Annotated in this window: 89 protein-coding genes (2 of these 89 running past the window's edge); 49 read left to right on the top strand and 40 right to left on the bottom strand. The window is 54.2% G+C overall.

Annotated elements, in window-relative coordinates; genetic code table 11:
• Together tamL and DYU11_RS01445 are read right to left on the bottom strand one after the other, a co-directional pair.
• Positions 1 to 403: the 5' end (the start) of a translocation and assembly module lipoprotein TamL gene (gene tamL / locus DYU11_RS01450; protein WP_119665864.1), read on the bottom strand. It extends 1,976 nt beyond the left edge of the window; only the first 403 of its 2,379 coding nucleotides appear in the window; its start codon is at positions 401 to 403; its stop codon lies beyond the left edge, outside the window.
• Positions 403 to 5,496 (bottom strand): translocation/assembly module TamB domain-containing protein, encoded by a 5,094-nt coding sequence (locus DYU11_RS01445; RefSeq protein ID WP_119665863.1) that lies wholly within the window; start codon positions 5,494 to 5,496, stop codon positions 403 to 405. Before DYU11_RS01445 ends, tamL begins: the two co-directional genes overlap by 1 nt.
• A gap of 230 nt (positions 5,497 to 5,726) precedes the next feature.
• On the opposite strand from DYU11_RS01445, the gene DYU11_RS01440 reads away from it, so the two are divergent.
• Together DYU11_RS01440 and DYU11_RS01435 are read left to right on the top strand one after the other, a co-directional pair.
• Positions 5,727 to 6,539, top strand: a complete 813-nt coding sequence (locus DYU11_RS01440) for a TerC family protein (protein WP_119665862.1) — start codon at positions 5,727 to 5,729, stop codon at positions 6,537 to 6,539.
• Positions 6,540 to 6,625: 86 nt separating this feature from the next.
• Positions 6,626 to 8,179 (top strand): NADH-quinone oxidoreductase subunit N, encoded by a 1,554-nt coding sequence (locus tag DYU11_RS01435; RefSeq protein WP_119665861.1) that lies wholly within the window; start codon positions 6,626 to 6,628, stop codon positions 8,177 to 8,179.
• Between the two features lie 12 nt (positions 8,180 to 8,191).
• Here DYU11_RS01435 and DYU11_RS01430 read toward each other — a convergent pair whose 3' ends face one another.
• The 3 genes from DYU11_RS01430 to DYU11_RS01420 form a co-directional block, all read right to left on the bottom strand.
• Entirely contained in the window at positions 8,192 to 11,842 is a 3,651-nt protein-coding gene (locus DYU11_RS01430; RefSeq protein WP_119665860.1) for a M12 family metallo-peptidase, read from the bottom strand.
• A gap of 148 nt (positions 11,843 to 11,990) precedes the next feature.
• Positions 11,991 to 12,488, bottom strand: coding sequence for a molybdopterin-dependent oxidoreductase (locus DYU11_RS01425; protein WP_119665859.1), 498 nt, complete (start codon positions 12,486 to 12,488; stop codon positions 11,991 to 11,993).
• Between the two features lie 29 nt (positions 12,489 to 12,517).
• Complete coding sequence (locus DYU11_RS01420; protein ID WP_119665858.1) at positions 12,518 to 14,509, bottom strand: TonB-dependent receptor plug domain-containing protein; 1,992 nt, start codon at positions 14,507 to 14,509, stop codon at positions 12,518 to 12,520.
• A 445-nt stretch (positions 14,510 to 14,954) separates the two neighbouring features.
• Between DYU11_RS01420 and DYU11_RS01415 the strand changes: the two genes are divergently transcribed.
• Positions 14,955 to 16,847, top strand: coding sequence for an amidophosphoribosyltransferase (locus DYU11_RS01415; protein ID WP_119665857.1), 1,893 nt, complete (start codon positions 14,955 to 14,957; stop codon positions 16,845 to 16,847).
• A gap of 97 nt (positions 16,848 to 16,944) precedes the next feature.
• Here the strand turns inward: DYU11_RS01415 and DYU11_RS01410 are convergent, their stop codons facing one another.
• Positions 16,945 to 18,351 (bottom strand): vanadium-dependent haloperoxidase, encoded by a 1,407-nt coding sequence (locus tag DYU11_RS01410; protein ID WP_119665856.1) that lies wholly within the window; start codon positions 18,349 to 18,351, stop codon positions 16,945 to 16,947.
• 175 nt (positions 18,352 to 18,526) lie between these two features.
• Here DYU11_RS01410 and dnaG point away from each other — a divergent pair, with 175 nt between their 5' ends.
• On the top strand, positions 18,527 to 20,578 hold the full coding sequence (dnaG, locus tag DYU11_RS01405) for a DNA primase (RefSeq protein ID WP_119665855.1): 2,052 nt from the start codon (positions 18,527 to 18,529) through the stop codon (positions 20,576 to 20,578).
• Between the two features lie 59 nt (positions 20,579 to 20,637).
• Here dnaG and DYU11_RS01400 read toward each other — a convergent pair whose 3' ends face one another.
• On the bottom strand, positions 20,638 to 21,018 hold the full coding sequence (locus DYU11_RS01400) for a hypothetical protein (RefSeq protein ID WP_119665854.1): 381 nt from the start codon (positions 21,016 to 21,018) through the stop codon (positions 20,638 to 20,640).
• 228 nt (positions 21,019 to 21,246) lie between these two features.
• Here DYU11_RS01400 and DYU11_RS01395 point away from each other — a divergent pair, with 228 nt between their 5' ends.
• Entirely contained in the window at positions 21,247 to 21,957 is a 711-nt protein-coding gene (locus DYU11_RS01395) for a LuxR C-terminal-related transcriptional regulator (protein ID WP_119665853.1), read from the top strand.
• On the opposite strand, the gene DYU11_RS01390 is transcribed toward DYU11_RS01395, so the two are convergent.
• Positions 21,954 to 22,871, bottom strand: a complete 918-nt coding sequence (locus DYU11_RS01390; RefSeq protein WP_229365657.1) for a LytTR family DNA-binding domain-containing protein — start codon at positions 22,869 to 22,871, stop codon at positions 21,954 to 21,956. The two genes, DYU11_RS01395 and DYU11_RS01390, sit on opposite strands and share 4 nt — an antisense overlap.
• A 272-nt stretch (positions 22,872 to 23,143) precedes the next feature.
• Between DYU11_RS01390 and DYU11_RS33430 the strand changes: the two genes are divergently transcribed.
• The 4 genes from DYU11_RS33430 (at position 23,144) to DYU11_RS01385 (ending at position 24,973) form a co-directional block, all read left to right on the top strand.
• Complete coding sequence (locus DYU11_RS33430; protein WP_199736650.1) at positions 23,144 to 23,302, top strand: hypothetical protein; 159 nt, start codon at positions 23,144 to 23,146, stop codon at positions 23,300 to 23,302.
• 103 nt (positions 23,303 to 23,405) lie between these two features.
• On the top strand, positions 23,406 to 23,564 hold the full coding sequence (locus tag DYU11_RS33425; protein WP_199736650.1) for a hypothetical protein: 159 nt from the start codon (positions 23,406 to 23,408) through the stop codon (positions 23,562 to 23,564).
• A 103-nt stretch (positions 23,565 to 23,667) separates the two neighbouring features.
• On the top strand, positions 23,668 to 23,835 hold the full coding sequence (locus tag DYU11_RS33420) for a hypothetical protein (RefSeq protein WP_199736649.1): 168 nt from the start codon (positions 23,668 to 23,670) through the stop codon (positions 23,833 to 23,835).
• Positions 23,836 to 23,857: 22 nt separating this feature from the next.
• Complete coding sequence (locus DYU11_RS01385) at positions 23,858 to 24,973, top strand: lysophospholipid acyltransferase family protein (RefSeq protein ID WP_119665851.1); 1,116 nt, start codon at positions 23,858 to 23,860, stop codon at positions 24,971 to 24,973.
• 91 nt (positions 24,974 to 25,064) lie between these two features.
• Here the strand turns inward: DYU11_RS01385 and DYU11_RS01380 are convergent, their stop codons facing one another.
• From DYU11_RS01380 to DYU11_RS01370, 3 genes are all read right to left on the bottom strand, one after another.
• The gene (locus tag DYU11_RS01380; protein WP_199736648.1) at positions 25,065 to 26,627 is read right to left on the bottom strand and encodes an Rne/Rng family ribonuclease; all 1,563 of its coding nucleotides are present in this window, start codon (positions 26,625 to 26,627) and stop codon (positions 25,065 to 25,067) included.
• Between the two features lie 402 nt (positions 26,628 to 27,029).
• Positions 27,030 to 27,908: a tetratricopeptide repeat protein gene (locus tag DYU11_RS01375; protein ID WP_119665850.1), complete on the bottom strand. Its 879-nt coding sequence runs from the start codon at positions 27,906 to 27,908 to the stop codon at positions 27,030 to 27,032.
• 39 nt (positions 27,909 to 27,947) lie between these two features.
• On the bottom strand, positions 27,948 to 28,277 hold the full coding sequence (locus tag DYU11_RS01370; RefSeq protein ID WP_158600217.1) for an HU family DNA-binding protein: 330 nt from the start codon (positions 28,275 to 28,277) through the stop codon (positions 27,948 to 27,950).
• 114 nt (positions 28,278 to 28,391) lie between these two features.
• Here DYU11_RS01370 and mutY point away from each other — a divergent pair, with 114 nt between their 5' ends.
• The 3 genes from mutY to gldE all read left to right on the top strand — a co-directional run bounded on the left by mutY (position 28,392) and on the right by gldE (position 31,481).
• On the top strand, positions 28,392 to 29,483 hold the full coding sequence (gene mutY, locus DYU11_RS01365) for an A/G-specific adenine glycosylase (protein WP_119665849.1): 1,092 nt from the start codon (positions 28,392 to 28,394) through the stop codon (positions 29,481 to 29,483).
• A gap of 72 nt (positions 29,484 to 29,555) precedes the next feature.
• A complete protein-coding gene (locus DYU11_RS01360; protein ID WP_119665848.1) occupies positions 29,556 to 30,101 on the top strand; it encodes a single-stranded DNA-binding protein in 546 nt (181 codons plus the stop codon).
• A gap of 36 nt (positions 30,102 to 30,137) precedes the next feature.
• Positions 30,138 to 31,481, top strand: coding sequence for a gliding motility-associated protein GldE (gene gldE, locus DYU11_RS01355; RefSeq protein WP_119665847.1), 1,344 nt, complete (start codon positions 30,138 to 30,140; stop codon positions 31,479 to 31,481).
• Here the strand turns inward: gldE and DYU11_RS01350 are convergent.
• Complete coding sequence (locus DYU11_RS01350; RefSeq protein WP_158600199.1) at positions 31,464 to 33,395, bottom strand: T9SS type A sorting domain-containing protein; 1,932 nt, start codon at positions 33,393 to 33,395, stop codon at positions 31,464 to 31,466. The two genes, gldE and DYU11_RS01350, sit on opposite strands and share 18 nt — an antisense overlap.
• A 172-nt stretch (positions 33,396 to 33,567) precedes the next feature.
• On the opposite strand from DYU11_RS01350, the gene DYU11_RS01345 reads away from it, so the two are divergent.
• Positions 33,568 to 34,389, top strand: a complete 822-nt coding sequence (locus tag DYU11_RS01345) for a DUF1206 domain-containing protein (protein ID WP_119665845.1) — start codon at positions 33,568 to 33,570, stop codon at positions 34,387 to 34,389.
• A gap of 10 nt (positions 34,390 to 34,399) precedes the next feature.
• On the opposite strand, the gene DYU11_RS01340 is transcribed toward DYU11_RS01345, so the two are convergent.
• Positions 34,400 to 35,512: an LBF_2804 family protein gene (locus tag DYU11_RS01340; protein WP_229365656.1), complete on the bottom strand. Its 1,113-nt coding sequence runs from the start codon at positions 35,510 to 35,512 to the stop codon at positions 34,400 to 34,402.
• 154 nt (positions 35,513 to 35,666) lie between these two features.
• Between DYU11_RS01340 and DYU11_RS01335 the strand changes: the two genes are divergently transcribed.
• The 10 genes from DYU11_RS01335 (at position 35,667) to DYU11_RS01290 (ending at position 49,404) form a co-directional block, all read left to right on the top strand.
• Positions 35,667 to 36,731, top strand: coding sequence for a DUF3500 domain-containing protein (locus DYU11_RS01335; RefSeq protein WP_119665844.1), 1,065 nt, complete (start codon positions 35,667 to 35,669; stop codon positions 36,729 to 36,731).
• A gap of 154 nt (positions 36,732 to 36,885) precedes the next feature.
• Complete coding sequence (locus DYU11_RS01330) at positions 36,886 to 38,472, top strand: S8 family serine peptidase (protein WP_199736647.1); 1,587 nt, start codon at positions 36,886 to 36,888, stop codon at positions 38,470 to 38,472.
• A gap of 120 nt (positions 38,473 to 38,592) precedes the next feature.
• Complete coding sequence (locus DYU11_RS01325) at positions 38,593 to 39,666, top strand: alpha/beta hydrolase (protein WP_119665843.1); 1,074 nt, start codon at positions 38,593 to 38,595, stop codon at positions 39,664 to 39,666.
• Between the two features lie 111 nt (positions 39,667 to 39,777).
• Entirely contained in the window at positions 39,778 to 41,232 is a 1,455-nt protein-coding gene (locus DYU11_RS01320) for a leucyl aminopeptidase family protein (RefSeq protein ID WP_119665842.1), read from the top strand.
• 33 nt (positions 41,233 to 41,265) lie between these two features.
• Entirely contained in the window at positions 41,266 to 42,477 is a 1,212-nt protein-coding gene (locus DYU11_RS01315) for an ATP-grasp domain-containing protein (protein WP_119665841.1), read from the top strand.
• Between the two features lie 135 nt (positions 42,478 to 42,612).
• Positions 42,613 to 45,486 carry an excinuclease ABC subunit UvrA gene (uvrA, locus tag DYU11_RS01310; protein WP_119666669.1) on the top strand — a complete coding sequence of 958 codons (2,874 nt, stop codon included), beginning with the start codon at positions 42,613 to 42,615 and terminating at the stop codon, positions 45,484 to 45,486.
• 26 nt (positions 45,487 to 45,512) lie between these two features.
• Positions 45,513 to 45,917, top strand: a complete 405-nt coding sequence (locus DYU11_RS01305; protein WP_119665840.1) for a hypothetical protein — start codon at positions 45,513 to 45,515, stop codon at positions 45,915 to 45,917.
• A gap of 168 nt (positions 45,918 to 46,085) precedes the next feature.
• On the top strand, positions 46,086 to 46,640 hold the full coding sequence (locus DYU11_RS01300; RefSeq protein WP_229365655.1) for a transposase: 555 nt from the start codon (positions 46,086 to 46,088) through the stop codon (positions 46,638 to 46,640).
• On the top strand, positions 46,627 to 47,907 hold the full coding sequence (locus DYU11_RS01295) for a metal-dependent hydrolase family protein (protein ID WP_119665838.1): 1,281 nt from the start codon (positions 46,627 to 46,629) through the stop codon (positions 47,905 to 47,907). The genes DYU11_RS01300 and DYU11_RS01295 overlap by 14 nt, the downstream gene beginning before the upstream one ends.
• A 210-nt stretch (positions 47,908 to 48,117) precedes the next feature.
• On the top strand, positions 48,118 to 49,404 hold the full coding sequence (locus tag DYU11_RS01290; RefSeq protein ID WP_119665837.1) for a citrate synthase: 1,287 nt from the start codon (positions 48,118 to 48,120) through the stop codon (positions 49,402 to 49,404).
• 121 nt (positions 49,405 to 49,525) lie between these two features.
• Here DYU11_RS01290 and recA read toward each other — a convergent pair whose 3' ends face one another.
• The 5 genes from recA to DYU11_RS01265 form a co-directional block, all read right to left on the bottom strand.
• Positions 49,526 to 50,617, bottom strand: a complete 1,092-nt coding sequence (gene recA / locus DYU11_RS01285) for a recombinase RecA (protein ID WP_119665836.1) — start codon at positions 50,615 to 50,617, stop codon at positions 49,526 to 49,528.
• Between the two features lie 219 nt (positions 50,618 to 50,836).
• Complete coding sequence (locus DYU11_RS01280; protein WP_119665835.1) at positions 50,837 to 53,656, bottom strand: hypothetical protein; 2,820 nt, start codon at positions 53,654 to 53,656, stop codon at positions 50,837 to 50,839.
• A gap of 113 nt (positions 53,657 to 53,769) precedes the next feature.
• Positions 53,770 to 55,077, bottom strand: coding sequence for a RagB/SusD family nutrient uptake outer membrane protein (locus DYU11_RS01275; RefSeq protein WP_119665834.1), 1,308 nt, complete (start codon positions 55,075 to 55,077; stop codon positions 53,770 to 53,772).
• A 1-nt stretch (position 55,078) separates the two neighbouring features.
• Positions 55,079 to 58,345, bottom strand: a complete 3,267-nt coding sequence (locus DYU11_RS01270; protein ID WP_119666668.1) for a SusC/RagA family TonB-linked outer membrane protein — start codon at positions 58,343 to 58,345, stop codon at positions 55,079 to 55,081.
• Between the two features lie 126 nt (positions 58,346 to 58,471).
• Entirely contained in the window at positions 58,472 to 59,368 is an 897-nt protein-coding gene (locus DYU11_RS01265; RefSeq protein WP_119665833.1) for a nucleotidyltransferase family protein, read from the bottom strand.
• A 260-nt stretch (positions 59,369 to 59,628) separates the two neighbouring features.
• Between DYU11_RS01265 and DYU11_RS01260 the strand changes: the two genes are divergently transcribed.
• The 8 genes from DYU11_RS01260 (at position 59,629) to DYU11_RS01225 (ending at position 66,618) form a co-directional block, all read left to right on the top strand.
• On the top strand, positions 59,629 to 60,840 hold the full coding sequence (locus DYU11_RS01260) for a homogentisate 1,2-dioxygenase (protein WP_119665832.1): 1,212 nt from the start codon (positions 59,629 to 59,631) through the stop codon (positions 60,838 to 60,840).
• Between the two features lies 1 nt (position 60,841).
• Positions 60,842 to 61,963: a 4-hydroxyphenylpyruvate dioxygenase gene (hppD, locus tag DYU11_RS01255; protein WP_119665831.1), complete on the top strand. Its 1,122-nt coding sequence runs from the start codon at positions 60,842 to 60,844 to the stop codon at positions 61,961 to 61,963.
• A 43-nt stretch (positions 61,964 to 62,006) separates the two neighbouring features.
• Complete coding sequence (phhA, locus tag DYU11_RS01250; RefSeq protein WP_262697088.1) at positions 62,007 to 62,792, top strand: phenylalanine 4-monooxygenase; 786 nt, start codon at positions 62,007 to 62,009, stop codon at positions 62,790 to 62,792.
• A 48-nt stretch (positions 62,793 to 62,840) separates the two neighbouring features.
• Entirely contained in the window at positions 62,841 to 63,278 is a 438-nt protein-coding gene (locus tag DYU11_RS01245) for a MarR family winged helix-turn-helix transcriptional regulator (RefSeq protein ID WP_119665829.1), read from the top strand.
• 35 nt (positions 63,279 to 63,313) lie between these two features.
• On the top strand, positions 63,314 to 64,546 hold the full coding sequence (gene fahA, locus DYU11_RS01240) for a fumarylacetoacetase (protein ID WP_119665828.1): 1,233 nt from the start codon (positions 63,314 to 63,316) through the stop codon (positions 64,544 to 64,546).
• Between the two features lie 66 nt (positions 64,547 to 64,612).
• Positions 64,613 to 65,521 (top strand): flavin reductase family protein, encoded by a 909-nt coding sequence (locus DYU11_RS01235; RefSeq protein WP_119665827.1) that lies wholly within the window; start codon positions 64,613 to 64,615, stop codon positions 65,519 to 65,521.
• Between the two features lie 91 nt (positions 65,522 to 65,612).
• Positions 65,613 to 65,972, top strand: coding sequence for a DUF1801 domain-containing protein (locus DYU11_RS01230; protein WP_119665826.1), 360 nt, complete (start codon positions 65,613 to 65,615; stop codon positions 65,970 to 65,972).
• 67 nt (positions 65,973 to 66,039) lie between these two features.
• Entirely contained in the window at positions 66,040 to 66,618 is a 579-nt protein-coding gene (locus tag DYU11_RS01225; protein WP_119665825.1) for a DUF4142 domain-containing protein, read from the top strand.
• A 97-nt stretch (positions 66,619 to 66,715) separates the two neighbouring features.
• Here DYU11_RS01225 and ggt read toward each other — a convergent pair whose 3' ends face one another.
• Positions 66,716 to 68,503, bottom strand: coding sequence for a gamma-glutamyltransferase (gene ggt / locus DYU11_RS01220; RefSeq protein WP_119665824.1), 1,788 nt, complete (start codon positions 68,501 to 68,503; stop codon positions 66,716 to 66,718).
• A gap of 308 nt (positions 68,504 to 68,811) precedes the next feature.
• Here ggt and DYU11_RS01215 point away from each other — a divergent pair, with 308 nt between their 5' ends.
• Positions 68,812 to 70,056 carry an ABC transporter permease gene (locus tag DYU11_RS01215; RefSeq protein WP_119665823.1) on the top strand — a complete coding sequence of 415 codons (1,245 nt, stop codon included), beginning with the start codon at positions 68,812 to 68,814 and terminating at the stop codon, positions 70,054 to 70,056.
• A gap of 130 nt (positions 70,057 to 70,186) precedes the next feature.
• On the top strand, positions 70,187 to 70,699 hold the full coding sequence (locus tag DYU11_RS01210; RefSeq protein WP_119665822.1) for a DUF8785 domain-containing protein: 513 nt from the start codon (positions 70,187 to 70,189) through the stop codon (positions 70,697 to 70,699).
• A 12-nt stretch (positions 70,700 to 70,711) separates the two neighbouring features.
• Here the strand turns inward: DYU11_RS01210 and DYU11_RS01205 are convergent, their stop codons facing one another.
• Both DYU11_RS01205 and DYU11_RS01200 read right to left on the bottom strand, forming a co-directional pair.
• A complete protein-coding gene (locus DYU11_RS01205) occupies positions 70,712 to 71,797 on the bottom strand; it encodes a M48 family metallopeptidase (RefSeq protein WP_119665821.1) in 1,086 nt (361 codons plus the stop codon).
• Positions 71,797 to 72,885, bottom strand: coding sequence for a Gfo/Idh/MocA family protein (locus DYU11_RS01200; RefSeq protein WP_119665820.1), 1,089 nt, complete (start codon positions 72,883 to 72,885; stop codon positions 71,797 to 71,799). The genes DYU11_RS01205 and DYU11_RS01200 overlap by 1 nt, the downstream gene beginning before the upstream one ends.
• A 71-nt stretch (positions 72,886 to 72,956) precedes the next feature.
• On the opposite strand from DYU11_RS01200, the gene DYU11_RS33125 reads away from it, so the two are divergent.
• The 8 genes from DYU11_RS33125 (at position 72,957) to DYU11_RS01160 (ending at position 84,918) form a co-directional block, all read left to right on the top strand.
• On the top strand, positions 72,957 to 73,397 hold the full coding sequence (locus DYU11_RS33125; protein ID WP_158600198.1) for a hypothetical protein: 441 nt from the start codon (positions 72,957 to 72,959) through the stop codon (positions 73,395 to 73,397).
• 481 nt (positions 73,398 to 73,878) lie between these two features.
• Complete coding sequence (locus DYU11_RS01190) at positions 73,879 to 75,372, top strand: M28 family peptidase (protein ID WP_119665818.1); 1,494 nt, start codon at positions 73,879 to 73,881, stop codon at positions 75,370 to 75,372.
• Positions 75,373 to 75,725: 353 nt separating this feature from the next.
• Positions 75,726 to 76,523 carry a FecR family protein gene (locus DYU11_RS01185; protein ID WP_119665817.1) on the top strand — a complete coding sequence of 266 codons (798 nt, stop codon included), beginning with the start codon at positions 75,726 to 75,728 and terminating at the stop codon, positions 76,521 to 76,523.
• 147 nt (positions 76,524 to 76,670) lie between these two features.
• Positions 76,671 to 79,733 (top strand): SusC/RagA family TonB-linked outer membrane protein, encoded by a 3,063-nt coding sequence (locus DYU11_RS01180; RefSeq protein WP_119665816.1) that lies wholly within the window; start codon positions 76,671 to 76,673, stop codon positions 79,731 to 79,733.
• Between the two features lie 59 nt (positions 79,734 to 79,792).
• Positions 79,793 to 81,514 (top strand): RagB/SusD family nutrient uptake outer membrane protein, encoded by a 1,722-nt coding sequence (locus tag DYU11_RS01175; RefSeq protein WP_119665815.1) that lies wholly within the window; start codon positions 79,793 to 79,795, stop codon positions 81,512 to 81,514.
• 260 nt (positions 81,515 to 81,774) lie between these two features.
• Positions 81,775 to 82,662 carry a sugar phosphate isomerase/epimerase family protein gene (locus DYU11_RS01170; protein WP_199736678.1) on the top strand — a complete coding sequence of 296 codons (888 nt, stop codon included), beginning with the start codon at positions 81,775 to 81,777 and terminating at the stop codon, positions 82,660 to 82,662.
• Positions 82,663 to 82,770: 108 nt separating this feature from the next.
• Positions 82,771 to 83,523: a 3-keto-disaccharide hydrolase gene (locus DYU11_RS01165; RefSeq protein WP_119665814.1), complete on the top strand. Its 753-nt coding sequence runs from the start codon at positions 82,771 to 82,773 to the stop codon at positions 83,521 to 83,523.
• 69 nt (positions 83,524 to 83,592) lie between these two features.
• A complete protein-coding gene (locus DYU11_RS01160; RefSeq protein ID WP_119665813.1) occupies positions 83,593 to 84,918 on the top strand; it encodes a Gfo/Idh/MocA family protein in 1,326 nt (441 codons plus the stop codon).
• A 70-nt stretch (positions 84,919 to 84,988) separates the two neighbouring features.
• Here DYU11_RS01160 and DYU11_RS01155 read toward each other — a convergent pair whose 3' ends face one another.
• Positions 84,989 to 86,281 (bottom strand): DUF2851 family protein, encoded by a 1,293-nt coding sequence (locus tag DYU11_RS01155; RefSeq protein WP_119665812.1) that lies wholly within the window; start codon positions 86,279 to 86,281, stop codon positions 84,989 to 84,991.
• 109 nt (positions 86,282 to 86,390) lie between these two features.
• The gene (gene pyrF, locus DYU11_RS01150; RefSeq protein WP_119665811.1) at positions 86,391 to 87,203 is read right to left on the bottom strand and encodes an orotidine-5'-phosphate decarboxylase; all 813 of its coding nucleotides are present in this window, start codon (positions 87,201 to 87,203) and stop codon (positions 86,391 to 86,393) included.
• A 111-nt stretch (positions 87,204 to 87,314) separates the two neighbouring features.
• On the opposite strand from pyrF, the gene rfbC reads away from it, so the two are divergent.
• Positions 87,315 to 87,860: a dTDP-4-dehydrorhamnose 3,5-epimerase gene (gene rfbC, locus DYU11_RS01145; RefSeq protein WP_119665810.1), complete on the top strand. Its 546-nt coding sequence runs from the start codon at positions 87,315 to 87,317 to the stop codon at positions 87,858 to 87,860.
• Positions 87,861 to 87,937: 77 nt separating this feature from the next.
• On the opposite strand, the gene DYU11_RS01140 is transcribed toward rfbC, so the two are convergent.
• Together DYU11_RS01140 and DYU11_RS01135 are read right to left on the bottom strand one after the other, a co-directional pair.
• Entirely contained in the window at positions 87,938 to 88,630 is a 693-nt protein-coding gene (locus DYU11_RS01140) for a type 1 glutamine amidotransferase domain-containing protein (RefSeq protein WP_119665809.1), read from the bottom strand.
• A gap of 68 nt (positions 88,631 to 88,698) precedes the next feature.
• Positions 88,699 to 90,204, bottom strand: coding sequence for a 4Fe-4S binding protein (locus DYU11_RS01135; protein ID WP_119665808.1), 1,506 nt, complete (start codon positions 90,202 to 90,204; stop codon positions 88,699 to 88,701).
• A 229-nt stretch (positions 90,205 to 90,433) separates the two neighbouring features.
• Between DYU11_RS01135 and DYU11_RS01130 the strand changes: the two genes are divergently transcribed.
• Positions 90,434 to 90,829, top strand: a complete 396-nt coding sequence (locus DYU11_RS01130) for a hypothetical protein (protein ID WP_119665807.1) — start codon at positions 90,434 to 90,436, stop codon at positions 90,827 to 90,829.
• Positions 90,830 to 90,909: 80 nt separating this feature from the next.
• On the opposite strand, the gene DYU11_RS01125 is transcribed toward DYU11_RS01130, so the two are convergent.
• The 5 genes from DYU11_RS01125 to DYU11_RS01105 form a co-directional block, all read right to left on the bottom strand.
• Entirely contained in the window at positions 90,910 to 91,944 is a 1,035-nt protein-coding gene (locus DYU11_RS01125) for a DUF6807 domain-containing protein (RefSeq protein WP_119665806.1), read from the bottom strand.
• A gap of 102 nt (positions 91,945 to 92,046) precedes the next feature.
• On the bottom strand, positions 92,047 to 92,670 hold the full coding sequence (locus DYU11_RS01120; protein WP_119665805.1) for an LEA/WHy family protein: 624 nt from the start codon (positions 92,668 to 92,670) through the stop codon (positions 92,047 to 92,049).
• A gap of 59 nt (positions 92,671 to 92,729) precedes the next feature.
• Positions 92,730 to 94,640 (bottom strand): DUF3857 domain-containing transglutaminase family protein, encoded by a 1,911-nt coding sequence (locus DYU11_RS01115; RefSeq protein WP_229365653.1) that lies wholly within the window; start codon positions 94,638 to 94,640, stop codon positions 92,730 to 92,732.
• 7 nt (positions 94,641 to 94,647) lie between these two features.
• Entirely contained in the window at positions 94,648 to 96,672 is a 2,025-nt protein-coding gene (locus DYU11_RS01110; RefSeq protein ID WP_119665804.1) for a DUF3858 domain-containing protein, read from the bottom strand.
• Between the two features lie 164 nt (positions 96,673 to 96,836).
• A complete protein-coding gene (locus DYU11_RS01105; protein ID WP_119665803.1) occupies positions 96,837 to 98,675 on the bottom strand; it encodes an alpha-amylase family glycosyl hydrolase in 1,839 nt (612 codons plus the stop codon).
• Between the two features lie 457 nt (positions 98,676 to 99,132).
• On the opposite strand from DYU11_RS01105, the gene aat reads away from it, so the two are divergent.
• The 3 genes from aat to DYU11_RS01090 all read left to right on the top strand — a co-directional run bounded on the left by aat (position 99,133) and on the right by DYU11_RS01090 (position 102,201).
• Positions 99,133 to 99,762 (top strand): leucyl/phenylalanyl-tRNA--protein transferase, encoded by a 630-nt coding sequence (aat, locus tag DYU11_RS01100; protein ID WP_119665802.1) that lies wholly within the window; start codon positions 99,133 to 99,135, stop codon positions 99,760 to 99,762.
• Positions 99,763 to 99,828: 66 nt separating this feature from the next.
• Complete coding sequence (gene proB / locus DYU11_RS01095; protein WP_119665801.1) at positions 99,829 to 100,863, top strand: glutamate 5-kinase; 1,035 nt, start codon at positions 99,829 to 99,831, stop codon at positions 100,861 to 100,863.
• A gap of 87 nt (positions 100,864 to 100,950) precedes the next feature.
• Positions 100,951 to 102,201: a glutamate-5-semialdehyde dehydrogenase gene (locus DYU11_RS01090; protein ID WP_119665800.1), complete on the top strand. Its 1,251-nt coding sequence runs from the start codon at positions 100,951 to 100,953 to the stop codon at positions 102,199 to 102,201.
• 29 nt (positions 102,202 to 102,230) lie between these two features.
• Here the strand turns inward: DYU11_RS01090 and DYU11_RS01085 are convergent, their stop codons facing one another.
• Positions 102,231 to 103,193 (bottom strand): glycosyltransferase, encoded by a 963-nt coding sequence (locus DYU11_RS01085; protein ID WP_119665799.1) that lies wholly within the window; start codon positions 103,191 to 103,193, stop codon positions 102,231 to 102,233.
• 206 nt (positions 103,194 to 103,399) lie between these two features.
• Between DYU11_RS01085 and metK the strand changes: the two genes are divergently transcribed.
• The gene (gene metK, locus DYU11_RS01080) at positions 103,400 to 104,677 is read left to right on the top strand and encodes a methionine adenosyltransferase (RefSeq protein ID WP_119665798.1); all 1,278 of its coding nucleotides are present in this window, start codon (positions 103,400 to 103,402) and stop codon (positions 104,675 to 104,677) included.
• 61 nt (positions 104,678 to 104,738) lie between these two features.
• Here metK and DYU11_RS01075 read toward each other — a convergent pair whose 3' ends face one another.
• The 4 genes from DYU11_RS01075 to DYU11_RS01060 all read right to left on the bottom strand — a co-directional run bounded on the left by DYU11_RS01075 (position 104,739) and on the right by DYU11_RS01060 (position 108,602).
• Positions 104,739 to 105,113: an HPF/RaiA family ribosome-associated protein gene (locus tag DYU11_RS01075; protein ID WP_119665797.1), complete on the bottom strand. Its 375-nt coding sequence runs from the start codon at positions 105,111 to 105,113 to the stop codon at positions 104,739 to 104,741.
• Positions 105,114 to 105,329: 216 nt separating this feature from the next.
• On the bottom strand, positions 105,330 to 106,688 hold the full coding sequence (locus DYU11_RS01070; RefSeq protein WP_119665796.1) for a cytochrome P450: 1,359 nt from the start codon (positions 106,686 to 106,688) through the stop codon (positions 105,330 to 105,332).
• Between the two features lie 114 nt (positions 106,689 to 106,802).
• Positions 106,803 to 107,666, bottom strand: a complete 864-nt coding sequence (locus DYU11_RS01065) for an SDR family oxidoreductase (protein ID WP_119666665.1) — start codon at positions 107,664 to 107,666, stop codon at positions 106,803 to 106,805.
• An 81-nt stretch (positions 107,667 to 107,747) separates the two neighbouring features.
• Complete coding sequence (locus DYU11_RS01060; RefSeq protein ID WP_119665795.1) at positions 107,748 to 108,602, bottom strand: SDR family oxidoreductase; 855 nt, start codon at positions 108,600 to 108,602, stop codon at positions 107,748 to 107,750.
• Positions 108,603 to 108,751: 149 nt separating this feature from the next.
• Between DYU11_RS01060 and DYU11_RS01055 the strand changes: the two genes are divergently transcribed.
• Both DYU11_RS01055 and DYU11_RS01050 read left to right on the top strand, forming a co-directional pair.
• Positions 108,752 to 110,464, top strand: coding sequence for a GMC oxidoreductase (locus DYU11_RS01055; RefSeq protein ID WP_119665794.1), 1,713 nt, complete (start codon positions 108,752 to 108,754; stop codon positions 110,462 to 110,464).
• Position 110,465: 1 nt separating this feature from the next.
• Entirely contained in the window at positions 110,466 to 110,927 is a 462-nt protein-coding gene (locus tag DYU11_RS01050) for a GreA/GreB family elongation factor (protein ID WP_119665793.1), read from the top strand.
• Positions 110,928 to 111,580: 653 nt separating this feature from the next.
• Here DYU11_RS01050 and DYU11_RS01045 read toward each other — a convergent pair.
• The 5 genes from DYU11_RS01045 to DYU11_RS01025 form a co-directional block, all read right to left on the bottom strand.
• Positions 111,581 to 112,267 carry a hypothetical protein gene (locus DYU11_RS01045; RefSeq protein ID WP_229365652.1) on the bottom strand — a complete coding sequence of 229 codons (687 nt, stop codon included), beginning with the start codon at positions 112,265 to 112,267 and terminating at the stop codon, positions 111,581 to 111,583.
• 162 nt (positions 112,268 to 112,429) lie between these two features.
• Positions 112,430 to 113,443 carry an AraC family transcriptional regulator gene (locus DYU11_RS01040; protein WP_119665791.1) on the bottom strand — a complete coding sequence of 338 codons (1,014 nt, stop codon included), beginning with the start codon at positions 113,441 to 113,443 and terminating at the stop codon, positions 112,430 to 112,432.
• A gap of 39 nt (positions 113,444 to 113,482) precedes the next feature.
• Positions 113,483 to 113,827 (bottom strand): putative quinol monooxygenase, encoded by a 345-nt coding sequence (locus DYU11_RS01035; protein WP_119665790.1) that lies wholly within the window; start codon positions 113,825 to 113,827, stop codon positions 113,483 to 113,485.
• Positions 113,828 to 114,058: 231 nt separating this feature from the next.
• On the bottom strand, positions 114,059 to 115,093 hold the full coding sequence (locus DYU11_RS01030; RefSeq protein ID WP_119665789.1) for an aldo/keto reductase: 1,035 nt from the start codon (positions 115,091 to 115,093) through the stop codon (positions 114,059 to 114,061).
• Between the two features lie 39 nt (positions 115,094 to 115,132).
• Positions 115,133 to 115,343, bottom strand: partial view of a helix-turn-helix domain-containing protein gene (locus DYU11_RS01025; RefSeq protein WP_119665788.1) — the end only. The gene runs 737 nt beyond the window's last position; the window shows 211 of its 948 coding nt (coding positions 738-948); its start codon lies off the right edge, out of view — the gene reads right to left on this strand; it ends in the stop codon at positions 115,133 to 115,135.

The raw sequence follows: 115,343 nt of genomic DNA, 5'->3' as shown, positions 1-115,343 counted from the left end.
CAGCAAAAATAGTCGAGTTGGAACCGAGCGCTTTTGAACTGGCAAAAACAGGAGGGGCTCCAAGTTTACGCCGGAACCACGCCCGGAAACCGTTTTCTTTTTTAGGTTCACCAATCCAGTAATAGAGCGCAACCTTGTAGGGAAACCCGAATAATTGAGCGTTGGGTTTTGGCCGCGCCAGCGTAGCCAACTGATCTTCAATCGTGCTGACCTCATCGCCCGATACGGTGGAATCGGCATTGATCTTGAAATCGGTGCCCATATACAGCCGTTCGTTGGCGGGCAGGCGTTTGGCAACGTTACAGCCGGACAGGCAGTACATACCCAGCAGCAATCCAAAGGCTGCTTTTAGCAGCGACCGTGTGGTGCCATACTGTATTTTGTAAAGAAGCTCAGTATGCATCAGTTTACATTGTTGAGTGTCGTTGCGCCGGGCGACCGTTTAAAAATGTCGCTCAGGACGTCGTAATCGACCGTAATGACGAAACCGACGCCCGTCTCGATCACATATCCATCCAATACGGCCTGGTAATCATTGCGCCGGTAACCCCGGAGTACGTATCGCCCGTCGCGGCTGAGGTTATAGTTCACCGATACGTTGTCGAATACCTCGTTGGGATTGCGGGTGGCGCTGCCGGCCTGGTTTTCCAACACAAAATTCCGGCCAACCGTAACGGTCAGGCGCCCTTCCAGGAAGCTCCGTGACAGCCCGACATTCAGATCCGTACGAGCGCCGTTGGTTCTGCCGCCGGTATTAGCGGCTCCGGTCTGCGATAGCAGGTTGAAGTCGACGTCAAACCCCTTGAGAATACCCGAGGCAAAGCGCCCCAACTGATCGGACAGGAGCTTGCTGACGCTATTGCGGGCCAGGCCTTCGGCCTGCGTACCCAGGCCACCGCCGGTGCCGGAACCAGAGAAAAAGTCCGATACGTTTTCAGGCAGGAACCGGCTCAGAATCAGCAAGGCAAAAACCTGTTTGTTAATCTGTGACTCGTCCTGCCGTAGTGTTTTCAACTTGTTTTCGATGGCCGTGCCCAACGGACTGTTTGCGCTGGCGTCGCTGCTGGTGTTGTTGCCCGCCAGCCGGATGTCGAAGTTCAGCTTCGGCGTGGTGATGTTGTCGCTGATGGTCAGCACTACATTGAACGGCAGTTTCCGCTGGGTATTGGTCCCCGTAGTGGTCGATTCGCTGCCAATGAGATCGGAAGGAGCCGTTGACACCTGATAGATAGCCGTAATGTTAACGTCGGCCTTGAGCGGATCGCCCGTAAACTGGATGTAGCTCCCTTTCTGAATCTCGAACTGGCGTTTCAGCACTTCATACGTCAGTGAATATTCACCCTCCGTTACGTCGTAGCGGCCCAATACGGTAATCTGCCCGGCGGCATTGATCCCTACGTTGAGCCGGGCGTTGCCCCGTGCCCGCAGGTTATCGCCGTTCAGTTCATCGATGACAATGGTCAGTTCCGACTTATCGGTGGCTTCCAGGTTGAGCGAAATGTTGGCGTTGCTCAACTGCTCGAATGTCAGTCGGGGCGAGATGGTATCCTGCTTGGCGCGAATCAGGTATTTACTCAGCGTGAGCGAATCACTATGATCAATGAACGTAACGATCTGACGGGATTCGCTCACGTCCATACTTTCGTCGGGCAGTACAACCGATACCTCACTGCCATCTTCGAGCCGGATCGTACCCGTAATGGCGGGCGTCGTACCCGAACCCCGGATGCGCACATCCGCGCTGACGGACGCATTGCCGTAGGCGTAATCGTTGTCTTTGCGGGACGCATTCAGTACCTGGAATCGGTCGGCCCGAACGCGCAGGTTATAAGCGACGTCGGGCAGGTTTTTGAGCGTGACCGTACCATCCGTTGTCAGGGTCCGGCCAAGCGTATCGCGTATGTTGAAGTCGTTCAGCGTGATGGTCTGGCCGCTGAACGTCAGTTTTTCCTGATCGATGCGGTAGGTCGCGTTCAATTGCTTGATGTTGAACGCCACCGAGTCGAAGGCCACGCTGCCGTCAAGTTGCGGATTGTCGGTAGCCCCCGCTACGGTGAACTGGCCAGTCAGCTTACCCCGGGCCTGTCGCAGCTCGCCAAAGCTGAAGGCTTCAATGGTTCGGGCGTCCAGCCGCTGTAGATTAATCGCCAGATTCAGCGCTTCACGAGCGTTTTCCGGGTTGTAGTAGCCCGTTATAGTAGCATCGTTATACGGACCCGCCAGGACGGTATTCACGTCGATCCGGCCTTCGCTGGTGTTGCGGAACCGGGCGGTCAGGTTACCGATGGGTTGCCCAACGGCCTGCAGACTGTCGACGTAGATCGACCCGATAAAGGCGAGGTTGTTGTCTTCGCCAATATAATCCCGCACCACCACGGTCCCGTTGAGTTCACCACTGGCCAGGGTCGTGTCCTGTTCGGCAAGCCGGGCCAGGTTGGCCAGTTCGATGCGGTGGGCCGTTACCCGGATGGGGGCATTGCCGTAGGACTCGGTATTGCTCAATTCCAGAAACTGCTCACCGTCCTCAATCCGGAAATTGCTGATTCGTAGGCCATCGTCGCCGTACTGGAGGTAGCCGCTGGTATCGATGGTCCACTGCTGATAGTTCGTAAGCAGCCCCCGTCGGGCGAGTTGCAGCCGGTAGTTGGTGCTGTCAATAATACTTAGCTCTCCGGCGAGGCCATGCCGATCCCGGCCGGCCGAATCTTTGTTGACGACCGCAAACCGCAGCTGGTTGTTGGCGGCCGTACCGGTCAGGTCGGTTTCCCGAAGATTTAAGCCGCTCACCTGTATGCTATTGATCTGGCCGTTCACCCGAAGTTGATTGCCGCTGCCCCGAAGTGCCAGGTTTACGCCATTCACGACGGTCGTGTCGTATTCAATGACGCCGGTTCGGAGTGTGGCCGAAAACGTAGTATCCTGATTGCTGTCCAGATAGGCGGTCAACCGGACGGTGTCCAGCCGGGTCAGAGCCGGCACAAACGCACGCAGCAACGGATTCTGATAGGCAGTCAGGCCAATGGTAAGGTCATGCGGGGGCGGAATCCGGGTGTAGGTCAGGGCCGGTACGGCGATGTACTGGCTGATTTCGCCCGCAATGATGTCGTACAATTGCGCGTATTCAAACTGGCCGTTCAGCCGGATTCGGGCCCCGGGTATCGTGGCCACTACCCCTTTGGTCAGGCTATCGGCCGTGAACCGGGCGTAGAGGGAATCGACCGGATAACTTTTCCCCTGCAGTGTAACGACGGCATCGCCGGCCGATACTGTACCAACGGGTTTGGTCGGATTGGTTGAACTTAAATTCAGGAGTAACCGCCCCTGTAGGGATAATGGATCGTCGTAAAGCTTGAGCTGCTGTAAATTCAGTTCCTGAATGGCTACTTCGCCGGCTACACTGGGATATTCGCCCTTCAGGCCGACCTGCGTATTGAGCCGGACTTTGGCGTTCGGATCATTCAGGCCACCCTCTACCGTCAGGTTACCGTTGGTTAACCGACCGACTGCGTCGAGGTTCTGGTAGCGGTATCCGTTTAGTTCGGCCGACTGAATGTTCAGGTTGAAATTGGTGGTGAGCGTATTGACGTCGATTCCCGTGCCGTCGACGGTTGCGCGGCCCGTTACCGATCCTACCGTAGCGGTCTGGTTTGTCCAGCGGCCTACCTCAAAGTTTTGCAGATCCAGCGTACCGGCATACGACTGATTGGTGCCGGTGACAAAACCCGCTAGTCTGCCGTCAAAACCCGCCTGGCCCCAGGGCGTTTGCAGACTGGCATCCAGCGTCAGATTATTCAGTTCGCCGTTCAGCCGACCGGTCAGCAGCAGTTGGGGCGGCAGCGAAACAGAGGATGGAATAGCCCCTTTGGGCGCAAGCTGGTTGATGTCGGTCGTGCGGGTGGTGGCTTCCACAATCTCAATATCGAGTCCCAGCCGGTTCGGGTCGGTGACGTTGGTAAGCCGGCCACGGGCACGAATCCGCGTTCCGGCCAGCATGCTCAGGTCAAAGCGCGGAATGTACAGCGACGCCAGCGTACCGGTTGCCTGGGCATTGGCCCGGATGATCGCACCACGATTGCCCGCGAAAGGGGGCGTATCGGCCAGAAACGGTGCCAGTTGCAAAATGTCACTTACGGCCAGTTGACTTTGCTGGAGGTTGAGCCGGACACTGACGCGACTGGCGAACCGCGGATCGCTCAACTGAGCCAGCGAATCATAGCGCAGCACGAGTTGATCGCGCAGCACCGTTTGGGGCGTCTCAACGATCAGCCGGGTGAGCGAAGTGGTTTTATCGGTATAGGATACATCGGCACCCAGGTTTTGCAGTACAAACCCGCTCGACGACCGGAAGCGACCGTTGCGGATTTGCCCGCTGATCCGCTGGCCGGCCGCACCGAGGTCCTGGTACACCAGAAAACGACCGTTAATTCCCAGGTTTTGCAGGTCCAGGTGGCCATAATCAAGACCCGTTGGTTGCCGGGGCGCATTTTCGTCGTCGAAACGCAGCCGGTTGTTGGCAAAGCGAACGGTTCCCAGCTTCGCCTGCCAGCCCGGCGTGGATTCGCCCGGCGTGGATGCGTTGGTGGCCGACGTAGTGGAAGCGGGCTTGCGGGTTGTTTTGGTCAGAACGGCCGCAATATCAGCGTCGGCCAGATCCAGGGACCGGATGCCGACTTTGGCGCCGTTCAGGTAAAAATAATCCGATTCCATTGACAGCCGGCCAATACTGCCCTTCGTCCGGAAATCGGCGGTTTCGACGCGCACATCCCACTTGGCCCGGCTGACCTGCCATTTGCCAAGACCAATATCGAGCGTATCAGACGGGTCGGAATCGGGCGTGTCGGGTGTCGGTAGTCCCTCATAAAGCCGTGTGTACGCATTGAGGCCGTCGACGGCTACGCTGGCCAGATGATACCGTGAGCGGCTGACGTCCGTTTCGTTGAACGAGGCCATGAGGCTGTCGACGTATGCGTTTACGTCGGCCCCGACCACATCGTCGCGATACCGGATCCGGACATCTTTGAGCAGAATGTCCGATACGTTGATGGCCAGCGGAGCCGCGGCCGTATCGCGTACCGTTGTCGAATCGGTCGGGCCGGTATCAAACGCATCAATGATGTATTGAAAATTGAAGGTGGTATCGGGCAGAGTCCGGTATACGTTCAGGCGAATACGTTCGAGGGCTATCTGGTTCAGTTCGATGCGGTTGTTCAGCAGTCCCCACATATCCAGGTCTATCCGCATGCTGCCGCCCGACAGGAGCGTATCGCCTTTGGGGGTCTGGAAATAGACGTCCTGAAGCTCAATCCAATCGGGGATGTGGTACGTTATCCGCCCAATCCGGAAAGGCGACTGAATCTTCTTAGCCAGGTAATTATTGACCTGATTGGTTACGAAGCGCTGCCCCCAGGGGGTTGTGGCCACCAACGCCACAAAGCCCACAACCAGCAGGATGAGGGCGAGCAGACCAATCAGGATGCGGACAAGCGTCTTGTTCACGTTCGTGTAGTACTCCGGCCGGCAATGAACCGGAAATGCGTCGAGTGTTGAGGTAAATCTCCCATCATAACGCAGTTTGCCGGCAATATGTTACTGGAAAGCGGTTCCTTTCCGCATACTCACCATTCAGGCCACAGGCGAACCTTTCGTCCATTCGTGGGTTCTTTCTTGCACAATCAGTTGCAGACATCTCCCGAAGCCGGTAATTTCGGCCCATCATTTAAGCAACTATGAGCGAGCTTTTTACTGCCCAATCCATTATCAGCCTTCTTACCCTGACCTTTCTGGAGATTGTTCTGGGTATCGACAACATCATCTTCATTTCCATTGCTGCCAACAAACTGGCGCGACAGGATCAGGCAAAAGCCCGGAACATCGGGTTGATTCTGGCCATGGCGTTCCGGTTAGCGCTTCTGCTGGCTATCTCCTTCGTTATTTCGCTCAGCAAGCCTTTCACCCACATCGACGCCGGCTGGTTTCAGGCGGCCTTCACCGGCCAGAGTCTGATTCTGTTTGCCGGGGGGCTGTTTCTGCTCTATAAGGCCACGTCCGAAATTCACCACAAACTGGAAGGGGTATCCGACGAAGAAGCCGGAGCGGCCACGAAAGGAAAAGCGACGATTTCCAGCGTAGTGACTCAGATCGCGCTCACCAACATCGTTTTTTCGATTGACTCCATCCTGACGGCCATTGGCCTGACGCAGAACGTTACGGTCATGATGATTGCCGTGATCCTGTCGGTCCTGATTATGATGTTCTTTGCCGGTCCCGTCGGGCGGTTTGTTAACGAGCACCCGACCATTCAGATGCTGGGGCTGGCTTTCCTGATCATGATTGGCTTCATGCTGGTTGCCGAAGGCGCGCACCTCTCCGAAGTGGTTTTCTTTGAGCAGGCTATCGGATCCGTACCAAAAGGGTATCTGTATTTTGCCATTGCGTTCTCGCTGCTCGTCGAATTCCTGAACATTCGACTGCGCAAGACGCAGGAGCCCGTTCAGCTACGTGGCTACGAAGGGCAGCCGCAGCAGGACGGCATTTTATAATCGGCCGCAACGGGTCGTTGGCTAGTAAAGGGTCTGCCGGCAGATTGTATCTTTGCCGGCAGACCCTTTGAATAATTCTTATCATTTTGTCGTTAAGCGAACAACTTCAGGATATAGTAAGCAGCCTTAAGGGCTTTGGGCCAATCATTTGGTTGTCCTTTGCGTTCTGCGGGCTATTAGTTGCCGAACTGCTGGTTCGTAATAATTCGGCCGGTCGGGCGCGTCAATGGCTGGCGGGTCTGAGCCTTGTGGCCATTGTTGTAGCCGGTTGGTGGGCAGTGCTGCTGCCGACGCGTGGTTTTCTGTTTCTCCGGTTGCTCTTTGTCGACAGCCAGGCCATTTTTTTTCAGGTGCTGATAGCGCTGGGAGCCGCCCTGGTGGTGGGGTTTGAATGGTCGATGTCACAGGGCTTTACTTCACCCCCAACCTCTCCTCTGACGCAGACGAAGGGGGTGGAGGTGAGGGCCACACGGTTACCTATCGAATGGTATTCGCTCCTGGTTGCTATGGTGCTGGGCCTGTTCCTGATGACCATGTCGGTGAACCTGCTCTCTATCTACCTCAGCATTGAACTGGTCTCTATCTGCTCGTATCTGCTGACGGCCCTGACCGCCGACCGGAGCGCGTCGGAGGGGGGCATTAAATACCTGCTGTTCGGAGCCGTTAGCTCGGCCGTGATGCTGTACGGCATGTCTCTGCTGTACGGCATGACCGGTACGCTCGACATCACCGCGGACGCGTTTGGTGTCGGGTTGTCCCAGAACGAATCGGCCGTAGTTGCCGTAGCGGGTTTACTGACGCTGGCAGGGCTACTGTTCAAGCTGTCGGGAGTGCCGTTTCATATCTGGACGCCCGATGCCTACCAGGCTGCGCCGGTGCCCGTGGCCGCGTTCTTCTCGGTCGGGCCGAAAGCCGCTGCGCTGCTGGTAATCATGCGTATTGCCACGACCTTACCCATCGATCCGGCCGACGGTGGAGCCTCGCTGCTGGCCTTACAGACGCCCCTGGCTGTCCTGGCGCTGGCCGGCATTGTGCTGGGCAACCTGTCGGCGCTCTGGCAGACCGATGCCAAACGCCTGCTGGCGTACTCAACCATCGCGCAGGCCGGGTTCGTGCTCGTTGGTGTTGTGGCCTTGAACGAAACCGGGTTTGAAGCCGCTACGTTCTACGTCGGAACGTATCTGTTCATTTCGCTGGCGGCCTTTTTTCTGATCGACCTGCTGGCGCGGCAAAACGGCGGTAGTCTGACGATCAGCCAGTATGCGGGCCTAGGAGCTTCTCAACCGCTGCTTTCCGTCGCGCTCACGGTGGTCATGCTGGCCCTGACGGGGCTGCCCCCAACGGTCGGGTTTACAGCTAAGCTCCTGTCTTTTTCGGCTCTATACGACGCCTGGCAGCAGTCAGGCAATAGCTGGCTGCTGGCCCTGTTCGTGCTGGGGCTCCTGAACGCCATCATCTCCCTGGTCTACTACCTGAAGATTCCGTTCCTGCTTTTTTTCCGGCCGCGAGCCGCCGAATCGACGGCCACCGTTCAGCCATTACCCCGCCTTGCCGTCTGGCTGTCGCTGGGGCTCGTCGTTCCGATCATACTTCTTTTTCTCAAGCCGGACTACCTGCTGCAACTGATCAGTGGCTGGTAGACTTCCTCTCGTTTATTGCTTCAGCAGCCGTTGCCGGACTTCGGTCTGATCGGTCGTGACGCGCAGCAGGTACGTTCCCGGCGGAAGCCCGCTTACGTTAAGGTCTGCTTTTCGCTGGCCAGGCGGTATCGTCTTTTGGTGTACAGCCCGGCCGGTCGCATCCACCAGCGTCAGGACAACCGGACCCGTCACACCGGATGGAAACGTAACGGTACAGGTGCGGTCTACCGGATTGGGGCTTATCGACCAGCTACCGAGGTTACTCACAGACGGGTCAACCGCCAGCACGATATCGATGGTGACCGGCACGGCCGAAGCGAGGGCCGTACAACCGTTGGGAGCCGTTACCAGCACACTGTACTGTCCCGATTGTGGCGCGGCAAAACTGACACTTGTGGCCCCCGCCACGGCCGTCCCATCCCTGAACCATTGGTACGCATACCCGGTGGTGCCGTTTGCCACCAGACCAACCGTATTGGGAACGTACACACGCGTTGGTCCCTGCGGGGTAATGGTAGCCGTGATCCCTTCTTTCACCGTAACGGCCACCGGGGGCGAGGTAGCCCGGCACCCGTCCAGCAGCACCGCAACGGCATAACTACCCGCCTGATTGACCGTCAGGCTCTGCGTTGTGGCGCCGGTAATTGCCGTCCCATCCTTACTCCATTGCAATGTTGCCGCGATGTCGGCATCGGCCTGGAGCGTCAGCAACGACCCGGCGCAAACGGCTGCCGTTGGTCCCGGCGTAACGCCCGCCCGCGGAATGGGGTAAATGATAAAGTTCAGGCTTTCATCGCCGTAAATGTTAAGACCGTCCTGCTCCGCAACGAGTCGGACTTTATAGCGGGGGCCGTTCGGTTGAGACGCCGGAATCCGTACGGTGGCCGTTCCGCTTTCGACGGAGCTGACCACCGGAACGAACTGCACGCCGGTTGGGTCCGACAGCTCGGCCCGGTATTTTACACCGGTAGAAGGGGTAAAATTAGTGGTGAACGTAACCTGCATGGCATCGCCGGGACAGTAGTTCGTTTTGGCTACTATCGGCACGATTGTACGGGTGTCGTACTGGCTCAGGCCGTGGCTGTTGTTCAGAAGCCAGATTCGGTTATCGAGGCCGACACGCATGGTGGTGCTTTGGGTACCAGCGCTCAGGAAATTGTCGGTCAGCCAGTTTTGCCCATCAAACCAGTAAAAAGTCTCCGACGACAATACGACCGGATTGTTTTTAACATCGAAACGGACCTGGGTAAATGTGCGGTTATCGAAGCCGGTTATTTCTTTGGATAAAATCCGGGTCCAGCTCTGGTCGGTCAGGTTCAGCCGGGCTAGTCCGTTGACCCCGCCAACGACTACGTTCTGGCCCGTTCGGTCGACGGCGACGCAGTAGGGTGTTTCGATCGGCAGCGTAGTCAGGATTTCCCATTTCGTTCCATCGAAATGGCCGAGGCCGATTTTGGGGCCGAAGGTTAGCCACAGGTGGTTGTTGCCATCCAGCGCGGCATCCCCAATCGATGAATTTGGCAGGGTTGGCTGGGTGAAAGCGGCCCATTGGGTACCGTTGTAGCGGTATACCGCCCGGCTGGCTATGACATACACAACCCCGTTGCCATCAACCAGTAATCTGCCCGTCAAGGTTGGTGCGCCGGCGGGGTTGGGGATTCGTTCCCAGGTGCTGCCCGTCTGCCGGTATACACTTGAATTGGCTAACAGATACGCCTGATTTTTAGGATTTACTGCAATAGCCGCTACGTTTGGCGGTACGTTGTCTGTGGGTACGGCGGTCCATTGTCGTCCGTTCGGGCTGCGGTACAGACCCTGCTCCGACGCAAGGTAGGCCGTGCCGGAAGCGTCGAACGCCAGATCGTTCAGTCCGGTCATCGGTAGCGCCGTGTTGGCCGGATTGACGTACGCCCACCGCCGGTTGTCGGGGCCGGTCTGAAACGAACTGTTTGTCCACGTACTTTCGTAACCCGTACTGAGGTTTTTGACCTTGATCCGGACGTAGTAGATTTTATTCGGCTGCAGCGAGTCGGCCATAACGACCAGATGCGTTCGGACCGAAGGTTCGTTCAGTTGATTATACGTCAGGTTTTTTGTAAAAATCGGATTGGTAAAATCAGGGCTGGTAGCTAATTGCACGGTCGATGTACTGGCTTCTTCGCTGGTTTCAAACCAGGAAATAGGAATGCTCAACTGGTGTTTCACGGCCGTTGCCCGGTTGGCCGCGGGCCAGACCGACGTTATCTGCGGGGCCTTTACAAACGACCGAACGGGTGACCAGGCGCTTTCCGTGCCTGCGTTGATGCTCTTGATCCGCCAGAAGATCTGACAGTTGGCGCAGGTGGCAAAATTATCCTGCGCGAAATCCTGACCGGTTGCCGATGCTGCCAGCGTTTTCGAGTAAACCGGCGTTGTAAACGTCGGGCTGTAGTTGGCCTGAACTACGTAGCCGGCAGCGCCCTCGGCCGGAAACCAGTTCACGGTAGCGTTCCGGACCATGCGGGCGTTGGCAACGGGGAGCCGTTGGCTGGGCGGCCGGAGCGTTGGCGAAGCCGTTACGGTCAGTTGAGCCGTGGCCGACCACGCACTTTCGCCCAGCGAATTAATCGATTTGACGCGCCAGAAATAGGTCTGATTCGGTACGTCGCTGATTTGAACGAGCGGAAATGATAGCAGCGTATCCGTCACGACGCCGTCTGCGAACGACGACGATGTAGCCAGTTGAAAGCGATACCGCTCCGCCTTCGGCGTAACGGCCCATTCGAGGTATGGGTCGGGTCGCTGGGCCGCAACGGCAGCAATACCCGTTGGTACGGCCGGTGCCTGGCCGATGGTCTGGCTGGCTAAGGCGACATCCGAGTTTTTCCGAATCAGCGCAACGCAGAAGGGATTAAACGTTGCTTCCTGCTTGCCATTGCCGACCGTCTGGCAGGTGCTCATCACGGTGCCGATACGCGGAGTGACCGGCCCGGCGTAGCAGGACCCTTCAACAGAACCGCAGAAATCAATCGGACCGCCCGGCCAGTTGCAGTTGTTGGTGTGGGGCGACCCCATTACGTGGCCGATCTCATGGATGATGGTTACGATCCGGTCCGTTACGCCCGGTTGGTGGTACCCAACCACGGCCGCTTCCGAAAAACTGGTGCCGTTGAGGTAGGCAATGCCCGATGCCTGCGGATCCTCTTTGGCGGAGTAGCCCAGAATAAAATTGCGGGGTACGGAGGCCAGATTCTGCTTCCACCATTTGGTCATATCGGCGAGGTGCAGACCCAGGTCATCGCGCCTGGTGTAAGGGTCGGCCGTGTCCCAGATGCGGAAATAGCTGACCGTTAGCCTGATATTTAATTCGCGTTCAAAAACGGCGGACGCTGCCTCAATGGTCTGGTAAACGTACCGTTTGATTTCCGGAACATCACCGGCAAACAGTCGGTATAATTCATTGTCGACGTCAATTGCCACAAACACTTCCTGACGTGGTCCGGCCGGCCGACGAGCCGACGATGTATCCACCGTCAATCCCTTCATGAGTTGGATCATCGCCGGCGTCAGCTGCGTATCATCCGTTTTGCAACTGAAACGAGGACTACCCGATTGCGCGTCAGCTGTCGACCAGGCCACCAGAACGAGGATGACACCAAGACTAAGAATCGATAATATCTTCATAATTAGCTAATTGGATAGAACGGCAACACCAACTAAAGTTGCGTCCGCCAATCGGCTAACTCAATAGATACGGTTCGGTAATTTACTGGAAGGCAGTTGTTTTTAGGGAGTGGAGAAGGCAATCCTGTTTTATCTCCGGTAAAGTCAATTAGTTGGCCTTGTTCACCCGAATTGCGGTTACCTGCCGAATCCAGCGGGCGTGTTTTTTCTCGTCGGGAACCACCACACGTAACGGGCCTGCATCGGTGGGGAGCGGTTTGCCGTCCATTTTATCGACCAGCAGAATCTGACGGTCCGTAAACTCGGGGTCCAGTTCGGGCAGCGCAAACACAACCTGGTAGCCATCGGCCGCCGTCAGCAGCACGTACTTGCCCAGGTTTGGTCCCCGCAGTTTGCCCCCAAGGGTAACCCCGGCCTGCCGCAGTACCTCGACCAGCGGAACGCCCGAAAACCGGTGCTTTTTTTCATCGTGGTCTTTGGCCGTTACGTCGACGTGGGGCATGGCCGCCAGATCGGTGGCCTGTAAGGTCAGGGGCTTGTCAACTTCGCCCTGAACGGTCAGCGTGGCCTGCGCACGTACCGTAACGGCTGCGCCGGTCAGAACAAGCAGGGTAAAAAGGCGGGTAAATAAGCGGTGGTTAGTCATGGATGGATTGGACGTGGGGTAAAAGTGAGTTACCGTTTAGTGATGATCAGGTTGACGAAGTAGTTTCGACCGGCTTCCGGAAAACCTTCTACCAGAGCGTAGTTTCGGTCGAACAGGTTATTGACGCCCCCTTCGATGGCTACGTATCGGATCAATTGCACCGAAGCCCGCAAATTGACGAGGGCATAAGCCGCAGCCCGAATGCCGTAGCTGGTGCTATAGCGGGCCGAGTTGTAGTCGAGACTGCCCACCAGCGATAACCGGCGAATGGGCTGCGCCTGAGCGTAGAGAAACAGTTTGTGGTTGGGTACGTCGATGAACCGGATGGTCGGGTTGCTCAGGTTCTGCCGCTTCAGGTAGCTGTACTGAACCCCGGTTTGAAAAGCGGTGGAAATCGGTACGTTCACCGACAACTCAGCCCCGTAGAACTCCGCTTCGCCGGTATTCTGCAACTGAAAAATAGCCGGCTGTACATTGTTGACCTGCTGAATAACGTCCGTAAGCCGGCTGTAGAACACACTGACCTGCACCTGAAGAAGCCGGGCGATCCGGTCGCTGTAGGCCAGTTCGTAGTGCAGGGCCGATTCGGCGCTCAGATCCGGATTGGGAATGGCCGCGCCCAGTCGATACGAATACCGGTCTTTGATGGTAGCAAAGCGGGTCTGGCGGGCGGCCGTCAGACTGAGCTGCCGGAACTGGGTTGGGGCGTAGAACAGGCCCAACTGCCCGTTGATGGCCTGGCTGTCGTTATCCGCAAAGTCGGAAACGCGCTTCGTATTGCTGTCATAGTTTTCGGCCCGCAGGTTATTCCGCGTGTTCAGGCTGATGCCCGGCACCAGCGACCAGCCTTTGCCCAGCGTAAACACATCGTCCAGCCCAATCGACATGGTGTTGTCGATAAACGTCCGGATGGGTTCGCCGGCGTTGTTTTCGCGGTGCCGATCCTGTTTGTAATGAACCGATGCCCGCAGAGTATGGTACCGGCTGAGTCGGTTGCCATACTCGACGGAACCGCCGTACGTGTCGTCGTTGTAAAAACTCTGGAAGGAAGAAGGCCGCCGTTGGGTCGTGTACGTAGCATCGTCGTAGGCATCCAGGCGGTTTTTGAACCGGTCGTAGTACAACCGCGCTTTCACGTAACTCGTGGCGCTCAACGCCGTCCGCGAAATGAAATACCAGCTTTCCTTGTCCCAGTACGGCCACTGCCAGAAACGGGCCCGTTGCAGCGGATCACTGCCCACGTAGGGCGGGGTACCTTTAGCACCCTGCTGGTTCACGTAGCTGAGGGCGTACTCATCCGTACCGTTGGGCGTAAACCCAGCCTTCAGCGTGTATTTCACATCGTCCCGAAAGGCGTTGTCCCGATCGCCACCGTCTTCCAGGGGCCTGGGGGTAAAATCAGTCGACAAAGGAAAGGTCGCCTGCTTGAGCCGCGAAGCCGAACCCTGAACGTAGAATTTGCCCAGATTGGAGCCGATGTTCAGATTCAATCGATGACCACGTCCGCTGAGCAACCCCGCCCGGCCGTCAAATTCCAGTCGCTGCTGGGGTCGGCGGGAAACCAGGTTGATGGCTCCGCCCAGCGTATTAGGACCATAGACGACAGAGGTAAACCCTTTGGAAACGTTAATTTCGGATAAATCGAACGTAGTGAAGCGGGCCAGATCTACGTAACCATCATAAGGCACATATACCGGAACACCATCGATGAATACCGGCACCTGCCGCAGATCGAACCCCCGGATGAACACCACCGATTCGTTCCGGGCACCTACGCTCGCTAACGTTACGCCGGGCAGCAGACTGAGGGCCCGGGCTGCGTCGGGCCGGTTGAAGGCTTCGATCTGCCGGATCGTTGCCCGGCTGACCGAGTCGCTGCTTCGTTGGCCACTGACCGTGACCTCGCCTAACTGAAAAACGCGGTTGGTTAACCGGCTGGTGTCCGTAGCTACCAGCTGACCCAGTAAAGCGTGAGGGAGTGCTAACAAACTGATAAGCAGGACACGGAATGGTACAGTCATATGGGAAAGGTGGGCTTTGGGAAGCGATATATTCGCGAAAATATAACGCCCGTATCAACTTACAAAGCAAACCCGTGTTTTGCTGGTGCAGAAGGGTTGCCAATCAGTTTTGAGGGCTGGCTGGCTCCGTGTTCAGGCCGTAGCAGGTGGCTTTATATGAAATCCGGCTGGCAGGTCGGATCGTACTGTAAATGAGTACAGCCGGTCGGATAGACCGTGAGAAGACGCACCCGATCAGGTCGGTCGGGTTAATTTGGGTTGGATTAAAATGTAAAGCCGGCCGGTGCTTGTCTCTATCTTTTCTTACTTTTGTTCAACGCCCCGCTGAACGAAACAGTCCCGGGCGTCGTTACCATTTTGTTAACAAATTAAAACCAAACCGCTTCGGCGAACCAGCGTTTGGTACGTCAGCAGCGGTTCTCACTGTCTCCGAACGGCCTGCGGTATGAGCGACGCCATCAAACATGAATGCGGAATTGCCCTGATTCGGCTCCGAAAACCGTTTCAGTATTACATTGACAAGTATGGCACGCCCCTCTACGCGGCCAACAAACTGTACCTGCTCATGGAAAAGCAGGTTAACCGAGGTCAGGATGGCGCTGGTATTGCTAACATCAAGATCGACGTTCCGCCCGGCCACCGCTACATCAGCCGCTACCGTTCCGTTGACCAACGTCCTGTGACGGACATCTTCGAGAAGGTCAACAAAAAATTCCGCAAATCCATCAAGGGAAACAAAGACAAGGCCCGCGACGCCCGCTGGCTCCAGGAGAACGTAGCCTTCACGGGCGAAGTCTGGCTGGGTCACCTGCGTTACGGTACCCACGGCGCCAATGAGATCGAGAACTGCCACCCCATGCTGCGGCAGAGCAACTGGCGGAGTCGTAACCTGGTCATGGCGGGCAACTTCAATATGACCAATGTGGATGGGCTGTTCGATAAACTGGTTTCGCTGGGCCAGCACCCCAAAGAGAAAGTGGACACCGTAACCGTAATGGAAAAAATCGGCCACTTCCTCGACGAGGAGAACCAGCGGGTGTTTGACCGGTTCAAAGGCATCTATGAGAACCCGGACCTGTCCGATATTATTGAAGACAACATTGACCTGCAGCGGGTGTTACACCGCTCGTGCCGCGATTTCGACGGTGGCTACGCCATGGTTGGCCTGACTGGTTACGGAGCCTCGTTTGTGGCCCGCGACCCGGCCGGTATTCGTCCGGCCTATTATTACGCCGACGACGAAATTGTTGTTGTTGCTTCCGAAAAGCCGGCTATCAAAGCCGCTTTCAACGCCGATTACAGCGCAATTCAGGAGGTGAAGCCCGGGCATGCACTGATCATCGATAAATACGGTGAGTTTGGCGAATATCAATTTATTCAGCCGATCGAAAAGCGGTCGTGCAGCTTCGAGCGCATTTACTTCTCCCGGGCGACGGATCCTGATATTTACAACGAACGGAAAGAACTGGGCCGCCTGCTGGTGCCGCAGATTCTGGAGGAAATCAACTACGACCTGGAGAATACGGTATTCTCATATATTCCCAACACCGCCGAAACGGCATTCTTCGGTATGGTTGAGGGCCTGGAGGAGTACCTTTATAAACAACGGAAAAAAGCCATAATGGAAGGCATCCTGTTCGAGCAGGATCTCGACCGTGTGCTGTCCTTCCGGCCACGTATTGAAAAGCTGGTGTCGAAAGACGTAAAGCTGCGTACGTTTATCACCGACGACGCCCAACGCGACGATATGGTGTCGCATGTGTACGATACTACGTTTGAGGTCATCAAGAAAGGTAAAGATAACGTTGTGGTAGTCGACGATTCTATCGTGCGGGGTACTACACTCGAAAAGAGTATCCTGCGGATGCTCGATCGCCTGGGACCGAAGAAGATTATTATCGTTTCATCAGCCCCGCAAATCCGCTTCCCCGACTGCTACGGTATCGATATGTCGAAGGTAAAGGAGTTTGTAGCGTTCCGGGCGGCTCTTGAACTGCTCCGCGAGCGGGGTCAGGAGTACATTATGGACGAAGTATATGCCCAATGCGTAGCGGCTATTGAGTCCGGAAACGCGGCCCAGCAGAACTACGTCAAAGCCCTATTCGAGCCGTTTACGCACGAGGAACTGTCGCGGAAAGTAGCCCAGATCATTACACCGGCCGACCTGAACGCCGATGTGGCCGTCGTGTATCAGACCGTTGAAAACCTGCACCGTGCCTGTCCTAACCACAGTGGCGACTGGTATTTTACGGGTAACTATCCGACCCAGGGGGGAAATCTGGTTGTCAACAAATCGTTCGTCAACTTCATGGAAGGTAAGCTGGTAAGGGCTTATTAGATTTGACATAGAAAAGGAAACGGCCGGAAAGGAGATCGAGGTAGCTTAAACGCTTCATCTTCTCCTTTCCGGCCGTTTCCTTTTCTACTTTGTTACGTTATTTCTTCCACTGAAGGGCATTGATAAACTGACCAATTTTGCGGCCTTCCCTCAGTCCCGTATCGTTGTCCTGCCGGGTATGAATACCCCCCAGGAAGCGGGACCAGGCCGACTCTTCAGCCGTTTCCCAGAACGATTTATACGATCTGGCCTTGAAGTCAACCTGGCGGAGGTTGTCGCGCACGCGGCCTACGTGTGAGTCGTCGGTAAACGAAAACTGATCGCCATAAAGGTCTGTCATCACAGTCGCTGCTGCTGCTGACTGGGTAGCGTGTCCGGACGAATAACCCGGAAATGGCGGGGCCGGCCAGAACGGCATCCAGTTGGGATCAATCGCTCGTCGTACGTACGTATAAGGCCGCTCATTGTTAAACTTGAACTTGCATTTCCAGCACATTACAAAGGCATCGGAAACGGCAAGCCCTGTGCGGGCGAGGGTTTCGGCTGTTTTAGCCAGATCAGCATTCGCTTTTTGAGCCACAATACGGGCAATGTTGTAGGAGTGACCCGGTGGGGTGAAGGTTTCACTGGGATCATCGGCCCACCAGATTGCAATTTCTTTTTCCTCCTGGGTTAACGTTTTGTGTTTGGTATAGACCTCCAGATACTGCGCGAAATACTGCGATTTGATGTCGGTCGAAACCGGCAGCGGGCTCGGAATCGTCAGGGTTGTAACCGCGCTCAGGAACGTCCGATTCTTACCCCAATACGGTTGCATAGGAATCTTACGGCCGTTTTCTGTTGGTTGCCAGAGGCCAGGTCCAGTGGGGACTACGTAATCGGCCGGGAAGTTCCGGTTATACCCTTCATGACCGCCGTCGGTCTTTGAATAGTCAAATATAGCCGTGGCAATGGCCCGCCCGAATGCAATAGAGCGTTCGTTAATGGCTTCGTCGGTTTCCCTGAGTTGCGCAAACAAGGCGTTTTCCAACGAATCAACCCGGGCTTTGCCGGCATCGTTAAGATTGCCAAAAAGACTTTTCAGGATACTGGCCTGTGCCGCATTGGCACTAAGTGCCCAGTTGTACCGTTGGTTGGCTTCGGGTTGAGGAAGCGACGTAAACTGCTGAAGCTGACCAGCCAGCGACCGATGGGTGGGTATGCCGGGTACTACCGATTCATACAGAGTCAGACCTGCATACCCAAAGGTACGGGCTGCAACGGGAGGGCTGAAACCGCCGGCAGACCGCACTAGCTGTAAGTGCAAAGAACTCCACTTTAAAGCTACCTCGGCATTGTACTGGTCGGCTGGTTTGCCGGTTGCATCAGGAGCAAGGGGTTCGTCTGTCGGGGTCCGACAGGCCTGCAAAACGACCAGGGCCAGGCAGATGACAAGTTGCCCGAAGCGGTTCCGTGAGCCGGGCAATGTTGGAGAAGAATAAAAATCAAGTAAATTGTGCTTCATAGTTGCTGGTGTCTGAGGAAGCTGCCGACAACACGCTTGCTAAATCATTTATAATAAATCGTTTAAGCAAAAACGTTGCCAGTGCATCAGTGTAAACTTGAGCATTGTTCGGCTGGAATTGTAGCAAATCATCTCTGGTAACACGATAATTTAAGTCTAGTATAAAGCCCAGCCTATGCGCATACCTGAAGAAACTGTTGAACGAATTCGTCAGGCGGCCGACATCATTGAAGTTGTAAATGACTTTATTTCACTGAAGAAGCGAGGCAGTAACTGGATCGCGTGTTGTCCATTTCACAACGAAAAAACACCCTCTTTCAACGTTAATCCGAGTCGTCAGATCTACAAGTGTTTTGGCTGTGGTAAGGCCGGCGATGCCGTAAAATTCGTGATGGATGTCGAAAATATTGGGTACGGTGAAGCCCTGCGATACCTGGCCAAAAAATACGGCATCGAAATTGAGGAGCAGGAGCAGACTCCTGAAGAGGTTATCCGGCAGAATGAACGCGAAAGCCTCTTTATTGTCCTCAATTTTGCCAAAACGTTTTTTCAGGACACTTTGCTGACATCCGAAGAAGGGCAAAGTATTGGACTCAGCTATTTTCGTGAGCGCGGGTTTTCCAACCCTACCATCGAAGCGTTTGACTTAGGCTATAGCTTCGACCAGTGGGACGCGCTGCTGAAAGAGGCCACACAACGGGGGTATAATCGGGAATTACTCGAAAAAGCAGGACTCGTAATCAGTAAGGAAGGAACCGACGGAGGTGCTCAGAAACTGTTCGACCGCTTTCGAGGGCGGGTCATGTTCCCGATCCACAATGTCTCGGGGCGTGTGATTGCGTTCGGAGCCCGTATCCTGAAAGCCGATAAAAATCAGCCCAAGTACCTTAATTCGCCTGAAACCGAGGTTTACCATAAAAGCCAGGTCCTGTACGGTATTTTTCAGGCCAAACAGGCCATCAGGCAGGAAAACGTTTGCTTTCTTACCGAAGGGTATACCGATGTAATTTCGCTGCACCAGGCGGGTATCAAGAACGTTGTGGCCTCGTCGGGTACGTCGCTCACCATTGAACAGATCCGACTGATCAGCCGCTTTACGCCTAACGTCACGATATTATACGACGGGGATGCGGCCGGGATCAAGGCCGCTCTTCGTGGCCTGGACATGGTGCTGGAAGAAGGCCTGAACGTCAGTATTGTTACGTTCCCCAACGGCGAAGACCCGGATAGTTACGTCCGTCAGGTAGGTGCCGAATCGTTCAAAACCTACATCCGCGAGAATACCCACGATTTCATCCGTTTTAAAACGGACATGTTACTACGCGATGCCGGCGACAACCCTTTCAAACGCGCCGAAGTCATTTCGGAGATTGTAAGCAGCATCACGCGCATTCCTGACCCTCTTCAGCGGCAGGTTTTCTTCAGGACGACTGCCCAGCAGCTGCACGTTGACGAGCAAACGCTGATTTCTGAAAGCAACCGGCTGGTTAGAAAGCAGCAAGATCAGACGCAGAAAGAATATGACCGGCAGAAAGATCGACAAAGCCGGCAGCAAATACCGCCCGGCACATCAGCCGAACCGTCGCTCGACGATATCAATGCCTTACTAAACGAAGCCGGTGTTGAGCCTTCGTTTCGTGAAGAGGTGCCAATGCCGGATCAACGGCCGGCAGCCGAACGCAGTAAAGCTGTTCGAACCCCTATTTCGTACCAGGAGGAAGAATGCATCCGGCTGCTGATCAACCATGGTAACCGGGAGCTGGAGCCGGGGGTTACGCTCTGTCAATACGTGCTGAGTGAATTACATGAGGTCGACTTTCAAACCCCGCCCTACGACTTGATGCTGACCTTGTTTCGGGAGGCATATAGTCAGGGAAATATCCTGACGGCAACTGATTTTTTCTCTGTAGAGCGGGAGTCAGACATACAGCATCATGCTATTACTTTAACAACGCCCCGGTATGAGATCAGTGAGGGGTGGGTAAAACATGAAATCTATGTACCAACTGAAGAAGAAATAGGTATTTTAGCCGATGCTGCGTACCGCAACATACTACGTATTAAAAAAATGCTGGCAGAACAACGGATGGCTTCGCTTCAGCAGCAACTGCGGGAATCAGCCGGTAAAACTTCCGAGGAAACCGATCAGCTCCTGATTGAATATATGCACTTTAAACGTATTGATATGGAAATATCCAGTCTACTGGGAACGGTCATCTCAGGCTAAAAAGAAAAAGCCCCAACCCATAGGTGTGGGGCTTCCTTTATCATGGGGGAAGGTGAACACTAAGCTTGTGCTGCTGTGAACCGCATCAACTCATTGTCGATTTTGCGATTCAGCTCTTCCAGCAAGCGGGCATGCGACTGCAGTTGGCCAGGCTTGGATGGTTGAGCAGATCGACCGGGTTTCTGACCGGTCATATCAAGTAACAGCGTCATGAGTACGTCACTCATGTGCTGACGTAGAGCCGTAAGATTACGGAGACGTGTCCGGTTTGCCGTAGGCTGCCGCCGGGCCGAGGCCTGCAAGGTGTTGATCACTTCGGTCAGCTGAGAATAGCGCCGGTGGAACTCCTCAGTCGCTTTCACCCAATCCAGGATCACGTTTTGCATCTCTGCCGGTGTAGCTTCATAGCCAAACGTCGGCGTTTCATCTTGCTTCATCATACAAAAGTTCGCAAATGGTACTTGCTGATCGATGAACCAAAATAGTAGCCCCAAATCGTTAAAAACAACCCATTTTGTGTGAAATCACCATTTAGCCAGACGAAATCACCTAATTTAGGCGAACCGTATTTGGGTGATTTCACCCAAGGCTATGGTGATTTCATACGAACGGGGTTGCAAAAGAATCAGTTATGTAATTAGATTCATCCTCTATACCGAAAACTTGTCATGAATCAACCGACCAACGGCCAGGATGCCGAACGTAATACAACCGGCAAAAACTTTTCGATTCGACGTAAAGATTTCTCAATTCTGGTTGCTCAGTCTGAGTTATTCAACTGTGAAGTACTGAGTCAGTTGCTGAAAGAGCAGGGATACAATGTAGTAGGCCGGGCTGTTGAGATGGAAGATACATTACAGCAGATTCGGGTAAAACGACCCGAATGTGTAATCCTTGAATCAGAAATTTCAGGACGTCGAAGTTTCGATATTGTGGAGCAGATGCGAGAGTCAAATCAGCGCACTAAATTCATCTTGTACACCAGCAAACCTGATTTACGGCTGGTTGCCAATGCCATGCAGATGGGGTTCTTTGGCTTTTTATACGCCAGCGATGGCCTGGAGGAGCTTTATAAGTGCTTTCAGACAGTAAGTAACGGAGGATGTTACTATAGTAGCGGATTTATGGCGCTGCTTAAAAATTATGGTGTAGAAGTAATGGCTGAAAGCACCCGAAATGAATTAAACCGGCTATCCGATCGCGAACGGGAAGTACTGCGCATGGTCGCTAACGGCCATACTGCCAACGAAATAGCTGATCAATTAGGAATAAGTTACCGAACCGCCGTGAATCATAAAGCTAGAATCGCCCAAAAGCTTGAGTTAAAAAGCTGTAGGCAATTACCACGCTACGGAATATCGGTGAAAAATTACCTTTAGGCAAAGACAAGTGAGCCAGTCGACTCATCTGCGGATGTGGAGCGCTGGCTTCCTTGTAACCACTCTCGGAATTCCTGCATTCTGGCGCGGGGAACAACAATCTCGTGCCTGTCGGGAGTGTCAAGCCTTACAATATATTTGCCGTTTTCCCAGTAAGCGTAGTTCAAAACGGACCGTCTGTTAACGATATAATCGCGCTTAATGCGGAAGAAATTAAAGGGATCCAGCTCGGTCTCTAACTCATTGAGCGTTTTGTTAATTAAGTAACGCCCTTTCGACAATTCGGCGTAGTAATAACGTTCCTCAACGGTGAAGAAGTAAACATCCGTAACCGGGAAGTCTAATTCACCATGAGCGTTTCGCCCTTTAAGGTGAGCCGTATACGTACGGGATACCGCAGGTGCAGGTTCTGGGGGAGATAACTGAACCTGAGGAGTAATGGTACCAGCTGCTTTTTCTCTATCCTCGTCTTCCTGCCGACGACGCAAGTAGTCTGAGAATAAAGAAAGATTGGTTGCTGTGTAACCGATAAGAAGAACTGGTATTAAATACTTGAAGTAAACGCTAAAAGTAAACGTGTTGGCTATGTATTTATACCAGTAATTTGAAAATGAATAATCCGGAAATCGCTCCAGTAAAAACCGGATCGTTTGTGTAACAGGATTAAATACGAAGAATGCCAGGAGAATAACAGGTAGTAACCGCAATTCGTAACGACCAATAGCAGGCCAATTAGCCTCTACTGATTTTATCTTTAGTACAGAATGATATTTACTAAGTAAAGTCAAAAGTACATACAAAGTGCAAATTTCTGGAATGAGTAAGCTTCGAAGAAAGAGAGCTATATACTGCCATAGACCCCCTGCTTCACTTACCATTTTCATTTTTACGGGATAAGCAAGGGACCAGGCCATGGTCTCTACCAGGAGTAACACTATCATAAGGATAGCTATACTCTTAATAGGCTTCCGTAAATACGTTAAGTGTAGTTTCAACTCCTTCATTATCCCTTAGCATAAATCAGTACTAAGATAGTGGTAATATTTGACTATTTCGCCACCTCATATTGAGACTTTTTTGCGATTGATGCCCCTTCATTAAACAAAGACCTTTGTATTGTTCAAACGGCGCAACGGATGCGCCTTCACAAAGGAAACTAACATCAATCGTAAAGCTACAAAGTCTCATGAAAAAGCAATTCTCCATCAAGCCGGTTCAAAAGAACAACGTATCTGCTGCCAAGAAAGAAGCCCACAACCTGCTGAAGTTCCTTAAGCCTGGCGAGTGCTGCGAAGTGATGCCCTACTTCCACGGTCTGAATCGCGAAACCGTTTTCTCTCTCTAATCCATTTCACCCTGGGTATCGCCAAGGCCGGTTTATGTTCTGACGGCGCGATAGCCATTATGTCACAGGTCAAATTTATCAAATCGTAAAGCTACAAAGTCTCATGAAAAAGCAATTCTCTATCAAGCCGGTTCAAAAGAACAACGTATCTGCTGCCAAGAAAGAAGCCCACAACCTGCTGAAGTTCCTCAAGCCTGGCGAGTGCTGCGAAGTGATGCCCTACTTCCATGGCCTGAATCGCGAAACCGTTTTCTCTCTCTAATCCATTTCACCCTGGGTATCGCCAAGGCCGGTTTATGTTCTGACGGCGCGATAGCCATTATGTCACAGGTCAAACTTATCAAATCGTAAAGCTACAAAGTCTCATGAAAAAGCAATTCTCTATCAAGCCGGTCCAAAACCAAAAGAACACTGTTGCTTCTGCTGCCAAGAAAGAAGCCCACAACCTGCTGAAGTTCCTCAAGCCTGGCGAGTGCTGCGAGACCATGCCCTACTTCCATGGCCTGAACCGCGAAACCGTTTTCTCTCTTTAATTAACCTCATTTACATACGACCATGTCATCCGCATTACGTCTGTATAAGCAGGAATTGACTCGGTGCCGGGAAAACTTCGAGCAGATTGATCTGCAGAAGGAGCGGGGGTATCTGATGAAGTTTACCACTTTCTCAGCCAATATGGAAAACATCATGCCTTCCATCCCCCGCGGCCGTCACGAGGAGCTATTCCATGAGCTTCTGCTACAACAGGTGTTTACCATGTTTGATCATCGATGCTTTTCAGCCGGCGACCTGATCAAACTCCGGGGTGCGCATGAATGGGCCTTGCGGAAGGATAACCCCCGCATCTATTGCACGTATCATTTCGGGTCATACCGAATTCTAACCAGCTTATTGTTCCGGCGCGGTCTGGATTGTGTGCTGCTGGTTGGTAATAATACAAATCGTCATCAGGGCGACGATATACTGGCGCACATCGACGAATTGCGTCGACAGCGTAACTGCAAGAACTCGTTCCGGATTATTGAAGCGGGTCATCCGTCGGCCGGACTGTCGGTCCTGCGTGAGCTGAAAGCAGGAAAATCGCTGATCGTATTTGTGGATGGCAGCCCCGAAACGGCGCCGGAAGCAAACGAAACTGATAAATTTTTATCAGTCAAACTGGGGAGCCGGCGCGTGTGGACTCGTAAAGGAGTTGGTTACCTATCCCACGCAGCTGGTGTACCGATCGTACCGGTGGTAACGTATCGGCAACCCGATCTTTCAAATGTCTTACACTTCCTCGATCCAATACGTCCCATCCGAAACAGCGACCGGGAAATGTATTGCCAGGAAGCCATGCAACAGCTCTACGATGCACTCTGGTCGCAGTTAAACCAGAATCCAGGCCAGTGGGAAGGATGGAACTATATTCAGTCATTCCTTGAGCCGGAAGCACCCAAACAAACGTCGTCTGGAAAACGGCCTGAACATCCGACTTTCAATGAGGATCGCTACACCCTCTGCGATCTGGAGCAGGCACCGGTTCTGTTTGATCGACGACTCTATCAAACGTATGAAATCTCCGAGGATCTCCGGGATCTACTCTTAAATCTGAATGAAGTAGACTCGGTTGAAGGCCTTGTTGGCGAAGAAATGTTCGGCGAATTGGTTGAGATGGGAGTTCTTTGCTAATCGCTTTAACGTAAAAGCACCTCGTCGATGCATAGATGTATCAACGAGGTGCTTTTACGTTCTATGAAATAACAAAATGTTGGTAGCTTGCTCAAGCTCCGCTGCCTACTTCAATCTCGTCACCTGACTTGTTGTAGAACTTGAAGTTCACGATGCCAAGTGAGCTGTCTTTCACGAGTTTAACCCAGTTTCTGTATTTGACGTACCACTGGATTTGCCGGGAATAAAAGCCCTTAGTGAAGTAGGCATGCAGAAAAGGGTGGACCGCGATGGAGACGCCCCGCTCATTTTGCTTGGTCAGAATATAATCGAGATTGTTCTCGATCACATCTGTTACCAGCACACTAGCCTGAATAGTACCGGTACCTCCGCAGGTTGGGCAAACCTCGCGGGTGACAATGTTCATTTCGGGCCGAACCCGCTGACGCGTAATCTGCATCAGCCCAAACTTGGTCAGAGGAAGAATCGTAAATTTGGAGCGATCCGATTTCATTTCATCGCGCATGATATCCTGCAGGAGCTTTTTATTTTCCTGCCTCTTCATATCGATGAAATCGACTACGATTATACCGCCCATATCGCGCAGCCGGAGCTGGCGGGCAATTTCTTTGGCCGCTTCGCGGTTTACACTAATCGCGGTTGCCTCCTGGTCTTCTTCTGAATTTGATTTGTTCCCGCTGTTGACATCGATGACGTGCAGCGCTTCGGTGTGTTCAATAATCAGATAACCCCCACCGGGTAGGCTAACCGAACGCCCAAAGAGTGATTTGAGCTGTTTTTCAAGCCCAAGGGCTTCAAACACTTTTGCTTTGCCGCTGTAGAGTTTTACAATTTTCTCTTTTTCCGGCGCAATCGTATGAATAAAATTTCTGATTTCGTCGAATGACTCCCGAGTATCGACCGTGATGCTGTCGAACGACTCGTTTAGCATATCGCGCAGGATGGATGATGCCCGATTCATCTCACCCAATACCCGGTCCCGGGGTTTCGCTTCCGTCAAAGCTTTAACAGCCTGCTCCCATTTGTCGAGGGAGTTCTGCAAATCCCGGTCGAGTTCCTCAACGTCTTTGCCCTGAGCGACCGTCCGGACAATGATGCCGAAATTTTGCGGCTTGATCGACGACATCAGCCGGATCAGGCGCGATCGTTCGGCACGATCGGTAATTTTTTTAGACAGGTTAACGCCGTCCGAGAACGGAACGAGAACCAAATAGCGACCAGCGATCGAAATATCGCAGGAAAGGCGTGGGCCTTTGGTTGAGATGGGTTCTTTGACCACCTGAACCAGAATCGGAGCATTTTTCGTCAGTACCTTATCGATTTTTCCGATTTTTTCGATCTCCGGCTCAAGTTTCATGCCGTTGAGCCGGCCGGTAGTGACGCGCTTGGCGATTACGTCTTTAATAAACTTGTTGAGCGAATTAACATTCGGTCCCAAGTCCTGATAGTGCAAAAAACCGTCTTTTTCGTGACCAACGTCTACGAAAGCCGCATTCAGGCCCGACGAAAGTTTTTTGACTGTTCCTAAGTACAGATCGCCAACGGTGAAGCTGCTGTCTAACTCTTCTTCGTGATACTCCAGCAATCTCTTGTTTTGCAAGAGTGCAATCCGATCACCTTTCTGAGTAGAACTGATAACTAATTCATTACTCACAAGATGAATCTACGGTTAAGATGACTGTATAAAAAGAAAGAAGCCACGTTCGGACCATTCAGACCGGCACGAGGCTTCCGCAAGATGAGTTTTCAGTTTATAGTTTTCAGTTTGAAGTTATCGGTCAGAACTCTATAACTGAAAACTGTAAACTACAGAACTGTAAACTATTTCTTTTTATGCCGGTTCTTTCTGAGCCGCTTTTTCCGCTTGTGGGTGGCAATTTTATGCCGCTTCCGTTTCTTACCGCAAGGCATTGTGTAAACGTATTTAAGTGGTTTAATAAGTGACGGCCAGCCACTCGGCAGGCCCTTTTTTGTTGGTTATACCAGTCATGATTTTAGGCTGAAACTGGCCTAAACCAGCCAGAGCAGCCGCAAACCATAACTGGTATACCGAAAACTACTGTAAGCGCTCCTCGTACTCGCGGATAGCCGCTAGTATCTGCGGATCTTTTTCCTGTTCTTTTACCTGCCCAAGCACCCGTAACGCTTCTACTTTCTGACCAGCCTCAGCCAGGCTGACGCCGAGATAGAACTGAGCTTTCCGGCTTGAGGGGTTAACCACCAGAATCTGGCGGAATCGTTCAATAGCTTTCTGGTATTGTCCCGAACGCATCGACAACAATCCCAGATTGAACAAGGCCAGTTCGTTGGTCGGATCCTGCTGCAACACTTCGCGCAGCAACATGATTCCCTGCATCGGCGTCTGGGTGTTGACGTACGTCATAGCCATGTTCGCCTTAGCAGCCAGCAAGTTAGAATTTTTTTCGAGCGCTTTCTGATAAAACTCCCGTGTTTTTTCGCCGAGACGTACCGTCTTGGCTTCGTCTACTGCGTACGTATACGCTTCAAAGTACTGGTCGCCGGCCCGCAGCAGGTTGCGTTCGTCGGGCTGAGCGGAGGCCAGCAGGCCAGCGTAATAAGCGGCACTATCGAAACGACTGGCTTCACGGAAAAAAGTGATTAACTGCTCACCGGCTGCCTGTTTGGCAGCGGCTTCTGAGGCCTGAAATCTGGCCCGTAGTCCCGCCACCTGCTTTTGTTGCTCAGGTGACAGCGACTGTTCATGGTTCATCGTTGAGTTCGGCGTCGCTGCATCCGTAGATTGGGATTTAGCGCCGTCTGTCTGACGTGACCCTGGCGTTTGCGACATATGGCCACCCGCTTCCGTCGCACTCAACTGCTTGTTTTCATCGCGCACGACAACCTTAGGCAGGGAATACAAACCTGCAGTAAGGGCCGAAGCCAGAACAACAACAAGAAGAATGGATTTATTCATGATGAAAATGCGTCGCAAACGTTACAGGGCTACGGCAGATTACTCAGCAGAGACTTTCGCCTTATCGCTGGTCTTTACCTGCTCAACGAAAATCTTAGCGGGCTTAAAGCTGGGAATATAATGCTCGTCGATTACCATGGCGGTATTCTTCGAGATATTGCGGGCTACTTTCTTGGCTCTTTTCTTGTTGATAAAGCTACCGAACCCTCGCACATAGATGTTCTCCCCCTCGGCCAACGAGTCCTTAACTACCGAAAAGAATGTTTCCAGAGTATGCGTTACTTCCGCCTTATCGATCCCGGTCTTATCGGCAATCTCTGCAATTACGTCTGCTTTCGTCACGACTTTTAAAACTTTAACGTTTACTATAATGTTGAAAAATCAGGTGTCCAAAATGGGAGCACAAAGGTAGAGCTTTCCGTTAAACTTTAAAAGTCATCTTGCTCAGTTTTCCTACCGGACAATACAAATTCTACTTTTACTTTGGATTGGCTATCAGACTCTAACCCTTCAGTAAAACCTGGTTTCGCCTATACGCTTGAACGTTGGTACGAACACCACAAGCGCGACCTTCCCTGGCGACACACCACTGACCCGTACCGAATCTGGCTTTCAGAAATTATTCTGCAACAGACTCGCGTTGTGCAGGGACGACCGTATTACGAACGATTTTTGGCCGCCTACCCAACCGTGTCGGACATGGCCCGGGCCGATGAGCGTGATGTGCTTCGGCTGTGGCAGGGCTTAGGCTATTACTCCAGAGCCCGGAATCTGCACCAGACCGCTCGTTATGTAACCACCCAACTGAATGGAAAGTTTCCCGAAACGTATGATGACTTGCTGAAAATGAAAGGGATAGGCTCGTATACGGCTGCCGCTGTCGCTTCGTTTGCCTTTGGGGAGCGGGTGCCGGTTGTGGATGGAAACGTGTACCGGGTACTGGCCCGGGTCTTTGGTATCACTGAGGATATTACAACCACTAAGGCCAAAAAAACCTTTGCGGGCCTGGCAGCGGAGCTTATTCAGTCGGCCGATAATCCGGCTACGTACAATCAGGCCATTATGGAGTTCGGTGCTATCCAATGCACACCGGTTGCGCCCGATTGTTTACTTTGTCCGCTTCAGCAGCAGTGCAACGCTTATCTGACCGGACGGCAGCAGCTATTGCCGGTCAAACGTAAGAAGGCACCCGTCCGGGAGCGGTACTTTACGTATATAGTATTCAGGCAGGACGAAAAGCTAGCCATGCGGGAACGAACAGCCCAGGATATCTGGCAGAATTTATACGAATTCCTGCTGATTGAAGATGAAGAACCGGCGGTGCCGTTAGCCAGATTGGTGCTGCCCGAGTCGGCAGCGGAACTCTTGCAAAACGGTGTTCCAACCGGGCCTCCCGTAGAATTGATGCAGTTGCTTTCGCACCAGCGGGTGCGTGCCTGGTTTTACGAGATTGAGGTGCCTGACCATCTAAATAGCCCCTTACCAACAGGCTTACAATGGTATTCTGCCGCCGAAATAGGGGGGCTGCCGAAGCCGGTTTTGATCACTAACTATTTGCAGCGATCACTTGGATAAGTAGTTTCATTTCAGTAACTTTATCCTCCTTAAGCCACCGTACATTTTAGACGATTTAAACACAATTTTAGCATGGCAAGCCTTAACAAAGTGATTTTAATTGGTAACGTAGGTAACGATCCGGAAGTCCGTTATTTTGATGGAGGAGGTGTAGTTGCCCGTTTCAGCGTTGCCACCAACGAACGTTATACCACACGCACCGGCGAGCAGGTTGAGCAGACGGAGTGGTTTCGCGTGGAGGTTTGGAATGAACAAGCCAAAACCGTTGAAAAATATCTGCGTAAGGGTCAGCAAATCTACGTTGAGGGACGTCTGCGTACTGAAACGTATACCGACCGTGATGGTAAAGAACGCTTTTCGCTGGGTGTTCGGGCTACTACCTTCCAGTTTCTGAGTAGTGGCCGTCCGGATGGCCAGGAGGAGTCGTATCAGCAGGCTCCGGCTGCGGCCGCTCAGCCTGAACGCCCGCGTCAGCAGGCTGCGCCCGCTCCTGCTCCACAACCCCAGCCTCAGCCGGCACCTCGTCAGCAAACGGCAACCCGCCAGCAACCAGCCAAGCGGGAGCCCGATCCGGTGTCGTTCGAAAGCAACAGTGGCGATGATGATTTACCATTCTAAGCCGCTGGGGCAATTGTTGAACCTGATTTAAGTTGCATGGACCTTAGTGATCCTCTTCCTCGAAAGGTGCTCCTGGCTGGCGACGGCTGGGGCACCTATTTTGATTTATATGCCCCCTACGTGGCATTGATTCTCTTGCTGATGACGCTGGCCGGGTTAGTGTCGGCATCGGAAGCTGCTTTCTTTTCGCTCTCGCCCGAAGAGCGGGGCCGTTGCCGGGATAGTGACCGGGTAGACTACCAGCGCATATCCACCTTGCTCGACCGTCCGAAACGGTTACTGGCTTCGCTGGTTATCTTTAACAACCTGCTGAACATTGCCATCGTCGTTATGGTAACGTATCTGACCTGGGAGTTTTCTCAGGCTACGCACGCATCAGTTGGGTTGCTGGTGGGCGTTACGCTGCTGACGACGATTGCCATTGTCCTGTTCGGCGAAATAATTCCTAAAGTGTATGCCAGCCAGAACAACCTGACCGTGGCCCGTCGAACGGCACCGCTCGCTCAGATAGGTTTGTTCGTATTTCTGCCGTTGTCCAAGCTGCTCGTAACGCTCAGTAATCAGGTCGATAAGCGCATACAACGCCGTGGGTACCGGCTTTCGGCCGAAGAACTGAGCCAGGCCGTCGAATTAACGGGTACTGACGCCACCTCCGAAGAGCGTGAAATCCTCAAAGGCATCGTTAACTTCAGTAACCTGACCGCCCGTCAGGTTATGCGGGCCCGGCTCGATATTTCGGCCGTAGCGGATGATCTGTCGTTTTCGGAACTGATGGCGCAAATCAATGCGTCGGGTTACTCGCGGGTGCCGGTTTACCATGAATCGCTGGACCAGGTGGAGGGGATTCTGTACATTAAAGACCTCCTGCCGCATCTGCACGACGATGATGCATTCCGCTGGCAAACGTTGCTGCGCCCCGTGTTTTTCATTCCGGAAACCAAAAAAGTAGACGACCTGCTCCAGGATTTTCAGAAACGGCGGGTCCACATGGCCATTGTGGTGGACGAATACGGTGGCACACGCGGACTCGTAACGCTGGAGGATATCATTGAAGAAATTTTCGGCGACATCAACGATGAGTTTGATGAAGAAGATCCGGAAGGGTATCGACGCGAAGATGAACGTACGGTGGTGTTTGAAGGTAAAGTTTCCCTGACCGACGTGTGCCGAATCCTGAATGTAGACGCCAGTACGTTCGAGGAGATTCGGGGCGACAGCGAATCGCTGGGCGGGCTGCTGCTCGAGTTGTTCAGCCGGTTACCCAAAGCCGGTGAGGAGGTAACCAGCGCCGGCTTTACGTTCCTTGTGCTATCGGCCGATGATAAGCGAATCAACGAAGTGCGGGTCACGAAAATCGTCGATTCAGTGCCGAATCAATAGCCGCTGGCTGTAGCGCTGGTTATTCCATTGACAGTACAGTATGTATAACCCATCAGCCAGACCCGGCGGTAAGCTTACGGTTTGTGGCTGATCAGCCCGTACTTCGGGAGCCTGCTGCCAGACTGTACGGCCGTTAGCGTCGGTTAACATTAAGGTCCAGGTGCCGCTTCGGGGTAACTGAACGGTTAACGACGTACCGTCGCTGGGGTTGGGAAATACCAGGGGTTTTGGTAACAATTCGTCAGGTGTAGCCAATACGAGCGGAGTGCTGTACTGCACCGAACCATCGGGTAGTTCCAGCCGAATCCGGTAGATACGGCTGCCGGACTCCGCAAGCGGCTCCGCAAATGAATACAAATGTGATAACTGCCCGTCGATGGTAGCCTCTACGCGCCCGATGGTTTGGAACGACCCCGACTGTTCCTGTCGCTCAACAAAAAAACGACTGCCGGCGGGTTCGTGGGTAGTAAGCCAGTGGACACGTGACAAAGCGCTATCCTGTTCCATTTGCTGATCAACGAAATACCGCATTGATTTTCCCGCCCCTGAAACGCGAAACGGAGCCGATGGATTTCCGGCAAGTATGGCCGGACTGGTTGCCACGACACGAAGCCGGTACGTGCCCGCGCTTAACGTATCGGGTAGCTTAACTTCGACAGGATTGAATCCCTGACCGTGTCCAACGTCCGTTACGTACCAGCCCCGTTCGTTGAGCAACTGAACAGATACAGTAGGGGAGGTTTCGAAAGCGGTCGAGGTAAAGGGAACACGCAGGGTTTGTCCGGCGGTAATCTCAGTCGGCACCAGACCCGTCTGGATAAACTGATGGGGTTGCTGAGGCTGTGATCGGCTGAAGAACGTATCGCTCAGGCTGTTGTTCCAGGCGCCAGCAAATATGGACAGGCCCTGAACACCATTCGGTACGTTTTCGAAATGACCGTGCGCAGGACGGGGCGACTGGATGGTGTCGGTGTCGGGGCCAGCCCACACATTGTTGTTGGGTTTGTTTATCAACGAATCCTGTGCAGCCCGGATGGCCTGATCAGGGGACGGCCCGGCCGGCGTAATGGAGCAGCGGGAAATAACCCAGGTCAGGCCGGTTGCAAAGTCGGCCCGGCTATAATCGATCAGCTCCTGCACCGACCGGCAGTAGTTATCTTTGGTTGTATGCAGCGGCACCGCATCAGACTCACCATGATGCCACAGCACCGCCCGGATGCCAAACGTACTATGGTAGTACTGCAGCGCATTTCGCAGGTTGGTATAAGGCTGTAGAAACGGCCAGTACGTACTGTTAAAGATATTTTTGGCGGGCATGCCCCTGGCTGTGGCGCTCCAGTTATCAGCCACTGTAGCCGGGATAGCCACGTTGAAAAAAGCTACCGGTATGTGGAAGCGGTCGGCAATCCGGTCGCCAAGTTCGCCCCAGCACCAGGCCGTCTCGCCGGTCGGAAAGATCAGGTTAGTTGCGTCAAGCTGAGAGAAAACAGGGGCCGGAAACGGCTTGTCCGACGATTCCAATACGTCGTTTTTATTCCAGAACCGGTTCCACGCATTGAATGATACTACCCGGTCGGATGCTCCCTTAGCCCCAAGGTTGGGCAGCCCCATTGCATTCGACTGGCCGGCAATCAGAAACACTTCGCCGATTCCCACGCGTGATACCGTTGCCTGGCTTACGGGGCTGTTGGCCCGAACGCCCCGTACCTCCAGCCGAAACAAGCCTGCGGGGGCTGTAATACTACCCTGGTACAGACCGTTCCGGGGAGCGTTTTGAACTTCAATCCAGTCGGTTGGGCGAGACGTTGACGAAGTGATCGGAACAAGTCGGGCCTCAACCCGGTCAACAGGGACAGTAAACGTACCGGCAATGAAAAGCGGAGCCGAATTTTGCTGGTTGCGCTGAACGACCATCTGCGGAACAGGATACGAAATGGTGAGTTGTCCAGACGCCGGTCTTATGAAAAGAAAGCAACAACAAACGAAGAGTAACGGTTTAAACAGACAGGACATTATCAAATTACAGAACCAACCAGCCCCAAAGGTAACGCTTTCCCGGCAGTTAAGCCGTTAAAGAATTCATCAAATGGTAGTTAACAAACAGATTGCGGGGCAGCCGAACAGGACGGTAGAGCTGTTGGCCAGGGTAAGCTATGTCGCCAAAGCCCTCTTCTACGGCAGTATTGCCACGTTTATATTCCGCTACAGGACAGGGCTAAGCGCGCCTGAGCCGAACCGGGATGAGGTGCTGAAACAATTGACGGATAACCCATTTGGTAAGATTCTTATCGCATTGATCATTGTCGCGCTGGCCGGTCATACGCTGTGGCGGCTGTACGAAATCTGGAACGACCCGTATAAAAAAGGCAAAGGAATAGGGGGCTGGTTATACCGACTCAACTACCTGATGAGCGCCATAACCTACGCATCGCTTGGGGTTACGGCTTTTAAGCTGTTAGTAACGAACGAGAAGGGTGAGGAAGACGGGAAAAAAATATGGGTGGCCAAACTGCTGCAATTCCAGGGGGGCGACTGGCTGGTGATGCTGGTCGGTGGGGTTATACTGATCTGGGCCGGTATGCAGGTGTACAAAGCCGTGGCCGGTAACGTATACAAAGCCCTGAAAATTGATCACCTGTCTGGGTTCTGGAAGGTGGTGCTGCGAGTAAGCAGCCTGGCCGGCTTCCTGACCGTGGGCGGGATCTTGGGCGGTGTAGGCTGGTATCTGATCAAAGGAGCGTGGATTGAGGACCCGGATTGGGTAAAAAACATGGATGACCTCATTATGGCGCTTCGGGCCGTTCCGGGTGGTTCGTGGCTACAACTGGTCACGGCTGTAGGGCTGGTGCTGATGGCGTTGTTTATGCTGGCCATGGCGCGTTACTTTCCCGTCAAAACAGCCGAGTAACGAGTCGATATCACACCCAGAGCCCCCGGCCGTGGTTGTAGTCGGCGCTCACGCGGCCGATTGCCGTCCGTGAATGGGTGAGCAATCCTTTCTTCCTGAGCTGCCGAAACCGCCATTTTTCAAGTAGTGACAGGCGTCCGTCCACCACGGCTCCAAAAACAAGCAGGCGTTCCAGTCCGCGACGTACTTCGGGGGGGGCCTGTTTCAGGCGGTCGGTAAATTCGCCGGGGTGGGGGGTACCGGCGCGGAGATTGAACCGGTCGAGCAGGGTTTCCGTAAGCAGAAAATGGGCGTAATTGTACTGTCGTTTCAATACGGCGATGTACTGCAGCGCATCCAGAATCATGGACCTGAACTGCTCGTTCTTCCCCAGTTCATCGTAGAGTTCGCCCACAAATTCGCGGATCGTGCTGGGGGCCATAATCCGAATCTGGGCTTCGTGTACAACCTGCCAGGAAGCATAGGCATTCCAGAACGCGTAGATAGGCAGGCCAATCAGGTCGATAACTGGCTGAACAACCCGGCTGAACAGGCGGCTCACGGCATAGCGCAGTGCCTGAGTACTGAGCACCGCTTTCAGAATATTCAGCAGAAAGAACGTTGCCAGTCCCCAGCGGGGCAGATTCAGATAGGGGTCAATGCCCATCCTTGGCACTACCCGGGTGGTGCGCCGACGGCGGTGCGACGCCAGAGCGATGTCTTTAAGGTGGTGATCGTAGCGGGCATCATGAGCGCGGGGAAACTGACAGGCGGCCATGATGAGTTTTGTAGCCCGAAGATTTACGGCGAGCAATATGCTGACTTCCAGATAAACCAGTATCAGTCCGTAGAGCAGCGCCGTGATAGGAAGAGCGTAGCTTTGCCCAAAAAAAGACAACGGAATCTCCACAAACAGTTCGGGCCAGCCATACTGAGGCACATACATCAGAACTACGCCCAGTACGCCAACAAGCGCGGCAATGATCAGCGTTTGCCGTCGGACGTGCCGGATAACGCGAAGTTCGGCTTCACTCAGTACGTAGGGTTCGTCGTGCGGATGAGGGTTGTTGAGGGCCTGCCGCAGATAACGTAACGCCAGATGGTCGAGCGGGCCACGGTTTTCATTCGGAGGCAGGGTTGACATAGCTGGCAGAGACAGTGGAACTATCTCCACAACTAAAAAAAGGGGGTTCTTGTTAGTAATTTCATACGATAGCACGACCACCCGGCCGATCAGCCCGACGTACATAGTAAATCCCTTTCGCGAGCTACTTTAGTCATTGAAAACTCCGAAAACTATGGGCGCATTTCGTTTTGTTGTTGGGTGTTTGCTGGCCACACAGGTTGCTGCCCAGACAGTTGCACCGTCCAAACCTGCTCAGCAACAGGTTAAGGATGAGATGGCGGTAGTAACGCAGCGATTCCTCCAGCTGCTCACACCGGAGCAGCGGGCGCAGGCCACCTATCCGTTCGATAACGAGGAGCGGTTCAACTGGCATTTTGTACCGCGCAACCGCAAAGGACTGCCCCTCAAACAGATGAATGAGGAGCAGCGTAAAGCCGCTATGACGTTGCTGAAAACCGGTCTGAGCGATCAGGGATACGACAAAGCGACTGCCATTATGGACCTGGAGAACGTACTGCGGGTGGTGGAAAATCGCCCGCCGAATGATACATACCGCGACCCGGAGAATTATTCGTTCACTGTTTTTGGCGAACCCGGCAGTCGTGATCCGTGGAGCTGGCGTATTGAAGGGCATCATATTTCGCTGCAATTTCTGTCGCTGACCGGGCGGGTGCTGGCACAAACGCCTACCTTCTTCGGCAGTAATCCGGGTGAAGTGCGGGCCGATGTGCCCCAGAAAGGGAAACGGGTGCTGAAACAGGAAACCGATCTGGCTTTCGCATTGCTGAAAACACTCACGGACAGCCAGCGCAAACAGGCGGTCATCGGCACCGTAGCGTACCCTGAAATCATTACCAGCAACAAGCGCAAGGCGTCGCTCGAAAAAATGGAAGGCCTGACGCTAAACGAAATGAGCGCCGAGCAGCGGAAGCTCTTTCTGGAGCTCCTGCAGGTGTACCTCAACAACTACCGCATTACGCTGGCCCGACAGCAGTTTACCCGCCTGGAAAAAGCCGGTCTGGATAAGCTGCGCTTCGCCTGGGCGGGCGACCTGACGCCGGAACTGGGCGAAGGCAAAGGCTGGTACTACCGCATCCACGGCCCTACGATCCTGATCGAGTACGATAACACGCAAACCAATGCTAACCACATCCATACGGTCGTGCGTGATCTGACCAACGATTTTGGAGAAGACCTGCTCCGCGAACACTACGAGAGTCAGCACAAGACAAAGTGAGCCGCGAACAAGGCGCTGCGTAGTTTTAAGTTTTTTTAAGTCACTCGATTAGCTGTTTCTTTGTATCTTGTCAGAATAAACACCGACGGACCGGCGCGGTTATCAAATCAACGTCATGCTTCCATCTCCGAGGCCGGCCTGTTTTACTCTTTATATGAAGAAACTCCTTTTATGTGCGTCGGTCTGCCTGCTGTCGCTGGCGGCTTCGGCGCAGGATACCCAACAGTGGTATCACCGCGATCCAAAAACGGATAATATACCGGGTATCGCTACTGAACGGACATACCGCGAACTCCTCAAAGACCGTAAGCCAACGCCTGTTGTGGTTGCCGTGATCGACGGCGGGATCGATTCCACTCATGAAGATCTGCGCCGGGTGCTGTGGGTCAATCCAAAAGAAATCCCGGGCAACGGCAAAGACGACGATAAGAACGGCTACGTGGATGATATTCACGGCTGGAATTTTATTGGTGGCAAAGACGGTCGGAATGTCCACCACGAAACGGCGGAAGTAACCCGGCTGTACAAAAAGCTACGTCCTCAGTACGAAGGCAAGAACCGGGCTTCGCTTAAGCCGGATCAGCAGAAAGAATACGATCTGTACGTCAAAACTAAAGGCGAAGTCGAATCGAAACGGCTCGAATACCAGACCCAGTACCAGGGTATCAAGCAGTTTTACGATCAGTACACGACGATTGTTGATGAACTGAAAACTTCCGTCCAGAAAAAGAATCTCGACACCACCGATCTGCGGCAGGCGGCTTCATCGTCGCGGCAGGCGGGCGCGATCTACCGGGTGCTGAAACAGCAGGATGTAGCCGATACCGACGCCATGAAAGGGCAACTGGACAAGATTCTGGATGAACTGAAAGCCCGCGCCGAATACGCCTACAATCCGGATTTCGACGGCCGGGCCGTCGTTGGCGACCAGCCTGAGAACGTGAACGAGCGGAATTACGGAAACGCCGACATCATGGGCCCTGATCCTTTTCACGGTACGCACGTAGCCGGAATCATCGGCGCTGATCGTACGAACTCGCTGGGTATTCAGGGGGTGTCGGATGCCGTTCAGATCATGGGCGTACGGGCCGTACCCGACGGTGATGAGCGCGATAAGGACGTGGCCAACGCCATCCGGTACGCCGTCGACAACGGAGCCCAGATCATCAACATGAGCTTCGGCAAGGATTACTCGCCCCAGCGCCAGGCCGTTGAGGAGGCCGAGCGATATGCACTGTCAAAAGGGGTGCTGCTGGTCCACGCAGCTGGTAACGACGGCAAAAACCTCGATACTACTGCGAGTTACCCGGCCGATAAATTCATCGATGGTAAAGAGATTCCGAACATGATTACGGTTGGCGCCAGCAGCAGCTCGACCGGCGACGAACTGGCCGCCAGTTTTTCCAACTACGGCAAAGGCTCAGTTGATGTGTTTGCTCCGGGTAAGACCATCTACTCGACCGTTCCCGGTAGCCAGTATCAGAACAGCGACGGCACGAGCATGGCTGCACCCGTGGTAGCCGGCGTTGCGGCAGTACTGAAGTCGTACTTTCCCAAGTTAACCTACGCGGATTTGAAGCGAATCATCGTGCAGTCGGCGGTTCCGTACAAAACGCAGGTGAAAAAGCCGGAAAGCAACGAAACTGTCGACTTTTCAACGCTGTCGAAGACGGGCGGGGTCGTGAACCTGTACGAAGCCGTAAAACTGGCGCTGGCTCAGGAAGGCGACAAAGCTAAGTAGAAGAATTTAAGTGCATTACCGGACCGTTTGCCGTTTTTTGAAACGGTGAACGGTCCGTTTGCGTTTATGATACTGGAGCGGGCAGCAGTCTTGCCCAATGAATATTGAGAATATTACTTTATGCCTAAAGCGTTTCGATTTGAATTAAATACACCTGTAATTGATGACCGTCCGGTTTTTGTGTCCGGTAATTTCTGCGACTGGGCACCTACTCCTGAGTTATTTCAGATGCAATCGATTGGACCGGGTGAGTACGTTCTCGACTGGCCTGCCGAGGTGCCATTGCCCGAGGAACTGGAATACAAATACAACAAAGGCGATTGGTCGCACGTCGAGCTGGGAGCGTCCGGCGGGGGTGTTCCCAATCGCATCAGCATTCGTGATCAGCACATTGAGCGCAATCACGTACCTCACTGGCGCTGGTATGGTCAGCCGTTTAATCCTGAGCACAAGCCCAAATTAATAAGCGACGATTTCCAACTTCCGCAGCTCAACACTACCCGCCGGGTGAATGTGCTGCTTCCGCACGACTACGAGGCTAATCCTGAAAAGCGGTATCCTGTGTTGTATATGCACGATGGTCAGAACCTGATTGGCGAGGGAACCGGATTCGGAAGCTGGAACGTAGACGAGAAAATGGCTGTACTGGCCGCCCGCGGTCACCACGAGGTCATTCTGGTGACCATCGATCATGGTGCCGAAGAGCGTATTCGCGAATACACGCTGGGGCGAACGAAAGTTGGGGATGGCCGTGGGCACCGCTACCTGCAATTCATTACGCAGACGCTCAAACCCTTCATCGACGATACCTTTCGAACGCTGCCCGAACCGGGCTGCACGGGCATCGGCGGCAGTTCGCTGGGAGGACTGATCAGCATTTATGCCGGTCTGATTTTCCCTGATGTGTTCGGACGGCTTATGGTTTTTTCGCCGGCGCTCTGGACAACTCCAAAGATCTACTTCGACGCGATTAAGTTTGAAACCACCGTACCGATGAAAATCTACGCCTACGGGGGCGAGGCTGAATCGGCCTTTATGGTGCCTAACATCAAGCGGTTCGAAAACGCCCTGGTCAAACAGAAATACGGCGGCCATCCCATCGAGTTACAGGTGTCGGTCGATCCGCTCGGCGAGCACAACGAAGAAACCTGGGGGAAAGAATTTCCCAAAGCGCTGGAGTGGTTGTATTATTAAACAATTTGGCTTAGTCAACGCAGCGGAACAGCGTCCGGTTACCGGTGCGATTATGCCGCGTCAACAGCGTTATTCGGCCGGATGTCTGTTCCGTCAGGGTTATAATCAATTATGAAAATCACTGTAGTTTCCCGGCAAAGTCGGTCAGAGGCCCATATTGTGCCCATCGTTCAGTCCGATACATTAGCAGATACGTTAGCGACACTGGCCGAGACAACCGGCGTTCCGGCTGCGGTTTTGCAAACCGATTTCAAGGCCAATGCCAAAGATGTCCTTCCGCTGTATCACCCTGATGGCCGGAAAACGTACCTGCTCGGACTTGGTAAAGCGCCGGGTTCGATAGACTGGCTGAAAACATTCCGTGAGTTCAGCTTCCGGCAGAAAGACCGGCTGCCGCCGTCGGTCAGTGTGGATCTGACCCGTTTTGGGGCCGCGGTAGTCGAAGACGTACTGCTTGGTATTCGCGGGGGTGGCTACGACCTGCGGTTGTACCAGACCGACAAAGCTGAGGGCCCGGTTTTTTATGCCGAAACCGGCGAACTTACCGTACTGGTTGCAGACGATCAACAGGCAGCGGCCGAAGAGGCCCTGCGTCGGGCGGAGGCCATGGCCGAAACCCAGCGCGAAATCCTCAACCTGATGAATGCGCCGTCGAACTACGTCAATCCGCAAACCCTGGCGGAGTGGGCCGTCGCATCGGGTGAGCGGTATGGTTATTCGGTTACCGTATTTGACAAGGACGAGATGGAGCGGCAGGGCTTGCAGGCCGTACTGAGTGTAAATCGGGGCAGCGACCTGCCGCCCCGGTTCATCATCGCCGAATACAAACCGGTCGGCGAAGGACTCAGAAAAGTAGGACTTGTCGGTAAGGGCATTACGTTCGACACGGGCGGTATTTCCATCAAGCAGTCGGCCAATATGCACCTCATGAAGAGTGACATGGGCGGGGCCGCGGCCGTACTGGGAACGCTCGAAGTCGCTGCGAAGCTGCAACTGCCTGTGCATCTGATCGGGATTGTACCCACCACCGAAAACATGGTTGATGGGCGGGCCACCAAACCGGGCGACGTAGTGGGGTCGTACAGCGGAAAAACCATCGAAATCATCGACACCGACGCCGAAGGGCGGGTTATTCTGGCCGATGGGTTAAGCTACATGGTGCGGAACTACCAGCCCGACGTTCTGATCGATCTGGCTACGCTGACCGGTAGTGTCATTGCTACGCTGGGATACCACGCGGCCGGCCTGTTCACGCAGAACGACGACCTGGCCGCTGACCTGCTGACCTCCGCCGATAAGACCGGCGAACGGCTCTGGCGTCTTCCAATCTGGGATATGTACAGGGAAGATATTAAGTCGGACGTAGCCGATGTCAAAAATTACAGCGGCAAACCGCTGGCCGGGGCGATCACCGCGGCCAAGTTTCTGGAAGTGTTTACGGATGAGCATCCAGCCTGGGCACACCTCGATATTGCCGGGACGGCCTTTGCCGACACCGAGTTTGGTTCGCAGAAAAATGCCACAGGATATGGAATCCGCCTGCTGATTGACTACCTGCGGAGTTAATTTGTATATTCCCAACCTTAACCCCGATTGTTCATGAGCCAACTGTCATTCCTGTGCATTGCGACGTATTTCAAAGGCGAAGCGTTCCTAAGAACCTGCAAAGAACTCGGCAATACGGTTTATCTGCTGACGTACGAAAAACTGCGCGATAGCCCGTGGCCGTTCGAGTCCATTGATGAAACCTTCTACCTGCCGGCGCAAAGCAATTCGAGTGAGAACCTGGACCGCATGATTCAGGGTTTGGCGCACGTAATGCGATCGCGGAAAATCGACCGGGTTATTGCGCTGGATGATTTTGACGTAGAGAAAGGCGCGCTGATCCGGGAGGTGTTCCGGGTGCCGGGCATGGGTCAGACTACATCGCGCTACTTTCGCGATAAATTAGCCATGCGGCTCCGGGCGCAGAAAGCCGGGATTCGGATTCCGCGGTTCAGCCCCCTGTTCCACGACGAAAGCATTACGGACTACCTGCGCACGACCGATTCGCCCTGGGTAATCAAGCCCCGCACGGAGGCCTCGGCTACGGGCATTCGCAAAGTTCATTCGCTGGAGGAGGCCTGGCAGGTTATTCACTCGCTGGGCGATCTACGGCACAACTACCTGATTGAAGAATTCAAGCCGGGCCGGGTTTACCACGTCGATGCGCTGTCGGTCGATAGCAAATCGGTGTTCACGCGGGCCAGTCAGTACCTGGCGACGCCGATGGAGGTGGCACACGGGGGCGGTATCTTCCGAACCATGGTATTGCCCTTTGATAGCCCTGAAACCACGGCGCTGCGTAGCATCAACGATCAGGTGATGGCTGCCTTTGGCATGCGTCACAGCGCGTCGCATTCCGAATACATCCGCTGCGATCACGATGGTGAATTGTATTTCCTCGAAACGGCCTCGCGAGTCGGGGGGGCGCACATTGCCGAGATGGTCGAAGCGGCTTCGGGAATAAACCTATGGCGGGAATGGGCGCGGCTCGAAACGGCCCTCGCTTTAGACCAGCCGTATCAGTTGCCCGAAGAACAGCACAACTACGCCGGCCTGATCGTGTCGCTGGCGCGGCAGCAGTGGCCCGACCAGAGCCTGTTTGCTGATCCGGAAATCTGGTGGCGTATCAACAAGGAGTACCACGTAGGGCTTATCGTGCAATCGGCGGAGCAGGCGCGGGTGCTGCACTTGCTGGATGACTATATGCAGCGGATTTACACAGAATTCCACGCATCGGCCCCCGTACCCGAACGGCCTACGAATTAATCGGCGCGTCATCAAGTTGCCCCGTTTTCAGGAAACTACCCCGGCTGTTTTGCTGTTAGCCTAAAGAATAAGCCAACCGCTTCGGCGGTGTATTGCAACGTGACAGAAAACAAGCCCGTTGATCATCAGCCTGCCGTGTCCCCTACGGGTCTCACGGATGTAGAACTTACCGGCTATGAGCAGATTGAAGTGCTCGGTGCCCGCGAACATAACCTGAAAAACATTGACGTAACGATTCCCCGCAACAAGCTGGTGGTCGTGACAGGAATTAGCGGCAGCGGCAAATCGTCGCTGGCGTTCGATACTATCTACGCCGAAGGCCAACGGCGCTATATGGAGAGCTTCTCGGCCTACGCCCGTTCGTTCATCGGCGACATGGAGCGCCCTGATGTGGATAAAATCAACGGTCTGAGTCCGGTGATTTCCATCGAGCAGAAAACGACTTCTAAAAACCCCCGCTCAACGGTCGGCACCACAACGGAAATCTACGACTTTCTGCGGCTGCTCTACGCCCGCGCCGGCGAAGCGTTTTCGTACGTAACGGGCCGGAAGATGGAACGGCAGTCGCAGGACCAGATCATCGACACCATCCTGCAGCAATACGCCGGGCAGAAAATGACCCTGCTGGCTCCGGTTGTCAAAGGACGCAAAGGCCACTACCGGGAGTTGTTCGTGCAGATTGCCAAAACCGGCTACACCAAAGTTCGCGTGGACGGCGTGGTGCAGGACATCGTGCCGAAAATGCAACTCGACCGCTACAAAATTCACGACATCGAGATCGTGATCGACCGGATCGTACCGAAACCCGACGATCGCTATCGGCTGAGCCAGTCGGTGCAAACGGCCCTGAAGCAGGGTAAAGGAGCGATGCAGGCACTCGACCAGGAGGGCCAGCTGATTTACTTCTCGCAGAACCTGATGGACCCGGAGTCGGGCATCAGCTACGATGAGCCGTCGCCAAACACGTTCTCGTTTAACTCGCCCTACGGTGCCTGCCCGGTTTGTAACGGGCTCGGTTCCATCGAAGAAATCACGGAAGAATCGGTTATCCCGGACAAAAAGCTGAGCGTCAGCCGGGGGGCTATCGCTCCGCTGGGCGAATACCGGGAACTTTGGTTCTTTAAGGAGATCGAAGTCATTCTGAAAAAATACAAGCTCAGCCTGACCACACCGGTCGAAAAGTACCCGGCTGATCTGCTCCACGCCCTGATGTACGGAACCGACGAGGAAGCGGCCGTACCGTCGAAGAAATACCCCGGTGAGGACTACTACAGCTTTAAATTCGAGGGAATCGTCAACTTTCTGAAGCGCCAGCAGGAAAACGGTACCGACAAAATTCAGGATTGGCTCAAAGACTTCATGGTGGTAAAAACCTGCCCGGAGTGTAATGGAGCCCGGCTGAAAAAGGAGTCGCTGTATTTCCGCATCGACGGCAAGAACATCTCCGAACTCGCGCAGATGGACATTTCGGAGCTGTCGGCCTGGTTCGACGGACTGGAAAGCCGGCTGTCGGAACGGCAGAACGTAATTGGCAAGGAGGTACTCAAGGAAATTCGGAAACGGATCGGGTTCCTGCTCGACATTGGTCTGGATTACCTCACCCTCGACCGACCGCTACGTACGCTGTCGGGTGGAGAAGCGCAACGCATTCGGCTGGCCACCCAGATCGGTACGCAATTGGTTGGTGTACTGTACATCATGGACGAGCCAAGTATCGGGCTGCACCAGCGCGACAACGTAAAACTGATCGACTCGCTGAAGAACCTGCGCGATCTGGGCAATACGGTCCTGGTGGTGGAACACGACAAGGACATGATGCTCGAATCGGACTACATTCTGGACATTGGACCGGGTGCTGGTCGGCACGGTGGTCAGGTTGTCGGAATCGGTACTCCGGACGAGTTTCTGCAGAACGGCAGCACGACCGCCGATTACCTCAGCGGCCGGCGGGCCATCGAAATCCCCGCCGAACGACGGAAAGGCAGCGGCAAGTTCCTGATTATTAAAGGCGCAACCGGGCATAACCTCAAGAACGTTACGTTGAAATTGCCGCTGGGGAAAATGGTGACGATTACGGGCGTATCGGGTAGCGGCAAGTCGTCGCTGATTCACGAAACGCTGTTTCCGATTCTGAACCGGCATTTCTACAAGTCGAAGCGGGAGCCGCTGGCGTTCAAGTCGGTGGAGGGTCTGGAGCACCTGGATAAGGTGATTGAAGTCGATCAGTCGCCGATTGGTCGGACGCCCCGCTCGAACCCCGCTACGTATACGGGCATGTTTTCGGAGATCCGGACGCTGTTTGCCGAACTGCCCGAAGCCAAGATTCGGGGGTACAAACCCGGCCGTTTCTCGTTCAACGTGAAAGGAGGCCGCTGCGAAGACTGCGAAGGCGCGGGGATGAAAAAGATCGAGATGGAGTTCCTGCCCGATGTCCATGTCGTTTGCGAGACCTGCAAAGGCAAACGCTTCAACCGCGAAACGCTCGAAGTACGGTTTAAAGGTAAATCCATCGCCGACGTACTGGACATGACCGTTGAGCAGGCATTAGAGTTCTTCGCCAGCCAGCCGAAGATTCTGCGTAAGGTAACCACACTGAACGACGTCGGGCTGGGCTACATTACGCTGGGTCAGCACGCTACTACGTTGTCGGGTGGGGAAGCGCAGCGCGTCAAGCTGGCCGAAGAACTGTCGAAAAAAGATACCGGCAAAACGCTTTACATTCTGGACGAGCCGACAACGGGGCTCCACTTCCAGGATATTTCGCACCTGCTCGACGTCCTGAATAAGCTGGCCGATAAGGGCAACACGGTCCTGATCATCGAGCACAATCTGGACGTAATCAAAGTGTCCGATCACCTGATCGACCTTGGTCCGGAAGGCGGCAACAAAGGTGGGAAAATCATCGCCGAAGGAACGCCGGAAAAGGTAGCCGAGGTGAAGAGCAGTTATACCGGAAAGTTCCTTAAAATGGAATTGGACGCGGCTCAGCCGCAAAATTCGCTACCTTAGCCGGTCAGTACTGTCTGCTAAGGTTTATGCGTAACCCCTTTTTTTACATTCTTCTGCTGGTGCTGGTCGTCCTTGATGGCTGGCTCTTATCACACCCCAATCTGATTGGTCAGGCTGGGGTGTTTTTCTTTGATTACACGTATCTCGAAACATTCCCGCGCGCGCTCGGAACCGTGTCTATCGTCGTCGGTGCGGCTCTGTTGCTAAGCTGGATTGTCAGCCGGGTTGGCCGTCCGCTCAATATCATATTGATGGCCGTTCTGTTGGCTGCGTCGGTGTTTTACCTCTTTCAAAGCTTCACGCAATACAATACCGGCATTTATAAACTGACCGGGGCGGGTTTTCGGGCGGGTGCTGTCCTGCTGCCGGGATTGGTGGTGCTGGTTTTCGGAAAGGGTTTGTTTGACTCAGTAGGTACCAAGCGCCGTTAATGTCCTGGCCAAGCTCCCGCTTGGCCCTATTGTGAAAGATTTTAACAAAGGCCAAGCGGGAGCTTGGCCAGGACTTCTATGCACCGGGACGTTTACATTTACAAAGGACTTCCTCATTTACAACCATTGGGCGGTACCTTTTTTCTGACAACCCGATTGGCTGGCTCTATGTCTCAAATTGAGAAGAAGCGGCTGGCGGAAGACTATGCATTGAAAAGGCGTCAAGTACTGGCTAAATCATCAAATCCATCCGCGGATCTTGACCGATTAGAGCGAATCTTCTTTGCTGAATATGAAGCGCTATTGGATAAAGCTGATTTTGGACCGCGATGGCTGGCGGATGATGCATTGGCAAAGGTCGTGGCCGAAAGTTTTCAATACTGGGATGACAGAGCTTATGAGTTAATCGCCTACACCATTATGTCGAACCATATTCATATTGTGTTCACATTGTTCAATGATGAATCCGGCAACCAAGTACGTTCGTTACAGCAGGTTGTTCAAAGCGTGAAAAGTTTTTCCGCCAAAAGATGTAATCGCTTGTTAAGCCGGGAAGGTATGTTCTGGTCGGACCGGAACTATGATCGGCTGGTGCGTAATCAAGAAGAGCAACATCGTATCGTGCAATACGTGTTGAACAACCCTGTAAAAGCTGGCTTGTGTAAGCGCTGGCAGGATTGGAAGTGGACCTATATGAAACCGAGCTATAATGATTTCGAGTAAGAGGTTAACTGTATGGGCCAAGCCCTTGCTTGGCCTGTTTATTCAGTTGCTATGGCCAAGCGGGAGCTTGGCCCAGACGTATCTGCTACGTCCGGATCGCGTCTTCGATGGCGAAACCATTCATGACAATTGGGTGGTTCGTGTGCAAGGTGACAAGATTGAAGCGGCCGGACCGGCTGGTTCTGTCAGCGCGACCGGTGCTGAGGTGATCGATCTGAAAGGCACTACGTTGATGCCGGGCCTGATTGAAGGTCATTCGCATCTGCTGCTGCATCCCTACAACGAAACGCCCTGGGACGATCAGGTGCTGAAAGAAGCCCGGTCCCTGCGCGTAGCCCGGGCTACGGTACACGCCCAGAAAACACTGCTGGCCGGCTTCACGACGGTACGGGACCTGGGCACCGAAGGAGCGGATTACGATGACGTGGGACTGAAGCAGGCCATCAACCAGGGGATTATTGTCGGGCCACGGATGATTGTGGCGACACGGGCATTGATTGCTACCGGCAGTTACGCCCCGAAAGGGTTTAGTTCCGACATCAACGTACCGCAGGGGGCCGAAGAGGCCGATGGGCACGATGCGCTCATCCAGGCTGTCCGGCGGCAGATTGGTAAAGGGGCCGATGTCGTCAAGGTCTATGCCGATTACCGGTGGGGGCTTATGGCAGATGCTCGCCCGACGTACACGCTTGATGAGTTGAAACTAATCGTAGAGGTAGCCAAAAGCAGCGGTCGGGGTGTTGTGGCCCACGCGGCAACCGCCGAAGGCATGCGCCGGGCCATTCTGGCTGGTTGCGAAACGGTTGAACACGGCGACGTCGGGACGCCCGAGATATTCAAATTGATGAAGGAACACGGAACGGCGCTTTGTCCTACCCTGGCCGCAGGCGATGCCGTCAGCCAATACCGGGGCTGGAAGAAAGGCCAGGAACCCGAGCCCGAGCGCATTCGGCAAAAGCGGGTCACGTTCCGGCAAGCGCTGGATGCGGGCGTGACCATCTGCGCCGGGGGCGATGTAGGCGTGTTTAGCCACGGCGATAACGCGCGTGAACTGGAGATGATGGTTCAATACGGTATGAAGCCGCTGGATGTGTTACGGTCGGCTACGTCGGTCAATGCCGATGTGTTTCACCTGACCGATCGCGGGCGGGTCCGGGCGGGCCTGCTGGCCGATCTGGTGGCTGTTACGGGTAATCCGGCAACGGCTATTTCGGACGTTCGGCGTATCAGGCTGGTTATGAAGGGCGGAACTATATACCAGCGCTGACCGCAAACTAATTGCGTAGCTGTCGGGTTACAGAATAAATGCCTGTTTACTATGGCTTTTTTACGATGGTTTTATCCGTCGTTTATGTTTTTGGTTTAATTTCGCCCGGCGTGATTCGCCGGGCCGGTTGACCGGTACACTGGATTCGTTTCATGGTTTTTAACCAACGGATAATCCGTTATTTCTGAATACTCTACCCTGATTTTCTGTATGGCAAACACTGCTGAGCTAACCGTTGATGGTAAATCGTTTCAATTCCCTATGGTAGAGGGAAGCGAACACGAAAAAGCCATCGACATCTCGAACCTCCGTGACCACACGGGCTACGTTACCCTCGATAAAGGCTATAAAAACACCGGTGCCACGCAGAGCGCCATCACGTTCCTCGACGGCGAACAGGGAATCCTGCGGTACCGGGGCTACTCCATTGAAGAACTGGCCGCGAAGGCTTCGTTTCTGGAAGTAGCGTACCTGCTTATCTACGGTGAACTGCCCACCAATGAAGAGTTTTCCACATTTGAAAACGCAATTCGTCGCCATACGATGGTGAACGAAGACATGCGTAAAATTTTTGAAGGATTTCCCGTCAACGCCCACCCAATGGGCGTTTTGTCGTCGTTGGTGAGCGCTATGAGCGCGTTCTATCCCGATTCATACGACGATAAGGCCGAGGACAAAACCGACCTGCATATCATTCGTCTGCTGGCCAAACTGCCGACGATCGCCACCTGGTCATACAAGAAATCGCAGGGACATCCGGTCAATTACCCAAAAAACACGCTCGACTATATCTCCAACTTCCTGCACATGATGTTCGCGCTGCCGGTTGAAGAGTATAAAGTTGACCCGGTCGTTGCCGATGCGCTGAACGTACTTCTGATCCTGCACGCCGATCACGAACAGAACTGCTCTACCTCAACGGTACGGCTGGTGGGTTCGTCGCGGGCCAACATCTACTCGTCGGTATCGGCGGGGATCAATGCGCTCTGGGGACCGCTGCACGGCGGGGCCAACCAGGAAGTGATTGAGATGCTGGAGGACATCCGCAACGATGGGGGCGACGTAGCCAAATACGTTGAGATGGCCAAGAATGCCAAGCAAACCGGTTTCCGGCTGTTCGGTTTCGGTCACCGGGTGTATAAGAATTTCGACCCGCGCGCCCGGATCATCAAGAAAGCCGCCGACGATGTGTTGAGCAAGCTGGGCGTAAATGACCCGGTGCTGGAGATTGCCAAAGGCCTGGAAGAAGCCGCTCTGAACGACGAGTATTTCATTCAGCGGAAACTGTACCCGAACGTTGATTTCTATTCGGGTATCATCTACCGGGCTCTGGGTATCCCAACCAATATGTTCACGGTGATGTTTGCGATTGGCCGTCTGCCGGGCTGGATTGCTCAGTGGCTGGAGATGCGGGCGCAGAAGGAGCCGATCGGCCGGCCGCGTCAGATCTACACGGGTTCAACCCTGCGTGAGTTTGTTCCGATGGAGAATCGATAGGCTATTGCACCGTCGTTTCTACTCAGAACTGACGTGATAGCAACCAGGTAAAACCAAACAGCCCCGGCCAGATGGCCGGGGCTGTTTGGTATAAGCACAATGTCGACAGGTTGTCAGGATATTAATCCTCGACGGTTCCTTCGTCATCGTCTTCAGTACCGCCGATTGGATCAAGCAGCGCGTTTTCGTCTTCGTTGATCTTAGCGCGGATCTTGTTTTCGATGTCGGCCATCAGCTCAGGATTATCGAGCAGCAGGTCCTTCACGGCATCGCGGCCCTGGGCCAGGCGGTTGCCGTCGTACGAGAACCACGAACCAGACTTCTTCACAATTTCCATCTCAACGGCCAGGTCAAGTACTTCACCAACTTTGGAGATACCCTGACCGTACATGATGTCGAATTCGACAACTTTGAACGGCGCTGCCAGCTTGTTCTTCACAACTTTCACCTTGACGCGGTTACCCACTACGTTGTCGGCACCTTCTTTAATCTGGCCAATCCGGCGGATGTCCAGACGAACGGATGCGTAGAACTTCAGGGCGTTACCACCGGTCGTGGTTTCGGGGTTACCGAACATCACGCCGATCTTCTCGCGCAACTGGTTGATAAAAATGCAGCAGCACTGGGTCTTGTTGATCACACCGGTCAGCTTCCGCAGCGCCTGCGACATCAGCCGGGCTTGCAGACCCATCTTGCTTTCGCCCATTTCGCCTTCAATTTCGGCTTTCGGAACGAGAGCGGCAACCGAGTCAATAACGATGATATCAATAGCGCCGGAGCTGATGAGGTGCTCGGTGATTTCGAGTGCCTGTTCGCCGTTGTCCGGCTGTGCAATCAGAAGGTTGTTGGTGTCAATACCCAGTTTCTCGGCATAGACGCGGTCGAAAGCGTGCTCGGCGTCGATGAAGGCCGCCATACCGCCTGCTTTCTGTGCTTCGGCGATGCAGTGCATCGTCAGCGTTGTTTTACCCGACGATTCCGGTCCGTAGATTTCAACGACCCGTCCACGCGGCACCCCGCCGATACCCAATGCCAGGTCAAGGCCCAGCGAGCCGGTTGAGATCACCGGAACGTCAACAACTTTGCTTTCGCTCAGCCGCATAACGGTGCCTTTCCCGAAGGCTTTGTCCAGCTTCTCAATCGTGGTTTGAAGGGCTTTCAATTTGTTGTCATTAGCATTTGCCGTAGCTTGTGCCATGTCAGATTTGGCCATGTTTAGTGGTTGTTTAAGCAGATAAAATTAGCGATTTTCGGCCAAAATACCAAGTAGGTTTTGAAAATACTTGGGGGTGGGAAGAGGTATGAAGGGAGGAGAGGAGGAAGGGAGGAGAGGTTGGATTTTTAGCGAATATAAAGAGTTGATTTTGAGAATTTTAATGATTTAAGAAGGCGCTTCCGGGCTGACGTATAAACCCATTAAAGTTGACTTAAATTATTGACCGATCTGTCGTCGTAACCGGGTCAGAACAGAGGTGTTCGCTTTTAGGGCGTTACCTACCGCCGAGCGGGCCTGAATGCCCATCGTATCGGCGGCTGTTGGCGAGATGTACCAGCCCAGCGGGTAGTTGTGATTGCCACTTTCCAGCCCCAGACTCGTGTACTGAAAATCCAGCTGCGCGGCCTCTCCATTGAGCGTCGAACGCACGAGCTGATCGAGACCGACGCCCGCCCGTTCCCAGCTTTGCAGAAACCCTTTTAGCGGTTCGTTCGCGAATTTGAACAGGCTGACATTGGCCGCCTGCTCCGACACCGACCCGTTGCGCAGAAAGAGCAGGTAGTACTGCACAGGCCGACTGCGCCAGCGCCCTCCAGGGGTTACCCGTTGCAACGCCCGAATAACCTGAACGGCCGTAACGATCCCCGTGTTTTCAACGTAGCCACCATCCAGCATGTGGTACGTAATGGCCGAACCGGACTCAATGTTGGGCAGCGGACCGGTTGCTTTGCCGCCACTGGTCACGAACGGAAAGCGGGCGCAGAGAAACGTAGCGGTTTTATATGGAATATCGTGCTGGAAGGAGCTAAACAAGTCAGCTACGTCAAAAAAAGCGTTCAGTGAGTCAGACGTATTCCCAAGTGATACGTTGGTCAAAATGCCTTTCTGGCCGGTCTCGGCGATGGTCGTGTTCAGAAACAGACAGGGGAGGTTGGTACTGCCCGGTGTCCAGAGCCGGAGAAACGACTGCCGCAGGGTTTGCTGCACGGCCGTATCCAGTGGCTGACTGAACAGCGCATTCTGCCAGGCGTCTTCAATCCAGCGGTTACGGTCCAGAGCGGCAATGGGAACGGGGGAGAAATTGTTGACGCCCCCGCGAAACAGCGCCGAGGCCACCGCCGGCGAAATCAGATCCTGCGTAACTATTGAACGCAGCCTGAGCCGGAATGCTGAATCCGGTGCGACAAAACCCTTGAGCGAAGCAACGTACGTAGCGGCTCCGACACCCCCACCCGACACGCCACTGATGCCAAATACGTAGCGGTCAAAACCACGGATGTTATCGCGTAGCGTTGCCAGGCATTCGGTGGTCCAGTTGGTGGCCCGGATGCCACCTCCGGCCGTAGCAACCACCACTACGGGCAATGGCGTATTGTCGTTTCCCGGCCGGTCGTCGAGCCAGCGCCGGTAGTACGATTCCAGCGATTGCCGGGGCAGTGGTGCCGGTAATGAGCTCTCCTGAATGCCACTGTTGTCGTTACAACGGGAGAAGATCAGCAGCAACAACCCCGTGATGACCAGAACCGGATACCTGGGTAGCTGGTTGAGCTGGTAGAGGATGGTGATCAGGAAGGCAAAGCCGCAGAGCCAGAGCAGCACCACGGCGTATAAGCCGATGCCCTGAGCCAGCATAAGACCCGTGCCGGGCAGAAACACCAGCAGCAAGCCGACTACCGTTCCCTGGCCGAATAGAATGCTCCGTGGCGCCAGATCCACCAGCATGGCATAATCCCGTACCGGCGATTCGGAGCCGAACAGGACAATGTCGGTGTATTGCAGCCGACGATCAAACCGGCGTAGCAGCCATAACAAGCTTCCGGCGATCAGAATCAGCGTAAAGAGCACGCTGTAGAAACGTACGGCAGGCCTGAATCCATCCGGCGATATGGGTTCGAACGTCCAGGGGAAATGGAGTCGGTAGTAATTGACCAGCACCGTTACGATGGCGATGGCAAACGGCAAACCGGCCAGCAACAGGGGCATCAGTCGTAAGACCTGGAGTTCGTTCCGGAACCGGACGATCTGCCGGGCCGCTGCTTCGGGACGGGCGGGGTTCAAGGCACCGTAGTAGCTGGGCTGAATGTAGAGCATTACCTTGCTGCAGATGTAGACCGTCTGGCTCCACCACCCCAGCGACAGGCCCGTACTGAACAGAACCATCGCAATGCCCTGCTTTTGAGTCAGCAGGAGATAAAAGATTTCATCGAATTGTCCGAGTTGAAACACCAGCGCCGATGCAGCCAGCAGATACACGATAAGCTGAACGTTCAGGAATCCTTTCCAGAGGCCATTCAATCGGTCGCGGAGGGTCGCTTTTCTGGGTGGGACGCGCTCACATCGTTCATTGACGGTGTCGACTACCCGCTTCCGTTGCTGCCGGCGCCGGATCATGTGCCTGACGAGCCGGTTCAGCGTAGTGGCATAAAACCCTCGTCGGCCAAACAACCAGCGCCGGATGGTATCCCAAACCGAAAAGGCGATGGCGATTGGGTGAAGGGCGATGTACCACAAGGCCGCAGCGATAGGCCCCATTTTCAGCCACCAGACAAGGCGCATGGCAGCAGGCGACAGGAAGCCTTCGTGGCCGAGCAGCCATTGCAGCATGACCGTGTTTTCGAGCAGATCAGCCAGCCCCGTAATCCAGATGCTGACGGCCAGCACCCGGCCGGTTACGTTCATGAGCCGACCAAGCCGCGGATGGGCCGGGTTGCGGACGTAGAGCGTTTCGTGGGCGCAGAACCAGCACCAGATCATCACCGTGGCCGTGTATGCCGGAATGAACAGCACCAGATCGACCAAGACCTCCAGCCAGGCCCAGAACAGCCGATTATCCGTTTGCTGCCAGCCGTTGATAAGGCGGCTCACATCGGTTCCGGTACGGGCGTAGGCCGTGGCCAGATCGTGCATCGATGGCTCGCCCAGATACTGTTGAATGACGCCAATCAATATGGCTATACCCACCGACACCAGCAGCAGTTGCGTGCGGTACGGGTACCCGTTCGGAAGTCGGTCGGCCAGGAACGACAGCCTTTTCATAGCGCCAGGGTGAAGGTTGATACGGGGAAAAAAGTCATGCCGGCCCGGTCGGATAAAGCGACGCTGGGCCGGCATGGCAAATATATTCAGGCATTCCGTAAAACCACCGCTGGTTAGTTGGCCGGGTCTGGCGGGGTACTGGTGTTGTTATCGCGCTCCGTGAACGGATACGGCAGGAAATTACGCGTCCGTTCTGCGTTTGTCGCCGGCGTAGTGCCCGGCCCCGGTCGCCCAAATCGGCGGCTGTCTTCCAGCCGGAAGCCCTGAAACGCCAGTTCGATCAGACGGTTACGATAAATCTCGGTCAGGATGGCCTGGGCTGTTTGCGGACCGCTGTAAGCCGGCAGCCCCGCGCCTAGTCCCCACGCATCCGTCGTTTTGGTCAGTACCTTGTTCAACTCGGTAACCGCGTTGGCCAGGTCCCCTTTTCGAGCGTACGCTTCGGCGCGGATCAGGAGCATTTCGCCCGGCAGATACACCGGAATCGGCGCGTTGTTGGCCGTGTAAAAGCCGGTACCGAGGTTCTGTGATCCCGTTGGATTACTGCGCAGGTAAAACGCCAGGCGTCTGTCGGCCGGATTCGGGGCCAGTTCGCCCGTTAGTCCGAGCGTCGCATTCTGGGGGGCAAATACGTTGACGTTGCTGAACGCCGTTTCGAACACCGGATTGCGGGTATTGTCGTCGAACGAGAAAAACGACCGTCTGGTCAGGTCCACCCGACCGGCCGCGGCAATGGCTTTGTCGTAGTCGCCGGCAAAGAGGGCGTAGCGGGCAATGAGCGCCTGAAGGGTATTGGGAATGTCAATACCGGGCGCAATAGCCTGATTGAATGCCGCCGACGGGGCTGTTGTGGCCACCAGCGTAGCAGCCGCTTCCAGCTGACTGATTGCCTGCTGCAAGGCCTGCGCCCGGGGCACAAACGGAGCGTTCGTGCCGGTCACAATAGGGGTTTGCTCGAAGAACTGCGCCAGCGTTCCCAAGGCCAGGGCTTTATAGATTGATGCGTAGGCAACAACCCCACTGCGCGTACCGGGGTCCTGAATGACCCGGCTTGCATTGGCCAGAATGACATCGGCATTCGCCCGAACGATCTGACTCGTGGCCCACAGGTTCCGCACCACGGCGTTGCCGCCGGTTACGTTCTGAAACCCAAGCTCCAGATTCAGTTCATCGGTGTTCCCGGCATTCAGAACGCGGAACTCGCGGGTAGTCAATCCGCCGGCGGCTACGGCATTGTAAATAACACCCAATCGGCCGAAGGTGTAGCGGTAGGCGAGTCCGTTGGCCAGCGTAATGAGGCCATCAGTCGAGTTAACTACCTGTTGTTCCGTGGCAATACTGGGGTTCAGGTACTCTTCGCGGCAGGCATTCTGGGTGAGTAATACCGTCAGAAGTGCCGTAGTAAGGATGTATCGTTTCATGTTAGAATGTCGCTGTTAGTTGCAAACGATAGGTACGCGGTATGGGTACGTTACCGAAGTCAATACCCCGGAGCAGATCAGAGTTGCCGCCTGCGTTGGTTTCGGGGTCGAATCCATTGTAGTTGTCCCACGAAATCAGGTTGCGGCCGATGAGCGAGAGGTTGAGCCCGCTCAGCCCTTTGACAAAGCTGGGAAGCTGGTAGCTGAGGGCTACTTCGCGCAGTTTGACAAACGAGCCGTCGTCGATCCGGAATTCCTCAATGGGTCCAATGGCGAAGATGTACCCACGGGTGAGCGTACCCCGCATTTCCTGCTCCGTCAACGTGCCGATGCCCACGTTTTCACGCGTGCGCTTGTCGGCATTGAACACCTGGTTGCCATATACGGCATCAAACAGGAAACGAAGCGTGGCGCGTTTGTACGTCAGCTCGCTGCTGATAGACCCGGTCCATTTCGGGTTGGGGTTGCCGATCACTTTGCGCAATACGGGTTTGCTCAAATCCGGCTGACCCTGAGCGTTGCGACGAGGCACGTAGTATGTGCCAGCCACTTCGTAGGAGCCCGCCGGCAGGCTGTTGATGTTGAGGCCAGCGTCGCTCAGTACCTGTTCAATGGGTTTGGTGGCCGTGGCGATGTAGGTATCCCCCCGCTCCTGCTGCGGTAAGTTCTGGTTACTCGACAGTAACAAAGCTCCTGTCTCGTAGTTCCGGGCGTAGAACGTACCGAAGAACTGGCTGGCTGGTTGACCAACCAGCTGGAACACCGGAGCCCCTGCTACGTTCGCCAGTTCGATGCGGGGAGAGGCCAGCGACAGCACCTTGTTGCGGTTCCGGTTGTAGATAAACGTCAGGTCCCACGTGAAGTCCTTTGTTTTGACGGGCGTAATGCCTAACAGGATTTCGACCCCGCGGTTCTCCATTTCACCCACGTTGTTGACAATACCCGTACCCCCCGTTGTGGGAGCCAGTACCCGGTTCACCGTCAGATCCTGAATCCGCTGGCGGTAGAGCGAAACACCCAGGTTGATTTTATCCTGAAAAAACGACAGATCAACACCGCCTTCCAGTTCGGTCATGCGCTCGGGACGTACGGCTGGGTTGGCCAGCGTCTGGCTTGGAGTAATGGTGTTGCGGCCGAGGTAGGCAATGGGCAGAAATTGGTAGAACCGGTCGTTGGGCGTCAGCGCCGTCAGCCCTCCCGCATCGCCGTATGATCCGCGCAGCTTAAGGCTGTTGAAAACGCCGTTAAACGAAGCATTTTTCCAGAAACCAAGATCGGATACAACGAACGAACCGCTCACTTTTGGGTATAGCTGGTTCGTCTCCGACGGTGAGAATACCGTTGAGCGGTCCTGCCGGATGGCACCCGTCAGGAAGGCCAGATTGCGGTAACCTACCGTGGCCTGGATGAACTGCCCGCTCAGGTTAAAGCGGCTAAGGTTGTACAAGGCCCGAACGGTTGTACTGGCGGCACCACTAACGGTTTCAATGAACGGTGCCAGATTCTGTCCATTCGACGTACTCAGGTCCTGCTGACTGTACTGGTAGCTGAAACCCGCAATGAGTTTCAGATTGAGTGCTTCGGTCAGGTCGCGCTGATACGTAGCGTTTACGTCGGCGTTGAGCTGCAGCACTGTGTTGTTAGCCGTCGCGGCATATCCAAACGGATATCGTTCGAGCGGCAGCTGCGCCTGGGCCTGATACGGGTAGGGCCGAATGTAGCTGCGCCCCACCTGGCCATACGTATCAATCCCTAAAATGGCGTCGACACTGAGTCCCTTCAACGGGGTCAGGTTCAACTGTACGTCATTGATCGTCCGGCTGACCGCCTGCGTAAAGTTCATGTCCTCGATGGTCGAGAGCGGATTTACCCGGGTCGACTCTACGGCCTGCAGATTACCCGCTGCGTCGCGCTGGGTAATGTCGTAAATGTTGTTGGTGATGTTGACGGAGTTGATTGGGCTGTAGAATACGTTGCCGTTGGCTTTCTCGTTGGCCAGGCTGTTCACATAGCTCAATCCCACCGACAGTTTGGCCCAGTTGGTCAATCGCTGGTCGATACGCGCCCGAAGGTTATAGCGGGTGAAATCGGTGTTGCGAATGATACCCTGGTTTTTGAGATAACCGAATGAAACGTAGTACGTCGTGTTTTCGCGTCCGCCCGAAACCGACAGTGTGTTGTCGGTACCGTACCCCGTGCGGAAAATCTGGTCGAAGTAGTTGTACCGCGTTACGTCAACGAGGTTGGTTGCTAACTGCGTAGTCACCCCATCGCGAAGGATGCCTACTGTCGTTACGCCTGGGTTGGCAGTAATCTGCGTGGGTGAGATGCCCGCAATAGGGTGAAGCCGTAGGCCGGCAAACCCAAACTGCTTGTTGTACGTACCAAGCGGCACACTCTTGCGGAGTTCGTTGATGTTGGCGCTGGCCGTGAACGTAACGCGGGGTGCTCCGGTTTGGCCGCGCTTGGTCGTGATGAGCACGACGCCGTTGATGGCCCGTGAGCCGTAGATAGCCGCAGCAGCCGCGCCGTTGATGACGTTGATGCTGGCAATGTCGGCCGGGTTAATGTCGGCAAGGCGGTTGGTGCCGGGGTTTGCAATACCGACCTGATCCGAAACGGCTAACTGCGAGACATTTAGGCTGTTGTTGCTGGCAATAACCCCATCAATGACGTACAACGGGTCTGAAGCGCCGGACAGGGATTTTATCCCCCGAAGCCGAACCGTGATGCCGCCCGATGGGTCGCCGGAGTTCTGGGTGATCTGTGCCCCCGGTACTTTACCCTGGAGGGAGTTGAGCAGTCCGCCCGAACCCGATTGGACCAGGTCATTGCCGCGAATGGTGCTGATGGCGTTGCCGAGTTCGCGTCGGGTCGTGGTGATGGTAGAGCCGGTTACCACCACTTCGTCGAGGTTGGCAACGTCTTCGCGCAGGGTTACGTTTGTCGTTACGGTCTCCTGCGAACCCAGGGAAACCGGCTGCGTGGTGGCTCCAAAACCGATGGAACTGAAGCTGAGCGTGTAGTTGCCGGGCGCAACGCTGGGCGTGAACTGATAGTTGCCGTCGGCGTCGGTGGTGGTGCCGAGCGAGGTGCCCTGCAATTGCACCGTCACGCCGGGCACGCTTTGACCGTTCGCGTCAGTTACGCGCCCCCGTAGGGTAAAACGCTGGCTCTGGGCCATCCCTTCGGCGTGAATCAGCAGAGCCAGACACAGCATCCAGACAGCCCGGATGGTGGGTCGTTTGAGTAAAGTACTGTACATCATAGGCGTAAAAAAATTGGTGAGCATAAGGACCAGTTTAAAGCTGGCTGATGAAATATAGGCATAAAAAAACACGCCGAACCGTAGAGGGGCGTGTTTTTAGGATAGACGGTATTTTTCAGGGGGCGATTACCACAGCTGATTCGGGTATTTCCCGTCGTCGTGCAGGCGCTTCAGTTCGGCCTGAACAGCAGGCTTATCGTCGGGGTACGTAACGCCGAACCACGCCGACCGGCTACGGAATACCTTGCAGTGGCCCGTGTTGGTCTGGATCAGGTTGGTCATGACGGTCGGGATGTAAAACTCGGCCTTTGGCGAATCGATATTGGCAATGGCGTAGCTCTCGAACTGGCGCTGGACCAGCGGAAACACCGACGGCTTGAAACCCCAGAAATTCATCGATACGGGCGTTTCGGGCGAGATTGGCGTTAGTCCCTCGGCTTCTTCGTACACGATCCGGCCGTCTTTTTCGTAAATCTTGGTACGTTCGATCACCGACGCCAGGTTGCCGTTGTCGCCGACGGCACAAACGCCCCGCGATACCGAGCCGTTTTCCGACAGGGTCCGCTGCACTTCGTAGGCAACCATGGCGTGCAACTGGTTGTCCGTATCGTTCCGGAGAAAATTGCTGATCAGTTCAAAGGCTTCAAAACCGTAAAAATCGTCGGCGTTGATAACGGCAAAGGGCGTGCTGACGTGCTCTTTGGCGCACAGCATGGCGTGGCCGGTTCCCCAGGGTTTGGTACGGTTCACTTCGCCCAGTTCGGCCGGCACGTAGGAAGTCAGCGCCTGAATGGCAAAATCCACCTCCATCTTTCCGCTCAGTTTGGGCAGGAAAATTTCTTCAAAGTCGGCCCGGAGTTCCTCGCGGATGATGAATACAACTTTGCCGAAGCCCGCCCGGATGGCGTCGAAGAGTGAATAATCGATGATGGTTTCGCCGTTCGGCCCGAACTGGTCGAGCTGCTTGATACCCCCGTAGCGGCTGCCCATGCCGGCGGCTAAAATCAGAAGCGTAGGTTGCATGAATTCGGTCAGTAAGTCAATTAAGTACCCAAAATTAGATAAATCTTAACACCCACCTACGGAAAGCTACCAGATCGCCCAATTGCCCATTGAATCACTTTATTAGTAAAAAATTTCTGATAAATGTTCAATAAATAAAAATTGTCAGTATAATTGTGCGTAAAACAATAGTTGTTAAAACAACTAATTACACTTCATCAATGGATCGATAGCCTTGTCAGAGTCGCGGCTTTGACAAGGCCAGTTATTATTGATACGCCATGCCCTTCTATCACTCACTCGGCCAGATACCGCCCAAGCGGCACACGCAGTTCGAAAAGCCCGGGGGCGGTCGTAACGACGGACCGTTTTATTACGAGCAGTTGTTCGGCACCATCGGCTTCGACGGTATGTCGTCGCTGATGTACCACGTTCACCGGCCCACGATGGTCCGTGAGGTGCTGGAAAGCGTCGATATGACACCGAAGCTCGCGGTGGAGAAAAACATGCTCGCCCGGAAACTGGTGGGGTTCAGTATTGAGCCTGCCGACGACTACCTGGAAAGCCGGGTACCGCTGCTGGTCAACAACGACCTGGTTTTCGGGCTGGCCGCTCCCCGGCAGTCGCTGACCAGCTATTTCTACAAGAACGCCGATGCGGATGAGATGCTGTTCATCCACAAAGGCTCGGGACGGCTCCGGACGCTGCTCGGTACGGTTCCGTTTGAATACGGCGACTACCTCGTCATTCCCCGCGGCATGATTTATCAGATCGAATTCGATACAACTGATAACCGGCTGTTATATGTCGAGTCGCATTCGCCGATCTATACGCCCAAACGCTACCGGAACCACTTCGGGCAGTTGCTGGAACACGCGCCCTTCTGCGAACGGGATATTAAGCGCCCGCAGGACCTCGAAACGCACGACGAAACCGGCGATTTTCTGATGAAAATCAAGAAGCAGGGTTCGCTGCATTCGCTGGTGTATGCCAGCCACCCGTTCGACGTGGTGGGCTGGGACGGCTACAACTTCCCGTACGGCTTCTCGATTTTCAATTTTGAGCCGATAACGGGCCGCGTTCACCAGCCGCCCCCGGTTCACCAGACGTTCCAGACGGATACGTTTGTGGTGTGTTCGTTCGTGCCGCGGCTGTTCGATTACCATCCGAAGGCCATTCCGGCACCGTACAACCACTCCAATATCGACTCCGACGAGGTGATCTACTACGTCGACGGAGATTTTATGTCGCGGAACGACATCGCACAGGGCCACATCACGCTGCATCCCGGCGGTATTCCGCACGGTCCGGCACCGGGGGCTATGGAGCGAAGCATCGGCAAGAAAGAAACCCAGGAGTACGCCGTGATGGTGGATACGTTCCGCCCGCTGATGGTGACGGAACAGGCATTACGGATCGATGACGGAAAGTACTATAAATCCTGGCTGGACGAAAACCTGAATGGCCAGGCTACCCAATACATCAACAAATAACATGGAAGCAGTAGAAACCTTAGAGCCTCAGGTAGCGGACTTCCTCCCGCTGAACGGCACCGACTACATTGAACTGTACGTGAGCAACGCCAGGCAGGCGGCTCATTACTACCAGACCGCCTTCGGGTTTCAGCCGCTGGCCCATGCCGGTTTGGAAACGGGTCTGCGCGACCGCGAATCGTACGTAGTGGTGCAGGACAAAATTCGGCTTGTGCTGACCTCTCCACTGGTGGGCGGGACCGACATCGGCCGGCACATCGATCAGCACGGCGACGGCGTTCGGGTGGTAGCCCTCTGGGTCGACGATGCTACCAAAGCGTTTGACGAAACAACCGGCCGGGGCGCGAAGCCCTTCATGCAGCCAACCCGCGAGGAAGATGAGAACGGATACGTAGTCCGGTCGGGCATTCACACGTACGGTGATACGGTCCATATCTTCGTTGAGCGGAGCGGATATAATGGCGTATTCATGCCCGGGTTCAAAGCCTGGAATCCGCACTACCGGCCGTCGGAAGTGGGCCTGAAGTACGTCGACCATATGGTAGGAAACGTCGGCTGGAACGAGATGAACCAGTGGGTGAACTTCTACGCCGACGTGATGGGCTTCAAACAGCTTGTGTCCTTCGACGATAATGATATCTCTACCGATTACACGGCGCTGATGAGTAAAGTCATGAGCAACGGCAACGGCCGCATCAAATTCCCGATCAACGAGCCCGCCGAGGGTAAGAAGAAGTCGCAGGTAGAGGAATACCTGGATTTCTACGGTGGTTCGGGCATTCAGCACATCGCCGTGGCAACCGACAACATCGTGGAAACGGTGATCATGCTGCGTGACCGCGGGGTGGAGTTTCTGAAAGTGCCGGATGCGTACTACGACGATCTGAAGGAGCGCGTGGGCGAGATTGACGAAGCGATCGAAACGCTGCGTCCGCTGGGCATCCTGGTCGACCGCGACGACGAAGGGTATCTGCTCCAACTGTTCAGCAAGCCGGTTTGTCCGCGTCCGACTCTGTTTTTCGAAATCATTCAGCGGAAAGGCGCGAAGTCGTTTGGAAAGGGCAATTTTAAAGCCCTGTTCGAAGCCATCGAGCGCGAGCAGGAACTGAGAGGAACGTTGTAAAAAGGAGGAAGGGGAGAAGGGAGGAACGGAGAAAGGGGGCTAATTGAGTTTCCTTTCCTTCTCCCTCCTCCTTTCCTCCCTTCCCTTTATGATCCAGGATTATTCAAAATACACCCCCGACGACCAGGCTGTCTGGAAACTGCTGTTCGAGCGGCAGATGGAGCGTTTGCCCGGTCGGGCCAGTCAGGCGTACATGGACGGGATTCTGGCTACGGGTTTTCCGAACGACAAGATTCCCAATTTTGAACTCGATCTGAACCCACGGCTGCTGCCCCTGACGGGCTGGCGCGTGGTGGCGGTACCGGGTTTGATTGGCAACCGCGAGTTTTTTGAACTCATGGCGGATCGGCAGTTTCCGGCAACGACCTGGCTGCGTCGACGCGACCAGCTGGATTACCTGCCCGAGCCCGATATGTTTCACGATACGTTCGGGCACGTACCGGTGCTGACCAATCAGTCGTTCTGCGACTTTATGGCGGCTTTGAGCCGAATCGCGCTCAAATTTGTGGATCACGAAGAAGCGATCGAGATGATTTCGCGACTGTACTGGTACACAGTCGAGTTTGGCCTGATTCAGGAGGATGCCGCCCCCGGAGCCGACGGGCTGCGTATCTACGGCGGGGGGATCCTGTCGTCGCCGGGCGAAACGGTGTATGCACTCGAAAGCGACGTACCAAAACGCATTCCGTACGATGTCGAAACGCTGCTGAAAACGCCGTATGTCATTGATCGCTTTCAAGAACAATATTTTGTGATCGAGTCATACGAGCAACTTTTTTATTCCGTTTCCGAAATTGAGGAGCGATTAGAGGGCCTGTTAGTGAGTTAACTGTTACTTTTGGGGTTAAGCAGTACCTAACCTAACATAACTCTAGACATGACACACCCTTCCGACCAGCGTGCTTACTTTTTCAAGATCGACACAACGATCAAGAAAATTCGTAATGCGCTTCAGAAGCAGTTCAACGATGCCGGCTTTGACCTGACTGTCGACCAGTGGGTAGTGATCGATCATCTGTTTCGAAACCCCGGAATAAGCCAGAATACACTGGCCGAGATGACGACAAAAGATGCGCCCACGGTTACCCGTATCATTGATTTGTTGAGTCAGAAAGGCCTGGCTGAACGCCGGATGGCCGACAACGACCGCCGGAAATTTCTGCTGTATCTCACCACCGCCGGTGAAATGAAGTACGGAGAAGCGCTGCCGATCGTTTCGGCCATGCGTCGGAAAGGCTGGGGCGACCTCAGCGAAGAGGACTACCAACATTTTGTGCGGATTATGGATTCAATATATACGAACGTCAGCGATTAAATTAAAGAGGAGAAAGGGGAGGAGGGAGGAAAGGGATGCCGTTGAGTTTCTTTTCCTCCCTCCTCCTTTCCTCCCCTGCCTCCCTTTTCTCCCTCATGTTTGGAATTTTCAGCTACGACATCGCCAGCCCACGCGTAGGCGTAAAACACCGCGAGTACATTCTTGACCTCGAACTGGTTGGGCTGCTTGGCTACTTCAACGAACTTGACTTCGACCCGGCTGTTTTTGCCAAACCGGTCCTCAACGACTTCATCGAACTAGGTAAACCGGTCTGGCAGGCCGTGAGTCGGCGCGTCAGGGAACTGCTCAGCAACGAACAGACTGCGTTTGAGGGGGTTCATGATCAGGTGCTTATTCATGAGTCGCGGGCCACAATGCACCTGCCCCTCCGGATTGGCGATTATACCGACTTTTACGCGGGCATACACCATGCCGAAAACGTCGGGCGTATGTTCCGGCCGGATGGTGACCCGCTGCTGCCGAATTATCGTCATTTGCCTGTAGGCTACCACGGTCGGGCGTCCTCGATTGTGGTATCGGGTACACCCATCCGACGCCCCAAAGGCCAGTTTCTGCAGGATGGGAAGCCTGCATTCGGGCCGTCGCAGGCACTGGATTTCGAACTGGAACTCGGGCTGGTGATCGGGCGAAATTCCCGGCTGGGTGAGCCGGTACTGGTAGAGGAAGCCGAAGAATACATTTTTGGTGTGACTCTGTTCAACGACTGGTCGGCGCGGGATATACAGCGATGGGAGTACCAGCCGCTGGGACCGTTTCTGGGCAAGAATTTTGGATCGTCAATCTCGGCCTGGGTAATTCCTTTCGACGACCTGGAGCCGTTTCGGGTACGTGGACCGATTCAGGAGCCCGCACCGTTGCCTTATCTGCAGGCATCGTCGCCGGGGCATTTTGACCTGACGCTTGAAGTGGCACTGAACGACGTAGTCATCAGCCGGACGAACGCCCAGTACCTCTACTGGAGTTTTGCCCAGATGATTGCTCACCACACCGTCGGCGGCTGCAACCTGAACGTGGGCGATGTGCTGGCAACGGGTACCATTTCAGGAACCGAACCAGGTTCATACGGGTCGTTGTTAGAACTGTCGTGGAATGGCGAGCGTCCGCTTGTTCTGCCCGGCACCGATGCATCGGCCAACGGAAAGCGGACGTTCCTGCAGGATGGCGATACGGTCGTACTGCGTGGCATCTCCACGAAACACGGGCACACGGTCGAATTAGGCGAAGTACAAGGTACAATTTTTTCTTAACCGCAAAGACGCCAAGCTTTCGCCAAGTACGCTAAGATTATTTGCGGTCTTTGCGGTTCAAAAAACATGAAAAGCATCAACCCACAGGATTTGTCGCAGGTAGAGTTTTACCGGTATCTCATCGGGGCCATTGGTCCGCGTCCAATCGCGTTTGCCAGTACCATCGATGCCGGGGGTCAGGTGAATCTCAGCCCATTTAGCTTTTTCAACGTATTCGGCTCAAATCCGCCAACCCTTGTTTTTGCGCCCAACATCAACCGGCACGGGCAAAAAAAGCATACGCTGCTGAACCTGGAGGAAGTAAACGAGGTGGTGATCAACGTCGTGAATTACGCTATGGTCGAGCAGATGTCGCTGGCCAGTGCCGAGTATGAACGAGGAATCAACGAGTTCGGGAAAGCCGGCTTCACAGCCCTCCCGTCGGAGAAGGTACGTCCGCCGAGGGTAGCCGAATCGCCCGCATCGTTCGAATGCGTAGTGAAGCAGATCATTGAAACCGGCACAGGACCCGGCGCGGCTCATCTGATCGTCTGCGAGGTGGTGATGGGGCACTTCCACGACGATATTTTTAACGAGAAGGGCTTGATCGATCCGCATAAAATTGACCTGATCGGTCGGATGGGGGCCGACTGGTACGCCCGGGCCAATGGTGACGCGCTGTTCGAAGTAGGACGTCCGCGTCCGGGCGTTGGCGTTGATCAGATTCCGCCCGCCATACGTAACAGTACCATTCTGAGCGGGAATGATCTGGGCAAACTGGGAAGCCTCGAAACCCTGCCGACGGCGGATGAAGTAGCCGCCTACCGCGAGTCCGGGGTCCTGAACGAGCTGTTCGACGAAGCCCGCTACGGTTGCCAATACCTGCCCGATCTGCTGCATCTGCGGGCGAAAGACCTGCTGAAAGCCGGAAAAACGCCCGAAGCCTGGCTGGTGCTGCTGCAATCTGAAGTCGGTTTGTCAAATTCGGTTCGGTAGAAAATACGATCGGAGGGTTGACGTAGTGGGTCAACTTTTGTAGCTTTTGGGCAGATAGATTGCATCGCTCCTGCCTAAACCTGACCTGAGTATGACTACCCCCGAAGCTTTTTTAGACACCTACAAACCCGAAGTACGCGACGTAGCCCTGAAAATCCGCGAGTTAGTACGTAACGTGCTGCCCGATGCCCACGAATCCGTTCAGCCCGGTTACCGAACCATTACGTACGGTACCGGTCCGCGTATGTCGGACGAAATCTGCTACATCGCCCCGCTGTCCTCAAGCGTAAATCTGGGTTTCCAGTACGGCACTCAGCTCCCCGACCCGAACGGCCTGTTGCGGGGCACGGGCCGACTGCTGCGGCATATCAAGTTCGACGCGGCTGATCAGGTAGATAACCCCGCCGTCAGAACGCTTCTGCAAGCCGCTAAGATTCACGGGAAGTTTTAGACTGGCCCGTGCTGCCGCTTCCAAACAACCGCCCGACGACTAGGGTTATAGGTTCAAACGTATTGGCATGAAAAAGACAATGATATACGTTGCCCTGGCCGGTCTGCTGGCGTCGTACGGTTGTTCGAGCGACACCAAAACCGCGGCCGAAAAGGCAAACGAGAAGAAGATCGACAGCCAGTCGGGGGCTATCAGCGACGACGCAAAATCGGACGCTAAAGAAGTGGCCAAGTCCATGGTGGAACTGACCAGCATGGGTATGACTGAACTGGAAATGAGCCGACTGGCGGTGCAGAACGCAACTAACCCTCAGGTAAAAGGGTATGCGCTGCAGGTTATGACGAAGCACCAGCAGGACGAACGGGAACTCCGCAACCTGGCTTCCCAACTGACGCTGACGCTACCCGCCGGCCTGTCGGACGATGGGAAAGATCGGCTGGAGGACCTTAAAAAACAGACTGGTACGGCGTTTGACCTGGAGTATCTGAAGGAAATGGCCGATGTAAACGATCAGGCGGTCGACATTGCCGAAGACCTGGAAGATAACGCTCCCAACGACGCGGTAAAAAAACTGGCCGAAAAACTCCTGATCGACGACCGTTCGCACCGCGATCAGGCCAAGCAGTTGCGGAATGTATTGGATTAAGGGATGAAAGGGAGGAGGGGGACGAAAGGGAGAAAAGGGAGCTGATGCAACAGAAAACCCTTTCCTCCCCTTCGTCCCCCTCCTCCCTTTCATCCCTTCAATATCCCCTTGCCGTGTTGTCGGCCCGCGGGTCGGAGGCTCCTTCATACGACCCATCCGGACGGATCAGGATGCAGTCCATGCGGCCGAGCGTATTGGTTAGTTTTTCGAGAACGTAGCCGCGGTTCTGCAACGCCTGGATGGTCGCTTCAGAAAAAGCACCGTTCTCAAATGTAGTCTTATCGGGCAGCCACTGGTGATGAAACTTCAGGGCGTTGACGGCCTGCTGCATCGTCATACCGTGTTCAATTACGTTCAGAACCGTCTGGTACACCGACGTAATGATGGTTGACCCGCCCGGCGTCCCAACCACCATGAACAATTTCCCGTCCTTCTCCAGAATAGTCGGGGTCATCGACGAGAGCATCCGTTTGTTGGGAGCGATGGCGTTGGCCTGGTTGCCGATCAACCCGAACATATTGGGTACGCCCGGCTTGATGCTGAAATCGTCCATCTCGTTGTTCATGAAAAAGCCGGCGCCACCGATGACCACGCGGCTGCCGTAGCCGCCATTGAGGGTGGTGGTGATCGATACGGCGTTGCCGTCTTTATCAACGATGGAAAAATGGGTCGTTTCCAAACTTTCGTAGCCGGGAATAGCGCCCCCTTTAATGGCCCTGCTGTCTGTCGCGTGCGCAAAGGTAAAGTCAGTCCAGCGGCTGCGCAGGTACTCAGGGCTGATCAACTGTTCGACGGGCACTTTTACAAAATCGGGGTCGCCGAGGAATTTGGCCCGGTCGGCATACACGCGCCGTTCGGCTTCGATCATCACCTGTACGGTTGAGTCTCGGTTCCAGCCCCAGCGCCGGAGCGGATACGGCTCCGTCAGGCGCATGAGTTGAACAAGCGCCACGCCCCCACTGGAGGTGGGCGGCATGGTCAGTACCGTGTAGTTCTTATACGTCGCCCGAATGGGGTCGCGCCAGGCAGCGTGGTAATTTTTCAGATCCTCCTCCGAAATCAGCCCACCCCCCCGCTTCATCTCCTCAGCCAGCAGCCGTGCCGTTTCTCCTTCGTAGAAGCCAGCCCGACCCTGCGCCTGAATGCGTTTTAAGGTAGCCGCGAGATCTGCCTGAATCAGCAAGTCCCCTTTCCGCCAACTCGTAGTGTCTGTAGGAGTTGCACTTTTCAAAAAATAGGTTTTGCCGGGATTAATACGCAACAGATCGGTTTTGATACGGTTGAGCCCGGTGGCGTCGCGCTCGGTGAGGGCAAAACCTTTCTCGGCCAGATCGATGGCGGGTTGCAGTACCTGTGCCCACGAAAGTTTGCCGAAACGCTGATGCGCCTGTACCATCCCGTCAACCGAACCGGGCACGCCACTGGCCAGATGCCCTAGTATGCTCAGGTTCGGAATAACGTTTTTGGCCGAATCGAGGTACATGTCTTTGCTGGCCCGGCCCGGCGCTTTTTCGCGGTAATCGAGGGTGAACGTCTGCCCGGCCTGATCGCGGTAGACCATAAAGCCACCGCCACCGATGTTACCCGCTCCCGGATACACGACAGCCAGCGCAAACTGCACCGCTACGGCCGCATCAACGGCGTTGCCCCCAGCTTGCAGGATGTTTAACCCCACCTGCGAGGCTTCCGGATGGGCCGAGGCCACCATACCGTTCCGGCCGATAACGCCCTGACGATCCGAGTAAAACGGTTTAACGAGCGGGTCTTCGTCGCGGTACTGATAAACGCCCTGGCTTTCGCGAATGGTTGTCGAGCGGGTCGGCGTGTTGGTGCGGCACCCGAACAGTACCAGAAAAGAGAAGCAGTAAACAATAATACGTTGCATACTATGTTGGACGACTTAAGAGCTGTCGGCGGTAAAATGAAGGAAGATAAGATCGGATCATGGCCTACGTTAAAACCGGCAACTGGTTAGGCTTTGAACCCACTAATCTACATGATTCTGCCATACGTACTTACTTTTTAACTAACCGGTTAACTATTTAGCGAAAGAATGTACGGCAAAGGACAAGATACCTGCCATCCATCCTTCCAGACGGGCTGTCTGTCCGAAAGAATATGGACTGAAACGAATAAAGCATTTTTTTTGTCATGTGGCTGTACTACGCGTTGTTCAGCCAGTAAAAAGTTCAGATGAGACTGCTCCGACAAATTCTGGAAAGTTTTCGGTTTGCCTGGCAGGCGCTCCGATCCAACCTGCTCCGCACGACGCTCTCCCTGCTGGGCGTAACGGTCGGGATCTTTGCCATCATCGCCGTATTCACGCTGGTCGATTCGCTGGAACGGAACATCCGGGGCAGTCTGAATTTTCTGGGCAGCAATGTACTCTACGTCCAGAAGTGGCCGTTCGAATTCAGTGGCGAATACCGCTGGTGGAAGTATTTCCAGTGGCCTGAGCCTACCTACAAAGATTACCGGGCGCTGGCCGAACGGCTGGAAAACGCCCGGGCGGTGGCGGCCATGAGCGGCCGGGACGGTGTCACGATCAAACGGGCTAACAGCAGCATTGCGGGCCGGATTCTCGGTGTAACCTACGAGTACAACCAGACCAGCGAAGTAGCCATTGAGCAGGGCCGTTACTTCACCCCGCAGGAGCAGGAAGGTGCCCGCAATGTAGTCATTATTGGCTACGAGATTGGGGAAACCTTATTTCCGGGCCAGGACCCGATTGGGCAGGCGGTTAAGATAGGCGGCCTAAACTTTGTGGTCATCGGTGTGCAGGAAAAACGCGGCACGGGTCTGGTCGAATTCAGCCGGACGCCACCCGACCGCCGGTGTATGATTCCTTACGGTACGTATGCCAAACTGTTCCAGTCATTCAATCCCAGCATCACCATCGTTATCAAGGGCTACGAGCAGGACGAAGGGTTGCAGGATCTGGAAGGTGAAATACGGGGCCTGATGCGGTCACGGCGGAGCCTGAAGCCGGCCCAGGACGATAACTTTGCAATCAACCGACCCGAGGCCATCGCCAAGGCCATCGGCGGCATTTTCGCGGTGCTGTCGGTAGCCGGGTGGGTTATTGGCAGCTTCTCTATTCTGGTCGGTGGCTTTGGTATCGCCAACATCATGTTCGTGTCCGTAAAGGAGCGTACCAACATCATCGGTATCCAGAAATCGCTCGGCGCCAAGAATTATTTTATCCTGTTTCAGTTCCTGTTCGAAGCTGTGCTGCTGAGTCTGGTTGGCGGTCTGGTCGGTATCCTGCTGGTGTATCTGCTGTCGTTTGTGCAGCTTGGCAGTCTGGATATTCAGTTGTCGATCGGAAACATCATGCTCGGTCTGGGCGTATCAAGCATCATCGGCGTAATCTCCGGAATACTGCCTGCGTTCACGGCCGCCCGGCTGGACCCGGTGATTGCCATTCGGGCAAAGTGAAGCACCAACAGGAACACTCCGGAGATCTGCTTAGCCAACAAATCGGCCCCTGGGCAGTTTAGTTTGGCGAATATCAACGCATTTTTTGTTCATTTGTGCGTTCCATTCCGCAATCAAACCAACTGATTCCATGCGAGGGTTATTATATTTCCTGCTGTTCCTGCTTGTCGTTTTTGGGGTTTTATACGTAATGACCGGCTGGAGTTACAGCGACGGCGAACGCGCCGGTACGGTCTCTAAATTCAGTCGACGTGGTTATGTTTTTAAAACCTACGAAGGCGTATTGAACGTAGGCGGCTTTTCGGGCGAAACCGGCTCCCTGACTCCGCAGTACTTCGACTTTTCGGTCAAGGACGAGGCCGTGGCCAAGGAGATTACCGAAGCCGTCCGGACCGGCCAGCGCGTTACGCTGCATTACGAAGAGAAGTTGTTCCGGCTTCCGTGGAACGGCGATACGAAATATTACATCACCGACGTCGACATTGTGGGACCGGCGCAACGGCCGTATGGCGACGCTACCGGAGTACCGGGCTATCAGCAGGGGTACCCGCAGCAGCAACCACAACCCCAGGGGAATCCGCAGCAGCAACCCGAAAATCCGACTCAGCAGCCTGCGCCGGCCATACCGGATTCGGCGATCTGAGGTAGGATGAACTCACTTGATCGACTGCCACAGCCGGTTTAATTCCGGCTTATCAACGCGCTGGTAGGGTGTTTGCTCGACCAGCGTTTTTGTTGCTTCGACACGTGCCGCCGTTTGTGGGTGAGACCGGAGCATCGACGGAACCACATCGCCTTCGGTCGGCAAATGGGCCATTAGCCACGTCGTTCCCCGCGGGTCGATACCCGACCGGGCCAGTTCGGCGACTGCAAAAGCATCGGCCTCCGTTTCGTGCTGACGCGAGTAGGAGAGGGACAGGAGTTTATCGGCGTTGTCGATCAGTACCGCCGAAATCCCACCCACATCGCCGAACAACAGGGACACACTACCCCAGGTCAGTACGCTGCGGATCAGCTGCTGCAACGTATGCCGCTGCTCGATATGGGCGGCTTCGTGGGCCAGCAGCGCTGCCAGCTCTTCGTGGCGCTGCATCCGGTTGAGGATACCCGAGTACACCACAACCTGGCCCCCCGGTACGGCAAACGCGTTGATCTCCCTGTTCCGAACGACCGCAATCCGAACCGGAAACCGCGTCGGGATACCCGTTGTCCGCCAATACTGATTGATGGCTTCGGTGCGGGTGGAATCAACGGCAAAATCGTTGGTTCGGAACAGGTTCTCGCTCATGATCTTACCCAACGACACTTCCTGCTCAATCGGTACCAGCCGGGCCGCCCGGAGCGATAGGAAGGGGGGGGCATAAGCGTACAGCAGCCAGCCCGCTACGGCCAGACCCCCGCCCACAACGAGCAGCCACATAAAGACCCGGCTCATCATAAACGCGTACAAGCCAAACCCGGGGCGTACTGGTTTTGGTTGCAAAGCGCCCTGCTGCATGAATACCCCGTAAGTCGATGTCGGGATGTCGAGGTATTGATGCGGAAACGGCCCAAACTGCAGTCGGGTGTGTCCGGCCGGACTCCAGTCGGCCAGCCGGGTGGCGCTGACCGGCCAGTCGACCAGTCGCTCGGTTCCAGTTTCGTCGGTGTAGCGAATGGTGATGAGCTGGTCCGTACGCCGGACAAGGGCCGTATGCGCCTGCGATACCCGGCCGGCGTAGAGTCTTGCCTCAACGTCCATCAGGTCGTCTGTCCGAGTTTGACCGGTAAGCCCGTCCGCGTCGATTCGTAAATGGCGGAGAACAGTTCGACCACGCGCCGACCGTCTTCGCCGGTTACCAGCGAGGGGCGGTTGGTACGTATGGCGTCGCAGAAATCGGCGAGTTGCAGCGAAAAGAAGTACGTCGACGCGTCGACCTGTTTGAACGATTCCGTATCCTCCGTTTTGAACTGTTCCAGCAGGTTTTCTTCACCCGGTACGGTCCAGAGATCATTGATAGGCGGCTCCAGAATGGACGACATGCCGGCAATGAACATAGCTCCCCCGTCGGGCTGAACCCCCACCGTAGCGCCGTTTTCACCGTGGATATGCACTTTCCCATAAATACCCGGCTTCTGGCTGTTGCTGACCAGAATGTTACCCAGCGCGCCATTTTTGAACTTGACGATAGCCAGCGCGGTATCGTCTACCTCGATGTAAGGGTGGTTCAGATTGCGCCAGATGCCGTAGACCTCTTCGGCTTCACCCATGTACCATAGCAGTAAATCCAGTTGATGCGGAGCCTGATTAACCAGAACGCCACCGCCTTCGCCCGCCCAACTGCCGCGCCATGGATCGCTCTTGTAATACGCTTCATCCCGCCAGCCAAGCATCTGGACGGTGCCGAGAACAGGTTTACCGATCTTGCCCGTATCAATCGCTTCCCGAACCCGCAGCGAAGGCGCGTAGAACCGCCGTTGGCTGATTGTGCCGAGTTGACGTCCGTTACGTCGGGCGGCTTCCAGCATCGCATCGCAATCGGCCAGCGAGGAAGCCAGCGGCTTCTCCACCAGTACATGCGCACCCGCGTCAAAGGCCGCAACGGTCGGCTCGCGGTGGGCCGGGTGTGGCGTACAGACGATGCAGACGTCTACGTTCTCGCGGTCCACCATGTCGTAAATGTCGCTGTAAGCCCGGATGTTGTACTGATTGGCAAAGTCTTCTGCTTTCTGGTACGTCCGGCCGTAGACGGCGACGAGTTCGGTATCGGTCGTTTGCAGGACTGCTTTGGCGTGAAGGTGAGCAACTTTACCGGGGCCGATGAGGGCAACACGAAGCGAAGTAGGCATAGGAGTTTATGGTACGTATTCCAACGAAATGAGTTAATCGCGGGTCTTCTACTCAAAATCGCTCGAAAGTTATGAAACGTTGGTTTATCGGACTATGGATGATAGCCGTCGTGGTTAGTTGCCGACAACCGTCTGAACCGGCGTTGCCAAACGATTTGCTGTATCGTACCTGGCGACTGACGCAAATTGACAATACAGATGGCCGGACAGTAGCTGTATCAAACTCCGAATGGGCTATCGTTACATTTCGACCAAATGGGATGATACTCTACGGAGCGAACGGCCGGTATGCGGCCTGTTGCTCGCCGAATCGATTCAAACGCAAGGGTAACGTACTGGACTTCGTCGACGTAAAACCAATTCCGGTGCCGGAGGTTGATAATAGAGAGAAATGTACTTTGGTTGATTGTCGATGGCATGGAGACTCCTGGGAAATTGTAACATTAACTGAAGATAGCCTGGTACTGAAAACCCCTTATCTGGGTAACTACGTCTATAAACCTTACCCTTAAGATGAAACTATTTTACTTGTTATCAACCGTAGCTTTTCTGCTTTCGGCATGTCAGAAAGACCAGGCTGTCGGACCGGATAACTTACTGTATCAGCGCTGGAGTATTTACCAAACGAAGCGAATTGATGATAATGCCTGGATGATGTATAACGTAGATGCTTCCTATGACACAGAGTACCGCCCGGATGGCACACTGGTTTATCGTCGGAATGGACAGGTAATTAATCCATGCTGCTTCCCTAGCAAGTTTCTGAAGACAGATAATCTCTTACAATATTCGGAATGGACTCCTTGTAATTACGTCCTTTGTGCTCAGCCAAATAGCGCAACCATCACAAAGCTAAGCAACTCCCTGTTGGAGCTGAATGACGGAATACGTATTACGCAGTATCGGCCTATTCAGTAACAGTAAGAATCACTATCGCGTAGCCCGAAATAGCGCTGAAAGCATTATATTGTGCTGTTGTACCCTTTCTGTTTTATGAAATTTACCTCAGCTCACTCAGTACGCCTATTACAACTGCTATTTCTTTTTCCGTTGCTGAACGGTCTGACCTACGGGCAACGTAGCAGCGTCCCTGCCGATAACCGCGCGGCCATTCGCGAAGCCGACATCAAACGGGACCTGTTTGCCATTGCGGGCGATCACTTTCGGGGTCGCGAAGCCGGAACACTCGATGAGTTAAAAGCCTCGGTCTGGATCGCCGAACAAATGCGGGCGATGGGCATCGAACCCGCCGGTGACGACGGTACGTATTTCCAGTTCTTTCATATTCAGCGCACCCGCATTACCGAAACCAGCCGGCTCAGCATTGGCAATCATAATTTAACGCACGGTCAGGATGCGTTTATTCTGGCGCCGGCCATTGCCTCGGTCGATGCGCCGTTGGTGTTTGTTGGCCAGGGTACTCCCGAAGACCTGGCCAAAGTGGATATAAAAGGCAAAGCTGTGGCGCTGGAGTTTTCCGGAACGGCCCCGGCCGAGTTGAGCTATCGGCGCTTCCTGTTTGGCACCATGACGCGCCGGGCCAACGAGCTTATTAAAGCCGGTGCGCTGGCCGTACTCTGGGTGTCGAACAAAGATGCACAATTCTACTTCGAGCGGTGGACAACCGGACTGGAGCGGGGCCGCTATGACCTGCCCGGCGGACCGAATACACGGGTCTTTACGCAAGCACCCACCGTCTGGTTACCAGCCAGCGCGATGGACTGGATCAAACAACCCGGCCAGCAGTTTACCAACGTCGTCAACGTCGAAAGCTTTAATTATCCGTCGGTCAATATCGTCGGGAAAATTCCCGGTACGGACCCTACATTGAAAAACGAATACGTTCTGTTCAGTACGCACCAGGACCACGACGGCGTGCGACGAGCCGTGGCGGGCGATTCAATCTGGAACGGAGCCGATGACAACGGCACCGGTTGCGCAGCCGTGCTGGCCATTGGCCGGGCATTCGTGCAGAAACCGGCAAAACGGTCGGCGCTGATAGTTTTCCACGGGGCTGAGGAGCGCGGCCTGTTAGGGTCGCGCTATTATTCGGCCAAGCCAACGGTGCCCCGCGAATCGATTGTGGCCGTGCTTAATGGGGAGATGATGGGCCGCAACGCCCCCGACAGTGCCGCGCTGCTGGGGTCCCAGCCTCCGCACCTGAACTCGGTCGCGCTGGTTAACAGTGCGCTGGCGGCAAACCAGAGCCTGACCAAATTTAAACTCGATACCCTCTGGGATAAGGCCGAGCACCCGGAAGGCTGGTATTTTCGAAGCGATCACCTGCCCTACGCCCGGCTCAATATCCCGGCCATTTGTTTTACGTCGCTGCTGCACCCCGACTACCATACGCCGAAAGACGAGCCGGAACGAATCAACATCCAGAAGTTAACGAACATGACCCGCTGGATGTACCTGACCGGCTGGACCGTTGCCAACCGTCCCGACCGGCCTGATGTAGTGAGCGGTTTTAAGCTGGAGCGCTAAACGAAGTGCCCACGGCGCGTCCCTACGCTGTGGGCATTCGCTCATTCCCGCGGGTACAATTCTCCTTATGTACCGAGACCCATCGTCAATAAATGCGTCTAAAATTCGTGAACATACCCCCGTTCGGGCTGTTTACCATAAAAACCGCATACCGTTGATCAGTAATTGTATCCGGTTAACAACTAAGTTTCATCGTTGAATTGGTTTGGTCAGTGTTGTAAGGTGTTAATAGTCAATAGATTGTCTTCGTCGCTAGCTTCAGTCTCCAGTGTTGAGCCTCTTAGAGTAAACAAGTAGAAGTAGTCGACCAGTCACTTTTCCCTCAACACGAGAATCAGCTTTCTATATACCTAATGAAACCGTACGCCAGTTATAGCGCTGAGGAATTTGCGCTCGATGACCTGTTTGTACGTTGGGTGCAACACCCCGACGACGAAGAGGTTGTGGCGTTCTGGCAGGTATGGCTGGCTCAGCATCCTGAGTGCGCCGACACGGTTGATATAGCCCGTGAACTGATTCTGACAGGGAGCCAACCCACGTTGCCGTCGCTTACCTCCGACGAGGTCTCTTCCGTATGGGGGCGCATCCGCGAATCGCTGCAAACCATGGAGGATGTCCGGCCGCTTCAACCCGACGTACGCTCTTTTGTCGGGTGGTGGTATTTCTTCCGGACGGTTGCGGCTGCCATCGGGGTGGTGGTGTTCATCGGCTGGGCCTTATGGATGCAATATGGTAACGGATCGGCCATCCAGACCGTGCGGACTACGGATGGTCAGGCCCGTACGCTTAAATTGCCCGACGGCACCACCGTACGACTGCATGCCAACAGCCAGATCCGGTATGCCCGGCAGTGGTCCGACGAAACCCCCCATGCTGTGTGGCTCCAGGGAGAAGCTGATTTTTCGGTTATACACCGCAACGATACGTCATCGGCTCACCTGTTCCGCGTGCATACCAACGACCTGACGGCCGAATCGCTCGGGACCGATTTTCGGGTTACCCAAAATACGGATGGCACCCATGTGAAACTGTCGCAAGGCCGTTTGCGGCTTCTTTTAGGCGATCAGGTACATCCCGTCCCCCTACATCCCGGCCAGGCTATCTGGGTCAGCCGAACTGACGATAAACCCACTTTTAGCTCGCTCAAGTAATCTGTATCGATTGCATAACCAGGCAGGTCGTAGATTAACTTTATGGGTTTTGACCAAATTTTTTAAGTAAAAATCAAAGGCCCGTCACTTTTTATTGCACTCAGCGCAGATTTTACTGGTTTTTTACCCTTAATCCTTTCTATACCTATGTTTCTTACGTTTACTCCTTGCAGGGCAATCTGCAATGGTCATCTGCGGGTGGCACTGATTGCCCTCACACTGATTGGAGCGCCTGGTCTGGCCATTTCATCGGCGGGTGCGCCTACCCAAGCCGTTCAGGACCGCACAGTATCGGGCCGGGTTTTATCCGGCGAAGACAACACACCACTGCCTGGCGTAAACGTCGCCGTTAAAGGCTCAACCCGCGGAACAACAACCGATGCAAATGGTACGTACCGGATCAGCGTTCCGGACAACAACGCGGTGCTGGTGTTTTCGTCCGTCGGTTTTATCAGCCAGGAACTAACGATTGGTACCCGCGCAACGGTGGACATTACGCTGGCCGCCGATGATAAAACACTGAGCGAAGTCGTGGTCGTTGGTTACGGTACGCAGAAAAAAAGCCAGTTGACGGGCGCTATATCGTCGGTGGGCTCAAAAGAAATTGCCGAGCTACCTATTACGAACGCCCGACAGGCCCTTCAGGGTCGGGCTGCGGGGGTTGACGTGGTTCAAAACAGCAGCAAGCCAGGTGCCGGACCTACAGTCCGAATCAGAGGTCGCCGGTCAATAAATGCCAGTAACGATCCGCTGTACGTAGTGGACGGCATTCCACTCGCCGGCGGTATTGACGACATTAACCCGTATGATATTGCGTCAATGGAAGTGCTGAAAGACGCATCGGCCACGGCAATCTACGGGTCACGCGGCTCAAACGGGGTTGTCCTGATTACGACTAAACGCGGTAAGACCGGTAAAACGGTAGTGAGCTACGACGGCTACTACGGTTTGTCGGATCGATTGGGGCAGATCGACGTATTCAACGGACCCGAATTTGCCGAATACAAGCGTGAATCCCGCCGGGCGGTAGGTAACTATCCGGCCGGCCCTACCACGAATGAGGCCGATGTCAAGATTTTTGAACCGATCGAGCTGGATGGTATTGCCACCGGACGGTCTACCGACTACCAGTCTTTTCTGCTCCGGCAGGGTAATATTCAAAGCCACCAGGTTGGCATACAGGGGGGTAACGAAAAAACACAGTTTGCCATTTCGGGCAACTATTTCAAAGACGTCGGTATTGTCAAGAACCAGGACTTCACCCGCTACACCTTCCGCGTCAACATCGACCACCAGATCAGCAACAAGATCAAAGTAGGTATCTCTACGCTTGGTGTATATAGTCTGCGAAACGGCGAAAACTTCAACCCACTGGGCGGTGCCTACGCCGAGAACCCGCTGGGTAAGCCCTACGACGACAATGGTAACCTGATCTTCCTGCCTACGTCGGATGGGCTTCGGACGAACCCGATTGCCGAAATCATTCCGGGTGCTCAGGTGGACCTGACCAAGCGGATGCGGCTTTTCAACAGTATCTACGGTGAGTGGAACATCATCGACGGCCTGCGCTACCGCGTGAATTTTGGTCCTGACCTTACTAATCGCCGTGTCGGTCGTTTTGTGGGCAGTCAAACCAACGCTCGCCGGGGAGCCGACCCAACGGCCTTTTCGTTCAACGAGTATCAGTTCAACTGGACGCTCGAAAACATCCTGACGTACTCTAAAACGTTTAACCAGGTGCATAACCTGAATTTTACGGCCCTGCAATCCGTACAGAAGGATGATTACGAAACGAACGAGATCAGCGTAACGGGTGTACCGGCAGAAACCCAATTATTCTACAACCTGGGGCAGGCTTCACTGATTAACAGCGTAGGCAGCAACGTACGTCGATGGACTCTGAACTCGTACATGGGCCGGGTCAACTACGACTACAACAACAAGTATTTGTTAACGCTGACCGCCCGTTACGATGGTTCGTCACGGTTTGGTGAGAACACCAAATACGGTTTCTTCCCCTCAGCGGCTGTCGGCTGGAACATCAGCAATGAGTCGTTCATGAAAACGGTTACCTGGGTAGACAACCTGAAGCTGCGGGCCAGCTACGGTACGATCGGTAGTACGGCCATCGACCCGTATCAGACGCAGGCTCAGTTGGCTCGTACGGCCTACGCCTTCGGTACGGTGGGCGCATTCGGGTACCGTCCGTTCACGATCAGCAACCCCGACTTGAAGTGGGAAACTACCACGACCGGAAACATCGGTCTGGACTACAGCTTCTTCAAAGGACGGCTGGCCGGTTCGCTGGAATACTACCGCGCCGATACCCGCGACCTGCTGCTGTTCGACCAGTTGCCCTTGACGAGTGGCTTCGACCGGGTACTGCGTAACGTTGGTAAGACCCGTAACCAGGGTATCGAACTGACGTTATCTTCGGTGAACGTGGACGCCACCGGTGGTTTCCGCTGGACAACCGACCTCCAGTTTACCCGCAACCGCGAGTCGATTCTGGAACTGTTCAACGGTAAGGTAGACGACGTGGGTAACTCCCGCTTCATTGGCCAGCCGCTGACTGCTTATTTCGACTACAAGAAAATTGGCATCTGGCAGACTTCAGAAGCCGAAGAAGCTAAGCGGTACCAGAGTGTACCAGGCCAAATCAAGATTCAGGATACCAACGGCGATGGTAGGATTGATCCGTTCGACCGGGTAATTCTGGGCTCACAGGTGCCGAAGTGGAGCGCCGGTATCACCAACCGCTTTGAATACAAAGGGTTCGATCTGTCGTTCTTTGTGTTTGCCCGAATTGGCTACATGTTCCGGAGCTTGTTCCATCAGGACTTCCTGACGCTGGCCGGCCGGTATAACAGCCTGGACGTAGACTATTGGTCGCCCAACAACCCGACCAACGAATTCCCGCGGCCAAACCAGAACCAGGAATTCCCGCCGTTCCGCTCAACGCTGCTTTATTTTGATGGTACGTTCGTCAAAATCCGGAATATCAACTTCGGCTATAACGTACCGTCCAAGTTTACGCAGAAGCTTGGCGTTTCATCGCTGCGGGTGTTTGCGAGTATTCAGCAGCCGTTCATTTTCTCAGAATATCGCACGAAATACAAAGGGATCGACAGCGAAACCGACGGCGATGTCAACGCCGATCAGTCGCCGGCCGTTCGTCAGACTACCTTCGGTATTAACCTGAAATTCTAAACAGTCGGGCGGTAAACCAAGCCAGGTTCTATCGCGTCGATGACAAACATAAACTAACTATGAATCAACATAATTCACTCATTCGCTCAGTCACTCAGTCACTCTTGGTGATGGGCGCGTTGCTGCTCAGCACAACCGGTTGTAAGGACCTGCTGGAAGAAGTGCCGGTGTCGCAGGTAGGTAGCCAGTACGCCAGCACACCCTCTGGCTTTGAAGCCGTTGTTAAGGCTGCCTATTCGTCGCTGCGAGAATATTACGGCCGCGAAGACGCCATGACGCTGACGGTTTTTGGAACCGATACCTACACCATGGGAGCTGACGGCAGCTTCAAGTTTGTGAATCAGTATACATCACAGATTGACGGACGTCTGGCCCTAACCAACAACATCTGGAATGCGTTTTACAAAGGTATCAACACCATTAACGTAGCACTCGATGCAGCGGACGGGATCGGCGGACTTGATGCAACGATCAAGAAGCGCCGGGTAGCCGAACTGAAGTTCCTGCGGGCTCATCACTATTTTATTCTGGTGCAGATGTTTGGACCGGTGTCGCTTCTGACCAAGGGTAATCTGGTGCCGACCAAAGAGTTCACCAGAGCGCCGGTGAAGGACATTTATGCGCAGATCATCACGGATCTGGAATCGTCGCTGACCGACCTCGGAACACCGACCTCTGAGTACGGCCGGGTAACGAAAGGGGCCGCCGAACATCTGCTGGCTAAGGTCTACCTGACCAAAGGAACCGACAAAGATGCCGCTGCTGCCGACGACTTTAACAAAGCCGCTACGTATGCTCAGAACGTAATCAAAAATTACACGTACAAGCTGCTGCCTGATTTTTCGAGTGTTTTTGCGCAAGGGGGCGGAGAAATCAACGACGAGGTAATTTTTGCAACGCAGTACACGTCGGATCCGATTACGAACATTGGTTCGGGCTTTAACAGCACAACTACCAGTGGTGTAACGATCAACGGAAACCAGACGCACCTGTACTTTGGCATGGAATACGACGTGCAGGCCGGTATGCAGCGCGACGTACTGAATGGTCGTCCGTTCAAGCGGTTTATGCCGACTACCTACATGCTGAACACGGTGTTCGATCCGGCGAAACGGTCGATTGATTCGCGCTACAAGAAGACGTTCAAAGACACCTGGCTGAGCAATCGTCCCGGTACGTTCACCAATCTGTTCGATACGTCGAAAAAGTCGGTGACGTTTGCTTCGGGCGATACGACTATTTTCATTCCCGGCGTTGAATGGACCATGGAGCAGCGGGCTGCCAAAAAGTACCAGGTGCTCGTGCCGAGTCTGTACCGGCCTAACCTGTTCCCGGTTCTGCAAAAATTCCTGGATCCGCTCCGTCCTGACCGTACGTACGAAGCCGGTAGCCGCGACTTCATCATGTTCCGCCTGGCCGAAACGCACCTGATTGCGGCCGAAGCGCTCATCAAGCAGGGTAAAGCCGCCGAAGCCGTTCCGTTTATCAATGCCGTTCGGCGCCGGGCTGCCTGGCCGGGTAAGGAAAAGGACATGGAAATTACGGCCGCACAGGCAACGATGGAGTTTATTTATGAGGAACGTGAGCGGGAACTGGCGGGCGAGATGCACCGCTGGTTTGACCTCAAACGTTGGGGCATTCTGGTTGACCGGGTAAAGAAATACAACCCCGACGGCGCCCCGAACGTAAAAGAATTCCACAATCTGCGGCCGATTCCGCAGGATCAGATTGACCGGACTGCCGGAGGAACTCAATCGTATCCGCAAAATCCAGGTTACTAAATACGTGTTGGTCAGCATTTTTTAGCGCTATAGGTAAAAAATGCTGACCAACTGTCTTTATCCGGTAACGTGTCTGTAAACGGCGTATCAATCAGCCCGTTCAATAACAAACGTTAATTTTTTAGCCAGAACAGTATCATTTTACCGTGAAAAATAATAACTTTAACACGCAGTTATCGGCAACGTATTCGCCACTGACTATTCCCGAACCCTCTTCAGAAGAGACTGTAAGCAGAAGACAGTTTCTGACCGCGGCTGGCCTGTCGGCTCTGGCGTTTGGTGCCGGAGCTGACCTGCTGGCCGGTTCGCTTTCTTCACCACTGAAATCGGGAGTCCGCATCGCCTACTCGGCCATTACCTGGGGCGGCAACGATGCGAAAGCGATTGAAGACCTGGCTAGTCTGGGGTATCATGGCATTCAGTTGCGGGCCAACACCTTCGGCCCCTACCGCGGCAAGCCCTCCGAACTCAAAGCCCTGCTCGATCAGCATAAGCTCACATTAGCTATGTTTTCGAGTGGTAACGTAGAGATTGATCCCGCCAAGGAACAGAGCACCATCGACATGCACGTCGCTCACGCAAGTTTCGTGAAAGCGCTCGGTGGCACGGCCATTCAGTTGACCAACAGCGCCCGGCCTAAAGATCGGCTGCCAACTTCCGACGAACTGAAACGGCTGGCGGCCGTCATGAACGAAATTGGTAAGCAAACGGCCGCCATGGGCATTCAGGCTGCGTACCATAACCACATGAACCAATTAGGCGAAACGCCCGAAGAGGTTGATGTGATTGTGCAGGGTATGAATCCAAAGTACGTGAAGCTGCTGCTGGATATTGCCCACTACAAGCAGGGAGGAGGAGAGCCCGAAAAAGCGGTGAAGCAGTACAAAGACATGCTGTATGCTCTGCATCTGAAAGACACCATGAGTCCGCTGCCCGATAAGCCTGACAATCCGAAAGCATACAAGTTTGTTGAGCTGGGTCGAGGTAACGTGAACGTACCGGCCGTATTTAAGGCATTGAATGACATCAAGTTCAATGGCTGGGCTATCGTGGAGCTGGACGGCGTACCGGAACGGGATAAAACGGCCGCCCAATGCGCAGCCATCAACAAGGAGTACATCACAAAAACGCTCAATCACCCAATTTAACTGGATAGAATGATTGATTTGTTGAATGCCTGAATATATAATAGTTCGCAGTTGCGTAATTCAATCACTCAACAATTCAACAATTCAGTCATTCCACATATTCTGCCCATGAAAGGATTGATCCTGTCCGGACTGCTGCTGATGTTCGTAGCGGCCGAGAACCCGCAAATGCCCAATACGCTTACCGCCCGGGAAAAGAAAGAAGGCTGGAAGCTCTTGTTTGATGGCAAAACCACAAAAGGCTGGCGGGGCGCCTACAAAGAAAAATTTCCCGACAAAGGCTGGAACGTCGAGAATGGTACATTAACCATTCAGAAATCGGATGGGTCCGAATCGCAGAGCTTCGGCGACATCGTTACGGATGATGAGTACGGTAACTTCGATCTGATGTTCGATTTCAAACTCAGCGATGGTGCAAACAGCGGGTTGAAGTATTTTGTGGTAGAGCAGCAGCCAAAGCCCAAAGGATCAGCATTCGGGCTGGAGTATCAGGTACTCGATGACGCAAAACACCCCGACGCAAAAATGGGCCGCAATGGAAACCGCACGGTTGGTTCGCTCTACGACCTGATTCCGGCCAAAGATAAGCAGGTGAATCCTATTGGTGAGTGGAATACGGGCCGCGTACTGGTGCGTGGGAGTCACGTAGAACACTGGCTCAACGGTAAAAAAGTGGTGGAATACGAGCGGGGCAGCGAAGAGTTTCGGAAGCTGGTAGGTATGAGTAAGTATGCCGCTCCGTCGTACAATGCCAACGGACGTTTCGGCGAAGCGCCCAAAGGCCACATCCTGCTTCAGGATCATGGCGATCAGGTTTCGTTTCGTAACCTCAAAATAAAGACACTGGATACGAAGCAGTAAGCTTTTGAAGGTAACGCCTTTTCTAACCAACTAACGAAGTGAATCTAACTGTCTAAATCCTGTTCGCAGATGGATACCCGCAGAGAATTTATAAAAAAATCAGCGCTGGCCGGTCTCGGCATGAGCTTTTCCGCCGGCAGCTACGCCCGCATTCTGGGATCAAACGACCGCGTTCGGGTTGGTATTATTGGCTTTTCCGATCGCTTCCGGGCCTCGCTCGCACCGAGTTTCGCCAACCATAACAAAGAAATGAACTTCGCGTTCGTGGGCGTATCCGACATCTGGAACCGCCGTCGCGACGAAGCTGAGCAATATTTAAAAGGAAAAGGGCTGATCGACAGCAGTTTCTTCAAGGCTCGCAACAACGACGAACTGCTCGACCGAAAGGATGTTGACGCGGTTATCATCAGTACCGCGGACTTCCAGCACGCGCTGCACTGCGTAGATGCCGTCGAATCGGGCCGGGATGTCTACGTCGAAAAACCCTTCGCCGAATCGCTCGAAGATGCCCGCAAAGCGCTGAAGGCCGTTGAAAAGACGAAGAAGATTGTACAGGTTGGTTCGCAGCGACGTAGTGCACCAAACTATCACCAGGCAAATGATTTCATCCGTTCGGGTAAGTTCGGCGATATCTCCATGGTAGAAATGACCTGGAACGTTAACCAGCCCGGGCGCTGGCGTCGGCCGAAACTGGTAGCCGAAATCCGGAAAGAAGACACTGACTGGACCCGCTACCTGCTGAACCGCCCCAAAGTGGAGTGGGATCCGCGCAAGTACTTAGAGTATCGTCTGTTTTATCCGTACTCATCGGGTATTCCGGGCCAGTGGATGTCGCACCAGATCGATACCGTACACTGGTTCAGCGGACTAGAACACCCACGTAGCGTAGTGGCCAACGGGGGCGTGTACGTCTGGAAAGATGGCCGCGTGAATCCGGATACGTTCACCGCCGTGTTTGACTATGGCCCGGACAACGATAAAGCCAAAGGGTTTCAGGTACTGTATTCGTCGCGGATGCACAACGAAGCCGGCGGTACGAAAGAATATTACTACTCAAACGGCGGTATGATCAACCTCGATACGAACACGATCTCGCCCGAAGGTGGACTCAAGGCGAATGCTGCCAAAGAAATGGGGATGGAGGCCAACCTGTTGCCGGCTATGAAGCTGGGCGAAGCCGCCCGGGTAGAAACATCGGCCAATACCGGTGCTGACCCGATGACGTCGCTGCACATGCGCAACTGGATGGAGTGTGTTCGGAGCCGGAAGGAGCCCAACGCACCCGCCAAAGCAGGCTTTAACCACTCCATTGCCAACATCATGGCGACTATGGCGCTCCATACGGGCAAGCGCGTAACCTGGGATTCAACCAAGCAGGACGTAGTAGTCAGCTAATTGCATAACCTGTTTTAACCAACAAAGCCCCACCTGGCAGGTGGGGCTTTGTTGGTTAAAACAGGTTACTTCAGGCCAACGTCTTATTCTGCAAAAGAGCGGCCCCAATCTGACAGCTCAGGCATTTCTTAACCGTGCAGAACTCGTTGTACAGTTCGATGGCTGCCTGGGAGTCGAACGCTGTTCGGATTCCTAAACCCAGGGCGTCCCATTCGTCCATCAGGTGATTTTGTTCGGCGGGTAGCTGCTCCAGCAACGCAATGGCACGGTCTACGTAGGCCGACTGACCCCGGTGATGGGCATAGGCTGCCAGCAACGGTACTACTGTATTGATGATGATGTTTTCGGCGGAGGTTTGCCCGGGTACGGCTGCCGCTTTGTCGGTTGCTTTTCCGAACCGGTAGTGGGTCTGCCAGTAATCGGCGGGGGCGAGTTGCAGCGAACGAAGCAGCCCTGCTACGTTGTCGGTGCCGACAAAAAGCGAAAACAGGCTCGCATGGTACGTAACGATGCGCGCAAACTGCGCTACCCGGAGGGTCGGAAAATTAGCGGGCCGCAACCGGCCCCACTTCCATTCGTGAGCCTGCATTTGCTTGTCGGCCAGTCCGTATTTCGCGGCCAGAAAGCGGTATTCGCGCTGAAGCGACTGCGTGTAGGCATCCGGTTCTTCTACGTTGGCGAGCAGACCGGCCGTACCGAATAGCATGGCTTCCGCCTGGAGCAGCGTATCGCGGTGTTTCTGAAGGGCTTTCAGCGGTACGGCGCGACTCAGTTGCGCCATAGGGTCGGCATTCACTTTAAACCCAAAATTAGCCGCCAATAGCCGATACGCCGTTTCTTCCCAGTTTTGATCGGCCTGTTCAAACAACGTCCTGACACCGGCAGCTTTTCGTTCCAGCCGTTGCAGCATGGCCTTATCAAGCATGGCGGTCAGCCGGAGGGGTTGCACAGATCGGAACTGACCGGCGCAGGGAATAGCATCCGGTGAGTTACACAACTGATGATAGCGGGTCAACACGGCCGAGTCGGTACGTCGGCCAAGTTCCAGCGTTGGAAGGGGCGCGCCGTTGGCCCGGTCAACAACCGTATCGTTTTCCCAGACGATGTGCAGAATAACGTTGTCGTAGGCCCGGTCGTGCTGATGGCGGTGAGCCAGCCAATCCGACGTCCGGGAATGGGCCTCGACCGTGCCTATCCATTCAACGCCATTGATGAGTAAACGGGCATTAATGAAATCCGGACCGGCATTGTGATTGCGAAACCCCGGCTGTAAGACCTGTACCGTTTCGCCGGTGGTTGTGGTTAGATAGGTTCTGTCAAAGTATTGATATTGCCAGAGGAAATACAGAAACGCTTCGGGCACGGGGCAGCAAACGGTTTTTGGTGATCAGTGTACGGTTGGAGTTTTTCATGCCGCGAGTGCTGAAATATACGTTCCTTGTTGCAGAAGTGTACTGTCTGACCAAAAACTTTTACAAATACGACGCCATTTCCTGTTGCAATGCCTGCGCTTCAGCTCTTGCTTTTTCCGCAAAATCAGTGCCGCCAGACGCGTAGAGAATGCTACGTGAGGCATTGACCAGCAAACCGCCGTTGGGTGTCAGTCCCCGTTTGGATACGTCTGCGAGACTACCGCCCTGCGCACCCACCCCCGGAACGAGCAGAAAGTGATCCGGTGCCAGCTCCCGAATACGACTTAACTCGTCGGCCTGCGTCGCCCCGACAACAAACATAAGTTGGTCCGGGCCCGCCCAGGTTTTTGCGGTCTCGATCACAACCTCAAATAACTCCTGTTCGTTGATCGGCTGCCGCTGAAAATCGGCGCTACCCGGATTCGAGGTCAGGGCGAGCAGGATCACCCATTTACCGGCGTATTCCAGAAACGGCGTCACGGAATCGTGCCCCATGTAAGGCGCTACCGTCACCGAATCAAAGTCAAGCCCGGCTGCCGAGGGGTCAAAAAATGTGCGGGCATACAGGCCGGAGGTGTTGCCGATATCGCCCCGTTTGGCATCGGCAATTGTGAAACAGTTGGCGGGAATGTAGTCGAGGGTTTTTTGCAGGCTTTCCCACCCGCGTGGCCCCTGAGCTTCATAAAAAGCAATGTTAGGCTTGTAGGCGACGGCAAGATCGGCCGTAGCATCAATAATTTGTCGGTTAAAAGCGAAAACCGGATCGGGCTCGTTTTGCAGTGAGTGAGGGATTTTACGAGGGTCTGTGTCCAGCCCAACGCATAAATACGATTGTTTACTAAAAATTTGCTGTGTTAATTCGTTGTGTGTCATACGGCCCGGTTACACCCACATAATAAATAGAACCGGGTCAAAATTACGAACTAGTGGTTCGGTTTCATAAATTTGCGTACGGAGTCCAACTACAATTAACCAAACTACGGCATGCAAGTCCGGCAAACGGCTATTGAGGGCCTGATTGAATTGATTCCGCGAGTGTTTGAGGACGAGCGCGGCTACTTCTTTGAATCGTATAATAAACCGCTGTTCGCATCGCTGGGCTTACCAATGGATTTCGTGCAGGACAATCAGTCGTTCTCGGTGAAAGGCGTTCTGCGCGGTCTGCATCTTCAGAACGAGCCCTTTGCGCAGGGGAAATTAGTGCGTGTCATTACGGGGCAGGTGCTCGACATCGCCGTCGACCTTCGTGAAGACTCCCCAACCTTTGGGCAGTATGAGACGTTTCTGCTGGATGCGAAGCTGGCTAACATGGCGTATATTCCGGAAGGGTTCGCACATGGTTTCGTAGCGCTGGAAGACAGCATCTTCAGCTACAAGTGCACCAACGTATATAACAAGGCCGCTGAATCAGGGATTGTCTGGAACGATCCGGACCTGAATATCAACTGGGGCATCAAAGACCCCATCGTATCAGAAAAAGACCTGCAACTGAAGCCGTTGCGCGACGTATTCCCGCATCTGGTAATGTAAACATTCGACGTTCCAGGTTTCAGGTTGTTCCAAAGTGCTGTCAAAGTAAACCTGAAACCTGGAACGTTAACCAGTCCTCACTTCTCGTACATCTCCTCAATTACCTTTCGGCCAACTTTTCGGGCCGACAGCGGATTCTGGCCTGTTACCAGCCGCTCGTCAACTTCAATGTACGGCAGAAATGGAATTAAGCTTTTGCTGTAAAGCGCGTTTTTCTGCTTCAGAGCATCTTCCAGCAAAAACGGTACTTCTTCGTCAAGCCGCACCAGTTTTTCCTCCATGTTTGAAAAACCGGTAATCTGCCGATTGTCGATCAGTGGAGAGCCGTCGGATAGCTGAACGTTCAGCAACCCGCTGACGCCGTGGCAAACAGCCGCTACCATACCGCCGTTTTCGTAAATCTGCCGGGTGATCTCCTGGAGCTTCTGATTGTTCGGGAAATCCCACATCGTCCCGTGCCCACCCGTGAAGTAAATGATCTGGTAATCGGCGGGATTGACATCCTCCAGTTTAAGCGAATGCTCCAGCTTGTGGCGGAACGTAGGGTCGTTGTACCATTTTTCGTTGACGTTGTCGCGCCGGTCAAAGCTCTTTTCGTCAATGGGAATCGGCCCGCCGTTCGGACTCGCTATGTCATACGGAATAGTACGGTCGGCCAGTTCGTCGTAAAAATGAGTAGCCTCGCTTAACCACAGCCCCGTTTTGTGCGACTTAGTGGGGTAGTCGGTGTGGTTTGTACAGACAATGAGCGCTTTGTAGGTAGGGTCCATAGGCAGGTATAACGTTCGATGGTTGAAGTTCAGACATTCAGGTTATAAATCAAACGCCGGAACAGAAACTAAATGTTCCGGGATACGACCGGACCCGTTTCCAGATTCAATACGCCCCGTGGGCAAACGGCGGAGCAGATTCCGCAACCCACGCAGGAGGCCCGTACGACGTCCTGACCCCGCTGGGCGTACCAGCGCACATCGATGCCCATTTCACAATAGGCCGAACAGTTCCCGCACGAAATGCACTGCCCGCCGTTGGTTGTGATGCGGAAGCGGGATTTGAAACGCTGTACAATCCCGATATAGGCCGCCAGCGGGCAACCAAACCGGCACCACACGCGATTCCCCATCAGCGGATAAAAGCCCGTTCCGACTACTCCCGCGAAGATAGAACCGATGTAAAAACCATAAGCGCCCCGGACACTGTAGCTATCCAGGAAGCCAAGCAGGGTCGACTGGCCGGTGAAATACGTGTAAAACACCAGCAGCGTCATCACAACGGCAAAAACCAGTACGCTATGAACAACCACACGTTCGACTTTCCAGGCCACCAGCCGTTTGTCGGAGAGGTGCCGATACGGATCGCCGAGGGTTTCGGCCAGTCCGCCACAGCCGCAGACCCACGAACAGTACCAGCGTTTGCCCAGAAAGTACGTCAGCACCGGTACGCCGACCAGGGCCAGCACGATGCCCCAGACCAGCATAAAAATACCGAACGTACCAGCCTGGATTTTTTCCCTGATCTCGTAGTCGAAGAAGAAGTTGTAGTCGAGCGGCCAGATGTTCTTCAGATCCTGATACGGGTAGTTCAGCAATTGCAGCACATTCGGGATCAGAAAGGCGAATGACAATTGAAAAAACATGACCGATACCGTCCGAAGCTGCTGGTAGCGGCTGTGTCGGTAGTTGACCAGCATCCGAACGCCCATAACCAGAATAACGATGGTATACAGAGTGCCGTAGAGAAACCACTGGCTGGCCGGGCCACCGGTCACGAACCGGCTGACAGGATCGACCAGCAGGACCCAGTTGACAAGGTATTCGGGGTAAAAGTAAAGAACGATGTAGAAACCAATCAGAAATGCGCCCACACCGATGCCGATCCAGCCCCGGTCGGTGGCGGGATGTCGGTAGAGGTAATCATTCTTGATACCCGGCAGTTGTTTCAGGCCCGCGAGTCCGTAGAGTACTCCGCCCAGGCTCGCTACGCCAATGCTCAGCCAGAACCACAACCAGGCCGACCCGGTCGTAAACATACCCTGAGCAGCCTGTTGGGTTACGTTGAAGGTGTAGTTGTCGTAGATGACCTTATCCCATTGCTGTCGGGAACGAACGTCTTCGTTGTAGGCCTGGATAGCCGACCGGAAATCGTTTACAAAGGCCAGGTTGCTGGTATAAAGCCGACCGCTCATAAACGCCGTTCGCTCACGGATGATAGCCTGGTGTTCAGGTTTAACGACTGACGTAATGAGGTCGTCAGTGAGACGAAACTGACCCAGGCTAAGTGTAAAGATCCAAACCCCAAATCCCAGAAAAAACAGCGCTAAACCCAGTTGACGAAGTGCCAGCATAATGTATGATGATTAACAATCCCGAACTCAGACGAATATAGGAAAGATACGGGATTGGAACCCGTAAAGATTTTTGAGAACCTGTTTAAACTAAATTGTATTATGCTTGTCAAAGAGTTGGTTTAAGTGCCGTTTAGCAGATTAAAATTTGCATAATCTAAGAAATGGCATTAGGAATAATTGGCGGCTTACGTATATTTGTTTATAAACCGTATTGTACTAAAATCGAATGAAGACCATAACATACGCATCGCTTCGGGCCGAACATGCCTGGATGGTTGTCTCCGATCAGTTGCAGCAGCGCAACAACATGCTGTCGAAAGGTATATCGCATCTCGAACGTACACCTTCCGAATTGCCGATGGCGAGCCGCCTGATGATCCTACGTTACCATCTGCGTATGAGTTTACGGCAGATGACCCAGGAAGCCCGTCGCATGGCGAAGGAAGTCGACGACGTTGACGGGCTGCAGCAACAGTGGCTGCATGTTCACCAGCTTTTCTTTCTGTTGCGGCAGATTGACACCGAACTGAGTCGGGCTGCTACCGAAAATGAAACGCTCCGCGCCTGGGTCGAATCGCTCGAAGGGCGCGTGTACCGGTCGGCCCTTGTGCATCTGAACTAACTGATTCTGTCCATACATTTTACAAACAAAAGACGCCTTTTCGGGCGTCTTTTGTTTGTATGGCGGGCTGATCAACCGGATCAGCGTCCAAATTTCATGGCCTGTTCACTTACCGTCTGGTTGGTAGTGTTGCCCGATGTGATCAGCACCCGGTGGCGGAACGTTACTGACTGGCCAGCCGGCAGGGTGTAGTTCATGGCAGGGGCTTTGCCGCCTGACATCACCGACGGCGCCAGCGGATTAGCGGCAAACAAACCATACCCCCGGGCGTGCCAGTACGTTGGATACCCTACGTTCTGCGGGTGGTCGAAGAGCACCACCGACACCGGCTCGCCGTTGATGGTTCCGGTCAGGTTGACCCACTTGCCGCGCGTTCCCCAGACCGCATCGCCCTCAACGCCTTCGCTGCTGACGTACTTGCCCGTTACGCCCGCGTTGTTCAGGGCCGGGACTTTGGTAGCCACGCCCTGGGCATCGGTAAAGACTTCGGGCTTATTTGACGGATGCTCAAGTTCCCGAGCCACACGGATGGCGATCATACCCTCCTTGTTGTCTTTGAAAACAACGTCCTTATCCAGTGCTTTCAGCGTCGTAACGTGATCGATGGTACGGTCGGTAGCGCCGGCCCGAAACATGAACGTAGTCGTTTCCTGCAACATCGGTTTGCCGTCTTTATCGAGCCAGTCGGCCGTAACCACCAGTTCGCCCTGGTCTTTGCCGCTTTTCATGCTTTTCACGCCCGTGTGGACGATCGTACCGAAGGGACCCTTGTGTTCCGGCCCGATGGCGGTTGAGTTGTTCCAGAAATCGTGGCCGTTTACGTCGCCGTAGTTGAACCACATCCCTACGTGGTGCGGGTGGTCAACGCGTTCGCCCGGACGCGGGTCCATCGGCCAGCCGCGGGTAACGGGATTGCCACCGGCCGATAAAATCGGATACAGCACTGCCTTTTTCAGCACCGAGGGGCCAGGGTAGATATAGGCAGTAAACGGTTTACCATCTACCGTCACCGATACGCGTTTCTGCGCTTCGTCGTGGGTAAGCTGAATACGTTGCTTGCTCTGGGCAAACGTAAGCTGGGCAATGCAAAGGAACGGAACAATCAGCCGGTTCATTGTCGGTTGGCGTTTAAGGGAATACGTTTCGGCAACGCTGGTAAAAGCAAATTGCCCGATACATTTACCGGGCAATTTGATAAAGAAACGTGAAACCGGAATTTACTGTCCGAGCAGGATTTTGTTCGTTACTTCCTGATCGATTGTAATGTAACCAGGGTAGTTGATCTGTTTATTGCCCAGGGCCAGCGTCGGTTTGATCTTGATCGTCAGCTTCGACGGTTTGGTATCCTGCGCACCCGACAGGTTCTGCACCAACTGGCCAAAGGCATCGCGCGTTTTCGGATCAGTAAACAGCTGGTAGGCGTTGGCGTTGATACGTACCGGCACGCGGACGCGGCCACCGCCGGGCTGAACTTCAATGCGCTGGTTCAGAAAGCCGCTGAACAGCTCCTGCCCGGCAAGCAGAATTTTGTATTCCAACTGGTCGATGCCCGCCAGCCGGTTAGTAGGGTTGGTGATATCAAGGTTGATCCGGGCGTCGAGCGGTACGTTGCGGGTCAGCAAACCGGCCGCCAGGCGCGGAAATCGGGCTGGGTTGAGGTCTTCAATTTTGCGGAACTGCCGAATATCGACGCCGGCCAGATAAACGCTGTCGGCCGAAGCAATGGTATACCGGCAGTCACCCAGCGCTTTTGCCTGGGCCAGTTGTTTATTGACGCTGCATTGGCTGAACAACAACGGCAGCGCTGCCAGCGTCAACAGTAAAACAAATCCTTTTTTCATGGCTGATTCTCTATCGTTTGTCTATAAACGTTCGACAACCGGTAAAGGGTTTGGTTTAATCAACGCTTTATGAACACCATCTGGGCTCGGTCTGCCTTGGCTACCTGTCTTCGGAAAGCGACCCATTCTGAATAATCGGTTGCCGGAAAACGGCCGCTGTGCATGGATACCCGACGGATGTATACCAGTTTGTCTCCCTCAATGGTGGCGTGGGCCGAGTACTTACCGAATTTTGATTCGATAGTGAGCGGTTCTAGCCGGAATTCCGGCGTAAACTCTTTGGGTATCTGATACGTAATAGTATCGCTGTCTTCAAAGTTATAGCTGGCACCGAGGTGAACAGCCGATTGTCGCGGTTGAGTAGCTGGAGCCACAGGGCCTAGTATCGACAGTAAGTTTAGTGGTACGAACAAGCGTGTTCCGCTCGGTGTTGCCCACTTTCGAACAGTCAGGCTCAGCGTTTCCGTAACGGCTGGAATACGTCCTGGTTCTTCCCGGATGGAATAGCTATCTAAGTCAAACGCGGGAATAGTGATCCGTTTCAGTAGCCAGCTACGCTGCTCATCACGGCTAAGGCCGTAGAGCGGCTGCACGTAGTTATCGCGCTGGAGGTTAGTACAATAGGTTCGTACGTCGGCGGTTGCATCGCCCTGCTCGGTCAGCTTTATACTGATCCGCCGTTGCTGCACGTTGTCGGTAGCCCGGTACGTCGGGGTCCGAACCAGTCGACCACCTTCGGGCATAATAAGCAGTACGTGCCGGTTTCCGGTGAAATCGCCAACATAACCCGCTGGATCATGGCCGCTGGTGCATTCCAGAAACAAGGTGTCCTGTTCGGTAGGTACGCACAAAAGGACATGGTTAAAATGGAAGGAGGGAAAATCTACGAGTACGTCGGGCTGGCCGTTGCCGGCCCTGACGAGGGCCGGGTAGGCGGTTACGCCCACGGCATTAAGCAGCGCTTTTGTATAATTGGTTAACGCTTTACAATCGCCGTATTTGCTTATCGCAACTTTTTGGGCTTCGATGGTCTGCCAGCCGCCAATGCCTAGCTGAACACTCACATAACGAGTTTGCTCCTGCAAGAATCGATAGATGCGCTGCACTTTACCGATCGTTGTTTTCTCGTCAGCCGTCAGAGCCGCCACTCGCTGGCGCAGGTCGTCGGGAATTTGGTCGCGGCCCTGGTTGAGCGTGTAATAAAAGCGACTGATGTCAGCCCAGTTTTTCAGATTGCCACGGTAGCCCTGTACCTCAAATTCGGTTGGAGCTGTGTATACCGCTGGTTGCCGCTCACGACCAGGGGGGGCAAATGGCTCAGCTTCAACAGCCGGGCGGTTAAGCAGTTTCCAGACGTAGTGCTGGCCTCCATCCTCGGCAGCGCTCAGGGCCACCGTTCCGGGCATATTCAGCTCCTTGTATCGCAGAGTTAGTCCTTTGGGCATGGTGACTTTAAACACTGCCTGCTCAACAGATTGATGCTCTGAAGATTGAGGAACCCAGGTTGGATAAAACATCAGATTGCGTTCAGTTGTCTCAATCACAAACTCAACCGTGTAGGGATAGGAAGGCTGTTTGGGAAACTTTGCCGATTTATACCGCTGGTCGTCAAAGAGGTTATAATCGGCGTACGTACTGAAATCGTCGATGTCGCTTTTTTTGAGCTTCTTGATTACGTTGCCATTGCCATCGTAGAGGACTCCTGTCAGTTCGGTCACTTTGGAGAGCTTGTCGTAGCCCACTATCGTCCTGGCATGCTCATCGCCCAGCTCGTCGAGGATAGTAACAACGCTATGAATACGTTGGGTAGCTTCACCTGCCGACCGGACACTGAACGTAGTTTCGTGCCAGCGAACAACGGTGTGTGCATTTTCTGTCAAGGCCGCCGGAATGGTACTGGCCAGGTACATATCCTGCGTCCTGGCGCTGTGAGCTGCCAGGAAGGCCAGAATCACTAAAATAGTTTTCATGGAGGTGTTACGGCTCTTTTTTCTCGGCGAGTGATACCCGTTTCAGCACGACCTGCTCGGCGTGCTTAACTACGATTTGGCTGAATAATTCGCGCAGGTAAGGGTATTCTTCGGCAAAGTACAGGGGCTTACGTAATGAAACGCGGCTAACTAGCTGAAGCTGTCGGCCATTGAGGCCCACCGAATAAAGGAATCGACCTTCATTGTTGGGCAGTTTGACGTTGATCATCTTGGGTAGCTCGTCTACTTCGTAACCATCGGGTAAAGTATACGTAGCGGAAAACGTCTCGTCAATCATAACCCCAAAATCCACCGGAAATAATCGTTTCGGATCTTTAAAGGGATTTTCAAGGCGGCTTTCCGTTATCATCGGTTTGAAATAGAGCCGGTCGCCGACCCGCGAACAGGCTTCGGGAATGGCAACGGTATACGTAACATTAAATATTGTGGACTGACGTTCGGCACCAGCAACCTCAACCTGGTTAACCTGCCAGGCCGGCCGCTTTTTCTGTTCGGCATCCAGATACTTAGTCCGCCCCTCAGTGGCAAACTTTTTCTGGGCGCTCCAGGCACTATATCCACTGTGTGAGTGCGTGATGGTGCCGGTCATATCGCCATCTGCGTTGATTGTTAACGTTGCCGACTTTGATTCAATGTCCGAATGGATGGGAGCCAGAGACACTAATCGCCCAAGTTTAGGGCGAACCAGCCGACCAATTCCGTTCAGGCAATGCAGAGGAAGCATACCTGGTTTCAAGTACGGATCGGTCGCATCCAGCAGGAGGTCTTTACCCCCGACGGTTACGTGGGCGACGACATAATTAAACATACGCAGCAGGGCGAACGCTTCGTGAACCCGGCCGTGCGAACGGGTGCTCAGAACAACTGGATTTGCCTCAATGTTCATTTCCCGCAACAGGGCCACCAGAAGCAGATTGATATCGGCGGCATCGCCTTTTTTGGCATCGAAAACTCTCTTGATGTTCTCCGATAATACCCCCGGTTGCTCGTCCCATTTGATCGACTGACGAACAAAATCGTAAGCCGCCGTTACGCGAGATAACGTGTCGGTGTGCTGGGAAAGAAGCCGTTGAGCCGTTTCTTGCAGAAACCCGGCTCGTTTATACTGGCCGCCAAACTTAGGATGATCGACAAGGGTTTGGTCAAGGGCTTCCCAACTGATCGAGAGGTCGTGCAAACCTCGTCCCGGAAGAAGATAACTGGCTAACTCGAAATCAATCTTCGACAAGTAGTCATCGTCGGTTGTTATGTACGATTCATCCTGAAAAGCAGGGGCATCTTTTACCGCAAAACGATAGGCAATGGCGTTGGCGCTGGGCTGGCCGGTAAACAACGCCACCGTTTGATTCTTCTTTTCATTGACAGCAAGGGGCAAATAACCGCCCAAAATCATTTTGTAATAGAAGTAGTTGGGAATTACGATCCGGTATTCGCTCCAGTTTACGGGAATATCCTGCTGGAAACGCCATGTACGAGGGTTGTAGTTGACACTGAAAGGCGTACGAATGGTGTACTTGTACTCGATAATGGACCCTTCGCGGACGTTCGGTAACGTGAATTTTTCAAGCCATACGTCCTCGGATGCCTTTTCACTGAACTGGCCGTCTTTGGTAAGTTTAGTAATCGCCAGATCGCCATTGACTAAATTGTAGGTATAGCCTTCAACTGATCCCAGAAATTCATGCTGCCCATTCCGGCCCCGCCGAGTAGAAACCTGAACGGTAGCTCTGGGGTAAGCTGACTTCCGGCGAATGAGTAATCGGGTATGGCGTGTAAACTCCAGCCACAACTCGTTCGACACTACATCGATGTTTACCTCGCCCAAGTCATAGAGAACAACAGCTTCGGCGGTTGAATCCACGGATGGGCTGGTGAATTGATCGACGGTAATCTTGCCAAATTTGATTGAGGGAGCCGCATCAATGGTTTTCTGGGCAATGGCTGTACTGACTTGGAGCAGCATACATACGACAGCCAAGACCAGCAGTCGGCCTGGAAGAGTGGGTTGCATGAAGTGAATAATGATGTGGTAGTTCCAGTAAAGCTAACGTAACAAACAGATCAATTATGTACTAAGTATACTATGAGACAAACGTAATACATTACTCGATTTCGTAGCTAAAATTTCATCATATCACCCACAAATTCATTTTACGGTAACAGTCAGGCCTACGGTTATCGGTACACCACAACTCCGCCGGCCGGTACGGTCAGCTTCACGGCTTTTCCGTTCCGGGCTTCAACCACGACTGATGTGTTGCGTTGTGTTGGCTCGGTCGAAAACAGGCAGGTCAGTTCGCTGCCGGTGGTGTGCAGATCGTTATCGATGGTAACCCAGGCGGTCCGGGCGTTCTGCGGATCGGTATTGATGGCGCAGACGACTTCCTCCTTGTTGAACAGCCGCGACCAGGGAACCACCGAACGGATCTGAGCGCCCAGCATCACCGGCAGGCCAAACTGCGTGCCGTTGCCGGAAATGGGTCGCAAGTACTGACGACCCCGCCGAAGAGCAATATGCTGTCGCCGGAGGGCAAGCAGTTGGGCCATGACTTTATAGGCCGGATTGGTTTCGTTGAAGAAATGCCGGTTTGCCGACCGGAACGCCCCAAAATCACCCCCGAACATCGACTCCCGAATGTAGCGGTCGTTGCCCCCGGCGCCGTCGAACGCCTGTTCGGTACCGTAGTATAAACACGGAATGCCCAGCGTCAGAACGTTCAGCGCAATGACGGCCGCAATCTGCCGGTCTGCACCCGGATCGGCGCAGAACCGCGCCTTGCTGGTGCCTTTCCGAACCTGATCGTGGTCATCAAAGAGCGTGACGACCCGGTTGCGGAACCACGTATGCGAGCCTTTGTTGACCAGCTCCGAATTCCGGAACAGATCAAAATACTCGGTCGGATTACGAAACCCCTTGACCAGATATTCCAGCTTGTCGGGTATATCGTCGATTCCCAGGGCCGCGTTCAGGCCGGTTAGTTCAAGGGTTGTGAAAGCCCGGCTGCGTCCCCCGGTAATCTCGCCGATCTGGTAAAAGTTTTCCTTGCCGATGGCCATGGTAAACTCCCGGATAACCGCCGTAAAATAGCGGGTTGCCCCCAGGTCCATGTGCTTGACCGTATCGATACGGAAGCCGTCAAGGTCGGCATAGGCAATCCAGTATTTATACACCTCAGCGATGGCTTTCAGAGCGGGGGAGGGCTGATACGTATCCAGCGTACCGGTACCGTGCTGAATATCTTTCAGGGATTCAAAGTCCCCTTCCAGAAACTCGGGGTCATTGTCCCAGAATTGAATTTTACCTTTCTGGGTAAACGTGTCCGGGCGCTGAAACTCGCGTGGCCAGATTGCTCCATCCGGCCAGGCTCTACCGTCAACGGCGAGGTCAAGTTCCCGAAACGGCAGTGATGGCGTACCGGTTGCGTCGCGGTAACCGGCTACTGGAAAGGTTGAGCCGTTGAACACCGGCTGGCCGTTCGTGGCGTAGGCAAAAACATCGCCCGCGTGGTTGAAAATGATGTCGAGGATAACGTAGATGCCGTTCGCATGGGCCGTATCGACCACAGCCCGCAGGTCTTCGCGGGTGCCGAAACGCGGATCAACGTCCAGGAAATTCTGGATGCCGTAGCCGTGGTACGTTGCCTGCGATGCTACCTGCTTAAAGATCGGGCTGATCCAGATGGCTGTGATGCCCAGCCGCTTCAAATACCCGATTTTACTTTGCAAGCCTTTGAGCGTACCACCCACGAACCGGGTGCCGGCTTCCCGCCATTGGTTCGCCTGGAGTTCCGTTTGCGTAGCATTACCCGCATCCGAAGGCTGAAACGGGGGCGTGGTGCCGCCGGGAGCTATGTGGCCGTCGTTGTCGACGTAGCCCTGCTCCTGACCATCGGAAAAGCGGTCGAGCATCAGAAAGTACAGGGCCTGATCTTCCCAGGCGGCAGGAGACGGATGGAACGGTTGATTGGTCAGGCTCGTGAAGTCGAGTTCAGCCAGGCGTTGGGGCGTATTCATAGCAGAAGAAGGTTCGGTTGCGGGATAACAAGGTAACGTATTGGTACGAATGCTTTTCGAGCCATTTAGGCTACGGTATATGAGTTGACAGACAGGTCTGGATTGGCAGGATAATAGTCGCAGGTTTACGTCGACGCGGTAACGTATATAGTAGGCGTGAGGCCGTTTTATAGGTAAAAAATCGTTTGAAGTAGGTTGTTGTCAATGCAGATGGCGGAGACGGCCATCGCACGGATCAAACCGCCAAATACGGGTCGCCAGGTTCAGGCGAAAGCGTCAACAGGCGACAAACAGGCCGATTTAGTGATCTGCGTATGAGGGATTTAATTGATTAGCTGGTACGTTTAAAGCCTGACTGGACAGGCTCGCTTGTCTATGATCTTTATGCATTTATGAAGTTTGCAAATTAGCCGATTTTTTTCTATACCTTTGTTGTACAGATCCATCCAGCACTTTCATGAGCAAACTGACCGCCGACGACCTCATCTACGGGTACATCAACGGTATCTTTCCGATGGCCGACGCGGACGGTACGCTCTATTGGTATGCGCCGGACCCCCGGGCTGTTATTCCAATCAACTCCTACAAACCATCGCATTCGCTCCGGCCTGTTCTGAACAAAAAGCTGTTTGAAGTACGTATAAACACCGATTTTGAGCAGGTAATGCGTAACTGCGCCGTACCCCGTTCGGCCTTCGACAGTACCTGGATTTCCGACGAAATTATAGATGCTTACACTGAACTACACCGGATGGGTTTAGCTCATAGTGTGGAAACGTATATAGATGGACGTTTAGTTGGCGGGCTCTATGGCGTGGCACTTGGCTCCGCTTTTTTTGGGGAGTCTATGTTTCATCAAGTCAGTAATGCCTCCAAGGTGGCGTTCCACTACCTGATGATGATGTTGCAGGAGCAGCAATTTGAATTGCTTGATACTCAGTTTATAAATGATAACGTTCGGCGATTCGGTGCGGTCGAAATTCCGAAGGCTGAATACCTCAAGCTGCTCAAGTCGGCGCTGCGTAAAAAAGCCCGCTTTACCGAACCCATTCTCGAACACCTGTTTAAGAATCACGCCGGCGATTAAGCCAAAATTTGTGGCAGCACACTCAACCGTGTTCATCGACGCAGCCGCGCTGCCTATCTTTGCCGCATGGCAAAGCCTGTTCTTGTTCTAAAATTTGGTACCGCGTCCATTACAAAAGCTACCGGCGAACCCAACGAGCCGGTTATGGTCGACATTGCCCGGCAGGTAGCGGCCCTGCACGATCAGTACCGTATTGTGCTGGTATCGTCGGGGGCAGTGGGGGCCGGCAAGGCGTTTATCCGCGATTATCGGGGCGATATTACCCAGCGCAAAGCAGCCGCGGCCATCGGAAACCTGTTGCTACTGAATCAGTATTCCCGCTTTTTTTCCATTTATGGCATTTCCATTGCCCAGAGCCTGTGCGAACGACACCACTTTGCCAACCGCGATCAGTTTCTGCAACTTAAGCAGACCTACGAAGAACTCTGGGCCAATGGCATCATCCCGATCGCGAACGAAAACGACGTAGTGAGCAACCGGGAGCTGAAGTTCTCGGACAACGACGAACTGGCTACCCTCATTGCAGTCGGTTTTGGTGCCGAGGTCTTGATGCTCTGCACGTCAGTTGGCGGGTTGCTCGATGCAAATAGTCAGATCATCCGGCACGTAACGGCTTTTGATGAAGCGGTTTTCAGCGTGGTGCGAACGGATAAATCGGCGCTGGGACTGGGCGGCATGGCCTCCAAACTGACGTTTGCCAAACTGGCGACCCGCATGGGTATTCGCGTGGTCATTTTTGGGTTGAACGAGCCGGATAGCATCCGGAAAGCGTTACAAAGCGAAACCGGAACGAATTTTGTTCCCCAGCCAACGTCTCTATCGGCCCGAAACCGCTGGCTGGCGAGTGGTAGTCTGGTGGTCGGCCGGTTGCAGGTCGATGCGGGCGCTGTCCGGGCGCTTCAGCAGCGACGTAGTCTGCTGGCGGTGGGTGTGCGGGCCGTGTTGGGCGAGTTTGCGGCCGGCGAGATGATCGAAGTGCTGGACGAACAGCAGGCTACCGTAGCGATTGCCCGGGCGCGGCTTTCGTCTGACAGCCTGGCGCAACAGGGTCAACTTCAAAATGTTGAAGTGGCAAATGCGAATGATATTGTACTTTTGTAGGAAGAAAGGAGGAGAGGGAGGAAGGGGACGAAAGGTAGTAGGTTTTCCCTTCCTCTCCTCCTTTCTTCCTTTCTCCTTTTTACATGTATGAACACCATAACCCCTCTCCTGCAGGCTACGCAACAAGCCGCGGCTGCCGTTCGGCGATTGGACAGTGAGCAGAAAACGGCTTTACTAAACCGCCTGGCCGATGTCCTGACGGCCCATTCAGCCGATATTCTGGCGGAAAACCAGAAAGACCTCGACCGGATGCCGGATAGCGACCCCAAGAAAGACCGCCTGAAACTAACCGAAAGCCGGGTTGCCGATTTGGCCGCGAGTCTTCGTACAGTTGCTACGTTGCCCGATCCGGCGGGAGTCGTGTTGCTGGAACAGACCATTGAGCAGGGGCTGCAACTCCGTAAAATTGCGGTGCCGCTGGGGGTTGTGGGGGTAATTTACGAGTCGCGGCCGAACGTAACGGTCGATGTGGCGTCGTTGTGCCTCCGCTCGGGTAATGCCTGCGTGTTGAAAGGAGGTAAGGAAGCGGATTATTCAAACCGGAAGCTGGTGGAATTGATCCAGCAGGTGCTGGTGGAATTTGACGTACCGAAAGCGGCCGTATCGCTGCTGCCGCCCGACCGGGCGGTGGTCAACGAACTGCTGACAGCCACGCGATACGTAGATATTATCATTCCCCGCGGCTCGGAATCGCTGATTCAGTTCGTGCGTAAAAATTCGCTCGTGCCGACTATCGAAACGGGCGCGGGCGTGTGTCATACCTACGTCGAAGCATCGGCTGATCTGGAAAAAGCACGGGCTATTGTGGTCAACGCCAAAGTCTCGCGGCCGTCGGTGTGCAACGCCCTCGACTGCATCCTGGTCGACGAAACCATTGCCGACTCATTCCTGCCCAGCCTGACGGCCGAGTTCATGAACTGGAACGTCGAGGTGTTTGCTGATACCACCGCTTATGCTATTCTTGTCAAGGCCGGCTATCCTCACCTGAAGGCCGCCCAGCCCGAGGATTTCGGACGGGAGTTTCTCGACTACAAATGTGCTGTCAAGGTCGTTTCTGGCCCGGACGATGCCCTGTCGCACATTCAAACGTACTCGTCGCGGCACTCCGAGGCTATTGTTTCGCAGAGCTCCTCCATCATCGAGCGCTTTCTGAATGAGGTAGACGCAGCCGCCGTGTATGCGAATGCATCTACTCGCTTCACCGACGGTGCCGTTTTTGGACTCGGAGCCGAAATTGGTATCTCAACCCAAAAATTACACGCCCGCGGACCGTTTGCACTCGAAAAGCTGGTGACCGAAAAGTGGGTCGTCGTGGGTGACGGACAGGTGCGGTGGTAAGGACATCGGTGCACCCTGCCCCAGATACGTCACGCAGTTACCGGCCGGCCCACTACTTCGGCAAAAACGCGGTTCCAGTCCCGCACAAATCGTTCGATGCTGAACCGTTCCTGCGCCAGCTTACGGGCGTTGTTGCCCATGCGCCGGGCTTCGGCGGGGTTGTCGAGCAGAAACTGCATGTGCTGCCGCAGTTCATCAGGATTGCAGGAAATGAATCCGTGAACGCCGTTTTCTATGACTGTTGGCAGTTCAGTGGTGGCCAAAGCTACCACGGGCATACCAATCGTCAGGGCTTCGATCACGGCCAGGGGCAAGCTGCTGTAGCGCATCAGGCTATACAGGAATCGGTATTCGGCTACGCGCCGGTGAAGCTGCGTATAATGAATTTCGCCAATGCCGCCGATCGCGGCCGAGCCCATACCGACGGTAGTGAGGGGCAGGTCCTGCCGTAATGTTTCGTACAGGTCATAGCCCGCCATCCGGCCCCGGCGCTGCATCTCATTTACCACAAAAATACCCTCCGGACGGCTGCCATCGTACCGTATTGATGGGTCGATCGCTACGCTGTGTTCAACCACGGTTGTAGGCGTGGTGCCGGTATCCCACATCAGCCGGTTGTAATGCGTTACGTGAACGAGCAGTGTGTCTGGATCATCGGCGGCCCAGTGGCGCGAATCGGTCGGGTGTGGTTCGGGACTGTTATGCTGGAGATAGATACGGGGCCGTTGCCGCTGCTCAGCCGACAGAATCTCGTACTGATCTTCCTGGTAATTTTTGGGGGTCTGGAAAATGATCAGATCCAGATCAAGGTTCCTGACCTGATCGGCGGGTACCTCCCGAACGTAGTCGGGCATCGACGAACCGACGCCCCGGCCAATGTAACCTTCGGACTGATCAGGTTTGATGGGTACGTACCAGTTGTGTTCAGCCTGCGCGAGGGCCGTCAGATACGCCCCGTGAATGTGCCAGACCAGAATGTTGAGTTTTCGCATACGGCATTAATAAGCACACCCGGGCGATTGTTGAAGAAACTGAACTACCGGGCAGACCGGTTAGTAAAAGCCCGAGCACGGCTGGAGACCGGTTGCCGGGAAAAGGCTGATAATGAACCTCGGAAAAGCAGTGACGCCAAACAGCTATTTGCCCTGTGGCGATAATCCGTTAGCTTTGCAGGTAAAACTAAGTCAACCGAGTATCGATGCCGTATTTATTCACTTCCGAGTCTGTCTCTGAAGGACATCCCGACAAAGTCGCCGATCAGATCTCCGACGCTTTGATTGATAACTTCCTGGCGTTTGACCCATCCAGCAAGGTAGCCTGCGAGACCCTTGTAACGACCGGGCAGGTGGTACTGGCCGGGGAAATCAAAACTGATACGTACCTCGACGTTCAGAAGATTACCCGCGACGTAATTCGCCGGATTGGCTATACCAAGAGTGAGTACATGTTCGAGGCTAACTCGTGCGGTATCTTCTCAGCATTGCACGATCAGTCGGCCGACATCAACCAAGGCGTCGATCGGGCTGTTGACAGCGATGATTTCGAGACGCGAGCCAATGCACAGGGTGCTGGTGACCAAGGTATGATGTTCGGTTACGCGACCAACGAAACGGATAACTACATGCCGTTGCCGCTGGATTTAGCTCACGCTATTCTGCGCGAGATGTCGTATATCCGGAATAATGAGAGTCATCTAATGCCTTATTTACGGCCGGATGCAAAGTCGCAGGTGACAATTGAGTATTCTGACGATCATCAGCCTATTCGGATCGATACAATCGTTGTTTCAACGCAGCACGATGAGTTCGCTGATGATGAAACGATGCTCGCGAAAATTAAATCAGACGTTATCAATATCGTTATCCCACGGGTGAAATCAGCTCAGAAGCCAGAGTTGCACAGCCTGTTCACAGACGATATTACGTACTACATCAACCCAACCGGTAAGTTCGTGATCGGTGGTCCGCACGGCGATACGGGCCTGACCGGCCGCAAAATCATTGTGGATACCTACGGCGGTAAGGGAGCGCATGGAGGTGGTGCTTTCTCGGGGAAAGACCCCTCGAAAGTGGACCGCTCGGCTGCTTACGCTACCCGGCACATTGCCAAGAACATGGTGGCGGCTGGTCTGTGCGATCAGGTGCTGGTGCAGGTGTCGTACGCGATTGGAGTAGCCAAGCCGTGCGGCCTGTATGTCAACACCTACGGCTCAGCTAAAGTGGACATGACCGATGGCGAGATTGCGAACAAGATCGAGGAGTTGTTCGATATGCGTCCGTACGCGATTGAACAGCGGTTGAAACTCCGCAACCCGATCTACTCCGAAACGGCTGCATACGGGCACATGGGCCGCCGGAATGAAATCGTAAAGAAAGTATTTGGTTCGAACGGCAGCGCCAAAGAGATTGAAGTCGAATTGTTTACCTGGGAAAAACTTGATTACGTCGACAAAATCAAGGACGCCTTTGGGTTGTAATACAATCGGTCTGAAACAAAAAACCACCTCGCGCGAGGTGGTTTTTTGTTGTTAAATGATCTTATAACTCATCAGGTTCAAAAACCTCATCTTCTTTCATTCGTGATTTGGCTTCGACGATAGCCTGGCTTGAAAAATCGTTACGTTTCTGCTTGCAGCGAACCAGTTTATCTTTCAGTACGTCCAGCACCCGGTCGGTGGCGCTTTCGAAGGTTTTGTCGCTTTCCTTCACAAATAACTCTTTGCCAGGAATGGTTAAGCGGATTTCGACGATTTTCTGCTTGACTTTATTCGTGTCAGCACCATCTAGTCGGAGAAATACCTCCCCACCGATGATTCGGTCGTGGAACGTATCTAATTTGTTGAACTTGGCCTGGATGAAATCCAGCAAACTCCGGTCGGCCGTAAAGTGCACGGCGTTAATCTGTAGTCTCATTGTGTCGCTTGTTAAGTGAGAAATATCAGAACATCAATGGACTATCTAAGTTTGGCTATATGACTGACAATGTCAAGAGCAGCTACGAAAGGTGCAATTGTGTTTCACGCTTTGTGATTTCGTAAGGCAGAACCTGATTCATAAACTGTAGTTTAATCCAAACCGTGGAACGGTCCACTACGAAAAATCCTGGTAAAGTATAATTTGCCTTGTTGACTAACTCAAAAAAACGGTAACTGCCTGTTTGGATCGCAGCGTAATCAGAGGTTGGACATCAATGCGCCGGCCGGTTGGCTTACTGGTAAACCGCTGCAAAAGAACGGCCAGCAGCACCTGCATTTCCATCAGGGCGAACTGATTGCCGATGCACAGACGTGGTCCTCCGCCAAAGGGTAAAAACGCGTAGGGATGCCGTTCTTTAACCCGTTCGGGCTGGAACCGATCAGGATCGAACCGTTCGGGGTCCGGCCAAGATGCGGGGTCGTGGTGCAGCACGTACGGGCTGACCAGGATGCCTTCACCGGAGTTGATGGCATACTCGCCCAAGCGGTCTAGACCGAGCGACAGGCGGCTCATGGCCCAGGCGGGTGGATACAATCGGAGCGATTCCTGAATGACCTGCATCAGATACGTCAGCGAACGCAGGTCCTCCGGCGTAAGGCGGTCACGTCCGGCCAGCACGGCGTCTACTTCAGCTTTGGCCCGGGCCTGCACGTCGGGATGGTTTGCCAGCAGATGCAGGGTCCAGGCCATCGACGTAGCGGTAGTTTCGTGGCCGGCGATGAAAAGCGTGACTACTTCGTCGCGAAGCTGCTGGTCCGACATCCGTTCGCCGGTTTCTTCATCTTCGGCTCGAAGCAGCATATCCAGCAGGTCGTCGCGGCTTTCAGTCGACGCCCGGCGGGTCTGAATGATTCGGTGAATCAGACTATCAACCGTTCCGGTGGCCTGGCGAAAGGCCCGCTGGGTTGGGGTAGGTACCCACTTGGGTAACCGTATGGGATTGATGAGGGTGTTATTCGCCAGGTGATTCAGCGAAGCGAGTGCATTCGACAAGTCATCGACGCGGTCGGTCAATACGCTGCCGAAAAGGCTGCGCGAGACGATCCGAAGTGTAGCGTCAATGGTAGCACTGGTAACGTTGACAGGGTCCTTGCGGTTTGTCTGTTGCAGTCGGTCGCCCCAGGCAACAGCCTCGTCGATCATGGTTTCCGCCAGTATAGCCAGTTTCTGTCTGTGAAAGGCCGGTTGAGCCAGTCGCCGTTGCCGTCGCCAGAAGTCTCCTTCGCTGGTAAGCAGGCCATTACCCAGAAACTGACGCAGCACGGCAAATGATCGCCCACGGCCGTAGTTACGGTTGTTTTCCTGCAAAACGTACCGGGTCTCTTCCGGTTTTAAAAGCAGGATGGTTGTCAGGCCGCCGAGGGCGATCCGTACAATTCGGTTCGTTCCGTACTGCTCCTGAAGCCGGTTTAGAAACGGCAGCGGGCCGCGTAGGTATTCGAGCGTATTACCCACGAACGGCAGGCCGGGATGAACCGGAATGGGGGGAGTAGGGGAGGTGATCGTTTCCATAAAAAAACCGCCCGGTCAAACAGGACCGGACGGTTGTAAAGATAAACAGGTTCGCCTGTTTAATGCTACGCAACAGCTGTCATAAGTGCACGTATCGGCGACACTGTATTGACCTCAGGAGTTGATGATCTCCCCACCGTTTACGTGCATTACCTGCCCTGTTACGTAGGAGGCATCCTCCGAGGCCAGGAAAACGTATGCCGGGGCGACTTCGGCTGGTTGGCCGGGCCGTTCCATAGGCGTGTTTTTGCCGAAATTAGCTACGCGTTCCGGGTCAAAAGACGCTACAATCAGCGGAGTCCAGATGGGGCCGGGGGCTACTGCATTCACCCGGATACCCCGGTCGACCAGATGCTGCGACAACGACCGCGTGAAGGCCGTGATCGCTCCTTTTGTAGAGGAGTAGTCGAGCAGGGTTTCGCTGCCCCGGTACGACGTAATGGATGTCGTGTTGATAATGCAATCACCTTCGCTCATGTGGTGCAGCGCCGTTTTTGTCAGCCGGAACATCGCCAGGATGTTTGTTTCGAACGTAGCAACCATGTCCTCGTCCTTAATGTCGGTCAGTTCTTTCTGCGGGTACTGAACGGCTGCGTTGTTGACCAGGATATTGATTCGTCTGAACTCGCTGATGACTTTACCGACGGACTCTTTGATGAACGACAGGCTGCGCAGATCGCCCGGAAGCAGCATGCTCTTACGCCCTTCCGCTTCAATCAGCTGTCTGGTTTTCTGCGCGTCTTCTTCCTCCCGAGGGTGGTAAATGATGGCTATATCGGCTCCTTCGCGGGCAAAATGCACGGCCACAGCCCGGCCAATACCGCTGTCGCCCCCGGTAATCAAGGCCAGTTTGCCCTGCAGCTTACCTGATCCCTGATAATCGTCGCGGATGTAGATCGGCTGCGGGTCCATCTGCGATTCGATTCCGGGCTGGGCGTCCTGTTTCTGCGCCGGAATCTCCATTTCCATCTGTTCCATAACGTATAAAGTTTTCTGTTTACGGGTTTCGGTCAAACGGCTAGCCGGTAGGCTAAAACGCTATGTCGAAACCTGACTGGGTTATCCGTTTACAACCGTGCCGCCGTTGGGGTGAACAACCTGACCGGTCACGTACGAAGCGTCATCTGAGGCCAGATACACGTAAGCCGGAGCTACTTCGGCCGGCTGACCGGGGCGCTTCATGGGTACGTCCTTTCCGAACATAGCCACCTCTTTGGCCGACACCGAAGCTGGATTCAGGGGTGTCCAGATCGGGCCGGGTGCCACGCCGTTAACCCGGATTTTTTTCTGCGCCAGATTGCCGGCCAGTGCCCGGGTGAAGGCCATAATAGCACCTTTTGTCGATGAGTACTCCGGCAGGTCAGCCCGACCCTGATAGGCCGTAACAGACGTCGTATTGATGATACTATCCCCTTCGTGGAGATGGTTGAGGGCCGCCTTCGTTACCCGAAAAATCGAGTAGATGTTGGTTTCGAACGTTTTGACCAGGTCCTCGTCCTGCATCTCTTCAAAGTACTTGTGCTGAAGCTGCAGCGCTGCGTTATTGACCAGAATGTTTAGCTTCCCGAACTTTCCAACGGTTCGTTCCACGGCTTCTTCGCAGAACGCCTGGCTGCGGAGGTCGCCCGGAATCAGCAGAATCTGACGGCCCTCGGCTTCAATCAGTTCTTTGGTCTGCTGGGCGTCTACTTCTTCGCGCTCCGTATAAACGATGGCTATGTCGGCCCCTTCGCGGGCAAAATGTACGGCTACAGCCTGGCCAATGCCACTGTCGCCCCCGGTGATGAGCGCCACTTTCCCTTTAAGTTTACCGGTTCCTCGGTAGTTGGGACGGATTATTTTGGGCTGAGGCACCAGTTCGGCCTGTATACCCGGCTGAACGTCCTGATGCTGAGGTGGAATTTGGGTTTCCATAACGTCACTTTGAATTATTCCCTTGGTTAAGCCAAAAGCGAGGGCGGTTGTTTGCAGAAATCTATTGATTTGGTAGTGAATTATTTTGTGCCGGTTTCGTCGTAACTTGTCGATTGTTCCTGTTTCAACGGCATCCTGTTTTTTTGATTATGAACATCATCGGCGACGCAAAAGCAGTTCGATCCTACGACGCCATTGTGATCGGATCGGGCATCAGTGGGGGATGGGCGGCCAAAGAGCTCTGCGAAAAAGGCTTGAAAACCCTGGTGCTGGAGCGCGGGCGGGATGTGCGGCACATCGTTGATTACCCATCGGCTACGCTCAATCCCTGGGATTTTCCGCACCGCAACCGAATGCCCGATGCCTTCGATCAGGAGAACCCCATTGCCACTAAGTGTTATGCCCTGGACGAAGGAACGAAGCAGTATTTTGTGAAGGATGCCGAACATCCCTACGTGCAGGAGAAGCCATTCGACTGGATTCGGGGCTATCAGGTTGGTGGTAAATCGCTGATCTGGGCCCGGCAAACCCAGCGGTGGAGTCGGTTCGATTTTGAAGCCAACGCCCGCGACGGCATTGCGGTCGACTGGCCGATTCGCTACGAGGATATTGCGCCCTGGTACAGCCACGTTGAGAAATTTGTCGGCATCAGTGGCAATAAAGACGGACTTGAAACCCTACCCGACGGCGAGTTTCTGAAGCCGTGGGAACTGAACTGTCTGGAGAAGCACATTCAGAAACGGGTGGCCGAAAGCTACAGGGATCGACATGTCATTATTGGCCGGTGCGCGCACCTGACGGAGCCGCAGCAGATTCACTACGATCAGGGCCGGGCTCAGTGTCAGGCCCGGCATCTCTGCTACCGGGGTTGCCCGTATGGTGGCTATTTCAGTTCGAATTCGTCGACGTTGCCCTGGGCGGCAAAGACCGGCAACCTGACCTTACGTCCGTTCTCGGTGGTGCATTCCATCATTTACGACGATGCCAAGGGGAAAGCGACGGGCGTCCGGGTTGTTGATACTAACACAAAGCAGATGACCGAATACTACGCCCGCGTTATTTTTGTCAATGCTGCCTGTCTCAACACAAATCTGATTTTACTGAATTCGACCTCAAAACGCTTTCCCAACGGCCTTGGTAACGATAGCGGCTTACTGGGCCATTATGTTGCCTTTCACAACTACCGGGGAAGCCTGAACGCTACGTATGACGGATTCCCGGATGGTTACTTCTATGGTCGTCGGCCAACGACGGCGTTCATGCCGAATTTCCGGAACGTGCAGAAGCAGGAAATGGACTTCCAGCGTGGCTATATGGTGGCGTTCAGCGCATCGCGGTCGGGTTGGCAGCGGGGCGCGGGTACGGAAGGATTCGGGGCCGAATTCAAGGATAAGTTAAGCGATCCGGGTGGCTGGCACGTCTACATGATGATGCAGGGCGAAACCATTCCGAAGTACGATAATCACGTTCGGCTCAGCAAGGATCAAAAAGACTCGTGGGGCATTCCGCAACTGGTTACGTCGGTTGGTTACGACGACAACGACGTGAAATCTATGAAGGATTTTCTGGAGCAGGGCGCCGACATGCTGGAAAAAGCGGGGTGCAAAACCATTAGCCCGTACGACGATCATCGGAATCCCGGCCTTGATATTCATGAAATGGGGGGCGTTCGAATGGGTCGTGATCCGAAAACATCGTTGCTGAATGGTCACAACCAGCTTCATCTGGTCAAGAACGTATTTGTGACGGATGGCGCGGCAATGACCTCGACCGGGACGCAGAACCCGTCGATTACGTTCATGGCGCTGACCGCCCGGGCGGCCGACTATGCCGTATCGGAGTTAAAAAAGAAGAATTTGTAGCATGACCGACGCGCACGCGATTAAAGTACGCTTAGTTGATCAGTGCCGGGCATACGTTCAGCAACGCGTTGATACGGCCCGGAAAGCCATGGAAGCGGCACAGGAGTCAGCCAATTCCGAATCGAAAAGCAGCGCCGGCGATAAGTATGAAACCGGCCGGGCGATGGCCCAGATCGAACGCGACCGCCATGCCCAGCAACTGGCCGAGGCAATGAAGGTGAAGAAAGAACTGGAGCAGCTTTCGGTCGACAAAACGTATGCAACCGTTCAGTCGGGCAGCCTGGTAACGACTAGTCGAGGTTCATTCTTCCTGAGCATTAGTGCCGGAAAGCTAACCCTAGACGGCGTTGATTACTTTGCGATTTCCCCAGCCTCACCCATCGGGAGTAAACTGATAGGCAAAACAACCGGCGATGAGTTTACATTTAATTCGGTAAGCTACCGAATTGTGGACGTACATTAACGGCATCGGCCAACTGAAAAGCACAGTCAGTTGGCCGATGCCCAATACGAGTACCCAGCTACTCGTATTGTTTATTCGTCTGAAGTTGCTTCATAAGCCGGTGAACGTCCGGCAGTGACAGCTCAAGCGCAGGAGCAATGGGTTCCGGACTCATGCCAAGCTTGAGCATTCTTTTAACGGCTTTTTCGAGGCCTTTTTTTAACACCTTCATTAATTCAGGCTTCTGCAGCTGACATGGCTAACTCTCCTGATTTAGTCGAAACATTACGAAAAATAGCTACTAGTTCGTGCGTTATCAAGTCGCTGGACCAACTTAAATAGACCACGGCTGTCTGGATAAACGTTTGTCTATCAATGGAGTCGACCAGTTGCCTGATAGCTTGTTCAAATTCCTTGATGACGCGGAGTAAGCGTTGTTCCCGACATTAACATAGCAACAAAAACCTACAATCAATCAGGAGGTAGTCTCGCGAAAAGGAGCGTATTAAGAGATTCTTACAGACATAGGATTAACAAGTCTCTGATTGAACTAGCTTTTCAGGACTTATCTCCACGATCATGTTTCTTAGCTTTTCTGCCCAGTGAAAGATGGCAAGTCCACTTGGCTACCATCCTCCCTGAAGTAGGATCGGACGTGCTCCGCCTACAGTTTCCTATACAGACTCTCGATTCGCATCGACCCAGTAGCCAAGGGCCACGACCAGCCATAATATTTGAGCGCTCCAGGCTAGGGCCGCTACACTAGCCGGGGCCGGGCCCAGAGCACCGCCCACATAAACGAGCACTAAAAAGGCGATCATTCCCCAGAGTGCGAATCGACCGGTGCGGTTACGCGCCCGGGTGTGGCGCAGGTATACCCATAGGCCGACTGCCAGCGAGCCCAGTTCGAGTAGTAGCGTAGCGGGCAGATTTCCCCACAGACCGAGTCCGGCTTTAGGGGATTGGCCAAAGTAAAGGGGCAGATCGGGCCGGTGCATGATCAGGTCGAGCAGCCAGTGACTGGGCACTAGCAGGCCCACCAGCAGGGCTTCCAGCCAGTTACGCCGAATCAGGCCATAGGCCAGGCCCAATGCTATCCCTAATACCACTTCCGCCAGCAGACTGTGCGAAAAGGGATAATACACGAAGTCAAGGGGCGAAGCTGCCAGCAAACCGGGACGAATTTCGACGCGCTCTACGCCCAGTAGCAACAGGGTAGGCCACAGTAAATCAGCCAGCTGGGTCGCCAGAAACAAGGTGCCCAGCGATACGCGTGGTTGGAGGGGCTTGGTCCCCAGACCGACTCCGAAATGACCTAAAAACATGGTGGTAGTTACCCAGCGGGCGTTAATATGTTGCAAAATTAATGTGCGCTAGTGGCTGGCGTATAAACCGATTCCGAAAATCGGATTGACTTTTCGCGCAAGGCATCAAAAAAGCACTTCAATGAATCTGCTGCGTTAGTTGGTTGCGCCACACATGGCCACGTTGCGGTCAGCCCTTTGCCCATGTGCCTGGCACGGCTATCCCGTTCCCCGGCGGAACATACCGGGTGTCTGGCCCGTCCAGCGACGAAACGCCCGGATAAACACACCCGGCTCGGCGAAACCCAGCAGGAAAGCAATGTCTTTGATGCTCAGGATGTGGGCGCGCAGGTGGTCTTCAGCTAACTCACGGCGTACCTCGTCGAGCAGTTGCTGATAGCTGTGGCCGTCCTGACGCAGTTGCAATTGAAGCGTGCGGGGGCTCAGGCTCAGAGCCCTGGCCACGGCTTCGAGGGTGGGTGCCGACTGGACTAACAGGCGCAACAACTCGTGTCGTACGCGGTCGGCAAGAGCGGGCCGTTCGTGTAGACGCTCCAGCAGGGCAGCGGCATGTGGCTCGAGCATCGCCAGTAGCTGCGGGTCGGCAGTAGGAATGGGGAGCGCTAACACAGTAGCTGGCAGGCGCAGCGCCGAGTAGGGGGAGTCAAACTGCACGGGGGCCGGTGAGAAAACGCGTTCGTGCTCGCGGGTATTAGCCGGAGCGGGGTAGGCTAAGTATACCGCTTCGAGGTCGAACCATTGCCCACTCAGCCCCCGTAGCATATGCAGGTAAATGGATAGCTCGGAGTTGAGCACAAAGTGGGGGTACACAATTGTGGGACTGGTTATGTCGACGACCAGTTCCACGCTGTTTCCCCGGTGGCGCAGGCTGATGCGCGTGCCGTTGCAAACGATGTCTCCATACAGGCACAACTTGTGAATAGCCGCGCCCACTGTAGGACAATTCATGAGTACGTACGCCAGCACCCCATAGCTGCTATGGTGAACATGCCCAGCCAGGTGTAGGTCGAGGTGCGGATCATTTGTGGCCTGGACAGCCAACGCCCACAGGCGCTGCATGGTCGCCATCGGCACCCGGCCATCAGGGTCTTTCAACAGGGTACTATCCAAGCCCGCAGCCTGGCTCAACGCCTTGGCATCGGCCCCGCACTGCGTGACGGCGTAGAGTAGCCCTTTTACGGAAGCGGAGGAAATGGTAGCGTCGGCTGGCATTCGGTTATAGTCATTTAGCCAAGGCCAATGGCTGGTTAGTTATTCGCCCGGTTTCATCACATCCGTGAGGTACAGTACGTCTCTAGTATCAGAGAGCGGCTCGACCAAATACTCTCTAAATAGTGCCATTGCTTCTTCCGTGTACGGCTGCTTCCAGTGCTCCTCTAAGGCAGACTGGCTTTTCCAGCGCTCAAAAATGACCACCTTGTCGGCGCTGCCCTTGACGTTGAATACGTGAAACGCATTGTTGCCCGCTTCCGCCCGCGTAGGCCGGATACTCGGCACCACACTGGCCAATACCTTTTCGGCAGTACCGGGTCTGAATTGAAGGGTAAGCAGGACGATTACTTCCTCAGAATCGGTAATTTGAACAATCGGATCCATAGATTTTTAGTTGATTAAACGCATTTTTACCGGGCATTGCCGAGCGGCCCCGGCCTTCGTTCCACCCGCCGCTGCGCGGGTGTTCTGTCCGTTCGGACCAGCGTTGCTTACAGCCGGGTTGTGCCACCAGATGTCGGGGTTGCTGGATAGGTACCTGGAATCGCGAAGAAATGCCGAAAAAAGCGTATACGCTGCACCCTGATCGAATGGTTGGCTACACTACCTTCTGCGTCACGGCCAGGCCTGAACTGATTCTCCTCCGAAGATCATCTTTTTTAGACCTGGCGTAAAAAACAGGTTTGGTTTGGAAACGGACTCCAAGACCGCCAATTGGTCCACCGTGAACTGGATTGTGAGTGCAGACAGATTGTCCCGAAGCTGCTCAATTTGGCGGGCACCTATGATCGGCGCGGTAACCCCCGGTTGCGCTAGCAGCCAGGCCAGCGCCACAGAAGCCAGGGGGGCGTCAAGTTGCCCGGCCACGGTACGAAGCCCATCCAGAATTTGCCAGTTTCGGTCGGTGAATTTTGACGTACCGAACGGATTCGTGCCGCTTAGTCGTCCCTGCCCACTGGCACCGGCATCGGTCCGCTGGTACTTGCCCGCCAGAAAGCCAGCGGCCAGCGGACTCCAGGGCAACAGGCTCAGGCCACATTCGCGACCGGCGGCAATGTGCTCCTGCTCCACCATGCGCTCCACCAGTGAGTACTCCATCTGCATAGCAATGGGGCCGGGTACCTGATGAAGGGCGGCCAACGTAGCCGCTTTGGTCGTGTACCAGGCGGGCATGTCCGAGAAGCCGAAGTAACGGATCTTACCCGCCTGTACCAGCGCACCCAGCGTTTGCAAAACCTCTTCCACGGGCGTTACCATATCCCAGACGTGCAGCCAGTAGAGGTCCACGTAGTCCGTCTTCAGCCGACGCAGGGAGCTTTCGAGAGCCTGGTGAACATGCTTGCGCCCGTTGCCCCCCGCGTGGGGGTTGCCCGGTTGCGTGTTGAAGCCAAATTTGGTAGCCAACACTACCCGGTCACGTAAGTTTCGGTCGGCGATAAACCTACCAACGAGTTCTTCACTGCGGCCACCCGAATAGACGTCGGCAGTGTCGATCAAGTTACCCCCGGCATCGATGTACTCATTAAAGATCCGTTGGGAGGTGTCGTCAGGCGATCCCCAGGCCGGGTTACCAAAGGTCATGGTGCCCAGGGATAAGGGACTCACCGCAAGGCCGGAGCGGCCCAGTGTCCGATAATCAGTCAGTGTCATTGTAGGGGGGGGTATGGCCTAAAAAGTTGGACGGAGTCGCTATTGGGCCGAGAAGCGAAAGGCCACTGGGCTGAGACCCGTTTTGCTTTTGAACAGGCGGCTGAAATACTGCGGGTATTCAAAGCCCAGCTGAAAGGCCGTTTCGTTGACCGACAGAGACGTTGTCAGCAGCAATCGTTTGGCTTTTTCGATTAGGGCGTGGTGAATATGCTGCTGCGTGTTCATCCCGGTCAGTACGCGAAGCAGATCG

Origin of the sequence: Fibrisoma montanum (assembly GCF_003583365.1) — a bacterium.
Taxonomy (GTDB): domain Bacteria; phylum Bacteroidota; class Bacteroidia; order Cytophagales; family Spirosomataceae; genus Fibrisoma; species Fibrisoma montanum.
This window is presented reverse-complemented; position numbering and strand designations above follow the sequence as displayed.

Excerpts from the sequence above, each read along its gene's own strand:
- DYU11_RS01440 (WP_119665862.1), top strand. The coding sequence starts at position 5,727 with ATGAGCGAGCTTTTTACTGCCCAATCCATTATCAGCCTTCTTACCCTG.
- DYU11_RS01430 (WP_119665860.1), bottom strand. The coding sequence starts at position 11,842 with ATGAAGATATTATCGATTCTTAGTCTTGGTGTCATCCTCGTTCTGGTG.
- DYU11_RS01425 (WP_119665859.1), bottom strand. The coding sequence starts at position 12,488 with ATGACTAACCACCGCTTATTTACCCGCCTTTTTACCCTGCTTGTTCTG.
- DYU11_RS01420 (WP_119665858.1), bottom strand. The coding sequence starts at position 14,509 with ATGACTGTACCATTCCGTGTCCTGCTTATCAGTTTGTTAGCACTCCCT.
- DYU11_RS01415 (WP_119665857.1), top strand. The coding sequence starts at position 14,955 with ATGAGCGACGCCATCAAACATGAATGCGGAATTGCCCTGATTCGGCTC.
- DYU11_RS01410 (WP_119665856.1), bottom strand. The coding sequence starts at position 18,351 with ATGAAGCACAATTTACTTGATTTTTATTCTTCTCCAACATTGCCCGGC.
- dnaG (WP_119665855.1), top strand. The coding sequence starts at position 18,527 with ATGCGCATACCTGAAGAAACTGTTGAACGAATTCGTCAGGCGGCCGAC.
- DYU11_RS01400 (WP_119665854.1), bottom strand. The coding sequence starts at position 21,018 with ATGATGAAGCAAGATGAAACGCCGACGTTTGGCTATGAAGCTACACCG.
- DYU11_RS01395 (WP_119665853.1), top strand. The coding sequence starts at position 21,247 with ATGAATCAACCGACCAACGGCCAGGATGCCGAACGTAATACAACCGGC.
- DYU11_RS01390 (WP_229365657.1), bottom strand. The coding sequence starts at position 22,871 with ATGGCCTGGTCCCTTGCTTATCCCGTAAAAATGAAAATGGTAAGTGAA.
- DYU11_RS33430 (WP_199736650.1), top strand. The coding sequence starts at position 23,144 with ATGAAAAAGCAATTCTCCATCAAGCCGGTTCAAAAGAACAACGTATCT.
- DYU11_RS33425 (WP_199736650.1), top strand. The coding sequence starts at position 23,406 with ATGAAAAAGCAATTCTCTATCAAGCCGGTTCAAAAGAACAACGTATCT.
- DYU11_RS33420 (WP_199736649.1), top strand. The coding sequence starts at position 23,668 with ATGAAAAAGCAATTCTCTATCAAGCCGGTCCAAAACCAAAAGAACACT.
- DYU11_RS01385 (WP_119665851.1), top strand. The coding sequence starts at position 23,858 with ATGTCATCCGCATTACGTCTGTATAAGCAGGAATTGACTCGGTGCCGG.
- DYU11_RS01375 (WP_119665850.1), bottom strand. The coding sequence starts at position 27,908 with ATGAATAAATCCATTCTTCTTGTTGTTGTTCTGGCTTCGGCCCTTACT.
- DYU11_RS01360 (WP_119665848.1), top strand. The coding sequence starts at position 29,556 with ATGGCAAGCCTTAACAAAGTGATTTTAATTGGTAACGTAGGTAACGAT.
- gldE (WP_119665847.1), top strand. The coding sequence starts at position 30,138 with ATGGACCTTAGTGATCCTCTTCCTCGAAAGGTGCTCCTGGCTGGCGAC.
- DYU11_RS01350 (WP_158600199.1), bottom strand. The coding sequence starts at position 33,395 with ATGGTCGTTCAGCGCAACCAGCAAAATTCGGCTCCGCTTTTCATTGCC.
- DYU11_RS01345 (WP_119665845.1), top strand. The coding sequence starts at position 33,568 with ATGGTAGTTAACAAACAGATTGCGGGGCAGCCGAACAGGACGGTAGAG.
- DYU11_RS01340 (WP_229365656.1), bottom strand. The coding sequence starts at position 35,512 with ATGTCAACCCTGCCTCCGAATGAAAACCGTGGCCCGCTCGACCATCTG.
- DYU11_RS01335 (WP_119665844.1), top strand. The coding sequence starts at position 35,667 with ATGGGCGCATTTCGTTTTGTTGTTGGGTGTTTGCTGGCCACACAGGTT.
- DYU11_RS01330 (WP_199736647.1), top strand. The coding sequence starts at position 36,886 with ATGAAGAAACTCCTTTTATGTGCGTCGGTCTGCCTGCTGTCGCTGGCG.
- DYU11_RS01325 (WP_119665843.1), top strand. The coding sequence starts at position 38,593 with ATGCCTAAAGCGTTTCGATTTGAATTAAATACACCTGTAATTGATGAC.
- DYU11_RS01320 (WP_119665842.1), top strand. The coding sequence starts at position 39,778 with ATGAAAATCACTGTAGTTTCCCGGCAAAGTCGGTCAGAGGCCCATATT.
- DYU11_RS01315 (WP_119665841.1), top strand. The coding sequence starts at position 41,266 with ATGAGCCAACTGTCATTCCTGTGCATTGCGACGTATTTCAAAGGCGAA.
- DYU11_RS01305 (WP_119665840.1), top strand. The coding sequence starts at position 45,513 with ATGCGTAACCCCTTTTTTTACATTCTTCTGCTGGTGCTGGTCGTCCTT.
- DYU11_RS01300 (WP_229365655.1), top strand. The coding sequence starts at position 46,086 with ATGTCTCAAATTGAGAAGAAGCGGCTGGCGGAAGACTATGCATTGAAA.
- DYU11_RS01295 (WP_119665838.1), top strand. The coding sequence starts at position 46,627 with ATGATTTCGAGTAAGAGGTTAACTGTATGGGCCAAGCCCTTGCTTGGC.
- DYU11_RS01290 (WP_119665837.1), top strand. The coding sequence starts at position 48,118 with ATGGCAAACACTGCTGAGCTAACCGTTGATGGTAAATCGTTTCAATTC.
- recA (WP_119665836.1), bottom strand. The coding sequence starts at position 50,617 with ATGGCCAAATCTGACATGGCACAAGCTACGGCAAATGCTAATGACAAC.
- DYU11_RS01280 (WP_119665835.1), bottom strand. The coding sequence starts at position 53,656 with ATGAAAAGGCTGTCGTTCCTGGCCGACCGACTTCCGAACGGGTACCCG.
- DYU11_RS01275 (WP_119665834.1), bottom strand. The coding sequence starts at position 55,077 with ATGAAACGATACATCCTTACTACGGCACTTCTGACGGTATTACTCACC.
- DYU11_RS01270 (WP_119666668.1), bottom strand. The coding sequence starts at position 58,345 with ATGATGTACAGTACTTTACTCAAACGACCCACCATCCGGGCTGTCTGG.
- DYU11_RS01265 (WP_119665833.1), bottom strand. The coding sequence starts at position 59,368 with ATGCAACCTACGCTTCTGATTTTAGCCGCCGGCATGGGCAGCCGCTAC.
- DYU11_RS01260 (WP_119665832.1), top strand. The coding sequence starts at position 59,629 with ATGCCCTTCTATCACTCACTCGGCCAGATACCGCCCAAGCGGCACACG.
- hppD (WP_119665831.1), top strand. The coding sequence starts at position 60,842 with ATGGAAGCAGTAGAAACCTTAGAGCCTCAGGTAGCGGACTTCCTCCCG.
- DYU11_RS01245 (WP_119665829.1), top strand. The coding sequence starts at position 62,841 with ATGACACACCCTTCCGACCAGCGTGCTTACTTTTTCAAGATCGACACA.
- fahA (WP_119665828.1), top strand. The coding sequence starts at position 63,314 with ATGCCGTTGAGTTTCTTTTCCTCCCTCCTCCTTTCCTCCCCTGCCTCC.
- DYU11_RS01235 (WP_119665827.1), top strand. The coding sequence starts at position 64,613 with ATGAAAAGCATCAACCCACAGGATTTGTCGCAGGTAGAGTTTTACCGG.
- DYU11_RS01230 (WP_119665826.1), top strand. The coding sequence starts at position 65,613 with ATGACTACCCCCGAAGCTTTTTTAGACACCTACAAACCCGAAGTACGC.
- DYU11_RS01225 (WP_119665825.1), top strand. The coding sequence starts at position 66,040 with ATGAAAAAGACAATGATATACGTTGCCCTGGCCGGTCTGCTGGCGTCG.
- ggt (WP_119665824.1), bottom strand. The coding sequence starts at position 68,503 with ATGCAACGTATTATTGTTTACTGCTTCTCTTTTCTGGTACTGTTCGGG.
- DYU11_RS01215 (WP_119665823.1), top strand. The coding sequence starts at position 68,812 with ATGAGACTGCTCCGACAAATTCTGGAAAGTTTTCGGTTTGCCTGGCAG.
- DYU11_RS01210 (WP_119665822.1), top strand. The coding sequence starts at position 70,187 with ATGCGAGGGTTATTATATTTCCTGCTGTTCCTGCTTGTCGTTTTTGGG.
- DYU11_RS01205 (WP_119665821.1), bottom strand. The coding sequence starts at position 71,797 with ATGGACGTTGAGGCAAGACTCTACGCCGGCCGGGTATCGCAGGCGCAT.
- DYU11_RS01200 (WP_119665820.1), bottom strand. The coding sequence starts at position 72,885 with ATGCCTACTTCGCTTCGTGTTGCCCTCATCGGCCCCGGTAAAGTTGCT.
- DYU11_RS33125 (WP_158600198.1), top strand. The coding sequence starts at position 72,957 with ATGAAACGTTGGTTTATCGGACTATGGATGATAGCCGTCGTGGTTAGT.
- DYU11_RS01190 (WP_119665818.1), top strand. The coding sequence starts at position 73,879 with ATGAAATTTACCTCAGCTCACTCAGTACGCCTATTACAACTGCTATTT.
- DYU11_RS01185 (WP_119665817.1), top strand. The coding sequence starts at position 75,726 with ATGAAACCGTACGCCAGTTATAGCGCTGAGGAATTTGCGCTCGATGAC.
- DYU11_RS01180 (WP_119665816.1), top strand. The coding sequence starts at position 76,671 with ATGTTTCTTACGTTTACTCCTTGCAGGGCAATCTGCAATGGTCATCTG.
- DYU11_RS01175 (WP_119665815.1), top strand. The coding sequence starts at position 79,793 with ATGAATCAACATAATTCACTCATTCGCTCAGTCACTCAGTCACTCTTG.
- DYU11_RS01165 (WP_119665814.1), top strand. The coding sequence starts at position 82,771 with ATGAAAGGATTGATCCTGTCCGGACTGCTGCTGATGTTCGTAGCGGCC.
- DYU11_RS01160 (WP_119665813.1), top strand. The coding sequence starts at position 83,593 with ATGGATACCCGCAGAGAATTTATAAAAAAATCAGCGCTGGCCGGTCTC.
- pyrF (WP_119665811.1), bottom strand. The coding sequence starts at position 87,203 with ATGACACACAACGAATTAACACAGCAAATTTTTAGTAAACAATCGTAT.
- rfbC (WP_119665810.1), top strand. The coding sequence starts at position 87,315 with ATGCAAGTCCGGCAAACGGCTATTGAGGGCCTGATTGAATTGATTCCG.
- DYU11_RS01140 (WP_119665809.1), bottom strand. The coding sequence starts at position 88,630 with ATGGACCCTACCTACAAAGCGCTCATTGTCTGTACAAACCACACCGAC.
- DYU11_RS01135 (WP_119665808.1), bottom strand. The coding sequence starts at position 90,204 with ATGCTGGCACTTCGTCAACTGGGTTTAGCGCTGTTTTTTCTGGGATTT.
- DYU11_RS01130 (WP_119665807.1), top strand. The coding sequence starts at position 90,434 with ATGAAGACCATAACATACGCATCGCTTCGGGCCGAACATGCCTGGATG.
- DYU11_RS01125 (WP_119665806.1), bottom strand. The coding sequence starts at position 91,944 with ATGAACCGGCTGATTGTTCCGTTCCTTTGCATTGCCCAGCTTACGTTT.
- DYU11_RS01120 (WP_119665805.1), bottom strand. The coding sequence starts at position 92,670 with ATGAAAAAAGGATTTGTTTTACTGTTGACGCTGGCAGCGCTGCCGTTG.
- DYU11_RS01115 (WP_229365653.1), bottom strand. The coding sequence starts at position 94,640 with ATGAAAACTATTTTAGTGATTCTGGCCTTCCTGGCAGCTCACAGCGCC.
- DYU11_RS01110 (WP_119665804.1), bottom strand. The coding sequence starts at position 96,672 with ATGCAACCCACTCTTCCAGGCCGACTGCTGGTCTTGGCTGTCGTATGT.
- DYU11_RS01105 (WP_119665803.1), bottom strand. The coding sequence starts at position 98,675 with ATGAATACGCCCCAACGCCTGGCTGAACTCGACTTCACGAGCCTGACC.
- aat (WP_119665802.1), top strand. The coding sequence starts at position 99,133 with ATGAGCAAACTGACCGCCGACGACCTCATCTACGGGTACATCAACGGT.
- proB (WP_119665801.1), top strand. The coding sequence starts at position 99,829 with ATGGCAAAGCCTGTTCTTGTTCTAAAATTTGGTACCGCGTCCATTACA.
- DYU11_RS01090 (WP_119665800.1), top strand. The coding sequence starts at position 100,951 with ATGAACACCATAACCCCTCTCCTGCAGGCTACGCAACAAGCCGCGGCT.
- DYU11_RS01085 (WP_119665799.1), bottom strand. The coding sequence starts at position 103,193 with ATGCGAAAACTCAACATTCTGGTCTGGCACATTCACGGGGCGTATCTG.
- metK (WP_119665798.1), top strand. The coding sequence starts at position 103,400 with ATGCCGTATTTATTCACTTCCGAGTCTGTCTCTGAAGGACATCCCGAC.
- DYU11_RS01075 (WP_119665797.1), bottom strand. The coding sequence starts at position 105,113 with ATGAGACTACAGATTAACGCCGTGCACTTTACGGCCGACCGGAGTTTG.
- DYU11_RS01070 (WP_119665796.1), bottom strand. The coding sequence starts at position 106,688 with ATGGAAACGATCACCTCCCCTACTCCCCCCATTCCGGTTCATCCCGGC.
- DYU11_RS01065 (WP_119666665.1), bottom strand. The coding sequence starts at position 107,666 with ATGGAACAGATGGAAATGGAGATTCCGGCGCAGAAACAGGACGCCCAG.
- DYU11_RS01060 (WP_119665795.1), bottom strand. The coding sequence starts at position 108,602 with ATGGAAACCCAAATTCCACCTCAGCATCAGGACGTTCAGCCGGGTATA.
- DYU11_RS01055 (WP_119665794.1), top strand. The coding sequence starts at position 108,752 with ATGAACATCATCGGCGACGCAAAAGCAGTTCGATCCTACGACGCCATT.
- DYU11_RS01050 (WP_119665793.1), top strand. The coding sequence starts at position 110,466 with ATGACCGACGCGCACGCGATTAAAGTACGCTTAGTTGATCAGTGCCGG.
- DYU11_RS01040 (WP_119665791.1), bottom strand. The coding sequence starts at position 113,443 with ATGCCAGCCGACGCTACCATTTCCTCCGCTTCCGTAAAAGGGCTACTC.
- DYU11_RS01035 (WP_119665790.1), bottom strand. The coding sequence starts at position 113,827 with ATGGATCCGATTGTTCAAATTACCGATTCTGAGGAAGTAATCGTCCTG.
- DYU11_RS01030 (WP_119665789.1), bottom strand. The coding sequence starts at position 115,093 with ATGACACTGACTGATTATCGGACACTGGGCCGCTCCGGCCTTGCGGTG.